This is a genomic window from Ochrobactrum sp. BTU2 (assembly GCF_024539785.1).
GTDB classification, from domain to species: Bacteria; Pseudomonadota; Alphaproteobacteria; order Rhizobiales; family Rhizobiaceae; genus Brucella; species Brucella anthropi.
Genome location: NZ_JAHWRG010000011.1, coordinates 1 through 83,966 on the forward strand (window position 1 = coordinate 1; position 83,966 = coordinate 83,966).

An 83,966-nucleotide genomic window follows, 5' to 3' on the forward strand; every position below is an offset into this window, starting at 1 on the left:
GAGATAAGGAAATGAAAAAGCAGATCAAAGACTTGACCCGCCGTGCTCTGCATAATGCCGACGCGGCATATTATGTGTTATCCCGAGTTCGGGATAAGACATACTCGCGAGGAGTGATGTCCACGCGGACGTCGTTCCATTCCTCTGTCGGCAGGTCTCCCAGCCTGCGCTCCATCAGCGCCTCACCGGTCGAGACGATCTGGACGACGGCCGAATGGCCTTCTTCGAGATCGCGGGTGATCGACCGGATCAGTGTCGGGGATTTCATCGACGTCAGCAGATGCCCGAAAAACCTCTGCTTGGCCGACTCGAAAGCGCTGCGGGCGGCGGATTTCGCCTGCTTGTTCAGCGTGCCCGTGTCGCCGGTGATATTGGCGGCCTGCATCGCGGCGTCCAGATTATTATGAATGATCTGGAACGCGCCAGCATAGGCATCATAGATGCGACGCTGCTCGGGCGCCAGCTCATGCTCGACCAGCTCATATTCCACGCCATCGAAGGAGAGCGAGCGGGCGGTGTAGAGGCCGAGCGCGCGAAGGTCGCGGGCGAGAACCTCCATGGCCGCAACGCCGCCGTCCTCGATCGCCGTGACGAACTCAGCCCGGTTGGAGAAGGGAAAGTCCTTGCCACCCCAGAGGCCAAGCCGCTGGGCATAGGCGAGATTGTGGACCGTGGTGGCGCCGGTCGCGGAAACATAGGTGACGCGGGCGTTCGGAAGCGCATGCTGGAGACGCAGGCCGGCGCGGCCCTGCTGCGATGCGGCAACCTCGCCGCGTTCTCCCTTGCCGCCACCGGCGTTCTGCATCTCGTGCGCCTCGTCGAAAATAATGGCTCCGTCAAAGTCCTTTCCCAACCATTCGACGATCTGTTTGACGCGCGAAACCCTTGTCCCACGGTCGTCGGAGCGTAGCGTGGCATAGGTCGTAAATAGGACGCCTTCCGGCAGCGTGATCGGCTTGCCCTGCGGGAAGCGCGATAGCGGCGTCACCAGCAGGCGCTCCATACCGAGCGCGCTCCAGTCCCTTTGCGCGTCTTCGATCAACTTGTCGGATTTGGAGATCCACACCGCCTTGCGGCGGCCCTGCATCCAGTTGTCGAGGATGATGCTCGCGGATTCACGGCCCTTGCCGACGCCAGTGCCATCACCGATCATGAAGCCACGCCGGAAACGCACGGCATTCTTCGCGTCTTCGGGTGCCGCGCTGACGAGATCGAAGGTCTCGTCCACCGTCCACGAACCGGCGAGATAGTCGGAATGGGCCTCGCCGGCATAGATCAGGGTTTCGAGTTGTGCGTCGGAGAGCAGGCCGTGAATGTTGGTCGGTAAGTGTGGCCGGTAGCTTGGCTTCGGCGGCGCAACACTCGCCATCGCCACCGATTGCACGAGCTTGGTCGGATGCGCCGTAGAGCCGGGAATACGGATAACCTGAAGTCCGTATTCCTCGTAGATGGCGTCGGAGATACGGCCATCCTCGGCCGCCTGCCAGTCGACGGTCTCGTATTCGAGCGCCACGGCTTCGGGCTCGGCCAGCGGCGCGGAAGGAGCCGGCCTTGCGGCAGCGGCACGGTTCAGATAGCCGCGCACGGTGCGGGGCGCGGGCGCGGTGACCACAGGGACCGCGACGGACGGATCGACAGGCAGGCGCACAGGCAGATGCGTGTCGAGCCAGCCCATCAGCGTAGCAACATCCGGCGCGACACCGGGAGCGGCCGGAAAGAGAGCCGGATCATCGGCGGGCAGCTTGTCGATGACGGTGATCCGTGTCGGGATCGTCGTGCCGTGCTTGGCATAGACCGAGCCGTCGATCGCGGCGGAGAAGACGACGCGACCCCGCTCCTGCAGCCGGGTAAAGGCAGGAGTCCAGGCAACATTGTCAGGCGCGAAGTTCGCGCCGGTGATCGTCACCAGTCGTCCGCCGGGTGCAAGACGCGCCAGCGCCGAGGCGACGTGGCGATAGGCGGCGTCGGCCATGCGACCCTCAACATTGGCCATGGCAGAAAATGGTGGGTTCATCAGCACGATGGAAGGAACCAGACCGGGATCGAGATGATCGTCGATCTGGGCAGCATCGAAGCGGGTGACGGAAACGGCCGGAAACAGGGAAGAAAGCAGGCCGGCGCGCAGCTCGGCCAGCTCGTTGAGCACAAGCGCGCCTCCGGCGATCTCGGCGAGAATGGCGAGCAGCCCGGTGCCGGCCGAAGGTTCCAGCACACGATCGGCGGGCGTGATCGCCGCTGCCGTCGCGGCCACCAGGCCGAGCGGAACCGGCGTCGAGAATTGCTGGAAGGTCTGTGCCTCTTCGGATCGCCGTGTGTGGGTCGGCAGGAGGCTGGCGATTTTCGACAGGGCGGAAAGTCGTGCAGCCGGAGAACCGGCTTTACGGAAAAGCGCCTTTCCGTATTTGCGCAGGAAGAGGACGGTTGCGGCCTCGCAGGCGTCATAGCCGGTTTTCCAGTCCCAGGCGCCGGCCGCATCGGAAGCTCCGAAAGCGGTTTCCATTGCGGCGCGCAGCGTAACGGCATCGACACGCTGGCCGCGCTCGAGATGGGGAAGAAGAAGATCGGCGGCCGCGAAGACGGAAGCGGCCGTGTCGGTGTCGGAAGCAAGCGGGAGTGACGCGGAAGCAGGAGCCGCCGCAGATGCGGAAATCATGTTCATGGGAACGACCTCGGGAGAGCAGAACAGGATTGAGCCGCGCAGCGCTCTCTCTCGACCGCACAGGCTCAAACCCGTCCCGGCAACCCTCTCCCTCTCCGTCCCGAGGAAAGACGCCCGACTACGAGGTGGAAATAGCCGTGGCTGCCATGACAAGAGCACCCGACCGTTGGGTGGGACGCTCAGCCGATAGACGTGGGTTTCGATGATCTCAGGCATCAGGATCACCTTCATCGAGAACCTGGGCGAGCCAACCATCGGTATAGGTCCATGCGACGGTCTCGCCGGTGGCGAGATCAAGGACGTGCGCCCCGCCGCCGAAACCATCGATCCGCGGGCGTGAGCAGGTGTTGGCGTACTGGAAACCCCAACGACCTGTCAGGCCGAACTCGGCCGCGCAGATCTTCACGAACTGGATCAGACGCTCGGGATCGCCGGTGACGTCATCGTGCATCCAGAGCTGAGTGCCACCATGTTCGGGCTGGATCGAGAGAAGGAAGCCCTCGGAAGGCGGTTCCTCCGAGGCGCCTTCCTCGGAGAGCTTGTTGTAAAGGTCGAGCGCGCGGGCGGCATTGTCGGGCGTGCCGACGTCGAGCAGGCAGGAGAAATGAGTGAAGTAGTTGGCCATATCAGGCTCCTGAAACGCAAATGCCCGGCGCGATGGCCGGGCGAGGTTGAGGGGATGCTTGCGGCTATGTCAGAGGCGGAAGTGGGCCACGAGCCGCTGCGCGTCGGCGTGATGCCGGAGCATTTCGCGATAGAAGCGCTTGCGGGCTTCCCGCTTCGCCGGATCGCGGCGGGCGCTGCGCGCGAGCCTGCGGCGCGCGGCGCGGATGACGGCCCGGTTGCTGTCCCAGACCATGATGTCGAGCCTCAGATAGGTGGCGTACATTTGAGCCCCCTACAGTTGATGCGTTCGCACAGGGCGTCGATCCGGGTCAGATCAAGGCCGGCGTGAGCGCCGTCATTGGTGAGGATGCTCCCGAGCGGCGGATCGATGTCGCCCCGCGCAAGGGCGATCTGAAGCAGCCGGAGACCAGCCAGTACGGCATCGCGCTCCTGGGCCGTGACCGCGACGGTCAGGAACGCTTCGATGGTCTCGTCATCTTCGAGCAGGCGAACGCCGTCGTCCGCGTCGATTTCGAAGTCGTCATATTCCGACACAGAGCCGGTAGCGAACCATTCGCCTTCATACATGAAGCTGTTGGCGAGGCTTCGCGCCTGCTCCGGCGTCGCAGCCTCGACGACGGTTTCGTAATAGACCAGGGCATCATGGCGTGCGGTGACAACAAATTTCGGCATGGGGGACTCCTCAAATGAAAGCGCCCGGCGCGGGGGCCGGGCTGGATCGGGGAATGTGGTGGGGCATCGGGGTCAGGCAGCCTGGAACAGCGCTGCCCGGACGGTCTGCCGCCAATCAGGATGAACCAGGCGGCCTTCGAGGACGCTGGCGCGGAAACGAAGCACGCGGGCGGTGCTGTGATTGTCCCATCCGGCCTCCAGGGAGGCTTCGCCGCGCAGCTTGCTCGCCTTTGCCACGACAAGGCGGGCCTCGCCGTCGGAGGCGACGGGATCGCACCATCGGATGCCGCGCTGCCACGGCTCGCCGGCAAGCACTTGCCGGTGCTCACCGTCAACGACAACAAACAGCCGGGGCTGGAAACCGATGGCATCGTCGTCGCCGGTGACGATACGGCTCTGTCGGGCAATCCCTTCGACGAAGGCGATCGCCTCATCGAGCGAGCCGCATTGCGCCAGTTCGATCGTGGTAACCGTGGAATAGGAACCGTAGATTGGATCGTCTTCCGGATACTCAATTTCTCCGAGGCAGGTGACGCGCAGGGGAAATTTCCGGGAGGCCAACAGAGCGGCAACGGCGCGCGAAACTGGAACGCCGGCATTCGCAAAGGTGAAACTGTTCATCACGATATCTCCGCGACGGGCGGCGGAAGCCTCTCTCCCGACCCTCATCCCGCCACGGCCAAACCGGCCCTACTCTCCCTCTCATCGCTCTCGCATTGCGGCCGTGGCCGGCATGAAAAAAGCGCCCCACCGATCGGCAGGACGCTTTTTGAGATTCAATCGATGGCCTGGAATATCTCGGACGCCTCGGGATGGCCGTCCAGATTGTCGCGAAGGCGGTGGAAGCTTTCCACCAGTAGGTCGGATTCGTATTGGAAGGTGAGATGCGAAAGCGTGAACATCGTGGCGATGATGCCGGCGGCCTCCGCCGAGACCTCGCCACGAAACTCCGTGAGGCCGCTTTCGATCCGGTAACGTGGCCTGGACGTCGGTGCGAGGAACAGCGGCTGATCATGATGCTCGTAGAAATTCCAGAAGCCGCCGCGATAGTCGTCGGGGCTGAGCCGCTCCATGATCGTATAGACCGCGGCCTCGGCGACGATGAAGAGCCGATGCCCGAACAGCGTCGGCAGGAACTTCCCGCGGCGATGATCCGGAACGAGGGTTGCAAAATGAGAAGTAGCGACTTGCGTAGACATGGAACTGGTTCTCCGGAGAGCGGAAAAGGACAGGACCGGACGGCGCTCTCTCTTTGCCCGTCCGAACCCATCCCGGCCCCGCAGCACTCTTCCTCTCAGTCCCAAAGTTCGTCCGCGATCTCGCGCGTGAGCATGGTCCGTGCCTTCATCATCACGTCCGTCACCGGACGTGTCGATATGCCCATAGAACCGCGCGCGTCGACCATTCTCGGTCCAGTCGGCATAATAGCAGTAGGTCTGTTCCGTGCGCCGGAAGGCCCTCATGTCGGATGCCCAGTGCGGCTTCGGCTCGACGACAACGGTGACGGTGCCATGCGTCTCCTCCCACGGAAGCGAACGCTCCGCGGGAGGATTGCTGCGATCGTCGGCGAAGATCTCGTCGATCGTCGTCATGATGCACCTCCGTCTTCGGGGTTCTCGATGAAACCGGCCGGATCGTCGGGATCGGGCGGCAGATAGAGATCGTAAGGATTGCCGTCGGCGAGATGGCCGAACGGCGTCATGACGATATCGCCGTCATCCGCGCGGCCTACGGCGCAGACGACATAGCGACGCTCGCGGGTGACGGCATCCAGGCACTCCATGAGTGCGAGATTGCCGTCGCCGGCGGCGCGAAGCAGGGTGTTGAAGTTCGTGCGGGCATGGTCGGGGATGGCCATGAGGTTTCTCCAGAAACGAAAAAGCCCGGCGCGATGGCCGGGCCGGGTTGATCGGGAAGGTATGTGCTCAAAGCGCCGCGCGGTTTATGGATTTATCGGAATGTACTGACCGAGAACCGGCGTCAGCGCGTCGTTGATCGCGTGCAGAAGTGCCGTGCGCTCGCCGTCCGACAGACGGGAGAGCGCATGGTCGGGGATGAGATTGTTGACCGCGTGGGTGGCATCGTCGATCAGGCCGTCGAATTCCTCGGAGGCGAGAGCGGCACTATCCGGGACCGCCTCCTGACCGGCCTCCGTGCCGTCATCGACGAAGCCGTCGATGACGACGACATCGAGCGTATAGCTGCCGATCATCGTGTCGTCGGACAGGAATCCGGCGCCCATCAGCCGCGAACGAATGGCATCGTCGGTGGCCTCTGCGGCCCAGACATATTCCTTTCGCTCGTCAATCAGGACGCCGCTTTCGTCCTCCAGGTCGAATTCGAGAGTGGCATGAATTTTCATCGTTATTCTCCAAAACAAAAAAGCCCGGCATGGGACCGGGCTGTGAAACAAGGGAGGGAAGACAGCGGGGCGACCTGAGTCACCCCGCCGATGCGACCTATTCGGCAGCCACCAGATGTTCGGGTTCCTCACTGCTGGCGCCGTCGTCCGCGGCATCCTCGTCGTCATCGCCTGCGAGGAAATCGGGCAGCGCCGCTTCGTCACCGCCATCGCCGTCTGCCGATGGTTCCACGGCCTGATCGGCATCGGAACCGGCAAGACGCAGCGGCTCCGGCAGCCAGCCGGTATCCGCCAGCAGGCGCTCGGCCTCCTCGACCATTTTGGCCTTTTTCATGTCGGCAATCAGGTCGGCCATCCGATCACCGGCACCTTCGCGCACGGCTTCGAGAATGCGGATTTTGGGGACGCGGCCGAGATAGTTGACGGCCGTCGGCCGGAAACCTGCCTCCGCCATGTCTAGGCCGGTGACGCGGGCAAGGCGGTCGGCTTCCGCCATGCGGGTCTGAAGACCCTGTTCCGTTATGCCGGTCCCGCTGAAGGGGTTCGGCCGCTCATAGAGCGCGTTGATGCCGAACGAGACGCAATGCGCCAGCAGCGCCATGCGGCTGGTATCATCGAGCGCATGGAGCCAATCCCACAGCGCATCGGCGTCCGTCGGAAGATCCGCCTTCCATCCCGCGTGCCGCTCGGCGACCGACTTCGCATAGGGGCTGTCCTTGAGGTCGATGCCCTGCTCGCGGAAGTACACTTCCTGGACCGAGACTCGCACGGTCGATCCGGTGGTAGACTGCTTGAAGCGGTCGCGCACCAGCCGATGCAGCAGCGCCGTCATGGCGACATGCGGATTGGCGGCCACGGCGTCGCTCAGTGCCACGGTGCGATGCGCCGTCAACTCGATCACCAGCTTTTCGGGAAGAGGCTTGATCGTGTCCTCTTCTTCCTCGGGCTCGGCCGACTGCCCATCGATGGTGATGGTGGCGCGCTGAACATCAGGCGCCGCCGCACCATCCGTATCGCTGCCAGCTTCAGCCTCCGGCGTTCCGCCTTCGGCGCTCTCGACCGGCTCGTCCTCCGGACGGACCCAGCCGCGATCGACCGCAAGCGTTCCATCCTCGTCGATGCTGACGAAAACGCCGGCGATGGCGATGTCGGCGGGATCGTAGATCGCCGGACGACGCTCGAAAGCTTCGAGCTGCTTTTCGATCTCGCCGAGGCGCTGGTCGATGTCGGCGGGCAGTTCGTCAGCGCCTTCATGCTCGGCCTCGATCCGTTCATATTCGTCGCGAAGCGCCTGGCGGGCAGCCCGCTCCTCCTCGGTGAGATCGGCGAAGGTGAAGCCGAGCGAGCGCAGGCCGTGATCGTGGCCGTAGGGAAGATTGATATCGACCGTGATCCACTTCCAGCCCTCGGCCGAGATCTCGTCAGCGATGGTCTTCAGCTTCTCGGCAACCAGCCGGTCGAGAAGCGGCACGTCGTCGAGCCAGCCGTTTTCCTCATCGTCGAAGAGGTAGCGCGGCAGCACCGGGCCACCCGCTGCCATATAGGCGTCGATGCCGACGAAGGCCGCACGCCTGTCGGAAACCGGAACGCTGGTTTCGGTCAGTATGTTGCGGATGCGCCAGGGCTCGCGGTAGTGGGACTGCTGGAGGGCCTCCCAGACCTGCTCCTGGCGCTCGTGATGCGGATTCGCGGTGAACGCCTCCAGTTGCGCCAGCGTCATGCTGTTCTGGGCATAGGCTTCGTGCAGCACCGGCGAGACCTTGGCGAGCGCCATGCGCTGGTCGACATAGCGCTCGGTGGTGAAGTAGGCGCTGGCGACTTCTGCCTTGGTCATGCCGCCATCGACCATGCGCTTGAACGCCTTGAACTGGTCGAGCGGATGGAGCGCGCGCCGGAAGGTGTTCTCGGCGAGCGAGTCGTCGACAGCGCTGGTCTTCGCATCGGCCTTCTTGACGATGCAGGGAACGAGGCCATCGGCCGGGAAGCGCCCGGTCTCGACCAACCGCGCGACGGACCTGTAGCGGCGACCGCCGGCCGGGGTCTCGAAATCGCCGGTTTCGTTGCCGTCAGCATCAAGGATGGCGCGGACATTGAGACCCTGCACGAGGTCCTCGCGGCGGTCGATGTCCTGGGTGAGTTCGTCAAGGCCGGCTTCGACGTCGACTTCCCGCACGTTGTCGGCCGAGAGGTGGATGCGATTGAACGGAATGTCGCGCGACCGCGAGAAGACAATGATTGCAGGTGCGGACTTTTTCTTGGCAGCTCTTGCCATGGTGGGTTACTCCATGACGGGCAGCCGAGAGACTCTCTCTCGACCTACCAACCCGTCATGAAATCCCCAGCCTCTCTCTCCCTCTACAGCGCGGGAGGCAGGCTCGGCGTCACCAGTCGAAGCACCCAGGCCGCTGCGCGTTGACACCGTATTTCCGGCGCAGCGCCTCGATCGCCGCCTCCTGCCGCTCGATCCTGAGCCGTAGCCGGTCCATATCTGGACCTGACACCAGCAGAAAGCCGTCGAGAACGCGCCGGTATTCTACCTCGTCGGCGCCGGTCCACCGGCTCATCCGGCGATGATAGTATCGCGCCTTCGGACGCCGGCCGATCGTCTCGGCTTCGGCCCGGTCGCTGAGCGCACGCTCGGCAAGGGCGAGGTTGCGGCGGGTTTCCGCAAGACTGGTTTCCATGCGCGCCAGGGCCGCGCGCAACTGCTCACGGTCGATCATGGCCGCCGCCTTGCCCCGAAGTTTCATCGGGATCGTCAAGATCGAGATCCTGCTGCTGGAAGCGCGGCGGGATTTTCTCCTCCGGTCCCTGCCAGACGATCCGGCCGTTCTTCCAGATCGTGACGAAACCGCCACCTGAAGGCCGTGGCATCGGCGGCTTCGCCTCGAAATTCCGGCAACAGAAATCCGCCGTCGTCGCGGAGAAGACGGTCGAAGTCCGGCCGACGAGCAACACGCGGTCGCACGTTCCGGAAGGCCGTTTGACGCGCCGGCGCGAAAGGCCGAGCCGAAAATTTTCGTAGTCCCGCTGCTCGCGTTCGGGCGGGGCGTGCCAGTGGATGCAGTTTTTGCATCGGCCATCCTGCCGGGCATCAGGCCCATCGAGCGGAGGCCCGCCATTATGGCCGGACGGAAGGGAGCGTTCGGTCATACCGCGCCTCCCGTCCTGACCTCGGGCGTGACGCGAACCATGCGCCGGACGACGACGGGCCGCGTGTCGCTGGCCTGGGCGAGCCGCTCGATCAGCGCGAAATCCGCATCGGAGCATTTGCCGCACACCTCGATATCGACCCAATGACTGGCCCGGCCGAGATTGGAACCGCCAAGGCTGTGACCGTCGAGGATGTGGAGGCTTTCGTCCGGATCGATCGGACGGGCTTGTGAGGCGAGAAAAAGGATGCCGGAGCCGAGATTGCCGCAGAACAGCAGTTGGTCGGCTTCGGTCGCGTTCTGCCCAAGAGCGGCCTTGCGCCTGCCGATCTGCCGGAAGGCGTCGGCGAAGGTTGCCGGGTTGCGGGTGATCCGCACTGCGAGCTGCTGATGGAAGACCCACGGTGGCCTGTAGGGATCGAGCTTGCCGACCGCGATCTGATGGAGAAAATCGGTAAAGCTCGCCGGGTCCGCCGGATAAGGGCAAGTCCGCCAGATCTCGCGGACGCGGTGGCGCAACGGATCGGGGAACGCGAACAGCCGGGCACGGCCTTTGCGCCACCAGGCCGCCCGCTGGCTGCGGCGCTCGCGTTCGGCCTCGTCCCACCAGACGGCGCGGCGGGCCATTTCCTCGTCTACGCTGTGCTGACCGGCAGCGATGTCGTCGGCGAAAAGCGGCAGGGCCTCGCGTTCGAGGCGCTGCTTGCGCAGGAACGCCGCGCGTTTGCGCGACGTGTCTCCATAGGGTTCGGGTCTGTGCCAGCGACGGAAGCGCATCACGCGGCCCTCCTGTCGATGGCGGTTTCCGGTTCGGCGACGGGCCGCTCGTCCTCCGGCAGGAAGGACAAGATCCAGTCGGCCGCCTTGCTGGCTTGCGAGGCTGCGCGGACGATGACGCGATTGTCTGCGCGCATCGTATCGATCCACGCGCCAATGTAGTCGCTATGCCTCACGGTCGGGACGATCCCCATCGCCGCGCAGCAAAAGGCGCTCGAAATTTCGGCCACACATTCCTCGAAAAAATAAGGCTTTGAGCCAAAGGAACCGGACAAATCCCGATTGAGCCGGCTGTGATGGCCGCTCGCGTGACCGACTTCGTGGAGCGCAGTTCTGTGCCAGTTGATCGGCTCGAAATAGGCGGCGGGCGGAGGTACGTGCACCACATCGAGCGACGGAATGTAGAAAGCCTTATTGCCGCCGATGTGGAAGTCGATGCCTGTCGCCTTGATGAGCGCCTCAACGCGCGGCTCGATCATGCCGGGCGGCGGAGGTGGCGCGATGGTCTCGATCTCCTCGGGCAATCCTTCGCATTGCGCCGTGTTGAACACGGTGAAGCGTTTCAGGAAGGGGATAGCGTGGGCTTCCTCGCCGGCGTCGCGCGCACGCTTTTTCTCGTCGTCGGGGACGAAGCGGTCGGCATAGACGACAGTCGTGCCGCGTTCGCCCTTGCGGACATTTCCGCCAAGGGAAAGGGCCTGGCGGAAAGTGAGCCAGCCCTGAGCGGGAAAGCCGTGCTCGATGACGGCACCCCAGAGGATGAGAACATTGATGCCGCTGTAGCTGCGGCCGGTGCTGGCGTTTCTCGACAGTCCGAGCGGTGCTTTCGCTGCCGACGTGCCCCAGGGCTGCACCCAGGGAATACGTCCGGCCTCCAGCTCGGCGATGATCTTGTTGGTAATTTCGTCGTAAAGGTTTGCCCGATCCGATCCGGTACGGTCATATCTGGACATCGCGGTTCTCCGCGACGGGCGCCGGAAGCCTCTCTCCCAGCCCTCAACCCGTCGCGGAAAACCCGGCCCGCACTCTCACTCTAAGGGGGCGTTGCGGGGTCTCCCCGCTGAAGAGGGTGCGCCGGCAACGCAGTGCCGGCCAGGGGGAAAGCTTTCCCCCACCCAAGATACGGAAACTCGTGGAAACGACAGTCCGGAATTCAGCCTTGGAACCTCGACCAGCAATTCCGAATCAAAGCCCATGCCGCCGATAGCATCGAGGCGATGCCGTCATGCGTCATATTGCGCGAAGTTAAGATCGGAGACGAGACTGTCGATGGCGATGCCGGTCCTGTCGCAGAATTCCAGCATTTCAATCCAGGGATTGCTGCCGGGATCGCGGTCCCACAGACGCACGATATATTGCTGGTAACCATGGCCCGCGGTGATATCGCCAAGCAAATGATGCTCAAGCAGGTTCATACGCTGACGTAGCTTGGTCTTACCCAGGCTGAATGCGCCCGCCACATCTTCAGCCGGCAGATTGTCGACGTCTCGTGCCTCATGCGCTCCGTCAGCTTGATGGCGAAGGCGCGCTCTTCAAGGGGAAGCTCCTTCAGTCGGTCGATGAAGGTAGCCAGCCCTTCGACCTCTTCATCGAGTCGGTAACGTCGAACACCTCTGTCGAAGCTGCGGCGGTCTTCGTTGCTCATCTTGGAATCGAAGCGCGGCCCGCCTTTTTCGGCGGCGTAGATATGGCGATCTTGCCCAGCATGGCGCCGCTTGCGTCGACAAGCCGCTCCTGGCAATCGGGGATCGCGCATTGGTTTCCGCTATAGGCGAAGAGTTTCTTTATCGTGGATTGTGTCGGATCAAGTCGTTCGACCGGCTTCTTGGCCATATGTGCGGAACCATCACTCTGAAATCGGACTGGCTGTGCACCGGGATATTGCAACGAGCCGGGGAATGTCGTCTTCGGCGTAAAGCCGGAAACACGTAAAACCGTGGATCAGGGTTTCAGGGAACGGAGAAAACCGCCCTAGAGATCGCCGACGTGTTTCTCGATCTGCGCCGCCAGCCTGATGAGCTTCTGGTCGCGCAGGATGCCGATGAAGTCTGTGGCCGAAACACGCGACCGGCTGAGATTGCTCCGCGCATTCGCCAGCGAGCTGACAAGCTGCTCCGGAACGTGCTCGTAGAGAGCGGCAAGGAAAACATCCGGCGACTGACGCATGAGGCCATGCTTGCGCAGCTCGCCGACCGGAAAATCGCGCAGGTTCCAGGTGATGATTGTCGATGCACCGGCCTCGATGGCGGCCGCTGCGACATGACGATCATCCGGGTCGGGGAGACTGACGGCCTGAACATGCCTTTCGTATCCGGCGACCATCGCGCTCGGCAGGGCGACGTCCATGAGGCGCTTGGTGGCTTCCAGCCGGTCGATCGAGAGGCCCGGCGTTTTGGCCACGAGGTTGCGCATCCATTCGTCATGGATCGTGTCGGTCCAGCGCGCATGGAACAGGCGATCGACGCTGGCCTGGACGATGATATTTCTCAAATGGAACGGATAGAGGATGCAGGCATCGCAGACTGCGACGGAGAGACTAAATGCCATAGCGCAGATGGAGGTCCTCGGCGTCAGCCGCCAGATCCTGCATGGCCTTGCGCTGGACGTCGAGCTGCGCCTTCAGCGCCAGCACGTCCTTGAGCGAGGCGCGGCGATGCTTTCCGACGTAGCGGAACGGCAGGTCGCCGATGTCCATGCGATGGACGACAAGCGGACGAGAGATGCCGAGAATGGTCGAGGCTTCGGTCGGGCTCAGTTCCTGATTCTCGGCAATGACCGCCACCCGTTCGCCGCTGAGCAGCCGCGAAAGCAGGGTTTCTATGGCATTGGCGGCGGCCGGCGGCAGTGAAACCGTCTGCTCCGCACCGTCCCGGCGGCGGACATGCAGTTCGACATGATCGCCCTCGCCGAGTTTCGGCAGGTGCGTTACATTCTTGCGATCCCGGTCCGAAAGGCCGGCAAACTGGACGACTTGGCTGGCCATGGCATGTTCTCCTTGCCTGCCAATATAGGGATATACGTCATCAACTGCAATAACTGAAATCGAACACACCTTGCGGGACCGGCGACGGGAGCCGTCGCCGGCAAGGTGCGGGTCCGTGCTCTGCGCCATCACGCCGCCTGCCTTTCTACCTGTTCGGGAAACACGGCTTTGTCCTCTTCATCCAGGAGGGAGGCGATTTCCTCGCAGGTGCGGGTGACGGCGAGCTTCAGGGCCTCATCGATATGGACATAGCCCTGTGTCACGCTTTGAGCAGCATGGCCAAGCAGTGCCCTGATCGTCAGCTCGGAGAAGCCGAGATCGCCGGCGACGCTGCCGAAGGTGTGGCGCAGCGTGTGCGGCGTGACACCCTCAATACCGACGCTGGCGCAGAGCCTGAAGAGGCAGGCCTTGGCCGACGTGAAATGGCCGTCGGTAATATCGGACGGGAAGACATACGGATTATTGCCGCGAGCCGGCTGGCTGGCAGCGATCTTCGCGGCGGAAGGGCCGATCGCACGGATCTGCGCATCGCTCTTGGTGTCGGGGAAAGCCACGTAGCCGACCCCGGCGTTGAGCCAATGGCGTTGCACGCCTTGTCCCTCTGAGATGCGGAAGCCTGTGAGCGCCAGGAAGCGGACGATGGCGAGGGCCACAGGGCTTTCGCCGTTGCGTTCCGCGTGCCGCATCGCGGCGCCGAGTTTCTTGATCTCGGCCACGCTCAACCGCCGCTGTTTCTTCTTGCCCGCGAGCTTTCGCGCGCCGCGGCTCGGATGGCTTTCGATTTTGTCGAGGCGGGCGGCGTGACCAAGGATACTCTGGAGCGTTCCGACGGCGCGGGAGGCAACGCCGGGGCCGCCGGTCGTGACGCCGCCTCGACCTCCGCCTCGCGGCTTCGCCGTCTTGCCGGCCACGATATCCGACTGCATCCCCTCGATATCGGCCACCTTCAGCGTATGCGCGAGGCGACTGCCGAGGAGCGGCTTGATGTGCGTTTCGATGCGGCTCTTGTCCATGGCGAGCGTCGATTTCTTGATCGGCCGATTGCGGCGGCCGAGGATGCGGCCAGCCTCGGCCTCGGCGAGATACCAGTCACACAAGGCAGAGACTGTCTGCTGGTGATGCGGGTCCTTGTCGGCATCGGCAGGATCGTCTCCGTCCGCGATCATGCCGAGCTTGACCTTGGCCTTTTCGCGAGCCTGCTCAACGGTCATCACTCCGAAACGGCCGAGATTAATGCGCCGTTCCTTGTTGGCCGCGTTTCGATAATTCAGCACGAACGTCTGGAGACCGGAGGGGAGCATGCGGACTCCGAAACCCCGGAGTTCGCCGTCCCACAAGAATGCCTGCTTGCCCTTCTCGGGCGGGGTCATGGCTTCGAGTGCCCGCTTGGTGAGTTTGGCCATGTTGCTTCCTCTCTGACTGCGGTTGACGATTTTGCTGACAATAGCATAACTGCTTGGCCTTTGTCAGCAAGTTGTCAGCGGAAAAAGAGAAATGGAAGCGTATTTGACGGATACAGACGGCGATGCAAAAATGAAATTATATAATTATTTTAGTATGATAGAGAGAATTCGGATAGTGTAGCGTAGGGTCTCGTCAATCTTGCCAAGGTTGGAGTCAAGGGTTCGAATCCCTTCGCTCTCTTCAGATTTCTAAAGGAAATCAAAGGATTGAGTAAGGGCCATCTTCGGGTGGCCCTTCCCTTTTTGGGCTTGGCCAACACCTGGTCAACACGAATGACGCCTGAGCAGGCAGGACGGGATGATCGCCTGAACACCAGCCGGACGATGCCTCGGCGAGCCGAACTGATTCGAGTCCGTCTCCAATGCGCATTGCCCAACTGGCTCGGGCAGACAAGTGGACCCGCGTATCGTTTCAGGCCGGGCGAGTTCCTTCACCGCGACCAGCAACAGCCCGATGGACAGGAGGGCCGGAATGACGGGTACACTGCCGCCATGCCAGCGTTTTGTTTCGGCGCTGGGCTGGAGATGCCCATAAGGATCAGGGCGAGAACGGCGTTTTTGCCGGCGCGATTCCAAGTCTCGAAGACGTCCGACTCTTGGCTCAGGTAAGATGAGGTACATCACAGGCGCCCAATCCCCGAACGATATCGAGCGCGCTCAAGTTCGATCCTTAAGGCTGCCTTAAGCCTCGTATAGAAATGCGACCTGGAACCTCGGGTGATAACCATGCGCGTGCTGATAGTCGAAGATGATGCCGTCCTCAGAGACGGATTGACGGTGGGCCTTTCGATTGGCGGCTTCACCGCCGATGCGGTCAAAACCTGCGAAGAAGCCGGCGCAGCTCTCACGAACCATGAGTTCGATGCGCTGGTGCTTGACCTGATGCTTCCCGACGGTTCCGGCCTCGACGTGCTGAAATCCCTGCGGGAACGGCAGGACGCCACGCCCGTCCTCCTCCTGACTGCGCGTGATCAGGTCGCCGACCGGATTCACGGACTGGATGCGGGGGCCGACGACTATCTCGGCAAGCCGTTCGACCTCGACGAGGTCGCGGCGCGGCTGCGCGCGCTCGTCCGCCGTGCCGCTGGCCGGCCGCAGGCGCTTATCGAATGGCGCGGCCTGCGGCTCGATCCTGCAAACCAGAATGTCGAACACCAAGGCGAACCCATCCGCCTGTCGCGGCGCGAATACTCGATTTTGCATGCCCTCATGATCCATCCCGGCCGGATCCTGTCGCGGAGCCAGATCGAGGAGAAGCTTTACGGCTGGCAGGAGGAGGTCGAGAGCAATGCTGTCGAGGTCCACATCCATCATCTTCGCGGCAAGCTGGGACCGGGCATGATCCAGACCGTCCGTGGGATCGGCTATCGCCTCGGAGACGAACCGTGATGCCGTCGATCTCCAAACGGCTGTTCCTGATCCTCGCCCTGACCACCGGTCTCGTCTGGCTGTCGGCGGTCGTCTGGATTTTCCTTTCCACGCGCGCGGAGGTGGAACGGGTTCTCGACGCGCGGCTGATGGAAGCCGGCCGGATGGTTTCCTCATTGATCGTCAGCCAGGAGATCGCCATCGATCCGACGCAAACGATCACGTCCGATCTGCCGGTGCGCGGCCACAGCGCCTATGACCGCCAGCTTTCGTGCCAGATCTGGTCGCTGCAGGGGACATTGATCGGGCGATCGGATGCGGCGCCCGATCAAGCAATGTCGGAGCACACCGACGGGATCTCCGAAACCGTGATAAATGGTGAGCGGTGGCGGGTTTATGCAATCACCAATACCGAGCGCGGTGTTCGCGTTCTGGTCGGCGACAATCTGAGTATCCGTAACGGGTTGGTGAACGACGTCATCCGCGGTCTTCTCCTGCCGGTCCTGCTGATGTTGCCGGTTCTTGCTGTCCTGATCTGGCTCAGCGTCAGGCGCGGCCTTGAGCCGCTAAGGAAGATCGCAGGCGACCTGGAAGCACGACCCGCCTCCGACCTCAGCCCGATCGAGGACGTGCAGACCGCGAAGGAGATTGCGCCGGTCTTGCAGTCGCTCAACGGATTGTTTGCACGCGTGGCCGGGCTTCGGGAACGCGAGCGCAACTTCACCGCCTTTGCCGCCCACGAACTGCGCACGCCGTTGGCCGGCCTCAAGACGCAGGCGCAGGTCGCGCTTGCAAGCGGCGATGGCACGATCCGCGAGCAGGCATTGCGTCAGATCATGGTTGGCGTAGACCGCACCGGCCGGCTCGTTCGGCAATTGCTGGATATGTCGGCGGTTGAGGCGCTCGACCAGGGCGAGCGTAGTGGGAAGGTATGGCCCGGGAGTATACTGAGAGCGCTCGCGGACGAATTAGCAGATCCGACCAGGGGCGTTGCGGTCGAGGTTTCCCCTGATCTTGACCGCATCGAGCTGGACATCGAGCCGGATCTGTTCGCTCTTGCTGCCCGGAATCTGATGGAGAACGCTGTGAACCATTCGCCGCCCGGAGGCGTCGTCAGGTGTCGTGTGGCCGGCCCCGCCGAAGAGGGCCAGATGATCATCGAGGATGATGGTCCCGGTATCCCCGAGGAGGAGTTGGCCCGCGTCACCGAACGCTTCTTTCGCGGCCGCAACAAAGTACCGGTCGGCAGCGGTCTCGGTCTCGCGATCGTCGAACTGGCGCTCGGGCGGAGTGGTTGGCACCTACGACTTCAGAATCGCGATTGCGGAGGGCTGCAAGCGGTGATGGCGAACGCCGCGTGACCCGTTGCACATACATGGTGCGGGGCGCAGCCAACTCATCTTCAAGAAGATGGAGTGCCAGCAGGATGCGCCAACGCAGGGAGTGATCTTCTCGCCGCGCGACGAAGCTATCCCACCAAAAGATGCCCCATAGCCGGATCTGCTATCACAACCAGCGGGCTCCCGTCGCGAACGTTGTCGGCGAGGTGGATGACATCCTGATTGATCATCCGGATGCATCCTGATGAAACGGCCTGGCCGATGGTCCAGAATTCCGGGTTTCCGTGGATGCGATAGATCGTGTCCCGGTTTCCTTCATGAATGTAGAGGGCGCGTGCTCCAAGTGGATTTTTCAGCCCCGGGTCCATGCCGCCATTGGCGATTGAGTAGGGCTCTAACTCGGGTTGGCGCGCAACCATTTCATCGGGAGGTGTCCAGCGCGGCCATTCCCGCTTGTATGCGATATGACGCCCTCGACCAGCCCACGAAAAACCGTCCCTGCCGACACCCACACCGTATCGGGTTGCGCGGCCGTGAGGCTGAACGTGGTAGAGGTAACGGTTTGGCGTATCGACGATGACGATTCCGGCTCGTTCATCGGTTGGATAGTCGACTTCCGTCCGCCACCATTTCGGATCGACCTTGGAAACGTCGACTTCCGGGATCGGGAAGCGCTCGTTCGGCAGTGCGTAGTACATCGGGGGCGTCGGCGGCGGAGGAGGCATCGAGACCGGCTGCGCGACTTGCGGTGTTTGCCTCGTGGAAACGCATCCGGCGAGAGTCATTGCGCTGGCGCCAATGAGGAAAGCGCGTCGCGCGATTGCGGGTGTCGGTAGCTTGCTCACGTTTCGTACGCTCTCTGCTTTGCGATCAATCAGGCCGCACAGCACGATGCCCATCTTAAGAGCAGCTTAAGGTAAGCGCGGCCGAAGATAGCGAAGCGGCGGGGACTTCAGGCGCCGGCCTGCGGCTCAAGTGATCCGGCCGAACAGGTTTTCGATTGGGTGGGGGCACTTTGTTGGAAACGCGGGCTTGCGTCGCAGGCGAGGAGCACTTTTCCGCCCTTAAGCGGGCCTTAAGGAACGCCCGCTTTGCCGCCGGTCCTGTGAAGGAGACGAGGATGCGGACGCGACTTTTAAGAAACAACGCCGTAGCGTCCGCGGAAGGTGTTGGATGCGGCATCGATGCTGATGCTCGACGCAAGAATGACCAATGGACCCGCCGCGAGCTTCTGCTCGGGGGCCTGGTGGTGCCGGTAGGATTGTTGGCGACTCCCAGCGGGATGGCCGCCGCCAATCCGGCTGCAATGGTCACGGACGTCGCTTCCTACCGGGAGAGACTGGAGCAGATCGCACGAACACATAGCTTCGCGCTCATCGACATCCGTGCGGATTGGTGCGCGGTGTGCCACCGCATTGAGCGGGAAATCCTCGCCCACCCTGCTGTGCTGCAACACCTTGAGGCTGTCCCTCTCGTCAAGGTGGACGTCACGGCGATGGACGAGGGAAACCGCCAGCTCCTCTCCCACCTTCGAGCGAGCGGCCCGCCGACATTCTTCGTCGTGGATGCAGCCACCGGACAGGAATACAACGGCACCCGTTCGGTCGGACCGTTCAGCAGGCGCGATCTCATGCGGCGGTTGCGGCCGTTCACCCGATAGTCCGGAGTCAGGATAAACTGCCGTCGCATCTTCGGCTCAATGCGGTCCTTAAGACTGTCTTAAGCTCGGGAGAGTGCGCTCGCTTCAATATCCATGATCTGGAGCTTTGAGACCATGCACGATCGGCGCCTCTGCACACGTAGACCTCATCCTTTCGCTATGGGTAGGCCGCCGTTCCGCGGTGCATTGAGTCGGCGGACCTTGCTCTCGGGCCTGGCGGCGCTCGCTGCCGCCGGCTTTGCCATGCCCGTGCGTGCCGACGACATGTCAGCCGAGATGATCCTGAACGACCCGGAGGCGCCGGTCGGCGGCAACCCGAACGGCGACCTGACGATCGTCTCGTTCTTTGACTATAACTGTCCTTTCTGCAAGCGCACCGTCGAGCCGCTGAATACGGTGCTGGAATCGGACGGCAATGTGCGTCACGTCTACAAGGACTGGCCGATCCTCGCGCAGTCTTCGGTCTATGGCGCAAAGCTGGCGTTGGCGGCCGGGTATCAGAACCGCTACGAGGAAGCCTATCTGGCGTTGATGGGTATCGAAGGGTCGCGGGTGCCAGAAGAGCAGATGCGACAGGCATTGGAAGGTGCCGGCTTCGACACGGCGGGTCTCGAGACCGAAGCCAACCGCCGCGACGCCGAGATCACCGCCTTGCTTCAGCGCAATAACGCGCAGGCCGAGGGGCTCGGTCTGCGTGGCACGCCCGTGTTTCTGATCGGTCGGTTTCTCGTCGCCTCCGCCCTCGACGAGGACGGCTTCCGCCAGGTTGTCGCAGACGCTCGCGAAGCGTCTTGATGCATCCCGATCGCGATCATCCGAGTAATTTCATGTCCTCAATGCCCATACTCCGCCTCCTTGCTGGCCTGTTCTTCGTCTTCCTGTCGCTGCCCGCCGCGGCGCAACAGGAGGATCTCCTGCAAGCCGAGGAAGCCTTCCGTTTCTCGGTTGAGCGGAATGCGGATCAGCAGATCCAACTCCGGTGGGAAATCGAGGAAGGCTATTACCTCTATCGCGATCATCTGGAAGCGAAGGATGCCGCGACCGGCGAGCCGATCCCGCTGTCGACTGGACCGGGCGTCGTGGAGACAGAGGATGCCAACTTCGGTCCTTCGGAGGTCTATTATCTTGAAGCGGTGGCACGTCTCGGCACTGAAGCGCCCGGGCAGGTCGCAGTCACCTATCAGGGCTGCAAGAAGGATTCGATCTGCTATCCGCCGCTGACCCTGACGGTCAACACGGCAAACCTTCAGGTTTCCGAACCCGTTGTCGGCTTTGGCATAGGTCCAACTCCGGCCGCCCCTGCCGGAGGGACGGGAAACGGCGGCTTCAGCCTGGCTGAGGACACGCAGGACGGCGGCATGGTCGGCTCGCTTCTCGCCAGCGGCGGTGCGATCTGGGTGATCGTGAGTTTCCTCGCCTTCGGGCTGTTGCTCGCCTTCACGCCCTGCGTGCTGCCCATGTATCCGATCCTGAGCGCGACCCTGGCGCGCGAGGGCGAGGCATTGACGGCCCGGCGCGGCTTCATCCTGTCTTTGGCCTATGTGCTGGCAATGGCCGCAGCGTTTGGCCTGCTTGGCGTGGTTGCCGCGTGGTCCGGCCAAAACCTCCAGATGGTGCTGCAATCGCCCTACGCCATTGGCGCCGTCGCAGCGCTGTTCGTCGTGCTGGCGACGGCGATGTTCGGCCTGTTCGAACTGCAACTGCCGACCACCTGGGTCAGCCGGATGGCAGGGGTACAGGCCGGCACGCGCGGCTCGGTGGGCGGAGCCGCCGGAATGGGCTTCCTTTCCGCGCTGATCGTCGGTCCCTGCGTCACCGCGCCGCTCGCCGCGGCACTTCTCTATATCGCACATACGGGCGATGCCTGGATCGGCGCGAGTGCGCTGTTTGCCCTCGGGCTCGGCCAAGGCATTCCGCTGATCGCCTTTGGCACGATGGGGAGCCGCGCTCTGCCGCGTGCGGGGGCGTGGATGGTGCAGGTCAAATACGCGTTCGGCTTCGTCTTTCTCGGCGCGGCGATCTGGATGGTCTCCCGAATCCTGCCGCCGCAAGTGACGCTGGCGCTTTGGGCGGGCCTCCTCTTGATTGTTGCGGTCTTCATCGGCGTCGCTGATCGGCTCCTGGCCGATGCGGGTGCCTGGCCACGTTTCCGCAAAGCCGCCGGACTTGGGGTTTCCCTCGGCGGCGTCATCCTGGCGATCGGGGCGGCGTCGGGCGGGACCGACCCGCTACGTCCGCTCGCCCACTTCGTCATGACCGGTTCGGGCCAGCAGATCGCCCAGTCCGAGATGACATTCATCGAGGCAAACTCGACGCCGCAGGTCGAGCAAGCGATTGCCTCTGCCAACGGACGTCCGACATTGGTCTATTTCACGGCCGACTGGTGCGTCATCTGCAAGACGATCGAACGCGACGTCTTTTCGAGCACGGAAATCGTTGCCGCACTGAACGACTTCCAGCGTGTCAAGGTGGATCTGACCGGACTGGATGAGGCCAGTCAGGGTCTGATGCGCGATCTTGCTGTGGTCGGCCCACCGACCATGATCTTCTTCAACCGAAATGCCTCGGAGGCAAACGGCTCCCGCCTCATCGGCGATGTGACAACCGATACGTTGCTGACATCGGTCTCTCAGGCGAGGCAGTGAGATGAACGCAGTCGCCATCGGGCCTTTCGTCTTCGCACCCGACCGCTTCGCCGCGATCCTCGCCATCGCCGCCTTTCTCCTGCTGAGCGAGATCCTCGCCCGCAAGGTCGATCAGCGCTTTTCGTCCTGGGCCTGGGGCGCGACCGTCGCTTTCGTGGTCGGCGCGCGCGTCGGGCACGTCATCCAGCACGCGAGCAGTTTCCTCGCCGAGCCGCTGCGCGTATTCTACATGTGGCAGGGCGGCTTCATGATCGAAGCCGGCATTGCGCTGGCGTTCGCCTACACGTTCTTTCGCTTCCGGCGCGAATTGCGGCTCACATTGTGGACGGCCCTGCCGAGCGCCGCTGCGGCCTATGTCGCGTTCTTCGTACTGCAGCTCAGCGCCGGCGTGCCGGCGACACCGCTGCCGACCGGAGACATCTACCGCACGCTGGCCGGAGAACGGTTCAATCCAAGTGAACTCGAAGGTCAACCTGTGGTCATCAACCTGTGGGCGACGTGGTGCCCGCCCTGCCGCCGTGAAATGCCGATGATGGCGGACGTTGCCGCAAATACGGACGCTGCCGAACTTGTCTTCGTCAACCAAGGTGAAGGCCAGGAGATCATTCAGCGCTACCTCACAGCCGAGAATCTTGAGCTTGAGCATGTGGTGCTCGACGGACTCGGTGAGTTCGGTCGTCATTACGAGGTACCGGGCCTGCCGGCTACGTTGTTCCTCAAGAGCGACGGGACGCTGCAATCGGTACACATGGGCGAGATCTCAAGAGAAGCCCTCGTGAGCGGCATTCAAGGTCTCGAATAGCCGCCGCAGGTCCGGCACGGCTGGCTTTTGCTGACGACCGTGACGAAGCTGCGACCATCCTCATGATGTTTTGTCATGCAATCCTCATTGAGCCTGCCATTCTCGGACGCTATTGGGCAAGGCAACAGGTCTTAGGGCCTTTGATCGAGACGAGCCTTAATTGTCTCCATCTGCTCGATCTCGCTGCGCTGGGCTGCGATGATTTCTTCGCAAAGCGTCAGCAATTCAGCATCGCGCAGGTCTGCTTCCCGGCACATGAGGATCGCGCCCGAGTGGTGCGGGATCATCGAATCGATGAACTGCCCGTCACCGATCAGGGTTTGGCTTCGTGTGGCTGCGAATGAGGCGATCGTCAAGACGAGGAAGACGGCGTAGAGGGTGATATTGAGCCCTTTTCGCGGAAACATGCCGGGCATCGTTGCCAGCATGAAGATGCCCATCGGCGCCCACATGGTCACGGCCATGTAGAACATGTTGAGATTGTTTCGGAAATCTTGAAATCCGTCGATCATCGAGAACATGACGACGTACATGACGATCAGGCCGAGCGCCATGTTGATCCAGAACATCAGGTAGGGACGTCCTTCGCCGTGATCGGCGTGTTCGTGCTTGCCATTATGGGACGATTGGGTCATCTCGTGGCTCCTTGGTTTTCGCTTAATGTCCGAGACCGATGCCCATGGGCTTGAGTAGCATCCAGATCGCCATTCCGACCATCATCAGGTTCTCCGTCAGCGAGACGAAGCCGAGCGGAACGTTGCTGTCACCGCCAACGCAGGCGCATTTGAGTTCGCGCTTGTCGATATAGACCGCCTTGAAGACCGATACGGCTCCGACAGTGCCGATGAAGAGGGCAACGGGGATCGACAGCCACATCAGCGCGCCGGCCATCATCAGGATGCCCGCCAGCGCTTCGGCGAACGGATAGACGTAGGAGTAGCGCACCCAGCGCTGGGCGAACAGATCGTAGTTGAGGAACATGGTAGCGAAGCTTTCCACGTCCTTGAGCTTCTGCAGGGCGAGCAGACACATGGCGATGGCAATGAACCATTCTGCCGCCGCAACGGTCGCAAGGGTACCGAACGCGGCCCAACTCGTCGCTAGCGCCATCAACGCAGCCATCGCGAACAACGCGATCACCGGCGTATAGGTGGTGGCGTCCTTGTCCTTTACCTCCTTGCCGAAGAAGGCGAGAAGATCGTCGTAGCCGCCGATGCGATTGCCGCCGATAAAGGTCTGCGGTGTGGTGTCGACGCCGTGCGTTTTCTTGAAAGCATCGATCTCGGCGCGCGACGTCAGCTCATGATCGTTGACCTCGTAGCCCTGCCGTTTCAGGAGGTCGAGCGATTTGAGACCGTAGGGACAGGTATGTTCGTGGGTCACCATCCTGTGCAGGTCGGCGCGTTTTGCGGTGGAAGTGGCCATGTCGTCAGTCCTTCGATTTCAGAGTTTTGCTTTTGCGAACACCTCGACCAACTCGCTGAATTTGCGGCGTTGCGCGTCCGCATCACCTGCCGCTATCGCTTCCTCGACACAGCAAGCGGCGTGGGTCTTGAGGATTTCGGTCTCGACCTTGGCCAGCGCCGCCTTGATGGCGTGGATCTGATGCAGGATATCGATGCAGTAACGGTCATCGGCCACCATCTGGCTGACCCCTCGCACCTGTCCTTCGATTCGCTTGAGCCTCGCGCGGAGGGCTTTGTTGTCCTTCTGGCACATGGCCGTAAAATACCCCGTATGGGTATATTTAAGGTTCGAGAGCCATCTTGGTTCCCTCCGATCAAAAAATCTCGCCGGCGCTTTCTGTCTGCTTTGCACCATTGTCGCGATCATCAGTGGGGTTGACCTTCCAATGGTTGGAACCCTCATCTTGGAGGGCCAAACGAAGGAGATGGACATGAAGATCAGAGCCGAGAATCTGATCGCCGCAGTTGGAGAGCTTCGGGTCGGGTTGCTTGCGGTCAGGGATCTGGCCGATACGCTGTTATCCCTGGTCGAGGCCCGCGGACGCATCACCATTTTCGAAACAGGGTTCCAGACGTGGTTCAGCGTCCACGCGAGCCGTTTGCCTTGACCGAAGGCGCACCGATGGGGCGCTTGTCGCCTTCGCGGTGGCAACCGTCCTCGTGCTGATGACCGGCAAAGGAAAAGGGCGGAATTGATCCGCCCTTCACCGTCTCATTGGCTGCGCTTGGCCAGCCATTCCTGCATCTGCGCGATTTCCGCCTCCTGGGCGGAGATGACCTCCTCAGCAAGTGCTCGCACCTCGGGGTCTGATCCGTGTTCGAGAACGACACGAGCCATGTCGATGGCGCCCTGGTGATGGGGGATCATGCCGCGCATGAAATCCTCATCCGCATCGCCCGTAAACTCGATCGCCATATCGGCATGCATCTTGTCGTTGACTTGCTGGTAGGCGCGAATGACAGGGTTATCCGAAGGCGCGGTGGCGCCGTGTCCGGCATGTTCGCCGTGATTCATGGTCGCTCCTTGGCCTTGCTCGTCCATCTGAGACTGTGCGTAGGCGAGTCCGCCAGCAATGACGAACGCGCCGGCAATGAAGATCGGGGTGAGCTTGTTCATGACACAGCTCCTGGTCAGTTTACAGTTGCAGGATAGCCGGCTTCTTCGAGAACCTGCTGAATAGCCCCCGCACTAGCAGTCGTCTCAACCTTGACCGCCCGCGCCTCCGGATTCGTCTCCACCCTGGCGGTGGGGTCGACTGACTGGATCGCCTTGGTGACGGATTTTGCGCAGCCACCGCAGGTCATGTTCTCGATTCTGAGTTCCATGAGAATTCTCCTTGTTTGGTCTCACGTTGCCAAATGTGGGGTTTCCAACCATGGGAAGGTCAATGGCGATTTTTCTCTGTTTGTCCTCTTGACCTTCCCATGGTTGGAAACCCCATCTTCTGTCCGAACTGGAATTTCGGGACAAAAAAGGAGGCGGCTATGAATGCCCCCGTTCGAGCAACAGACCTGTCTGGAACGATATCACTCCCCATTGAGGGGATGACCTGTGCATCCTGCGTAGGTCGTGTCGAAAGAGCCCTCAAGGCCGTGCCTGGCGTCGCCGATGCGGTCGTCAATCTGGCGACCGAAAAGGCGAGCATCACCACGAACGCTGCGGTCGATCCTGCCACTCTCGTCAAGGCCGTGGAGGATGTAGGCTATGAGGTTGCGGCAAGCTTCTCCGCGCCGACGGCAGCCTCGCTTGAAGTGGCGATCGAGGGCATGACCTGCGCATCCTGCGTGGGACGCGTCGAAAAGGCGCTCAAGGCCGTACCCGGCGTCACTAATGCCGTCGTCAACCTCGCGACCGAGAAGGCCACGATCCAGGGCAGCGCCGATGCGGCGGCTTTGGTGGCTGCCATCGAGGGCGCGGGATACGACGCCAGGGTGATCGCCACGGCGGCAGGAACCAGCCAGGGCGAGACGGATGATCGTACCGAAAAGAAGGAAGCGGAACGTCGTGAACTGACCCGCGATTTCACCATCGCGGCGGTGCTGACGGTGCCTGTCTTCATCCTGGAGATGGGCTCACACGTCATTCCGGGCATGCATGACCTGATCGCTTCAACCATCGGCATGCAGACGAACTGGTATATCCAGTTCGTGTTGACGACCATCGTCCTGTTCGTTCCGGGTATCCGCTTTTACGACAAGGGGCTGCCCGCCCTGTGGCGGCTCGCCCCCGACATGAACTCGCTGGTCGCGGTCGGCACGCTCGCCGCCTATGGCTATTCGCTGGTCGCGACCTTCGCGCCCGGTTTCCTGCCTGCCGGAACGGTGAACGTCTATTTCGAGGCTGCCGCCGTCATCGTGACGCTGATCCTGCTCGGCCGTTTGCTGGAGGCTCGTGCCAAGGGACGCACCTCCGAGGCGATCAAGCGTCTCGTCGGCCTTCAGGCCAAGATGGCGCGCGTGCGCAGGGACGGCAAGACGATCGAACTGCCGATCGACGCCGTGCTGTCGGGAGACATCGTCGAGGTTCGTCCCGGCGATCGCATCCCGGTGGATGGCGAGGTCATCGAAGGCCAGAGCTATGTCGACGAATCGATGATCACGGGCGAACCGATCCCGGTGTCCAAAACGAATGGCAGCGAGGTCGTGGCCGGAACGGTGAACCAGAAGGGCGCCTTTGCCATCCGTGCGACGGCGGTCGGCGGCAACACGGTGCTGTCGCAGATCATCCGCATGGTCGAGGAAGCGCAAGGCTCAAAGCTACCGATCCAGGCGCTGGTCGACAAGGTCACGATGTATTTTGTGCCGGCGGTGTTTGCGGTAGCGATCCTCACCTTCGCCGCATGGATGTGGTTCGGCCCGTCGCCCGCGCTGACCTTCGCTCTGGTCAATGCCGTCGCCGTCCTGATCATCGCCTGCCCCTGCGCCATGGGTCTGGCGACGCCGACCTCGATCATGGTGGGCACGGGCCGCGGTGCGGAACTGGGCGTGCTCTTCCGCAAGGGCGAAGCGTTGCAGCTGCTCAAGGACGCCAGGGTCGTCGCCGTCGACAAGACGGGCACACTGACCGAAGGCAAGCCTGCGCTCACCGATCTGGAACTGGCCATCGGATTCAACCGGGCAAATGTCCTCGGTTTGGTTGCGGCCGTCGAAGCGAAGTCGGAGCATCCGATCGCCCGTGCGATCGTGGATGCGGCCGCCGGGGAGGACATCCCGCTGCCGGCCGTGTCGGACTTCGAGTCGGTGACGGGTTTCGGCGTCAAGGCCATGGTCGGCGGCAGCCAAGTCGAGATTGGCGCTGACCGCTACATGGCAGACCTCGGCCACGACGTAGCTGCCTTCGCCAAGATTGCCGAACGTCTCGGCAATGAGGGCAAGTCACCGCTCTATGCCGCCATCGACGGCAAGCTCGCGGCGATTATCGCCGTGGCCGATCCGATCAAGGAGACGACGCCCGCAGCGATCAAGGCGCTGCACGATCTCGGCCTCAAGGTCGCGATGATCACCGGCGACAATGCCCGCACGGCAAAAGCCATCGCGGCTCGGCTGGGGATCGACGAGGTGGTGGCGGAAGTGCTGCCGGACGGCAAGGTCGACGCTGTACGCCGCCTCAAAGCCCAGCATGGCAAGGTCGCTTTCGTCGGCGATGGCATCAACGACGCTCCGGCGCTGGCCGAAGCGGATGTGGGCCTTGCCATCGGCACGGGTACGGACATTGCCATCGAGGCAGCCGACGTGGTGCTGATGTCGGGCAGCCTGCAAGGCGTGCCGAACGCGATCGCACTGTCCAAGGCGACGATCGGCAACATCCGGCAGAACCTGTTCTGGGCCTTTGCCTACAACACGGCTCTGATCCCCGTTGCCGCCGGTCTGCTCTATCCGGCCTACGGCATCCTGCTGTCGCCGGTCTTTGCCGCCGGCGCGATGGCCCTGTCGAGCGTCTTCGTCCTCGGCAACGCGCTGAGGCTCAAGACCTTCCGCGCGCCCGCGCAGGCGGAAAGCGGCGCAGTCCGGCCCCGTCAGCCTGAACTTGCGCCTGCGGAATGAGAAACAGGCGAGCCTGCTTCGGCAGGCTCGCCACATGTAAAGGAATGAAGCGATGACCAATACGGGAACTCCGTCAGTGGTGCTGTATACCACGCCAACCTGCCCCGATTGCCATGCCGTCAAGCGATGGCTTGCTGACCAGGGTGTCCCATTCAAAGAGCGTGACCTGTCAGATCCGCAGATCGCCGAAGAGGCGAAAGCGCGGACCGGCGTGCGCGTTGCCCCGATCACGATTGTCAACGAACAGGTCTTCTATGGCACCTTTGCTGACCAGAAACCTCGTCTGGCGGAAGCCCTGTCATCGGGCGCCGCCTGAGGGAGATTGTCATGGGAAGACAAATCGAAATTCGGCAGGCGGGGCGCATCATCGACGTGCCGGATGGCCGAACCATTCTGGAGAGAGCGCTAGAAGAAGGGATCGCATATCCTCATGGATGCCGTTCGGGCCGCTGCGGCTCGTGCAAGTCCCGACTGGTCAGCGGCGAGGTCGATCTTCTGCCGCACACGCGCTTTGCCCTGACGGACGATGAGCGGTCTCAGGGACTGATCCTTGCATGCCGCGCGCAGCCGCTCACGGATTGCACGGTCGCATGGCTCGATGAGGAGGAAGAACAGCTTGATCTTCCCGTCCGCACCTATCGCACGCGGGTTGTCGCGATCGATGACGCAACCCACGACATCCGGCAAATCAGGCTGGAGGTCGAAACGGGAGAGGCCGTCGCGTTCAAGGCGGGCCAGTATGCGCAGGTGACGTTCGATGGCGTTCCGGCGCGCGACTATTCGATGGCGAACCAGCCGGGTCGAGACCATCTCGAATTCCACATCAGGCATGTGCCCGGTGGAGCGACGAGCGAACACGTCGCCAGGTCACTCAAGGTCGGCGACGAGGTTTCGGTTCGCGGGCCGCTCGGCAGTTCGTTTCTGCGCGAACAGCATACGGGTCCAATTCTGGCGGTCGCCGGCGGATCGGGACTGGCGCCGATCAAGTCGATTGTCGAAACGGCGCTGGCAAGCGGCCTGCGGCAGCCGATCCATCTCTATTTCGGGGCACGGACGGAACGTGATCTCTATCTCGTCGATCATTTCAGTCTTCTGGCGAGCACCTACGACAACCTCACCTTCATGCCCGTGCTTTCGGAGGTGAGCCGATCCGATCACTTCCGAACCGGCCTGGTAACGGATGCGATCGTGAGTGACGTGCAGGACCTCAATGGCTGGAAGGCATATATGGCCGGACCGCCTGCCATGATCGATGCTTCCGGCATCATGCTTCGCGAACTGGGCTTGCGCGGCGAGGACATACATGCGGACGTGTTTTTTACGCCCGAAGAAGCGCCTACATAAGTCGAAGAAAGGAACCAGCGATGAACATCGGTAAAGCAGCGGCGGCATCAGGCGTCTCGGCGAAGATGATCCGCTACTACGAATCGATCGGATTGATCGCGGAAGCGTCGCGGACGGATAGCGGATACCGGGATTACTCCGATAAGGACGTGCATACGTTGCGTTTTATCAGGCGTGCGCGCGATCTCGGTTTCTCGGTCGAGAAAATGACGGAACTGCTTGCGCTCTGGCGAGACCGAGACCGGGCGAGCGCGGACGTCAAGCGCGTGGCGCTCGAGCATGTCGAAGAACTTGAACGGAAGGCGCGTGAACTCAGGGAGATGAGCATGACGCTCAAGCACCTTGCCGAGAACTGCCGGGGCAATGCCCGGCCGGACTGCCCGATCATCGATGAGTTGGCGACGACTGATGACCCTGAGACCAGCCCCACACACACCCGCGATCGTTCCGGCGCGACAGGGAACAGGTTCGAGCACACGAGGCCCGTCGTGTCGGCGAAGGCGGAAAGAAGCGGTCACGGTGCCAGGGAGCAATAGCCATGACGCTTGCCGGCGAAATCCTGCACCTGTTCAAACGGGCATGTTCGGACGGCGACATGGAAGTTGCCGAGAAGCTATTGCAGGCTCTTGAACTGATTGATGCGCGAGGGCTCGGCGTCGCAGCTTCGCACAAGCCGTTGTCTCAAGCTTATCTGGCTATCGGAGAACTTCCTGTGCCTCCAAAAAAATGTCAGCGGCATCACTAGGACATCATCCGTTCAATGAGGCCCAAGGATGGATGAGCCGGAAACGGGACGGGTCAATGCCGACTTCGCAGGTCAACAACTGCCCGCGTAGGCGGGACTCCGAAACTCAGCGGCGGCGGGAGACCTCCTCCTGATATCCGCGCTCTCGTTCCGGCCAAGTACTCTTAATAAAAGCGAGGACAGCCCGGATCTCGCCGTCGCTCAGGGCATCGGCAAAACCAGGCATGTCGCTCTCATAGCTCCCTCCGACGATGGCCGCTGTACCCTCCTTGACGATGCGGAACAGCATCTCATCGGCATGGTGCCAGGTGTGGCCGCTCTCGTCGTGCGGCGGTGCGGGCAGCCGACCGGAGGGAGGCGGCGAGCGCCAGTCCGGCTGCCCTTCGAGATTCGCACCGTGGCAAGACGCGCATTGATCCGCATAGACTTGTCGGCCCTGCTCGACGACCTCCGCTGATGCCGCAGCGATGGATTCGGAACGGGCGTAATGCCACCCAGCCAATGTCGCCACGATCGCACCTGCGAGGAGCGACCCTGCCCAGAATGTATTTAGGAGCTTCTTTCGCATGGCACGCATGTTCAGTAACGAGGAATTGCAACGCACGAGATGGCAAGGAGGATTTGCCAGTGGTGCGACACCATTTGCAATAGACATTCCGGTGAGTAGTACCTATCGTTCCAGTATGTTTGCGCGCGTTGTCTCCATGCTTGCCATAATCGGCGTCGCCGTCATGACGATGGCATTCTCCGCGCACGCGGCACGAATGAGCATACCGCCGGAACAGGCTGTGCATGTGGGCGAGATTACAAACTCTGCAGCCGGCATTGAGCCTGCATGCACCAGCAAACACTGCGGATCGGCAGACATGGATGCGGGAACCTGTGAACTGGTTTGTGCAGGTTTTTCAATCTTTCTCGTATCACCGAGCGGTGGTTCTGGAAACCAATACACGTCAACCGCCTATGTTCTGCCGCCTGATGCCAGCATTCCCGGTCGGGCGCTCGGACTGAACGAACGCCCTCCGAAGATCCGTCTCCTCTGATCGCGCCCGGGCATTCGGCCCGCGGCCTTCCGACAGCTTTGAGGAACGGGACTGCGGTCCCGAGGAGACGACCATGAATACCCTTTCACGACGCGGCTTTCTCGCCGCTGGCGCGGCCATGCTGGCCTACGCTCAGGTGCCCCGGATGGCGGCAGCGCAGGACGCCACGCCGCTATCGCTTCGCGCCGCCAGCCGCACGCTCGACATCGACGGACGCGCCGCCACTGTCTGGGGCCTTGCCGGGCCATCCGGACAGGGCCTGACACTCGATCCCGGCATGCCGTTCCGGGTGGATCTAACGAACGAACTCGACACCGCCACACTGATCCACTGGCACGGCCAGATCCCGCCCAATGCGCAGGATGGCGTGCCCGACATGCCCTTGCCGATGCTCGCCCCCGGCGAGACTCGCGCCTATGACTTCGCACCGCTGCCCGGCACCTATTGGATGCACGCGCATGTTCCGCTGCACGAGATGCGCCTTCTGGCCGCGCCCCTGATCGTGCGCAGCGCCGAGGATGTCGCCGCTGACCGGCAGGAGGTGGTACTGTTTCTGCATGATTTCTCATTCAAGGCACCCGAAGAGGTGATGGCGGAGATCAAGTCCGGCCATGGTGCCACGGGCAATCACGGAAGCGGCACAGGCACAGGCACGGGCGGAATGTCAGGTATGAACCACGGCGCGATGGGAAACATGCCGATGACTGGCATGGATCACGGCGCCAAGGGCGGCATGATGGGAATGGGGACCATGGACGGCATGACGATGGACCTCAACGACTACGACTGGGACGCCTATCTTGCCAATGATCGTACGCTCTCGGACCCGGAAGTGGTGCAGGTCGAGCGCGGCGGGCGTATCCGCCTGCGGGTCATCAACGCCGCTGCGGCGACGGTGTTCTGGCTCGACACCGGCGAAGCGCAGGCCCGGCTCGTCGCGGTTGATGGCCATGCCGTTCAGCCGCTCTCCGGCACGAGGTTCGGTCTGGCCATGGGCCAACGGCTCGACCTTGAGATCGACCTGCCTTCGGAGGGCGGTGCCTGGCCGATCCTCGCGCTGCGAGAAGGCGCGCGGGAGCGCACCGGTCTGATCCTTGCCACTCCGGGCGCCGAGATACGGCACATTGATGCTTTGGCAGAGACCGAAGCACCGGCCTTTGACACCGACCTTGCGCAGGAGACGCGCCTGATCGCTTCCGAATCCTTGCCGGAGCGGCCGGTGGACCGCAGCCACATGGTGATGCTGGGCGGCTCGATGCAGCCCTATGTGTGGACGATCAACGGTGCCGTCTGGGGCCAGCATCGCCCGGTTACCGCGAGGCGCGGCGAACGGATCGTGCTGTCCTTCCACAATATGTCGATGATGGGTCACCCGATGCATCTCCACGGCCATGTGTTCCAGGTCGTCGGGCTGAATGGACGTGCGGTCACGGGCGCGCAGCGGGACACGGTGTATGTGCCGCCGATGTCGATGGTCGACGTGGCACTCGATGCCGGAGAAGCCGCGCGCTGGATGCTGCATTGCCATCACATGCCGCATCTTGAAACAGGCATGATGACCGAATTCGCGGTCAGCGCATAGGCAGCGTGCTGGCAGGAGGACGCCGGCACCGGCGTCCTCCTGTGCAACAAGGAGGTGAACCCTATGTCAATGTCTCACGGCGGTCATGCCGGCCACATGCCGGCGAGTGGTGATCGCAAAGCGCTCGTCATTTCGGGCTGGCTTACCGGCCTTTACTTCATCGTGGAACTCGGGATCGGCATCTGGACGGGCTCAGTCGCCGTCATGTCGGATGCCTTCCACACCTTCTCGGCCGTGGGCGGCGTGCTCATTGCGCTGGTCGCCATGCGTCTGGGTGAGCGAAAATCCAGCCCCTCGCGCACCTTCGGCTACATTCGGGCGGAGATCCTGGGGGCCCTCTTCAACGGCCTCTTCCTCGTCGCCATGGCTCTCTACGTGCTGTGGATGGGCGCGATGCGCCTCATGGAGCCCATCGAACTGGCCACGACGCCGATGTTGATCGCCGCAGCGGGCGGCATCGCCACCGAGCTTGTCGCGCTCTGGCTCATGTACGAGCGCCAGAAGGACAACCTGAATATGCGGGGTGCGTATTGGCACATCCTGCAGACCTTCGTCGGCAGCTTCCTCATCATCGTCTCGGCGCTGGTGATCCGATTCACGGGCTTTGTGGCCATCGATCCGCTGCTTGGCATGGCCTTCGGACTGCTGCTGCTCTGGGCTTCCTGGGGTATTATGCGCGAGGCATTGCACATCCTGCTGCAAGGCACGCCCGAAGACCTCGACTTGGAGGCCGCCATCGAGGCCATACGGCAGCTAGAGGGGGTTACCGACGTGCACCACGTCCATGCCTGGAGTCTGACATCCGGGCGCAATGTATTCTCAAGCCACGTCTGCGTTGGGGACTTTCAGGAAGGCGAACGGGTGCTGCGACAAGCAAGCAATCTCCTGCGCGAGCGTTTCAACATCTACTTCTCGACGTTGCAGATCGAGGAATACTGCCTCGACGGCGAGGACTCTGCGGCCGAGATTGACATCATGCAGTCTCAGACGGGGCAAGAACGGACCAGCATCGGAAAGATCCACGACAATCACTGATTGGCAGGAACCCCGGATTCCGATCACCTCTTGACCTTCCAACGGTTGGAAGGCGCAGAATAGGCGAAGAGCAAGCTTAGGATAAGACGCCGAGGAGGCGTGAAAATGGCCAGCAAGACCGAACACGATCACCAGAATCAGAGTCACGCTCATTCCGCCCAAGGTCATGCGCATGATCACGGGGCCGTCGCGCAGGACGACACGCACAAGGTCAAGGACCCGGTCTGCGGCATGATTGTCGATCCCCACACGGCCCAGCACAAGGCCGAGCATGCGGGCCGGCCCTATTATTTCTGCTCGGCCGGGTGCCGCGCGAAGTTCCTGGCCGAGCCCGAAAGCTATCTCGATCCGGCGGCGGCGGAGGTAGTACCGATTCTCGAGGGGACGGTCTATACCTGCCCGATGCATCCTGAGATCCGGCAGGACGGCCCCGGATCATGCCCGATCTGCGGCATGGCGCTGGAGCCGGTACTGGTCAGCCTTGAGGCCGAGCCCAATGTCGAACTGATCGACATGACACGCCGCTTCTGGATCGGCCTCGTTCTGGCGATCCCGGTGTTCATTCTCGAGATGGGCGGGCATCTGTTCGGGCTGACTCATGCCATCGGGCAGCAGGTCTCGAACTGGCTGCAACTGATCCTCGCAACGCCGGTCGTTCTCTGGGCGGGCTGGCCGTTCTTCCAGCGTGGCTGGCAGTCGCTCGTCAACCGCAGCCTCAACATGTTTACACTGATCGCCATGGGCACGGGAACGGCGTGGATATACAGCGTCGTCGCCACGCTGGCGCCGGGCATCTTCCCAGATGCATTCCGCCAGCATGACGGCTCGGTCGCGGTCTATTTCGAGGCGGCCGCGGTCATCACTGTGCTCGTGCTGCTCGGGCAGGTGTTGGAATTGCGGGCGCGCGAGAGCACCAGCGGCGCGATCCGGGCGCTGCTCGACCTCGCCCCCAAGACCGCCCGGATCATTCGTGACGACGGCACCGAGGAGGAGGTTCAACTCGACACCGTTCGGGTCGGCGACCGCCTGCGGGTGCGTCCCGGCGAGAAGGTGCCGGTCGATGGCGAAGTTCTGGAAGGACGCAGCGCCGTCGATGAATCGATGGTGACTGGCGAGTCGATGCCGGTCACCAAGGAGGTCGGCGCCACCGCCATCGGCGGCACCATGAACCAGTCCGGCGCGCTGGTGATCGAGGCGAAGAAGGTCGGCCGCGACACCATGCTGTCGCAGATCGTCCAGCTCGTCGCCGAGGCGCAGCGTAGTCGCGCGCCGATCCAGCGCCTCGCCGATCAGGTGTCGGGCTGGTTCGTGCCGGCGGTGATCGTGGTCGCAATCCTTGCCTTCATAACCTGGTCGATCTGGGGTCCGGAGCCGCGCTTCTCCTTCGGTCTGATCGCGGCGGTTTCCGTGCTGATCATCGCCTGTCCCTGTGCGCTCGGGCTGGCAACGCCGATGTCGATCATGGTCGGCGTCGGGCGTGGCGCACAGGCGGGCGTGCTGATCAAGAACGCCGAGGCGCTGGAGCATATGGAGAAGGTCGATACCATCATAGTCGACAAGACCGGTACGCTGACCGAGGGACGACCCGCCGTCACCGCAATCGTGCCGGCGCCGGGGTTCACCGAGGACGAGGCTTTGCGGCTTGCCGCCAGCGTGGAGCGGGCCAGCGAGCATCCGCTGGCGCTGGCCATCGTTCGCGCTGCCGAGGAGCGGGGGATCGTGACCGCACCGGTCGCGGATTTCGACTCGCCGACCGGCAAAGGCGCCTACGGCACGGTCGAAGGCAAGCGCATTCCCCTTGGAAATGCCAAGTTCCTAGCCGAGCAAGGCGTTGATGTCGCCCCACTGGCGGATGAGGCCGACCGGCTGCGCGAGGACGGGGCAACCGCGATCTTCATGGGAGTGGACAACCGCATCGCTGCCATCTTCGCCATCGCCGATCCGGTCAAGCCCTCGACGCCCGAGGCGCTTGCCGCGCTGAAGGCGCAGGGAATCCGCGTTGTCATGCTTACGGGTGATAACTGGACCACGGCCAAGGCGGTCGCCCGCCGGCTCGGCATCGACGAGGTCGAGGCCGAGGTCCTGCCCGACCAGAAAAGCGCGGTCGTGCAGCGTCACAAGGCGGCAGGCGAGGTGGTGGCGATGGCAGGCGACGGCGTGAACGACGCACCGGCGCTGGCGGCGGCCGATGTGGGCATCGCCATGGGCACCGGTACCGATGTGGCAATGGAAAGCGCAGGCGTCACATTGCTCAAGGGCGATCTCACGGGCATCGTCCGCGCGCGCCGGCTCTCGGAGGCTGTCATGCGCAACATCCGCCAGAACCTATTCTTCGCCTTCATTTACAACGCGCTCGGCGTGCCGGTGGCGGCCGGGGTGCTCTACCCGTTCTTCGACATCCTGCTGTCGCCGATCATCGCGGCCGCCGCCATGGCGCTGTCGTCGGTGAGCGTCATCGCGAACGCCTCCCGGCTGCGGGTCACGAGATTGTAGGAGGCTGACGTGGGCGAAGGTCCTCCATCTGGAAAAATTGGTGACGATGGTGGCGCCAACAGCCCGGATACCGTCCCATCCTTGCGCTAAGTCAAAGTCTGCGGCGAAGGGGGCCGCTATGAGTATCTTTGCGACGGAAGGGCAGAACAGGCCATGATGCAATGTCATGATGTCGGGCGGGATGATGTGGGGCATCGTTCTTCTGGTGCTCGTGCTCCTTACCGCCGCCGCTTTGATCAAATACGTATTTTTCCGGTGATCCAGCTTTGACGAAGTTGCGGCCCAGATGGAGGAACTGAGATGCAAACCATCCATATGATCAGCAGGCGCTCCTTCCTCGCCAGCGCCACCGCGTTCCCCCTCCTGCTCTCAACGGCGGGAACGGTTCGCTCGGCAGGACTGCCTCTGGTGACCGTCACCAAGGATACGAATTGCGGGTGCTGCGGCGCATGGGTCGAGCATATCGAGGCGGCCGGCTTCCCGGTGAGCGTCGTGGAATCGAGCGAGGTCGAAAGCCTCAAGCAGCGGCTCGGCGTCCCGGCGGCGTTGTACTCCTGCCATACGGCCGAAGTGGACGGCTATGTCATCGAAGGACATGTGCCGGCCGCCGCGCTTCGCCGCCTCCTGGCCGCGCGCCCGCTCGCGACAGGGCTTGCGGTTCCCGGAATGCCCGCCGGCTCCCCCGGCATGGACTTTCCCGGCGTGGTCCCCGAGCCATACGAGGTGTTCCTGTTCGGCCCTTCCGTCCAGAAAACCTTCGGGCGTTTCCGCGGCGCGCGGGAGATCTGAGTGGAACGGTGCTCATGATCCATCCGGTCGCCATCAGTCCGATCCAGAACCGGGCCTGCGGGGCAGACCCTGCCTTTGTCAGGAGCTCTGGTTGCCTGGGCTCGGATACTGACGGCCGCAAGGATGTCATCTGGTGCGTGGCAACTCTCCATCCCGACCTCGACAAAGAAGCCAAGCCATGAGCAGGAGCTCGACTGCGGCTTTCGGATCGAAAGGCGACTGGCTCCGCCAGTTCCTGACAGGCCTGCTGCTGCTTGCGTTCAGCGCTTTTGTTTTCCTGGCAGCGGCGCATGCCAGCCCGGGCACACACGGCTCGTATCAGGATCAGACCGTTGCGGGTGCACAGCATGAGGCCCATTCGAATTACTCCGACGACCGAAGCAAGGCTGCGGACGAACGATGCTGTCACACTGAAACGGCGCCGGACCGCGATTGCGGCCAGCTCTGCACCATTGTTGCCCTGCTACCCGAGGCGCCGCCTGTGATGCCATCCTCGGACGGCGAGCCATTGCTCGGTTTCCAGGCCAGCGATCTGGGCCGAAATCCTTCAGTCCTCCTGACACCACCGCGTCTGACCGCCCCTGCGTAGTGAACGCATCGGCCGGGAGGTGTTCTTCTCGGCACTCAAGCAGCAAACAGTCAGACGAAGCCACGGTAGGCGCGCGTCCAGAAATTAGACGCGGCTCTCCGGTGCCAAAGGATGAACCATGACGTACCGAACAATAGTTGCCCTTTCTGCCAGTCTCTTGATGGGAGTCTCCGGCGCTGCTCTGGCGCAGCAGGCAGAGCATGACGCCCATCACCCTCAGACGCCGCAGGCCCAGGAGGAACGGGCCCCTGCCTCCATGTCCCCTTCAGGACAGATGCCTTCGATGCAGGACATGCCGAAGGAATGCCGGGCCATGATGGAGACCATGCCCCAAGCGTGCATGGACGCCATGCAGCAGATGATGCAGGGCGGCATGATGCACGGTGGGATGGCCGCTCCCCAAGGCGGAGAGTCGGCTCCAGCCGACGCCGATGTCGCCGACTTCACCAAGGCCTATGTCGATGCGATGGAGGAGATGCACGGTCCGATGATGGAGGGCGTCATGGCCGAGGACCCGGACGTCGCTTTCATCCGGGGCATGATCCCGCACCATCAGGGTGCGGTCGACATGGCGAAGATCGTGCAGCGATACGGAGATGACCCGCAGACAAGAGAGTGGGCGTCTCAGATCATTGAAGCACAGGAACGTGAGATCGCCGAAATGCAGGCGTGGCTGGACAGGAATGCCGGCCAGCAGCCTGCCGGCTTGGTCGAGACAGGCGGAACCGTGTACTCCGCCAACGAGGGCGACAATTCGATCAGCGCCATCGAACTCGGCACGGGTTCGGTCGAGACGGTGCAGATCGGAGTCTCACCGCACAATGTCGATCGGACACCGGACGGGAGGCTGTTGCTCGCCGTCGGGAGCGCTGCCTCCGATCACGCTCACGGATCGGATGACCAGGGACATGCCGATGCCGGCAACGGGCTTCTGGTGGTGCTCGATCCGCAGCAGCTGTCACAACCCGTCGGCACTGTAGAAGTCGGTGCGCATCCGGCGCATGTCGTCGCCGATCGTAGCGGCCGCGCCTATGTTTCGCTGTCCGGCGGGAACGAGATTGCGGTCGTTGATCTCGCAGCGGCTTCGGTGATCGAGCACATCACGACCGGAGCCTATCCGCACGGGCTGCGCCTCAACCCGGATGAGAGCGAGCTCTATGTGGCCAATGTCGAGGACGGCTCGGTCTCCGTCATCGACACGCAGGAGCTGACCGAGGTTGCGCGCATTCCGGTGGGCGCAGCGCCTGTTCAGGTCGGGTTCACGCCCTCGGGCGATCAGGTCTACGTCTCTCTTCGAGACGAGAACCGGGTGGCCGTCATCGACACCGCATCCCGCGAGGTGACGAACAGGATCGACGTCGGGCCGAACCCGATCCAGATGTTCGCCACCCCGGATGGAGCCTACGTCTATGTGGCCAATCAGGGCACCGAGGCGGAACCGAACGACACGGTCTCCGTGATCGAGATTGAGTCCGGAAACGTGATCGAGACGATCACCACCGGGAGCGGCGCCCACGGCGTCTCGGCATCGGCTGACGGGGCATTCGTGTTCGTAACGAACATTGCCGATGACAGCGTTTCGATCATCGACGTGGCGAGCCAGGAAGTGCTCAAGACCGTGCCGGTCGGCGATCGCCCGAACGGCATAGTCTACGCCGGATCGAACCAGTAAGCAGCGCGGCGCCGGAGCGAAACAGCTCTGGCGCCAGACTTGAGAATTGAGAATAGCTATTGGCGTCGATGAGCAGAGCCGGCGTGCATGACGAACTTCGAGGCAGCACGGCATTGGTTGCAGACATCGGAACTGATCTTGTCGCATATGCCGCCCTTTTCGTAAGCGCGTTCACGTCGGCGACCCTCCTACCAGGGTCGTCCGAGGCAGCGCTCCTGACTCTTCTAACAATGGGACAGGCCAACCTCGTCACCCTAGTGGGCGTCGCAACGGCAGGAAATGTGCTCGGCTCCTTGGTGAACTGGGCGCTGGGCAGGTTCCTCTCAGGGTTTCGAGACCATCGCTGGTTTCCGATTGACGACAGGTCATTTAGCCGTGCATCAGATTGGTACGGACGTTATGGCGTGTGGTCTCTACTCTTGTCCTGGCTGCCGATTATCGGCGATCCGCTGACAGTTGTGGCAGGAGCACTGCGAGTTGACCTTTCTCGTTTTCTCATATTCGTGTCGATCGGCAAAGCGGCACGCTATCTCTTTGTCGCCGGCGCATTTCTCTGGTGGAGCGGTTCTTGAGTGTACTTGCACGTCGAGTCGAGCTGTTGAGAATGGCGGAGACGAAGGGGCGCAGCCGAGCCGCCACCGCGCCCAGAAGCCTCACGCGGCCGCCGACTGGTCCTTGCGTTCGGCCGGATAGCCTGCCTCGGTTAAGGCGGCGGGGAGTACCTGCTCGTCCACCTTCGTGGTGACCGTCACTTCGCGGGTGGGTGGATTGGTGGTGACATCAGCCGCCGGATCGACGCTCAGAAGCGCGTTGTTGACCCGGCGCGCGCAGCCGCCGCAAGTCATGTCGGGAGCAGTGAATCGGAACATGCGAACTCTCCTCTGTTGGGCGTTCACGGACAAATCTGGTCCTTGCCACGTTGGCAAGGTCAAGGGTCAACGAGGAAAAATGATATCGCGGCCAAGGCGGCCTTGACCTTCCCATTGTTGGAAGCCCCATCTGGGGTGCAATGGATCAGGAAGGAAGCATGTCAAGACGAACCTTGTTCCGGCGAATTTGCTGCTAGGACCGTCTGACCGCCGCCCGTTCCTGCCGCGCCAGGCCGCTCGGCCCGTCCGTGAACGACGAATCTGGTCATGTCATGGCCAGCTAGACCACTGATCGCCATTGCCTGATCGGCGCTTCTCGCATGCAAAATGTGGGCGATGTGCAGCTCATCGGCTTATAGATCAAGTTTCAGCGGATTTGGGAAGCAATTTGTTCTTGACCTTCCAGCCGTTGGAAGGATTAGGGGTCTGCGACATCTGAACGCCCCATGAAAAATAACAGGAACTCCGGATGTCTACGCTCTCCCCCCAAACGCCGAAGCCTCCGGTGGCTTCGTCACCTGCAAGCACGACATTGCCGCTGGCCGTCATTGCGACGGCTCAGCTCATGGTGGTGCTTGACGATACCATCGCGAACATCGCCCTGCCGACACTCCAGAACGAACTCGGAATGTCGGCTGCGAGCCTGCCTTGGGTGATCAACGCCTACGTTCTCGCCTTTGGTGGACTGCTGCTGTTCGGCGGCAGGTTGGGCGATATCTATGGCCGGCGGCGCATGCTGCAGGCGGGCATGGCGATCTTCACCATTGCTTCCCTGTTCGTCGGGCTTGCCCAGGACAGCATGAGCATAATCGCGTCACGCGGTCTACAGGGCGTGGGTGCGGCGCTGACGGCCCCCAATGCTCTTGCCTTGATCGCGACGACCTTCCCCGAAGGCAAGGCGCGCAACGGAGCGATGGCCGTTTACGGAGCAATGTCCGGCCTTGGTATCATCGCCGGGCTGATCCTCGGCGGGCTGCTGACGGGGCTGCTGGGCTGGCGCTGGGCCTTCTTCATCAACATTCCCATCGGCCTGGCTGTGCTGGCGGGGTCAAGAACGCTTGTCGAGGCGGAACTGCACAAAGGCCGCCCGGACTTCACCGGCGCGCTCACCAGCATTGTGGGCATGGCCGCGCTCGTCTATGGGATCACCCGTGGCGGCGAACATGGCTGGACGGACAGCATCACGCTCGCCTCGTTCGCTACCGCCGCGATCCTGCTGCCGCTGTTCCTGATCTTGCAGTCGCGCAGCAAAGACCCGCTTCTGCCGCCACGTCTGTTCAAGGAGCGCAACCGGGCGGGTTCCTACCTCGCCATGCTGCTGCTGGGCTTCGGTCCGATGGGGATGATCTATCTGCTGACGCTCTATTTGCAGCACATCCTCGGCTACAGCCCGATCATGACCGCGCTGGCGTTCCTGCCATTCGGTGCGGGTATTATCGTTGGGGCCATTGTCAGTTCCAAGCTTGTCACGCGGTTTGCGCCGCGCGAGGTGGCAGCGCCCGCCGCACTAATAGGCGGCGCTGCCTTGTTCTGGCTCGCCAATATCGGACAGGAACTCAACTATATGTGGCACTTCATGCCCGCGGCCTTCCTCACCGCTTTCGGTTTCGTGGGGGCCGTGATTGCACTGGCGCTGACCGCCGTCAAAGGCGTGCAGACACAGGAGACGGGCATCGCATCGGCGCTCTTCAACGCCTCGCAACAGATCGGCGTCGCCTTGGGGCTGGCCGTCCTTTCGACCATCGCAGTCTCTGCCACGGCTGGCAGGTTGCCGGGTGCACTCGCCGCCCTCTATCGCGGGCGGGAGACGGGTGACGCCGGGCTAGTGAGATCGGCCAGCGATGCGCTGATCCACGGTTATGGTCTTGCGCTTGCGGGAGCTGGAGCTGCCCTCGTGATTGCCGCAGTCATTGCCGCGGTTCTGGTCAACGCTAAGAGGGGACAGGTTTCTACCGGCACGATCGCTGTCCATTGACAGGATAGTCATTAAGACTACGGCGCGGTTCCGTGGCGCGCTACCCGCCGTAGGCCTTGCGCAGACGCCTGCTTGGACGAATTGCAAGCGGAGCGGTTGACATACAACATATGAACACATATTCATGTGTTGTATGTCAACCGCATGAGCCCTGAAATGTCCCATTCACACAGCCATGGTCATTCTCATGATGACCATTCCCATGATCACTCCCATGCGCCGACCGTCACGAGCGATAATGAGCGCAAGGTCCTTCTCTCGTTCTTCCTGATCCTCACGTTCATGATCGTGGAGGTGATCGGCGGTCTGATCTCAGGATCGCTGGCGCTGCTCGCCGACGCTGGACATATGCTGAGCGACGCGGCTGCGCTGGCGCTAGCTTATGCCGCCTTTCGGTTCGGACGGCGGGCGGCAGACTCCAAGCGGACCTTTGGCTATCTGCGTTTCGAGGTCCTTGCCGGTTTTATCAACGCAATCACGCTATTCGCGATCGTCGTCTGGATTGTCTATGAAGCCTGGCAGCGCTTTCAGGAACCGCATGTTATCCTCGCGGGTCCGATGCTTGGCGTCGCCATTGCGGGGCTCCTCATCAATATTCTCGTGTTCTGGATTCTGACGCGCGGAGATACCGAGCACGTGAACATCAAGGGTGCCATCCTTCATGTGTTGGGCGACCTCCTCGGCTCTGTGGCAGCGGTTTCAGCCGCCATCGTGATCATGTACACGGGTTGGACGCTGATCGATCCTATCCTCTCGGTGTTTGTCTCCCTGCTGATCCTGCGCGCCGCGTGGAATCTCCTCGGCAAGTCGATACATATCCTGCTTGAAGGTGCGCCAGATAACGCGACGCCCGAGAAGATCGAACGCCATCTTGTCGAGAACATCGCTGGCGTGGCGTCGGTGAGCCACATCCATGTCTGGTCGATCACGTCCGGGCGGACCTTGGCCACCCTACATGTGCGGCCGAAAGCCGATGTCGATGCTCGCTCGGTGATGCGCGCGGTCGAGCGTGAGTTGAAGTCACAGTTTAAGATCGAACATCCGACCATCGCCATCGACTGGAATGACGATGCGGACGCGTGCAGCCTGTCGCAAGCCTCTGCCTTGACGGGGCACGCGCATGGGGATCGACACGACCATGATGGGCATCACCACAACCATGGGCCTGAGCATGTCCACAGCAAGCAGGAGCATGAACGTTGAAGCAAGCCCCGTCCCTGTCGCAGAACGACGTAACCGTACTGGCAGAGACTTTTCGCCTGCTGGGCGATCCTACACGGCTGAGAATTCTGCTCTTTTGCCTGCCGGGTCCAAAGTCCGTCGGCGACATTGTTGAGAGCCTGGGACTGTCGCAGACACTGGTTAGCCACCATTTACGCCTGCTCAGAGGTGCACGGCTCGTCAGGGGGGAGCGTCGGTCAAAGCAGGTTTTCTACGAAGTGGCAGACAGTCACGTGAGCGACATGCTGATCGACATGGCAACCCACATCGACGAGGAGCACTTTGATGACTGACAAACAAGGCTTCTTGGCGATGTGATGCCTGTACCGCTGAAGAGCGGGCCGCTAATGCGTTCGTTGAAGCAGGCAGCAGCACTTATCGCCGACACGGCAATCTTCACGCTGCGGTTAAGACCGGGACTTAAGCAATTTCGGTCTTGACCTTCCAATGGTTGGAGGCTGCACGATCTTGCTTGATACCCGTTTCGTCAATGCAAGGCGGCAGAAATGAAGGACCAAGCGAAGAACCGTTCGTCCGTCGACAAATTATTCGGCTCGCTGATCGCGGAAGGGTACGTTTATGCAGATGATGCCGCGGACCTCGATGATGGTGCCGACATACGGATTCGTTTGGGCTTTCTCCAGACATTGATGTTGGCGACCAGAAGCAAGGTGGCCGCATAATGCGGAAAGGGGTCAAGTGTTCGGATAAAGTCGAGCTTCGCCATCTCCGCTATTTCGTGGCTGTGGTCGAGCATGGCAGCTTTCGCAAAGCAGGAGCTGCGGTTGGACGGTCGCAAGCTGCAATCAGTCGGTCCATTGCCAAGCTGGAAGACGAGATTGGCGCCTCCTTGTTTCACCGGCATACATGGGGCGTATCGCAAACCTATGCCGGCCAGCGATTCCTCGTACACGCCCGCAGGGTCATCAGGACTGTTGGAGAAGGCGCTCGAGAGGTTGCCTCCGCAGGTCGTTCTGAAAAGGGACGTGTCCGGATCGGTATTTATTCCTCGATCGCTTCCGGCTTTTTGGCGGAGTTGCTGGAAGTTTACGGCAGGCGACATAGCGCGGTGAGAATCGAAGTGGCTGACGGGAACCCCGCAGAGCATGTCGCAGCGATCCGGCAACTCAATCTCGACGTCGCCTTCATCACTGGAACACGAGACTGGCCGGATTGCGAACGCGTCCTCTTGTGGTCGGAGCGTGTGTTCGTGGTCTTGCCTGACCATCATGCCTTAGCCAACAGGGAGGAAGTCGTATGGCGCGATCTGGCCGACGAGTCCTTTATCGTCAGCGAGACTGCTCCGGGACAGGAAATTTACGATCATCTGGTGCGGCGGCTGGCGGATCTCGGCAGGCATCCCGAGATCCAGGTGCAATATGTCGGTCGGGATAATCTGGTGCCGCTTGTCGCCCTCGGCCGAGGGCTGACTTTGGTGAGCGAAGCCATCACCGTCGCACAATTTCCGGGTGTGGTTTACCGACCGATCCTCGGCGAGGTTCTGCCCTTTTCGGCCGTCTGGTCGGCGAGCAACGACAATCCCGCCTTCCGTCGCTTTCTCAGTCTGGCGAAAGCAATGGCCGTCAGACCTGCGACTTCGGAGACAGGACGGAGCGCCGTGCTTTCGTGAACCCCCTGTCAGTGGCGATAAAGCGCTCCAACATTGGCACGATCAGCCTGACAGGATCAGCGGCGGGTTGGCCGGTCTCGCGGGCCAGCACCTCGGCATAGGTCGCAAGATCGCGATGAAGCGGCCCCGGCAGCTCTACCGTAACCTTGACGGGCTTGTCCTCGACGATGGGACCGAGTTTCAGTTTTGTCATGCTCAACCTCCTGCGGGCTCGAATACCAGGTCGCGGGTCACAATAATCCTGACCGGAAAGCCGGGCCGGATGGTGAGCGTCGGCGCGACCTGCAATTGGCGCTGGACGATCTGCTGCCCGGCCTGATTGACGGTATCCTGTGCGCCGTCGCGAATGGCGCGGATCAACCGGTCCTCGTCGCTGGTCGCCAGCTCTGTACCGACCGCGAGCAGTGTGGAAAGCCCTGCCGCTTTCATCAGATCCCACCAGTGATAATCGACGCCATCCTCAAGCCCGGCGTAACCGGAAGCGTCCGCGCCCGGCAGGCGCTCCAGAACGATGGAGCGGCCGCCCGGCAGGATCAGGCGATTCCACACCAGCAGGACGCGGCGCTGGCCGAAGGTCACGCCGTCATCATATTGGCCGATGATGCGCGTTCCCTGCGGGATCAGAAGCAGCGAGCCGGTCGGGCTGTCATAGACGTTTTCGGTGACCTGCGCGGTGATCTGGCCCGGCAGATCGGAGCGGATTCCGGTGATGAGTGCGGCCGGAATGACGGCTCCAGCCTGAAGGATGTAGGGCGATGCCGGCGGCGTGACGCGATCTGGCGCAACCGTCTGTCGGTCGACCGGGCTATTGAGGAAAGCCGCGTGCCTGTTCTGCCCTGTGCCGTCCGGCTGCAAGCCTATCCCGGCTATTCCTGGCATGGCCGTTCCCGCTGTCCCGCCAGAACGCGACCCGGACTGGAAGAACACGTTGCTCAAGCGCGCGGCCTCTTCCTCGGCGCGGCGGCGCTCCTCTTCGGGATCGACGGCTGGTGTGGTGATTGCCGGAGGCGCGACTGGCTGCCCCCGGTTCTGCGCGTCGAGGATCGGACGGCCAAGGTCGCCCGGCAATGCCGGTCCCAGGACGGGGCCGGTATAGTCGCGCGGCAGACCGGCGAGGCCGTCAGCCGTGGGTCGGTTTTCGGTCGAATAGAGTTCGCCGCCACCCGGCCCCGCATCGCGGGTCTGGAGCGCATAGATCAAGGTTCCGGCGATGCCGAGAAGCGCGACCGCGCCAACGCTTGCCAGCAACTTTCGGGACAGGCGGGTGACACGAGGCGGCTCGGCGCGCAGGCGCATGGGGGCGGCGGTATCGGTATCGCTCATGACGACGATCCTCCCGTGGTCGTGCTGGCTGGTTCTGCTGCGGCCTGCGTCGGGTTGATGCGGACGATCCTGACCACTTGCTGCCGATCGCCGCTGCCAAGGCGCAGTTCGGCCGCACCGAACAGGCGGTCCACGATCAGGACATTCTGGTGGACACGGCTGTTGACGATCTGCGTTTCTCCGTCCGACCCGATGACGAACAAAGGCGGCATTTCGCCCTGCACGATGCCGCGCGAGAAAATGACATAGACGCGGCGGCCATCGTCGAAGACGGAGAGCGGCCGCCATGGCGGGCTGTCGCCCCGCACCTGCAATCCGTAGCGATAGTTCCGCGCCGCCTCGGCGGGGATGATGGGCGCGGCGGGCGTGGTGGCACGGCTTCCCGCCGGCGCCGCGGGATAGGCCCATGCGACGGAAGGCATGTAGAGCGATTCCCGCGCGCGCAGCTCGATCATGTAGGTGCGCCGGTCGGTGGTCACGACAAGGTTGGTGGAAATGTCCGGGCGTGTCGGCTTCACGAGGATGTGGACGCGGCGGTTCGCGCCCGAACCGGATTCGGTGTCGCCAATGATCCATCGTGTCGTATCCCCGGCCGCAATAGGTCCCGCGCCGGTCAGGCTTTCGCCCGGCGCCAGCGCGATATTTGTGATCTGGCCGGGGGCCGCATAGACCTGATAGAGCGCGCCTTCGCTCCACGGATAAATCTGGATGGCGTTGTAATAGCCCTCACGGCGAGGTTCGACACGGGCGGCGGCATTGGCGTTTTCGACACGGCCGTCCGGAGTGCTGGCAGCAGTTCCGCCCCGCGCGACCGTCCAGGCCGGCGGCGTGTGAAGCGGCCGGGGCCGGTCGTCGGTGGCGACCGTCTGCACGGTGGGCAGCGGCGGCACGTCGGCGTCATAGTTGAATTGCGGCGTCCGGTTGGTCGCGCAGCCGGCCAACATGGTCGCGGAAAGCAGCAAAGCCGCGAAAGCGGGTTTACGGAAAACCGGAAAACCGGCTCTACGGAAAGTCGTGCGGGTCATTGGCTCATCTCCCGCGACCATGAAATTGCGTTGATGTAGATTCCCAGCGGATTGGCGCGTAATCGTTCGGCATCGCGCGGGGGCTGGATCACGACAGTCAGGATCGCGGTCCATCGCTCGGTCGTGGAAAGCTGGCCGTTCTCGAAATGGCGTTCGGTCCAGGCGACGCGGAAACTGTCCGGCGAAGCCCGGATGACGCTCGACACCTCGACGGCGATCTGCTGGCGGCCGACCTTGGTGAAGGGATCGTTGGCCCGCGCATAATCGTTCAAGGCCGCCGCGCCCCGGTCGGTGGTGAACTCGTAAGCCCGAAGCCAGTTCTGCCGGACGATGATCGCGTCCGCCGGGATCGCGCGGACCTGCTCGATGAAGCGGCCGAGATGGAAGGCGATCTGCGGATCGGTCGGGCGATAATCGGCGTTCGCGGGCGCGACAGCCTGCGCCTGACCGAGATTGTCCACCTGCACCACCCAGGGCACGACGGTTCCACGCGCCGATTGCCAGACGAGCGCGGCGGCAAAGCCGGCCGAGAGGATCAGACAGCCGAACGCCATATAGCGCCAGTTCTTCGCCTGCACGCGGGCCGAGCCGATGCGTTCGTCCCAGACCTGTGCGGCTTTTTGATAGGGAGTCTCGGGTTCCGGCACCTTGCCGTAATGGGTCGTCGGTCGTTTGAAGATGTTCATGTGCGGTCACTTTCGGAAAGGCTGACGGAGGAGCCGCCGCCGTGGCTGTCGCCGGATCGGACAGCATGAGCAGCAGCCGTGACGCCGTGGCTCATGGCCCGGCCACGCCGCATCTGCTGCGCCCAGGCCGGCGGCCCATCAGGGGTTGAGGGGGTTGACGGCGCAGGCGACGAATCTCTGCCGACGGTGCCCATGGTCGACGTGCCGCCGGATGCCGCGAATCCGGCTTTCGCACCATCGGAATAGCTGGATTTCAGGCTGTCGCTGGCGCGGGAGGCGGCGCGCTTGAGTGGTGAAACGGCGGCGGAGGCTCCGGCGCGCGCCACACCGCCAAGGCCGGAGGCGACCCCGGCCGTGCCGGACCCGCCCAAGGAGCCGAGGGTATAGGCGGACGAAGCCGCACCGGCGGCCGAGGCACCGCCGCGGGCAAGTGCTGCCCCGCCCGAGAGTGCGGCTGCGCCACCCCGCGCCGCGAGCATGGTCGCGCCACCGGCTGCGATCGCAGCGCCGCCAACCGCAAGGCCAGTCCCGACGGCGGCGCCGGCACTGAGTTGCGGGCCTCCGGAGACGAGGCCGGTGGCGATGCCGGGGCCGAAGATGCCGAGGCCGAGAAGGGAAAGGGCTGCCAGCACGATCGCCATGGCGTCGTCGATTGTCGGGGTCGCACCGCCGAAGCCTGCGGTAAACTGGCCGAAGAGCGTGGAGCCGATGCCGATGATGACGGCGAGGACCAGCACCTTGATACCGCTGGAGATCACATTGCCCAGCACCCGCTCGGCCATGAAGGCGGTCTTGCCGAACAGGCCGAATGGAATCAGCACGAAGCCGGCCAGCGTGGTCAGCTTGAACTCGATCAGCGTGACGAAAAGCTGGATTGCCAGGATGAAAAAGGCCAGCACCACCAGCGCCCAGGCGAACAACAGGCACGCGATCTGGATGAAGTTCTCGAAGAAGGCGATCCAGCCCATCAGGTCCGAAATAGATTCCAGCAGCGGGCGACCGGCGTCCAGCCCGGTTTGGGCAACGCGGCCGGGGCGCAGCAGATCGGCAACCGAGAAGCCAGTGCCGGACGCCATGAGCCCGAGCCCGGCGAAGCTCTCGAAGACGATCCGTGCGAGATTGTTCCAGTTGCTGATGAGATAGGCGAAGACGCCGACGAACAGCGTCTTTTTCACCAACCGCGCAATGATGTCGCCGTCGGCGCCCCAGGCCCAGAACAGTGCGGCGAGCGTCACGTCGATGACGATCAGCGTCGTGGCGATAAACGCCACCTCGCCGCCGAGCAGGCCGAAGCCGGAGTCGATATAGCTGGTGAAGATGCCGAGAAAATTATCGATGACCCCCGTTCCGCCCATGGCTCACGGTCTCCCGTTCTGTGCGGGGGTCGCTGGCGCGGGTGTCTTGCCGAGGAAGCGATCGCGGGTCTCGGCCCAGGTTCGGAGGCAGTCGGCATCATTGGCCGCCGCCTCGCCCAATGCCTGGCAACGCCGCTGTTCCAGACGCAGCGGATCGGTGGCGGGCTGAAGCGCTGGGACGGAAGGTGCTGGCGCGGGGCCTTCCTCACGCGACATCTCGATGATCGCCGCCGTGATGGCCACGGCCACGAACACAATGGCCGCGATCCGGGCCAGCACCTTCCCCTCCATACTCCGCCTCCTTTCCTCAGTTGAACATTCGCGCGTTGCCGGGCTGATAGCCTGACCCCGGCGTCAGGAAACGCTCGCGCTGAATGCGTCCCTGTTCGGCTGCCGTGGCGCGTTCGGCCTCGGTCAAGGCATTCGCCCGGCCATTGGCCGAGATGACAGCGATCAGGTCCGAAAGCTGCTGCGACTGGAGGGCGAGAAGCTGGTTGCCAGCCTGGGTCGCCTGAAGCGCGCCGGTCGCCCCCTGGCTTTGGCCGACAAGCTCCGACATTTGCGTGCGATTGCTGTCGATATTGCCGACGACGCCGGCCTGGACGCGCATGGCGTCCTGCAGGCCGCCGACGGTGTTTTCCCAGCGCGAGCGCGCATCGGCGATCATCTGGGTGTCGGTCGCGGTCAAAGACAGCTTGCCGTAGTCCTGCTGGAACATCTGATCGATGTTCTGAACGTCGAACGCAATGTTCTGGGCCTGCCCGAGAAGCTGCTGGGTCCGCTGGACGTTCTGCTGAAGCGCCTGAAGCGAGCTGTGAGGCAGGCTCGCGAGATTGCGGGCCTGGTTGATCAGCATCTGCGCCTCGTTCTGAAGCGAGGTGATCTGGTTGTTGATCTGCTCCAGCGTACGGGCGGCGGTCAGCAGATTCTCCGCGTGGTTGGTCGGATCATAGACGATCCGGCCGAACCCGCCGAAGAAGGCATGGGCCGGGGTGATGAAGTCCGGCGCGAGCGCCAGCGGCGCGGCAAGCGAAAGGGCGAGCGCCGAAGCGCTGGCCATGCGGGAAATCCGGGTCTTTGTGCGCGTCATGGGGTACTTTCCTCTTCTTCCAGGGTGAGCTCGAACGCGTCCTCATCGAAAATGACGGACGGCAGATCCTCGCTTTCGGTCGCGAGATTGCTGAGGTCCGGGATCAGTTCTGCGGCCCATTCGACGCCACGCGCCTTGAGCCAGGCGGCGAGGAACCCGTCGCGGCCATGCTCGGTGAGGATTTCGCTGATCAGGGCCTGATCGGATTTGGCCGATGCGGCGCAAAGCGCCAGCCCGACTTCCGACAATCCGAGGTCAAACAGGCGGTTGCCGCGCCGCGACTGGCAGTAGTAGTCCCGCTTGGGCGTGGCCCGTGCGAGGATCTCGATCTGCCTGTCATTGAGGCCGAAACGGCGATAGATCGCGGTGATCTGGGGTTCGATGGCGCGCTCGTTGGGCAGCAACAGCCGCGTTGGGCAGCTTTCGATGATCGCCGGCGCGATGGCTGAATTGTCGATGTCGGACAGTGACTGCGTGGCGAAGATGACGCTGGCGTTCTTCTTTCGCAGGGTTTTGAGCCATTCCCTGAGTTGGTCCGCGAAGCCTTCGTCGTCGAGCGCCAGCCAGCCCTCGTCGATGATCAGCAGCGTGGGCCACCCGTCTAGCCGGTCGCCGATGCGGTGGAAGAGATAAGAGAGGACCGCGGGCGCCGCGCCGGTCCCGACAAGGCCCTCGATTTCGAATGCCTGCACGTCTGCTGAACCAAGATGTTCGGTCTCCGCATCGAGCAGCCGGCCATAGGGACCACCGACGCAATAGGCGCGGAGCGCCTGTTTCAGATCATTCGACTGGAGCAGCACGGCGAGGCCGGTGATGGTGCGTTCCCCGACCGGGGCGGAGGCGAGCGAGGTCAGGGCCGTCCAGATGTGCTCCTTCACCTCCGGGGTGATCTGGATGTTCTCGCGCGTCAGGATCGCCACGATCCAGTCGGCGGCCCAGGCGCGTTCGGCCGTCTCGTGAATGCGCGCCAGAGGTTGCAGCGAGACGGATGTTTCGGAAGCGTCGGTCAGCTCGCCACCAAGATCGTGCCAGTCACCTTGCATCGCGAGGGCGCAGGCCCGGATCGAGCCGCCGAAATCGAAGGCAAAGACCTGTGAGCGCGCGTAGCGCCGGAACTGCAAGGCCATTAGCGCCAGCAGCACCGATTTGCCGGCACCCGTCGGCCCGACGACAAGCGTATGGCCGACATCGCCGACATGGAGGGAAAACCGGAACGGGGTCGATCCTTCGGTCCTGCCATACAGCAGCGGGGGCGCGCCGAAGTGATCGTCCCGTTCCGGTCCCGCCCACACGGCGGACGAAGGGACCATGTGGGCAAGGTTGAGCGTCGAGACCGGCGGTTGCCGGACATTCGCATAGGCATGTCCGGGCAAGCTGCCGAGCCAGGCGTCGACGGCGTTGACCGTTTCGACCATGACGCTGAAATCGCGGGACTGGATGATCTTCTCGACCAGCCGCAGCTTTTCGTCGGCGCGGCGGGCGTCCTCGTCCCAAACGGTGACGGTCGCCGTGACATAGGCCATGCCCGCCATGTCGGCGCCAAGTTCCTGCAGGGCCATGTCGGCATCGGCCGCCTTGTTGGCGGCGTCGGTGTCGACGAGCGCGGATTGCTCGTTGGTCATCACCTCTTTCAGGATGGCGGCAATCGACTTGCGCTTGGCGAACCACTGGCGCCTGATCTTCGTCAGCAGCCGGGTCGCATCGGTCTTGTCCATGAGGATGGCGCGGGTCGACCAGCGATAGGGAAAGGCCAACCGGTTCATTTCGTCGAGCAGGCCGGGGGTGGTGGTTGCCGGAAAGCCGGTGATCGTCAGCACCCGGAGATGCTGATTGCCCAGGCGCGGCTCCAGCCCGCCGGTCAGCGGCTGATCGGCCAGCAGCGCATCGAGATAGGTCGGGGTTTCGGGCACGCGGACGCGATGCCGGTTGATCGAAATCGTCGAATGCAGGTAAGTCAGCGTCCCGGCGTCATCGAGCCAGCGGCATTCCGGCATAAAACCGTCGAGCAGCGCCAGCACGCGGTCGGTGCGGTCGGCAAAGCCGCGCACCAGTTCCCAAGGGTTCACGCTCGACGTTTCGCGGCCCTCGTAAAGCCAGGACTCGGAGCGGGCGGCATCCTCGGCGGGCGGAAGCCAGAGGAAGGTCAGGAAATAGCCAGAGACGAAATGGCTGCCTTTCTCCTCGAAATCGGCCTTGCGCTCGGCATCGACCAGCGCCGATGCGGGATCGGGGAAGCGGCTCGCCGGATAGGTGGCGGCTTCCGACCGCTGTGCTTCGACGAAGATCGCCCAGCCGGAGCCGAGGCGACGGAAGGCATTGTTAAGGCGGCCAGCGACCGCGACCAGCTCGGCCGCGACGGCGGAATCCAGATCGGGACCGCGAAACTTCGCGGTGCGCTGGAACGAGCCGTCCTTGTTGAGGACAACGCCGAAGCCGACCAGCGCTACCCAGGGAAGGTAATCGGCGAGGCGGGATGCGGTACGGCGGTATTCGGCGAGATTCATCATGGGCTTCCTCACACCGAAAGATGACCGGGGATGCGGAGGTGGCGGCGCGCGACCTCGACGAAGAGCGGATCGCGCTTGGCGGCCCAGACGGCGGCGATGTGACCGACGGCCCAGATCAGGATGCCGGCCAGCCAGAGCTGGAGGCCGAGGCCCACGGCTCCGGCCAGCGTGCCATTGAGGATCGCGACGGAGCGTGGTGCTCCGCCAAGCAGGATCGGTTCGGTCAGGGCGCGGTGAACCGGCACACTGAATCCCGGAACCGCGTCGAGCGCCTCGAAACTCACCGCCATCAGACCAGCGCTCCGCCGCCGAAGCTGAAGAACGAGAGGAAGAAGCTGGACGCCGCGAAGGCGATGGAGATACCGAAGACGATCTGGATGAGGCGACGGAAGCCGCCGCCGGTATCGCCGAATGCGAGCGTCAGGCCGGTGACGATGATGATGATCACTGCCACGATCTTGGCCACCGGGCCTTCGACGGATTCAAGGATGGATTGCAGCGGCGCTTCCCAGGGCATGGAGGAGCCAGACGCTTGGGCGGGGGCAGTCATCAGGCTCGCCCAGGTGAAGGCGGCGGCGGTCGCCAGATGATGACGGATACGAACGGCGCAACGGATCATGCAGGTTCTCCTGGAACGTGAGGGATTGAGGTGTCGGGAAAAGCGAGGGAAATCCGGTAATCGCCGTCGGGGCCGAGCCCTTCGACGCAGGCAAGTTCGGCCAGCCGGCGCGCGGAGCCGCGGCCAGCGAGGACGGCCACGAGGTCGATGGTCTCCGCGATCATCGCGCGCGGCACAGTGACGACGGCTTCCTGGATGAGTTGTTCGAGGCGGCGCAGGGCGCCGATGCCGGAACCAGCATGGATGGTGCCGATGCCGCCCGGATGGCCGGTGCCCCAGGCTTTGAGGAGATCGAGCGCCTCGGCGCCGCGCACCTCACCGATCGGAATGCGGTCCGGACGCAGGCGCAGCGAAGACCGCACCAGTTCCGACAAGGTGGCGACACCATCCTTGGTGCGCATCGCCACGAGATTCGACGCTGCGCATTGCAGTTCGCGGGTGTCCTCGATGATGACGACCCGATCCTGCGTCTTCGCCACCTCGGCGAGCAGCGCATTGGTCAGCGTCGTTTTACCGGTGGACGTGCCGCCTGCGACAAGGATGTTGGCGCGGGACGCGACGGCCGCGCGGAGCGTTTCCGCCTGATCGGCGGACATGATGCCGGCGGCCACATAGTCGTCTAGCGTGAATACTGCGACCGCGGGCTTGCGGATGGCGAAGGCGGGTGCGGACACGACCGGCGGCAGCAACCCCTCGAAGCGCTCGCCGGTTTCGGGCAGTTCGGCCGAGACGCGCGGGCTGCGCGCATGGACTTCGACGCCGACATGGTGGGCGACCAGCCGCACGATGCGCTCACCGTCAGCGGCGGACAGTATTTCGCCCGTATCGGCCAACCCTTCGGACAGCCGGTCCACCCAGATGCGTCCGTCCGGGTTCAGCATGACCTCGACGACAGACGGGTCTTGCAGCAGGGTTGAGATGGCAGGCCCGAGCGCTGTCCGGAGCATGCGCGCGCCGCGGTCCACATTTGCCTGTTTGTGGTTGATGCCTGGCATCTCGTCCCCGTTCCACCGGGGAGGCGAGAGACGATCCCCGGATGGGGATCACTAAAAGAGACACAAAACAGGTCGTTTCAACAAGTTTCGGTCGTCGTAGTAGTGTGGGATAAAATTACAGGAGAACGGCGGTGTGCCTGACCAGTCGGATGATCTGCAGGCACACCGGCATGCTCTCGACTGATTCGACCGGCCCGTGGCGTCAGGCCGCCTCGCCGGGACCGAGCCGACGTTCGCCCCAGGTGGTCCGCTCTCGGAAATCATGTCGCAAGTGGCTTAGCACTTGCGATAAAGTCTTGTGAAACGAATAGCCGCGACTTTCCGGGTGCAGCCGATCTATTGCGGGTTTCAGGAATTGCGCGAGATTGAGGCGCGCGCGCTCCATCTATAAGCAATAATTTCAACAAAACATGAAACGTTGAAATGATATGGACGAAAACGACGCGCTCGCGGGCTTCGCCGCGCTCTCTCACAAGGACCGCTTGCGGATAATCCGCATGTTGGTCGTCGCGGGGGCTGACGGCATGGCCGCTGGTGCCATCGCCGGCGCGCTCGATGATGCGCCGCCGTCGCGCGTCTCCTTCCATCTCAAGGAACTGGAGCGTGCCGGACTCGTGCAGGGGCGGCGAGATGGCAAGTCGATCATCTACAGCGCCAACTGGCCGGCGCTCTCCGATCTCGTCGCCTTCCTCATGCACGACTGCTGCCAAGGTCACTGCAAATATTGCGATCAAGCGATTGCCCTGTTCGCGAAATGCGAGGGCCGCCCAACCGGTACGATCCGCTGCGAATAGGACTGCCGATGCAGAAAGCCCTCGCCTTTGTTGAAAACAATCTCCTGCTGCTGGCCGTTGTAACGGCCGCGCTTGGCCTGCTCGTCCCTTCGCTCGGCATGGTCCTTGAAAGCGGCATAAGCCCGCTTCTGGCATTGCTGATGCTGGTCATCAGCCTGACATTCGACGCTCACGCCGTGAAGCTGGTTTTCCGGAAGCCGAGCCGGCAGCTTTGGGCGCTTGGCCTCGTCTATGGTCCCATGTCGCTCGCCGGATGGCTCACCGGGCGGCTGTTCTTCGGCTCTGGGCCGCTGGCCGCCGGTCAAACCCTTGTCGGCACTCTGCCGACTGACGTTTCCGCTCCGTTGCTGGTCCTGCTCGCACGCGGCAATGTCGCCCTCGCGGCGGTCCTCAATGCGGTTAACACAGTGCTTTCGCCCTTCATCGTGCCGATCCTGTTCCTGCTTCTCACCGGAATCGAGCTGCAAGTTCCCATCGGGGCGATCATCATGGAATTAGTGCTGATCGTGGTGCTGCCGACCGTGATCGGGGTCTACCTACGCACGCGATACCCGGAAGCGGTCGGCCGACACGATGGCCTCTATCCCGCTCTTGGTTCGGTGCTCTACCTGCTCCTGCTTCTGGCGGTCGTGGGTCCAAACGCCGAAACAATCCTCGGCTATGGCTGGTTCGCCCTCCTAATCGCGCTGGCCGCGCTCACGCTGAACCTGATCGGCTATGCGGTCGGGTCCATCGCAAAAGTCTTTGTGGCCGACCGGCAAGAGCTGATCGCCTACCTGTTCACGGTGAGCAAAAAGGAGTTCTCCATTGCGGCGGCGTTCGTAGCGGCGTCCGGGTTGCCCTCGGAAATCGCCGTGCCTGCCGCCTTCTTCGCTGTGATCCAGATGATTACGTCACCGATCGCCGCAAAGATTTTGGCATCGAGAGGCCCGGCGCTGCGGTGAGCAGTCATTAGGTTCTGGCTGGCAGCGGAGACAGGCTCTCTATTATCCTACAATCTGCGACCAGCCCGCATCCACACTGGTCTATCATCCTGTCCAGTTCCGACTTGAGCGCAGTTAGGTCTTCGATTTTTCGCTCGACTTCCTTCCGGTGCTCCTTTGCAATCGCATCAATCGCCGCGCAGGACTGCGAACGATCGTCGGCCAGCTTGAGAAACTCCCTGATCTGATCGAGCGAGAAACCAAGCTCGCGCGCACGCCTGATGAAGCTGAGGCGGTTGAGGTGGCCCGGCTCATATGCACGGTAGTTGCCATCGGTACGCGAGGGTGCGGGCAGGAGACCGTTCTTCTCGTAGAACCGGATCGTCTCGACCTTGGTCCCCGTTCGTCTAGCCAATTGGCCGATCATCAGAATTCTGTCGTTCATCTCTTGACCCTATAGTTACTACAGGGTCTATCTACAATGTCACATCGGGAAAGTCGAGGTGACATCATGGCGGCAGCGAGCCCTTACAGACTGCGTGTAGAAGGCATGGACTGCGCCTCCTGCGCGTTGAAAATTGAAACGGTGATGCAACGCCTGCCGGGCGTTAGCGACATTCATGTCAGCTACGCCAACGAGACGCTCGCATTGCAACTGGATGAGGACCGTACGGCTCTCGGCACCATTGAGCAAAAGATCCGAGCGCTCGGCTACACACCAGTGATCGAGCAGACCGAGGCAAAGGCGAGCCCACCTCGGAAACGCAGCACGGAGGCGTGGTGGAAAGGCAGCAAGGGTCGGCTTGTGCTCCTTACCGGCGCGTTGTTCATCCTTGCCTTCGCCCTCGCGCGTGTCCTGCCCGAATCGGAGCAATGGCTATACTCGGGCGCTGCATTGATCAGCATCATCCCGTTCGCGAGGCGGGCGGTCGCCGGCGCGATGTCCGGCTCCCCCTTCACCATCGAGACGCTGATGACGGTCGCGGCACTCGGCGCGGTCGCCATCGGCGAGGCCGAAGAAGCTGCTGTCGTGATCTTTCTGTTCGCAGTGGGCGAATTGCTTGAAACCGTGGCGGCCGGCCGTGCGCGCGCTGGCATTGAAGCACTGATCGATCTCGTGCCTCGGGCCGCGTTCCGCGAGCGTGATGGTGTTGTTGAGAAGGTCGCCGCAGAAGATCTGGCCGTCGGTGATGTTGTCGTTGTTCGGCCTGGTGACCGTGTGCCGTCTGACGGCACGGTGATTGACGGCGTTTCTGAGGTCGATGAGGCCCCGGTGACAGGCGAATCCGTGCCCGTGCTGAAAGAAGCCGGCGCAAACGTCTATGCCGGCAGCATCAATGCAAATGGCGAGTTGCGGGTGTCGATCAGCCATGTCGCGGCCGACAACACCATCGCCCGTATCATCCACATGGTCGAGGAAGCCCAGGAATCAAAGGCCGCGACGGCGCGTATGATCGACCGTTTCAGCCGCTGGTACACGCCGGGCGCGATGGTCGTCGCGGCTCTGATCGTTGTCGTGCCGCCGCTCGCCTTCGGCGGTGACTGGATGACATGGGTGTATCGGGGTCTCGCGACGTTGCTGATTGCTTGTCCCTGCGCGCTCGTGATTTCCACACCGGCGGCTATTGCTTCGGGTCTTGCCGCCGGTGCGCGTCAGGGACTGTTGATCAAGGGCGGCGCGACGCTGGAAACACTTGGCAAGGTCGTAACCGTTGCCTTCGACAAGACGGGAACGCTGACGCGTGGCCACCCCCAGGTGACGGACATTGTGCCGATCAATGGTGATGAGAACTCCGTCCTTGCCATCGCGGCGGCCGTCGAGCGCAGCACCAGCCATCCTCTCGGGATTGCAATCGTGGAGGCGGCAAAGGTGCGGGGGCTCGAACTGCCCGCCACCTTCGGGGGCGGCGTTGCCACACCCGGCAAAGCGGTCACAGCGCGGTTGAAGGACGGCTTCGCTTCGGTCGGGTCTCCCCGTCACGCCGCCGAACAAACGGGCCTCGAAGAGAGCATCGTTGACACGATCACCGGGCTGGAGAGCCAGGGCAAGACGGTCGTCGTGCTCATCAAGGGCAAGACCATCGAGGGATTGATCGCCTTGCGCGACGAGCCGCGCGACGACGCTATCGAAGGTGTGAAGCGGCTGACAGATCGCGGCGTGCGCCCTCTGATGCTGACCGGCGACAACAAGCGCACGGCCGACGCCATTGCGGCTCATCTCGGCCTTGAGGCGAGCGCCGAACTTCTGCCCGACGCCAAGCTCGCCGAGATCGGCCGCCTCAGGGCTGATGGACCGATTGCCATGGTGGGAGACGGTATCAACGACGCTCCGGCGCTCGCTGCTGCCTCCGTTGGCGTTGCCATGGGTGCGGGCACCGACGTCGCGCTGGAAACCGCTGATGCCGCGCTGCTCAGAAACCGGGTGACGGGTATCGCTGATCTCATCGGATTGTCGCAGGCGACGCTCGGCAATATCTGGCAGAACATCGCAATAGCGCTTGGTCTGAAGGCTGTCTTCCTCGTGACGACTCTATTCGGCATTACCACGCTCTGGATGGCCATCCTCGCCGATACGGGCGCTACTGTCCTCGTTACGGCCAATGCGCTGCGCCTGCTGACCTGGCGCGGCACCCGCGACAAATGAGCTTGAACAGTGCGCACATGCAGGTCGCGGCTTCCACTTCTCGCCAAGAAAGCCGAGGTATAATTTATGAGTAATCAGTCCCAGGGCAGTGCCAATTCATCCGAGAAGAGCGAACAATGGGCGCTCGCATGGGTACTTGCGATTAATACTGCCCAGGCAGCCATTGTGGGAGGATTAGGTTGGTGGGCTCAGTCAACAGGATTGATGGGCTCTGCACTCGATAATCTTGGCGATGCCGGTGTCTACGCCATCAGCCTTTTCGTCGTAGGTCGCGGTTTGGCGGCGAAGGTTCGCGTTGCGCGGCTGTCGGGTATGCTCCTGATAGTATTCGCCGGTTTGCTTCTGTTTGAGGTTGGCCGACGCTTCTTCACTGGCTCCGATCCGATCGGGCCGGTCATGATCGCCGTGGCAATCGCGAGCGCGCTTACGAATATGATCTGCATGTGGTTCCTGAAATCACATCGGGAAAGTGGCGTGCATCTGCAAGCCTCATGGATATTCACGACAAACGATATGCTCGTGAACTCGGCGATCGCTGTTTCTGGTCTTGCAGTAATTCTTTTCAATTCGCCTTATCCGGATCTGATCATTGGCTTGGGTGTGGTTGTAGTCGTTGTCAGAAGCGGCTTCGAAATCCTTGAGAAGGCCGGCGAAGCTGGAAAAGGAGAAAAGGAACATGACTAGTTTGCGAGCCCTATCCGCCGCCTTCCTTGCCCTTGCAGTGTCGATCTCTCCTGCTGTGGGTCACGACTTCCAAGCTGGTTCGATCACCATCAATCACCCGTGGTCACGCGCGACTCCGCCGGTCACGCCGGTAGCCGGCGGCTATCTGACGCTGACAAACGATGGCGATATGGCCGATCGCCTGGTTTCAATCTCATCACCTCTGTCAGACCGGGTGGAAATCCATGAGTCGACCGTGAGCGATGGGGTTGCCAGCATGAGGCCTGTGCAAAATGGCATCGAAATTGGAGCTGGCGAGACCGTCGAGCTTCAACCTGGCGGTATGCACATCATGTTCTTGAAGCCATCGCGCCCTTTGAAGGATGGGGAGCGGTTTGCCGCGACTCTTGTGTTCGAGCAGGCCGGTGCGATCGACGTTGAGTTCGTTGTGCAGAACATGGGCGCTCGTCCGGAATCTGCGAACGAACATGACGGACACGGAGAGGCTGTCCAATGAGCGGCGTCAAACTTTTCCGCCTTGTTGCATGGGTTGCCGTCGCCGCTGTCGGCGGGCTTTTCATCGGCCTGTCCGTATCCAAGCCTTGGCAACAGCAAACCGTGGCGGTCGCGTCCTCGACAGGCACGGCAGCCATCGGCGGCCCGTTCCAGCTCACATCCCATCGAGGCGAAACGATCGACAATGCTGCGCTGGCCGGAAAGCCTTATCTCGCCTTCTTCGGCTTCACCCATTGTCCCGATGTGTGCCCGACGACGCTCTATGAACTGAGCGATCTCATGAACGAGCTCGGGCCGGTGGCCGACCAGTTCAACGTCCTGTTCTTCACCGTCGATCCCGAACGGGACACACAAGAATTGCTGGCTCAGTACATGACAGCCTTTGATAACCGCATCCTCGCACTGCGGGGAAATCGACAGGAAACGGACGCTGTGGTGAAGGCCTTTGCGGCCTATGCGCGAAAAGTGCCTCTGGAAGGGGGCGAATACACAATGGATCATACCGCCGGCGTTTACCTGATGGATGCCGAGAGCCAATTCGTCGGCACGCTCGACATGCACGAGCCGCGTGAGATTCGATTGCAGAAGCTCCGCCGCCTGGCGGGCGAGATTGGCTGATGGAGTTCTCCAGTATCGGAATAGCGACGGCTTTCGCCGCAGGTGTCGTATCCTTCCTGTCGCCCTGCGTCCTTCCGCTGGTGCCGGGCTATATCTCCTACGTCGCAGGCCGCACGATTAGCCCGGATGGCACTGCGGCCGATGCCGAATTCAAGGCGGCAAGCCGAACTCTCGGCCTCAGCCTCTGCTTCGTGCTCGGCTTTACGACCGTGTTCGTCCTCCTTGGGGCCAGCGCAACCGTGTTGAGCCGGCTCCTGCGCATGTATCTTTTCGAAGCGAACCTGATCGGAGGCGTAATCGTCGTCCTCTTCGGTCTGTTCACGACAGGCCTCGTACCAATGCCCTGGCTCAATCGTGAAGCGCGGTTCCATGCCAATCCGGGCAGCGGAAGCGCCGGCGCGGCTTATCTCCTCGGTCTCGCTTTCGCGTTCGGCTGGACTCCCTGCATCGGACCAGTGCTGGGCGCGATTCTGACCCTGTCCGCCGCCAACGCCACGGTCGCAAGCGGAACGACGCTGCTCGCCGTCTACTCGCTCGGCCTTGGCCTCCCTTTCATCTTGGCCGCTTTGTTCATGCGCGGGTTCATGGCGCGGATGATGTCGATGCGCCGTACTGGCCGGGTGCTCAAAATCGTCGCTGGTGGGGTGATGGTGGTGATGGGCATCGCCATGATCACCGGCCATCTAACCAGCTTTGCGATATGGCTGCTCCAGACTTTCCCGGCCCTCGGCCGGATCGGCTAAGCCGGAGTTTAAAGGACATTTGGACATGCTCAGGCTCGGCCTTCCCATCGCCCTTGGCGGATTTTTCCTTGATCAGGCGACGAAGTGGTGGGTCCTGAACCATGTTATGAACCCGCCTCAGGTCATCCCCGTCACCGGCTTCTTTAATCTCGTGCTCGGCTTCAATACCGGCGTGAGCTTCGGATTGTTCGGCCAGGCGCCGGCTTGGCTCCTGATGGCGTTCACGCTCGCTATAGTCGCTGGCCTCCTTGTCTGGATCCATCGAAGCGACAGCCGCCTGACGGCATCCGCCCTCGGGCTCGTGGTTGGGGGGGCGCTCGGCAATCTGCTCGACCGGCTGCGGCAGGGTGCGGTGGCGGATTTCCTGGATTTTTACATTGGCAGCTATCATTGGCCCGCCTTCAACCTTGCCGACGTGGCGATTGTCTGTGGGGTCGGGCTTTTGCTGGTGGAGAGCGTTCTGGCACGAGGCAAAACAAAGGCTGCATGAACAGAAGTCCTCGCCAGCTATCCGAAACTATCGCCGCAAAATTCCCGGAACCTGCAACGTAGCGGGCTTTAGAAGTAGTGCGACATGGCAATGGCTCGGGCGGGCTTAGCCGCAGCAGGCAGACGCTCTCGTCTGCTGCGCGCGATGCCTCGGCTTGCAGATTGCGGGGCGCGGGCTGAGACGCACAATCGTCCGGTCTTTCTCGATCTCGATTCCGGCCCCGTCATAGACCTGCATCGGCTCACCGGGCCGGCTCACCTCCCATGTCAACCGCGCGTCCGTGTCAAGCTGGACCCTGCTGCCGACCTTTCCCAAGATTGACCGGAACTTGGCGACGGTCATCGGCATGCTGCCTTCGGTCGGGGGAATATCCTCGACCTGCAAGACCGTCTCCCGCCACGCATCGGGATTGCCGCCGCAATCGAGCGTGACGAAGGAACCGGCCTTGACCTCCGTGATGTGATAGCCGGCCTGCACCTGCTGCCCGTCGCCATAGGCGAGCACAAGAACCTTGTCGGCATGGCCCTCCAAAATATCGAGGATCGCCCCGAGCGAGGCAACATCAGGAAATTCTGTGATTAAGGGGCTGGCGTAAGCGTTCATGTCCGTGTATCCATGATTCAACTACTCTTGAGATGTTGAGGCATACATGAACGAAAAGCAAGCCCTCTCTGCCTTCGCGGCGCTCTCGCAGGAAACCCGGCTGCGCATCGTGCGCCTGCTGGTGACGGCCGGCCCGGAAGGGATGCCGGCCGGCGCGATCGGGGAAGCGATGGACGGCGCATCGTCGTCGCGCATGTCCTTCCACCTGAGCCACCTTGAACAAGCCGACCTCATCGAGTCGCGGCGCGACGGGCGCTCGATCATCTACAGCGCCTCCTATCCGGCGCTGTCCGGCCTGCTCGAATTTCTCATGCGCGATTGCTGCCAAGGCCACCCGGACGTGTGCAACCCGGCAGTCGCCGCGCTGTCCTGCTGCAAACCGACGAAAGGCGTCACCCATGCCTGAGCCTATGGCCAATCACTCCGATAGAATCTTCAACGTGCTGTTTCTTTGCACCGGAAATTCCGCCCGCTCGATCCTTGCCGAAAGCATCTTGAACAAGGATGGTGCGGGTCGCTTCCGGGCCTATTCGGCTGGAAGCCAGCCCAAAGGCGAAGTGAACCCGCTCGCCCTGAAGGTACTCGAAAGCTACGACTACCCGGCTGAAGGCTTCCGATCGAAAGGATGGGAAGAATTCTCCGGCCCCGACGCGCCGGTGATGGATTTCGTGTTCACCGTCTGCGACAACGCGGCCGGCGAAGCCTGTCCGGTCTGGCCGGGCCAGCCGATGACCGCGCATTGGGGTATCGAAGACCCCGCCACCGTCGAGGGCACCGAGATTCAGCGCATGGCGGCTTTTGTCACGGCGTTTCGCTACATGAAAACCCGGATTTCGGTCTTCGTGGCCTTGCCCGTCGCCAGCCTCGATAAATCGTCGCTCAATATGAAGCTCAACGAAATCGGTCAATCCGAAGGGGCAGCCTCGCCCCGCTCTGGCGCGGCGTGAGGCAATCCATGGATGTCATTGTCTACCACAATCCCGATTGCGGCACCTCGCGCAATACGCTCGGCCTGATCCGCAATTCCGGCGTCGAGCCGCATATCATCGAATATCTGAAAACCCCGCCCTCACGGGCGCTGCTCGCGCAACTCATCGAGCGCGCCAGCCTGACGGCCCGCTCGATCTTGCGGGAGAAAGGAACGCCCTATGCCGACCTCGGCCTTGGCGATCCAGAATTGAGCGATGACGCATTGCTCGACGCCATGATGGCGCACCCGATCCTCATCAATCGCCCCCTCGTCGTCACCCCCCAAGGGGTCAAGCTCTGCCGACCGTCCGAAGCCGTTCTTGATCTGCTGCCCCCACAACGGGGCGAGTTCGTCAAAGAGGATGGCGAGCGGATCATTGACGAACATGGACGGCGCGTTGCTTCCGCCTGACTTTCAGCCTGCGATTGGAGAATACTGATGGCTTCCCTCAAGCCAGCTTCCCGCCTTGGTTTCCTCGACCGCTATCTGACGGTGTGGATTTTCGCCGCGATGGCACTCGGCGTCGTGCTGGGCACGATATTCACCGGCTTGCCGGAAGCTCTCAACGCCATGTCGGTCGGCACCACCAACATACCGATCGCCATCGGCCTGATCCTGATGATGTATCCGCCGCTCGCCAAGGTGCGCTACGAAGAACTGCACCGGGTCTTTTCCGACAAGCGAGTGCTGATCCTTTCGCTGGTACAAAACTGGATCATCGGCCCGACGCTGATGTTCGCGCTGGCCGTGATCTTCCTGCGCGACCACCCGGAATACATGACAGGACTGATCCTGATCGGACTCGCCCGCTGCATCGCTATGGTGCTGGTCTGGAACCAACTCGCGCGCGGCGACAATCAATATGTCGCCGGTCTGGTTGCCTTCAACTCGATATTCCAGATTCTGTTCTTCTCCACCTATGCGTGGTTTTTCCTTTCCGTCTTGCCACCCCTCTTCGGCCTTGAGGGCAGCGTCATAGACGTGAGCTTCTGGACCATTACCGAAGCGGTGCTGATCTATCTCGGCATTCCCTTCCTCGCCGGGTTCCTGACGCGCCGCATCCTCATCGCTCGCAAAGGCGCGGGCTGGTATGAGCACGAATTTCTGCCGCGCATCAGCCCCATAACGCTAGCCGCGCTGCTGTTCACCATTGTCGCCATGTTCAGCCTCAAGGGCGCGGACGTGGTGTCGCTGCCTCTCGATGTCCTGCGCATAGCCATTCCCCTGGCGCTTTATTTCGTCATCCAGTTCCTCATCAGCTTCGCGATGGGCCGGCTGATCGAGGCGGATTATCCGCGCACCACGGCCATCGCCTTCACCGCTGCCGGCAATAATTTCGAGTTGGCCATCGCGGTCGCCATCGCGGCATTCGGTCTCGCATCGCCGGTGGCCTTCGCCGCCGTCATCGGCCCGCTCGTGGAAGTGCCCGCACTGATCCTGCTCGTTCATGTCGCGCTCAGGCTCGGCGCGAAGTGGTTTCCCGAGAAAGGGACGCCCGTTGCCGTTCCGGCCGAGGCCAAGCCATGACGGTTTCCGACCTTCCTAATGTGGTCCGCGCGGTGCTCGACAGCCCATCGGCTGAACGCCTACGAACGACGCCCTCTGCTCATCCGCCGCGCATTCTCCTGCTCTACGGCTCGTTGCGTGAACGCTCCTATAGCAAGCTGCTCACGCTCGAAGCCGAACGGCTCCTCAACCACTTCGGCGCGGAAACCCGTGTGTTCGATCCGCACGGCCTGCCGCTGCCTGATGGTGCGCCCGTTGATCATCCGAAGGTGCAGGAGCTTCGGAAACTTTCGGAATGGTCCGAAGGGCAGGTCTGGACCAGCCCCGAACGTCACGGTGCCATGAGCGGAGTCCTCAAGGCGCAAATCGACTGGATACCGCTCGCGGTTGGCGCAGTTCGCCCCACCCAGGGCCGCACATTGGCCGTGATGCAAGTCTCTGGCGGCTCGCAGAGTTTCAACGCCGTCAACCAACTTCGCGTCCTCGGCCGCTGGATGCGGATGATCACCATCCCCAACCAGTCCTCGGTCGCCAAGGCATATCAGGAGTTCGACGAAGCGGGTCGAATGAAGCCTTCATCCTATTACGACCGGGTGGTCGATGTGATGGAGGAACTGGTGAAGTTCACGCTTCTGACCCGCGACGTCGCTCCTTACCTCACCGACCGCTACAGCGAGCGCAAGGAAACCGCCCTAAAGCTGGAAGAGCGTATGGCGCTCAAGCGCGTCCGGTGACGACAAACCTGCCGGCTCAAACGGGCCTGTCTCCCGACGCGAGAAGGTGGCCCGTCATCTCCGCGCTCGGCATCGTACAGATATTTGCATGGGGCAGCTCCTATTACCTGCTCGCCGTTCTCGCCGCCCCGATCGCGGCCGATACGGGTTGGCCGCTTTCATGGATCGTCGGCGCTCTCTCCATTGGCCTGCTCGCGGCCGGCGTCGTTTCCCCGCGCGTGGGTGACGCCATTGGCCAGCACGGCGGGCGTCCCATCCTTGCTCTGGCTTGCCTGCTGTTCGCTGCCGGCCTCGTCATCCTTGCGGCTGCGCCGTCCCTATGGGTATTCGTCGCCGGATGGATCGTGCTCGGTATCGGCATGGGGGCCGGCCTTTATGATGCGGCATTTGCCACGCTCGGGGGCTATTATGGCCGTTCCGCGCGATCCGCCATCACTACACTGACCTTGTGGGGCGGCTTCGCAAGCACGGTCTGCTGGCCGCTCTCGGCCTTGTTTCTGGAGCATCTGGGATGGCGCGGGGCCTGCATGGCCTATGCCGGCATTCATCTCGCGATCTGCCTGCCGCTCGTGCTGCTGGTCCTTCCGAGCAACGGCAAGCCCAGGCCGATCGGTGGCAAAGACCAAGCTCCTGCGATCAAGCTGCGCGACCATGAGCGCCGGGCCTATCTGATCATGATGGCGATCGTGGTGCTGGCCGGATTGGGCGTCACCATCATATCGGTGCATCTGCTGACCCTGTTGCAGCAACGCGGGCTGTCGCTGGGCGAAGCTGTAGCCCTCGGCGCGCTGATAGGCCCGGCCCAAGTCGCCGGCCGAATTGGCGAAATGGCGAGCGGGGGGAGGCATCATCCCTTCTGGACACTCGCGGCCGCCTCCGTCCTGAGCGCGGCAGGGGTGACGATGCTCGCGGCAGGTTTTCTCATCATCGGCCTGTCGCTCATCCTCTACGGGGCCGGCAATGGCATCTTCTCGATCGCCAAGGGTGCGCTCCCGCTCGCCCTGTTCGGACCTTCCCGCTATGCGCCGATCATGGGGCGGCTTGCCCGGCCCAGTCTCGTCGCCCAAGCTGCCGGCCCAACCGTGGGTGCGATCCTGCTTTCGGTCGGGGGCACCGATCAAACTCTTGTGGCGCTGGCAGCTCTCGCCATCGCCAATCTCGCCCTCGTCGCGCTGTTATGGGGGCCGATCAAAGGAGAAGCGGGAAGCAACGATAAGTTTTGAGAAGCCGTCACGAAGATCCCTGATTTTTGTAGCAGGTCAGGCCAACGTTGAATTTTCAGGGGAATTTCTGTCGCAAATGTCGCGTGCGAAAGTCAAAATTGTGCGACTGATTTTTGCGACACGTCGCGGCCCGGAATCCGGGCCGCAATGGATTACCGCTCTTCCCGCTGCTGTGGTGCTGGACCGATTGTAGCGGGTTCCCCTTCGATGATGCGGATCGGCACGCCCAAAGCAGCCGAAAGGGATGCTTCGCTGCCACCGGCAAGCTCTGTTCCGGGGAGAACCGTAAGAACCACATATCCGGTGCGCTCATCGACATATCCGCCGTAGCCATCGGGAAGAACGCGCGTAATCATCTGGCGGTCATCCAACGCGGCGACCAGTTGATCGACGGTATGGGATGCGCCTGTCAGGACTTCGACACGCACCCGATCTTCGCCCAATTGGTACTGAAGCGTGCCCGCATCCCGGTCTCCCGTTAGCCTGACGACGACATGGAAATCGGGCTCGCGCTCGATGAAGATACCGGCGATACGGTCGCGGAAACGCTCCTGTAGGGCGGCCGAAAGCGGGCCGGTGTCCGGCTCCATCTCATGCGAGGGGATTTCAGGAACATAGTTCTCAGGCAACCCGGCCGGTCTGGCGGACGTGGGCGCCTCCGCGCCTGCCACGGATGCTGCCGCGACAAACACCGTTGCGCCAAAAGCCCCCGCCCATACCCTATTCATTTGTGGTTTTGCCGCGTGCTTCGAAGAGCGCGGCCTTGTCTTCCGCGGGGCTGATGAAACCGTCGCCATCGGTGTCGATCTGGTCAGACTTCATCGGTCATGTTCGGATTCCCGGCTTTCGCCTCTTCCCGGCTCAGCTTGCCGTCGCCATCCGTGTCGCCCGCGTCCCATTCGGCCTGCCATGCGGCTTCGTCAAAATCTGCGGGCGGTTCCGTCTGGGCGAAGGCAGGGACGGCGAGACCGATGGCGAACAGGCTGGCAATGGCAAGTCTCAAGGCTGTTCCTCCAAAGTCGAGTGAATATACAGCCATCACCTTAGGATAATTCGCGAAAATCCCAAAGACCGCGACAGTCGCGAAGGCCGCTTCCGGCGGATCCTTGTTACTGCTCAGCCAACCGGGAGCGGGAACTCGTGTCAACGACTAAGGCGGCCAAATTCAACTCTCTGATCCGTCACATCCTCCGACACCTCCTGCCGCAGCTTCGGTCCCTGTGCGAGGCGGCGACCGAGCGCGGTGATGAACGCCTCGTATCGCTCCGCTGATTTGGCCTTCGCGGCCTTTGCCGCCGGCTCAGGCAAGGCCGGTGTGGTGTTGACCCAGAAGCGGATGAAGACCGCCAGGCTTTCGACGGCGATGCCGACGTCTCGTTCAAGCCGGTCCATGCGGCGATCGAGTCGATCGAGGCGCTTGGCGATTATCGCCTCTCGGCGTTCGGCATCGTCGGGAGACAGGAATGAGGCGATGGCCGCCTCGCCGATCATCGACTGCGACCGGTCCCGCCGCGCGGCAAACTCGGTCAGGGCTTTTTCGACATCGGGGTCCAGATAGACGGTGAGTTTTTTCTTCTTCCGGAGATTGGCCATGGCGCTACAGCTCCATGCCGTCGTTCGGGTCCATGGCAACCTGCCGGGCAATGCCCTGCACCTGGCGGATCATGCGCCGATTTTGCATGGCCTCTTCCTCAACTTCATCGGGCGGCGCGATCTCGAATTCGTTCTCGAGGGGCTTTTTCTTCTCCACGGGCTTTACGCGGCTGAGTTCAGGCTGCAATCGGCGTTCGGATTCGGTCGGATCTTCGTCATTGGTTCTCTGGTCGCCGTGATCCGTGGCGCCTTCCGGTCGCGCCGGGATCGGAAGCTTGGTCCAGTCGTCGGGCCGCGTTTCTTCGGGACCTTTCAATTCAGGCGGTGACAGAACGCGCTCGCGAAACCGGGCGTCCTCGTAATAGCGCGCCTTCGTCGCCCGGATCGGGGGGATGCCCGCCACCATGACGATCTCCTCATGTGGGGGAAGCTGCATGATCTCGCCCGGCGTCAGCAACTGGCGCGCGGTTTCCGAGCGCGAGACCATAAGGTGCCCGAGCCAGGGCGACAGGCGATGGCCGGCATAGTTCTTCATCGCCTTCATCTCGGTGGCGGTGCCGAGCGCATCCGACACCCGTTTCGCCGTGCGCTCGTCGTTGGTGGCGAAGCTGACGCGGACATGGCAGTTGTCGAGGATCGAGTTGTTCGGCCCGTAGGCTTTCTCGATCTGGTTCAGCGACTGCGCGATCAGGAATGATTTCAGACCGTAGCCGGCCATGAAAGCCAGCGCGGTCTCGAAGAAATCGAGCCTGCCCAGCGCCGGAAACTCGTCCAGCATCAGAAGGAGCCGATGCCGCCCGGCGTTCGCCTGCAGGTCTTCGGTCAGGCGACGGCCGATCTGATTGAGCAGCAATCGCATCAGCGGCTTGGTGCGGTTGATGTCGGAGGGCGGCACGACGAGGTAAAGCGTGACCGGCTGATCGCCTCCCACAATATCGCTGATGCGCCAGTCGGAGCGGCGTGTGACTTCGGCCACGACCGGATCGCGATACAGGCCGAGAAACGACATCGCCGTCGACAACACGCCGCTGCGCTCGTTCTCGGACTTGTTGCGCAGCTCGCGCGCGGCGCTGGCAACGACCGGGTGCGGCCCCGCTTCGCCCAGATGCGCGGTCTTCATCATGGCGCGCAACGTGGAATCCACCGGGCGCTTCGGATCGGACAGGAATTTGGCCACACCTGCCAGGGTCTTGTCGGGTTCGGCGTAAAGCACATGCAGGATGGCGCCCACCAGCAGCGAATGGCTGGTCTTTTCCCAATGGTTGCGCTTGTCGAGACTGCCTTCCGGATCGACGAGGATGTCGGCGATGTTCTGGACGTCGCGCACCTCCCACTCGCCGCGGCGCACTTCCAGCAGCGGATTGTAGGCCGAGGATTTCGGGTTGGTCGGGTCGAAGAGCAGCACGCGGCCGTGCTGCGAGCGGAAGCCGGAGGTGAGCTGCCAGTTCTCACCCTTGATGTCGTGGACGATGGCCGACCCCGGCCAGGTCAGCAGCGACGGGACGACGAGGCCGACGCCTTTGCCCGAACGTGTCGGGGCAAAGCACAGGACATGCTCCGGCCCGTCATGGCGTAGATAGTCCTTCTCGTAACGGCCGAGAACAACACCATCGGGATCGAGCAGGCCCGCCGCCTTGATCTCTCCTTTCCCGGCCCATCGCGCCGAGCCATAGGTGGCGACGTTTTTCGCCTCGCGCGCCCGCCAGACCGACATGCCGATGGCGACGGCAATGGCGATGAAGCCGCCCGATGCCGCGATGATCCCGCCCTTGGCGAAGATCGGCGGCGCATAGGCTTCGTAGAAATACCACCACCAGAAGATCGCGGGCGGATAATAGATCGGCACGCCGAACATCACGAACCAGGGCGGCCCGAGTTGCGCCTGATAACCGAGGCTCGAGGCGACATACTGGGTCGCGCCCCAGGTGGTGGCGAGGATGATGAGGAAGACGATGGTGATCTGTCCCCAGAGGATCTTGGTCGCGGACATTGCGATGGTCCTTTCTGGTTGAGGCTAAAGGCCGAGGGAGCGCTTGCGCCCGAAGTCCCAATCTACGCCGCCATCATCGCGGGCTACGCCGGAGACGTGACGGCCGATCTGTTTTTCGAGAGAGGGCGACCAGGGCACGAGCTGGAAGCCGAGGCCGTCGTCGATCATGGCGAAGCGGCCGGAGGCGAGCGCGAAACGCTGGCGATAGGAGCCGGCGACATATTCGCCGCTGGCTGCGCGCTCGAAGGACATGCCGGTCTCGGTTGCGAGCTTCTCGCCGAGGTTGTCGAGTTCGCGTTGGCGCAAGGTGCTGAGCAGCCGGCGCGCGAAGACGACGCGACCGCCCTGCCGCTCGGCAAAGCCCTCGCCGATCAGATGTTCAGCGCGTTCGTCCAGAGCCTGACGGACCTCAGCGCCGAAACCGCTGTCCGACAGCGCGATCGGATCGCGGGCGATGGCCTGCCGGTCGAGCCAGGTCGCGCCCGAGGCGCCGACTTGCGCACCAAGATCGAGATCGGCGCGGACGGCGAGCGCGACGCGGCGCTGCCCCTGCGGGTCCTCCCAGGATCGCAACTCGACGATGGAACCGGGCGGACTGTCGCCGGCGGCGTCGAGATGCGGCAGCTTGATGTGATGGGTCCGCCCGTCGGTGCCGTCGACCACGGCATAAGCGGTGCCCTTCAACTCGTCGTCGAGGCCGCGCTCGACCAGGCGGCCGATGACGGGAACGTCAAGGCTTTCGCCGGCGAGGACATAGCTGGCCGAGCCGCGTTCGATGCCGCGTTCGGTCAGGGCACGGTGCATGCGCTTGATGATGTCGCCGCGCTCGCCCAGTTCACGCAGGACCGCTTCGGCTTCGGGCTTGATGAACCATTGCGAGAGGCCGATCTCTTCGGCAAGACCGCGGATTTCAAGGGTTCGCAGCCGCCCCACCTTCAGAGTATGAAACTCGTCCGGCTGGCGGTCGGGAAGCGGGGCAAGGTCGATGATGCCGGACTTGCCGGCGTCGCGCACAAGCTGCCGGTCGAGCTGCGTCCAGCGTTCCGCCTCGACCTGCCGCTCCAGATTGCGGTGGATCTCCAGATCGGTGCGGGGCCCGAGTTCCTGCGTGACCAGATCCTGCGCACGGGCGCGCATGCCCTCCTTGATGTAGTCGCGGGAAATCACCAGGTCCTGGCCATCGTCGGTGCGGCCGCGCAGGATGATATGGATATGGGGATTGTCGGTGTTCCAGTGATCGACGGCGACCCAATCGAGGCGCGTGCCGAGATCCTTCTCCATCTGCCCCATCAGCTCGCGGGCGTGATCCTTCAGATTGGCCATGTCCACCGCGTCTTCGGGCGAGACGATGAAGCGGAAATGATGCCTGTCGTCCTGGCACTTTTCCGCGAAAGCGCCGACATCCATGTCGTCCCTTTCCGGGCCGAACATCCGCGCCTTTTCCCCGTCGCGGGTCACGCCATCGCGGCGCAGATAATTAAGGTGTGCGCCGAGCGGAGCCGAGCGTGCCGTTTGGCGAACCACGCGGGTCTTGATGACGGCGATGCGCGAGCGTCCGGTGAGAAGCCGGTTGGCCTGGATGCTGGCGCGCTGACCGCGCCCGAAGCGTGAGCGGTTGCCCGAGGTGATCTTGCCGGAGCGCGAGACGCGTCCGCCGGCTTTCTGGGCGGCGGCGAGCGCCTGGGCGACAAAGGGCCTCGCCTGTTGCGCGCGGGTCGAGCGGATACGGCCCGGACGGATGCGGAACTCGTTGTCATCGGACATGGGGCGCCCCCGCACGGTGCAAATCATCAAGGAAAATCAGGAAGAGGAGCGCGCAGCGCACGGTGCGCGCCAGCGCCGCACGGTGCGGGACGCGCCGGAAACCTGAACAAAAACAACCGCCCGCCACAGCCGCACCGTGCGGCCTTTTATCTCGCCATCCTTCGGTCGTGGTGCCTGCCGCCACCGCCCGCACCCTCCATGATGCGCCGGAGCCCGATGCAGTGCGAGAAACCGCGGAGCCGCTCATGGCCGGTCCCCACCGGCATTGCGGGCGACGAAGAGGCCCTCCGGCTGCAAGGCCGTGAGGGCGTCGGGTGTCGCCGGAAGGGGCGAAGGGACGTCATTCGGCGCGCGATCGGGCAACGCCGGATCGGCGGCGGAAGCATCATTTTCGCGGACCACAAAGATCGCCGCCTCACGCCAGTCGAGCGGCCAGGGCGCAACGGAAGCGGAGCCCGAAGGCGCTTCGCCGAGCAGAGCCGGCGCAAGCGAAGCGACATAGGCGCGCGTCTCGGCCGGCAGCGGACGATCTGCCAGGCGGTATTGGTCGTAGCGGCCGGGACCGGCATTGTAGGCCGCCAGCATCGCGGCGACATTGCCGTAGCGGTCCCACATCTCGCGCAGATAGGCCGTGCCCGCGAGGATGTTGTCGCGCGGATCATAGGGGTCGCGACCTAAGCGATAGCGGATGCGCAGTTCCGCCCAGGTATCGGGCATGACCTGCATCAGGCCCATTGCGCCCGCCGAGGAAACGGCGCGCACATCGCCCGCGCTTTCCGCCCGCATGACTGCGGCGATCCATATCGCCGGGATGCCGAAACGCTGCGATGCCTCAGTGATATGCGCGGCGTGCGGATGCGCGGCGCCCCCGCGATCCGGCACGGCGGTCTGCGCCAGAGCGGGCGACGTCGCGATTGCTGAGCTGAAGAGGCCGGAAAGAAGAAGGAGGAGAATGCGGCGATGGACGCCGCATCTCCCGGTGGCGGGGCGAGGACAGGAAGTGTTCATGATCATTCCTGGTCGTCGCGCTTCTTCTGGCGGGTCCAGTGCAGGCCCCAGTCGCGGCCGTCTTCGTCCGACTGGAACAGGCGGGCGCGGATCGGCTGCTCGAAGACGGGATCATCGAGGAGCACGGAGATGAAGGTACCCGCGCGTTCGCCGGAGTGTTTCCAGCCCGCGCCGACTTCCGGCCCGTTATCATCTCCGAGGTGAATGCGATAGGCGGGCGCGTTCTCGGCATCCGTGTTCTCGGTGGGAACGAATGTCAGTTCGACGTCGAGCGAGAGCGTGCGCACACGCCCGGAATAGCCGGACGGGGTGCGGGTGAATTGCCCGATCTGTGGCATTGAAGGTTCCTTTCCTACGCGGTGGAGAAGACGCGGGCCGTTCGCACGCCCCGCTATGGACGCGCCGTCACCGCATCGGCGCGCGCCAGACGAAGCGGCCGTCGCCATCCTCGTCGGTGAAAAGCGGGGTGGCCCGGCCGATCACCGCCGCGGCGGAGAACGGGCCGAAGTAGCGGCCGTCGAGGCTGTCGGCAGCTTCGAGGTTCATGAGGAAAAGTTCGCCGTCGGCGATCACCCGGCAGCCCCGCCAGACCGGCAGGTCGCGGCCACGGCTGTCGCGGTCGCGGGCCTCGCCGAGCGGAACGTCGTCCACCGTGATGGCTCGGCCGTCGCGGCACACCCGCTGACCCGGCAGACCGACGACGTGCTTCAGGATTGGCACGTCACGGCCGACATAGCCGCGTTCGACCATGAAGGAGGCGAACGGTTCGGGCGGCATGACGGCGACGAGATCCGGCACCTCGATCCGTTCTGCCGGGGATACCGTGTAGAAGCCGACCGGCACGCTGGCCGATGCGTTCCAGACCAGCCTTGGCGCGGTCGGAACAAGTCCGGCAATGGCGATGCCGAGCGTGGCCGCGGCCGTCACGATGACATAGCCGGAGCGGTTCATTCCCCGATCTCCCGGCGCCGGAGCCATGCCAGATGGCGCTTGGTCGTGTAGGGACGCGGGATCTCGCCTGCGTTCATCCAGTGGGCGACATGGCGCCAGTGATCGGGATCGGCCTCGGCGGGATCGACGCCGAGCGTCTCGATGCCGTCGACATGGCGGAGCACGTCCTCGACCTTCGGCCAGCTTTCGACCTTCAGCAGGATTTCGCCGCCGGGGCGCACGAAGGGCAGCGTCTGATAGGCGCAGCCGGGCGCGACGGTTCGCACGATGTCGATCCGCGAGATCACGGTGCCGTAGTCGTTCGCCGCCCAGCGGACGAATGCGAAGACGGCGCCGGGACGGAAGGAAACGATGCGGCGGTTGCGGTCGAGAATCTGTGTTCCCGCCTCGTGGCCGAACCTGATCCAGTATTCGATCTTCTTTTCCACCCACGTCAGCTCCACGCGGGTCAGATCATCTTCATGGGCTGCGGCGCCGATCATGAGCGCTCTCCTGATGTGTCGGGAAATTCGCGCGCGAGCAATTCGCGCAGCATGTCGGTGACGGTGCCGCCGCGCCTGATCGCAGCGATCTTGATCCGCCCGCGAAGCTCGGGCGTGATGTCGATCGTCAGGCGGGCGGAATAGACCGCGGCATCGCCGCTGCGTTCCGGCGGCGTGTCACCGGCCCGGATCCAACCATCGGGATCGACCGGACGGGCGGCAAAGCCGCGCTTCCCGTTGCGCTCCGTCATGACGAAGCTCCGTCATGGAACGGCAGCACGGCGGCGATGCGCGCCCGCGCCCGCTCGGCCATGTCGGGGTCGATCTCGCAGCCGAGATAGCGCCGGCCGGAAAGCCGGCAGGCTTCCCCGGCCGCACCAGAGCCCGCGAACCAATCGCCGACCAGCCCGCCTTCCGGGCAACTCGTGCGGATCAGGATTTCCAGCAGCGCCGACGGTTTCTCGGTCGGATGGATCGCGCGGCCGTGGCAGTTGCGCAGGTAGATGACCGACCGCATGAGGCGCGGCCCACCGTCATGGCTGACATAATGGCCAGCGTCGATCTGGCCGGTATGGGGAGGACGTTGCTTGCGGCGAACCGTCCGCGCGGTGGCGTCGGGCGTGGTCTGGACGGCGTTGTAGATGTCACGCCAGGCGGTCTCTGCCGGATAAAACTGGACGGCCAGCTCATGCACCCGCTTGAAGCGGTCGGCATGAAATCCGGTGCCGTTCTGCTTTTCCCAGACGATCTCCTGCGCGATCCGCAAGCCGGCATCGGCGAAGCGGTCGGCCGTCGCCATGAAGCTGCGCAGCGAGCCGAAGACCCAGAGCGAGCCGGTCGGCCTGAGGGCGGCGCGCGCCAGCGCGACCCAGCCCTCGACGCGCCGATCCCAGGCGAGCGAAGTGTCGCCATAGGGCGGATCGGCGATGATCATGTCGTAGGGTGCGTGCCAGGGCATTTCTTCGCGGCAGTCGCCGGTGAGAACGCTCATCGTGCGGCCCTCCCGATGCCCAGCCCTTCGATCTCGGCGGTGAGCGCGGCGATCTCACGGGCGGCAGGAGATTGGCGGTCGATCTCGCTGGCGAGCCGCCCGGACTGCGCGGCGTCGGCGAAGACGACGCGCTGACCGATGGTGCTGGCGAGCAGCGGAGGATCGTGGTCCGCCAGCGTCTCGGCCGTCTCGCGGGCAATGACGGTGCGGGCGCCACAGCGGTTGAGAACGAAGCGGGCGACGAGTTGCGGGCGATAGATACGCGCCTCCGCCAGGAGGGCGAGCATCTCGGCCGAGGCCCAGCCGTCGAACGGCGATGGCTGCACCGGGATCAGCACGAGATCGGCGGCGAGCAGCGCGGAGCGCATGAGGCCGGCGACGCGCGGAGGCCCATCGATGACGATATGATCGGCATCGCGGGCGAGTTCGGGGGCCTCACGGTGCAGCGTATCGCGCACCAGGCCGACCGTGCCGAAGGCACGCGGCAGGCCCTCACGCGCGCGTTGCTGCGACCAGTCGAGGGCAGAGCCTTGCGGATCGGCGTCGATCAGGGTGACGCGCTTGCCGCCCCGCGCCAGTTCTCCAGCGAGATGCAGCGCCAGCGTCGTCTTGCCGACGCCGCCCTTCTGGTTGAGGAGAGAGATGATCATCGGCGTCCTCCCCTCGGATCGACAGGAGTTCGGGCAGTCTCGGAGGCGGTAGATTCAGGGGAGTCGGTTGTTTCTGAAGCCGTCTGGCGCGCGGATGGCGCGACCCATGCGCTCTTCTTCGCAGCTATGCTGAGGCTTCTGGCGGTGTCGCGGATGAGGTTTTCCACATCGCGCGCGCGCTCTTCAAGGTTAGCGTCTACGTTAGACTCTAAGTTAAGGGCGAGATTTCGTGTTTCTGTGTCGGATGTTAGGGCTGGTTTCGGTTCCCTATAGCACGCGACCCGGGTTCCCGATGGCACGCCTCTCCGGGTTCCGGATGGCACGACGCCTTGCACAGGTTTTCCACAGGCCGGCACCGGCTCGAAGGCGAGCAGCGCGCGGCCGCCGATCTCGATCTCCAGGAACAGCGCATAACCGGGCAGCGGCTGGCGACGGATGATGTCGCGCAACTCGAAGGCAAAGCGCTTGAACGGCGACAGGCTGCCGGATTTCTGGTGCAGGTGACGGAAGTCGAAGCGCCAGCCTCTGCGCTGGCGTCCGCCATGTTTGCGGACGATCCGGTAGAGCCAGCGTTCGAGTCCGCCGGTCAGATCGAAATAGTTCCGGTCAATGGTCAGGATGAGCGCATCATCGACAACCGCCTGATAGAACCAGTCCGGCACGATCATCTCGATACCGTCGGCCTTGCCGCAGCCATCGGTGCGCTCCTTCCATTCGTTGATCCAGGAGAAGCGGTGACGGCGACCTTCTGCCGGCTGGCGTATCGTGGTGGTGACGGTGGTGGACTGGAGCCGGTCGAGTGCGGCCTTCAGGCGCCGATAATCGCGCACCGAGGTGCCGCGCCCGATGAAGCGGAGGATTTCGTAAGGTGTGGCGACCATGAGCCGCGAGGTGCGAAGCCCGGCGTCGCGAGCCTCGACGATCTGGCTTGCCGCCCAGATGAGGATGTCGGCGTCCCAGATGGTCGCCATGCCATGATCGGGAACGGCTTCGACGCGGATCGCAACATCACCGGCCGAGAAATCGATCGGCGCAATGCGATGGGTCTTGGAAAGGGAGAAAAAGGGATAGGCCATGAGATCCTGCGCGTCTCGTGGCGCGAAATCGCCGGGGAGCGCCCTGAACAGGTCGAGTTGCCCGCGCTCGGAAGGAGATCGATGTCGCACCGCCATGAAGGGAACCGGCGGCGATCAGCGCGCATAACGTCCGGCCTGCGGGCCGGACGGAAGGGACGCATGTCGCTTGGCGGGCAGGACGGAGCCACGCGGATCGGAGGTGGACGTCACCGCGCCGCGATCGGCCCAGCTTTCGAGATCGTCGATGGCGTAGACGACACGGCCGCCGAGCTTGCGATAGGCGGGTCCGGTCCCGTAGGTGCGGTGCTTTTCCAGCGTGCGCGCCGAGAGGCTGAGAAACTCGGCGGCTTCCTTGGTGCGCAGAAAGCGCGGCGGCAAGACGACGGGTTCGTGCGGCATGGGTCGGGCCTCCATGGTGTTGGGACGGCCGCTGCGGATCAGCGGCGGGCAACGACCACGGTGGCGAAGAAGCACCGGCGAGGTGCAGGGCGAAGTTGGGGGGTATCGAAATCGCCCACCATGCTGGGCGCAGGATTGCGCTAGCGTGGGCGACGATGACGCAGGAGTTTTCGATAGCCGCCCGCGACCATGGCACGGGCATCGCGCAAGAGCGATTTGATGACATGGCGGGCAGATGATGCCTGCCATTCGTCACGGTCGAGTGGGCTGGTCTTCAAGATGACCTGCGCGATTTCCTGCTGCGTGGCGCCAGCCCTGTATCCGTCGAAAGCCCGAAGCATCCGTCGGAAACGGGCGCGCTGCTGCCGTGTCAGGCGCGTGTCTGGTGGGATTGCCCGGCCATGCAGAGCACTGAGGAAACGGCGAAGAGCTTCGATGTGGTCAAGGCCATCGAGATCCAGCGGCACGATGGCAACGGCGATCGTGTGGTCATTGTCGGTGCAGTCGAGAACCTGAAGGTATTGTCCGTTTCCAAGAGCAAACCGGAAATCGGCATCGGAATCGTCTGCCCGCAAATGAGGACGCCCGATCGGCAGAACGTGTCCGACAATATCGGCAAGCAATGAAGGGGCTTCCGCCAGCAGGATAATGCTGGTGTCTTCGCGCGGAAGCCAGAAGACGGGGGCATCAGGAGGCGGGGTCTGGGGGTCGACCGGGAAATCGCAGCCCCCACCGCTGCCGGATTCGTTCGGTCAGCGGTTCGGGATCTCCATGGCCTGCAACTGAGGCTTCAAAATCGGCGTCGTAGGCATCGTTGCGGCGGAGCCATTCCCAGGCCAGATCGGATGCCGTCAACGCATCCAGATGCTCGTATTCCGCCGAGGAACGCCAGGTAGATGCGTCGGGTGTCATCGCGATCTCCCACATCAAGGTCGAGAAAGTTGGGGATTCACGATTCCCGCTCGGGTTGAATTGATCAAGTCAGGTCAGAATCAACAGGTGATGCGTCCAGCGCATCACGATGAAGGTCGCTGCTGGCTTTCGCGGACCAGTTCGCGGTAGCCGCGTTCGGTCATCCAATGCGCGCGCGCGAGATGAGCGTCATGAACGAAGCGGCAGCGCTGGGGGTCGAGATCGGGATCGAGATCGAAGAGGATTCGCACCGCCTCGCGCCAGTCGGCCCCGTCGCGCTCGGCATCGAGCAACCGCATGTAGAGCTTCATATGCTCGCGATCATAGGACGTCAGCGTGTGGCTGGACGGTGGTTCATCAAGAAATGTCTGCGTCGCGCGTCCCATCACTCGCTCACGATCAGGTAACGTGTTTGTTAACCATCTCTGGTGAGAGATAGCCATTCTTTTTGACGAGAGCAGGTCAACGCCCAAGCCCCGACGCTACCTTTGGGCATCGATCCTGTCGTGCAGGAGCAACACCCCTTCGCCCTTGTCCGTCGACAGGAGAACGATTCCGGCTGCTTCGAGTGCGCGGCGCACCTGATCGCGCGTCGATTCGAACACCTCGAGCCCGCTTTGGGATTCGAGGCGTTTGAGCGCGGTCAATGCGACCTGGGCCTTGTCAGCGAGCGTCTCCTGTGTCCAACCCAGCAACGCGCGCGCGGCCCGTGATTGGCGGGCGGTGATCATACATGATCACCTCCCATTCGGACCTGTGCGCACTCCAGAACTACGACTTCTCTATTCGGACCAACCGGATAGCGGGCTTCCCACACTCTCCAGCCGGCTATTTACATACTATAGTTGATAAACTCAAAGTATGTAAATCGCGATCTTCATGCGCATGGATATGCGCAAACTGGTCGGCCGGAACTTCGCCCGCCTGCGTCGGGAGAAGGGCCTGACCCAGGAAGAGGTCGAAGTACGTTCCGGCTTCAGCCAGCAATATCTCAGCAGCCTCGAACGCGGCCGGAGGAATCCGACCGTGATCACGCTGTATGAGCTCGCCCAAGCCCTCGGTGTCAGCCACGTCGATCTGGTCGTTCCCGACGACGAGGTTTGAGCGGCACGCCCGCGAGGATCATGCTTCTCTTCGTGGTCGGTACGAGACCGCCACAGGATGGGATCAGAGGAACCGGCGGGACAATCTAAATTGCGACATCACCTCGGCATCGGCCTTGGCGGTCAAGTCGTATTTGCGCGCTCGCCGTTCCCCGTCCCCTCGCGGGGAAGTGCCTCGGCCAAGTTTCACCTAGCCGAACTTTATACCGATGGGGCTGCGCCGTCCGAGCGCTTGCCCCAATCGAATTCCGTTCCGTCGATCCACATGCGATGGAGGATCACGGCGATCTTGCGCGCCAGCGCGATGATTGCCTTCTTGTGGCCCCGGCGTCGCGAGATCTGTGCGCCCCATGCCTTGAGTGCCGACCACCGTTTCACTTGCGTCAGCAGAACTTGTGCAGCCTCATAGAGGAGGCTTCGCATCATCTCATCGCCCCATCTCGAGATCCGACCACTGCGATCCACCTCACCGGATTGCTGCTTGCGGGGTGTCAGTCCGAAGTGTGCACCGACTGTTCGCGAGCGCGGGAAGCGTGCCGGGACATCGACTGGCCATATCCATGAGCTGACGAGTGCGCTCTGTGGATGTCGGCTTCTTGCCGGTGTGAGGATCGGCCACGATGTCGCCAAAGGTATAGATGCCGAGTTCCACGACCTGTCCTTTCGAGGAGAAGGACCGGGGCGCACCCCGATCCAATCTTCGTTGATTAAGCGTCGACGCTGCCGCGCAGGACGGCTGGCGAGCCATAAGGCGAGGGCTTGGGACGTGCACGGTTCTGGGTGAGGAACGACACCGCCAGCAGCACCAGCCCCACCAAGGACGGCGGCAACCCGGCGAAGTCGGAGACGCCGATATGGGCGCCGGCTGCGAGGATCAGGTGGAAGAACATGCCGGCATAAGCCAGGTCCGACAGCGCCACGTTGAAGCGCGAGAGGATCGTCGCCGCGGCCAGGAGCTTCACCACCCCGAGGATCGGCACGATGTAGCCGGGATAGCCGAAGTTGACGAAGAGACCTTGCACCATCTGGATGTTGAACAGGTACATCAGACCGCCGCCCAAATAGATGAGCGACAGGAGGATCGTGGCTATCCAGTAGACCCACTTGATGTTCATGGCTGGCCTACTTCAGGTTGGCGACGAGCACGTCGCGCAAGTCCTTCGGGGGACGGCCGGCGAGTTTCTCGACGTCACCGGTCACTACGTCAAAGGCGCCAGCGGCGAAATCCTGCTGGATGCCGACGACCGTGTTGATCACGAAGTCCGGCAGACCCATCTGCGCCATGCCATCCTGCAGGGTTTCGACCGGAACCACCGCGAAGCCGATCTGGGTGCCGAGGATCTCGGAAACGAGCCCGGCGCGTTCGGCGCCGGTGTAGCTCTTGGCGCCGGTGGCGTTGTAGATGGCGCCTGAATGACCTTCGGTCAGCACGATCCCCGCAGCAGCAGCGGCGACGTCCTCGCGGCTCACGAACGCTACCTTGTTCTCGGCCAAGCCGGTCAGGGCTCCGGACGCTGCCGATTGCTTTGCTTCATCGGCGAGCGCTTCCGCATAGTAGTTCATACGGAGAATCGTCCACTGAGGAGCCGACTTGATCAGCGCCTGTTCGCCGCGCCAGTAGCTGGCACCAATGGCGGGCTCGGCTTGCTCGCGGGTGCCGGCAGCCGACAGGAGCACGATGTGCTTCACGCCCGCAGCAACTGCAGCGGCGATCGCAGCTTCGTTCTGTGAACCGCGCATGCCTGGGCGAAGGTCTCCTGTAGGAATTAGGATGACCTTGTCGAGCCCGGCATAGGCCGTGGCCAGGGTTCCGGGCTTGTCGTAGTCGCCTTCGCGCCCTTCGACACCATCCGAGTTCTTAGGGGTGCGGGAAATGGCGACGATCTTGTGGCCTTTGTTGCGAGCCTGAAGTTCGCGGACCATGGCTTGTCCAAGCTTGCCGCTTGCACCGCTGACACCGATATTCATGATTGAACCTTCCGTTACGTTCCGTTAGAGCGTAGCGATATGAAGGTTCGCAGATCGATGCGCAAGAACGCACGATTTCGAACGTCACGCACCCCGAGGTGCGTAATGGAGATAATGATGGTCAAATCAAAACTTAAGCTCGTCGAAGTTGACTATGCCTCGGAAGGCGAAGCCAACTGCAAGGCGCTTGGCCAGATCTTCGAGCGCATCGGCGACAAATGGACGATTATGATTGTGGGTGCGCTGTCCCGAGGGCCCATGCGGTTTAATGCCTTGCAGAGGTCAATCCCCGGATTGTCCCACAAAATGCTGACGACAACCCTCCGTGGGCTGGAGCGCGACGGTCTGGTGACCCGCACGGCCTTCGCCACCATCCCGCCCCGTGTCGATTATGAGCTGACAGAGCAAGGTAGTTCGTTGCACGAACCGCTGCTAACCTTGGCCTCATGGGCTCGGTCGCAACAAAGCTACATAGAGGGCGCCCGAAAGAGGTTCGATGAACGAGCCGAGGAATAGTCGATAAGATTCTCGCGCCGCCTTCGGATACGCTGATGAACGGACGGTTTTGGCAGTTCGCCCAGAGCAGAAACGACCGCAATGCGCTCGCTTCCCGCCATAACGAACCCACAAAGTGTGGACAAGAACGCAGCCCGAATACCCCATCTATTTTAGTCGTTCTATGATCGCGCGCCAATCTGTTTATGCGCGAAAACGCCTGATGTGGCGAAACTTGGTCTCACGACCTCACATCTGATTCGGTCGCCGGGCGGTTACTCCGATTGCGTCTTGGGAATGTGGCTCAACAGGCTCAGGGAGAGGAGGATGGGTTTGGGAAGGAGGGCGAGGGAACCGTCGCCTCCTTCCCATGGGTGGGTTCAAGGGAGGGGCTTCAGCCCTTCCCTTGGGGAGGATGTTTGAAGGAGGGGGCCTGCCCCTTCCTTCATGGGGAGAGTTTGAGAGGGGTGGCTTGCCCCCCTTTCATCAGTCCTGGTGGCCGGTCGATCCGGCCGCCGGGGCTCCTGACGACGAAGCAAAGACGAGAGGCGGCTTTGCCGCCTCTCGTCGCAGGCTCAGTCGGTATCCGGTCCCCAGAGCGGATTGCTCACCGGGTCCTCGATGTGGCCCCAGTCCGGTTCCAACCCGGCGATCACTGCCTTGACCTTGTGCCCATCGATGTCCGTGCGCCCCTGCGCGACGAGGATGCTCACCGCCGCCGGGTTCGCCTCGATGGCCCGGATCGCGTCCTCCATGTCATCGTAGGGTCCGAGGTTTTCGATGGGGATCACATCGCCGTCCTCATCGTAGCCGCCGTGCAGATACATCGGCGCATCTGCCAGTTCCTCCGCCGCCAGTTCGGCCTCTCGGATGAGGCGGAAGGCATGCTTGCGCTCGCGCCAGTAAGCTGCGCTGCCACCGTCGATGCTGATGATCTTGTGATTATTCATGTCATGTCTCCTTTCGCTCTCTGACGGAAGGAGCCTGCACTGTAGCCGCGAGGGGTCAGGGATCGCGAAGCGACCGCCAACGGCGGCGAGCGGGGAAGCCGATTTTCTGGCGGCGCCCTATGGGCGGCGACTGAAAATTGGGGGGACCGCGATGTCCTTGACGCCGGAGTGGCTGGTGCATGATCCGAAGTCAGAGAGAGAAGAGCCCGCGGCCCCGACCAGGGGCCGCGACAATATTCGGCGCCGCCGACAGGGGGAGGTTTGGAGGGGGTTTCCCCTCCATGGGTGGGGGAGTTTGAGGGGGCGGGGCACTGCCCTGCCCCTTCATGGGGAGTGTTTGAGAGGGGCGGCTTGCCCCCCTTTCATCAGACATGCCGAGCGGTCGATCCGCTCGACATGTCTTCATGGACGGGGGGAAAGGTGACGGGCGCGTTCCGGTGCGAACATGGGGAAAACCCGGCGGCTTGCGCCGCCGGGCTCCGAGCGTCCCGCTCAGAACGGGATGTCGTCGTCGTCGATGAACTGTAAGCGCGCATTTCTAGGCACCTTTTCTGGCTAACGAGATTGAGGCAAAGGGTGTCCACCGATAGAAAGGGTGGA

Annotated in this window: 100 protein-coding genes, 1 tRNA gene and 2 pseudogenes; 43 read left to right on the forward strand and 60 right to left on the reverse strand. The window is 62.8% G+C overall.

From position 1 onward, the window contains the following. Positions 1-94: 94 nt before the first annotated feature. The 14 genes and pseudogenes from KWJ32_RS22250 to KWJ32_RS22320 form a co-directional block, all read right to left on the reverse strand. Positions 95-2,659, reverse strand: a pseudogene (locus KWJ32_RS22250) (strawberry notch-like NTP hydrolase domain-containing protein); the annotation flags it as partial. A 208-nt stretch (positions 2,660-2,867) separates the two neighbouring features. Beyond that, entirely contained in the window at positions 2,868-3,284 is a 417-nt protein-coding gene (locus KWJ32_RS22255; protein WP_097143173.1) for a hypothetical protein, read from the reverse strand. A gap of 69 nt (positions 3,285-3,353) precedes the next feature. Further along, complete coding sequence (locus KWJ32_RS22260; protein WP_097143174.1) at positions 3,354-3,548, reverse strand: hypothetical protein; 195 nt, start codon at positions 3,546-3,548, stop codon at positions 3,354-3,356. Then, positions 3,530-3,958, reverse strand: a complete 429-nt coding sequence (locus KWJ32_RS22265; RefSeq protein ID WP_097143175.1) for a hypothetical protein — start codon at positions 3,956-3,958, stop codon at positions 3,530-3,532. Before KWJ32_RS22265 ends, KWJ32_RS22260 begins: the two co-directional genes overlap by 19 nt. Before the next feature lie 72 nt (positions 3,959-4,030). Then, positions 4,031-4,579 carry a hypothetical protein gene (locus tag KWJ32_RS22270; RefSeq protein ID WP_097143176.1) on the reverse strand — a complete coding sequence of 183 codons (549 nt, stop codon included), beginning with the start codon at positions 4,577-4,579 and terminating at the stop codon, positions 4,031-4,033. A 155-nt stretch (positions 4,580-4,734) separates the two neighbouring features. After that, entirely contained in the window at positions 4,735-5,157 is a 423-nt protein-coding gene (locus tag KWJ32_RS22275) for an antirestriction protein (RefSeq protein WP_097143177.1), read from the reverse strand. A 389-nt stretch (positions 5,158-5,546) separates the two neighbouring features. Further along, positions 5,547-5,816 carry a DUF6117 family protein gene (locus KWJ32_RS22285; RefSeq protein ID WP_097143178.1) on the reverse strand — a complete coding sequence of 90 codons (270 nt, stop codon included), beginning with the start codon at positions 5,814-5,816 and terminating at the stop codon, positions 5,547-5,549. 84 nt (positions 5,817-5,900) lie between these two features. Then, positions 5,901-6,320: a hypothetical protein gene (locus KWJ32_RS22290; protein WP_097143179.1), complete on the reverse strand. Its 420-nt coding sequence runs from the start codon at positions 6,318-6,320 to the stop codon at positions 5,901-5,903. A 97-nt stretch (positions 6,321-6,417) separates the two neighbouring features. Next, positions 6,418-8,592, reverse strand: a complete 2,175-nt coding sequence (locus KWJ32_RS22295) for a chromosome partitioning protein ParB (RefSeq protein WP_097143180.1) — start codon at positions 8,590-8,592, stop codon at positions 6,418-6,420. Between the two features lie 109 nt (positions 8,593-8,701). Beyond that, positions 8,702-9,043, reverse strand: coding sequence for a hypothetical protein (locus KWJ32_RS22300; RefSeq protein ID WP_097143181.1), 342 nt, complete (start codon positions 9,041-9,043; stop codon positions 8,702-8,704). Beyond that, positions 9,030-9,473: a hypothetical protein gene (locus KWJ32_RS22305; RefSeq protein ID WP_097143182.1), complete on the reverse strand. Its 444-nt coding sequence runs from the start codon at positions 9,471-9,473 to the stop codon at positions 9,030-9,032. Before KWJ32_RS22305 ends, KWJ32_RS22300 begins: the two co-directional genes overlap by 14 nt. After that, a complete protein-coding gene (locus tag KWJ32_RS22310; RefSeq protein ID WP_097143183.1) occupies positions 9,470-10,249 on the reverse strand; it encodes a hypothetical protein in 780 nt (259 codons plus the stop codon). The genes KWJ32_RS22305 and KWJ32_RS22310 overlap by 4 nt, the downstream gene beginning before the upstream one ends. Then, the gene (locus tag KWJ32_RS22315) at positions 10,249-11,202 is read right to left on the reverse strand and encodes a zincin-like metallopeptidase domain-containing protein (RefSeq protein ID WP_097143184.1); all 954 of its coding nucleotides are present in this window, start codon (positions 11,200-11,202) and stop codon (positions 10,249-10,251) included. The genes KWJ32_RS22310 and KWJ32_RS22315 overlap by 1 nt, the downstream gene beginning before the upstream one ends. Positions 11,203-11,472: 270 nt before the next feature. Next, complete coding sequence (locus tag KWJ32_RS22320) at positions 11,473-11,709, reverse strand: hypothetical protein (RefSeq protein WP_256886282.1); 237 nt, start codon at positions 11,707-11,709, stop codon at positions 11,473-11,475. A 29-nt stretch (positions 11,710-11,738) separates the two neighbouring features. Between KWJ32_RS22320 and KWJ32_RS22325 the strand changes: the two genes are divergently transcribed. Beyond that, positions 11,739-12,020, forward strand: coding sequence for a hypothetical protein (locus KWJ32_RS22325; protein ID WP_256886283.1), 282 nt, complete (start codon positions 11,739-11,741; stop codon positions 12,018-12,020). A gap of 200 nt (positions 12,021-12,220) precedes the next feature. Here the strand turns inward: KWJ32_RS22325 and KWJ32_RS22330 are convergent, their stop codons facing one another. The 3 genes from KWJ32_RS22330 to KWJ32_RS22340 all read right to left on the reverse strand — a co-directional run bounded on the left by KWJ32_RS22330 (position 12,221) and on the right by KWJ32_RS22340 (position 14,635). Further along, positions 12,221-12,796, reverse strand: coding sequence for a PIN domain-containing protein (locus KWJ32_RS22330; protein WP_097143147.1), 576 nt, complete (start codon positions 12,794-12,796; stop codon positions 12,221-12,223). Further along, the gene (locus KWJ32_RS22335; protein ID WP_097143146.1) at positions 12,786-13,232 is read right to left on the reverse strand and encodes an excisionase; all 447 of its coding nucleotides are present in this window, start codon (positions 13,230-13,232) and stop codon (positions 12,786-12,788) included. Before KWJ32_RS22335 ends, KWJ32_RS22330 begins: the two co-directional genes overlap by 11 nt. A gap of 128 nt (positions 13,233-13,360) precedes the next feature. Further along, a complete protein-coding gene (locus KWJ32_RS22340) occupies positions 13,361-14,635 on the reverse strand; it encodes an integrase family protein (protein WP_097143145.1) in 1,275 nt (424 codons plus the stop codon). Between the two features lie 171 nt (positions 14,636-14,806). On the opposite strand from KWJ32_RS22340, the gene KWJ32_RS22345 reads away from it, so the two are divergent. The 3 genes from KWJ32_RS22345 to KWJ32_RS22355 all read left to right on the forward strand — a co-directional run bounded on the left by KWJ32_RS22345 (position 14,807) and on the right by KWJ32_RS22355 (position 17,424). Then, positions 14,807-14,876 (forward strand) — tRNA-Gly (locus KWJ32_RS22345). A gap of 545 nt (positions 14,877-15,421) precedes the next feature. Continuing rightward, complete coding sequence (locus tag KWJ32_RS22350; RefSeq protein ID WP_012092695.1) at positions 15,422-16,084, forward strand: response regulator transcription factor; 663 nt, start codon at positions 15,422-15,424, stop codon at positions 16,082-16,084. Continuing rightward, positions 16,084-17,424 (forward strand): ATP-binding protein, encoded by a 1,341-nt coding sequence (locus KWJ32_RS22355; RefSeq protein WP_012092694.1) that lies wholly within the window; start codon positions 16,084-16,086, stop codon positions 17,422-17,424. The genes KWJ32_RS22350 and KWJ32_RS22355 overlap by 1 nt, the downstream gene beginning before the upstream one ends. Before the next feature lie 107 nt (positions 17,425-17,531). Here the strand turns inward: KWJ32_RS22355 and KWJ32_RS22360 are convergent, their stop codons facing one another. Then, positions 17,532-18,188, reverse strand: a complete 657-nt coding sequence (locus KWJ32_RS22360) for a L,D-transpeptidase (RefSeq protein ID WP_109707754.1) — start codon at positions 18,186-18,188, stop codon at positions 17,532-17,534. Between the two features lie 335 nt (positions 18,189-18,523). Here KWJ32_RS22360 and KWJ32_RS22365 point away from each other — a divergent pair, with 335 nt between their 5' ends. The 4 genes from KWJ32_RS22365 (at position 18,524) to KWJ32_RS22380 (ending at position 22,510) form a co-directional block, all read left to right on the forward strand. Next, positions 18,524-19,063, forward strand: a complete 540-nt coding sequence (locus KWJ32_RS22365; RefSeq protein ID WP_012092692.1) for a thioredoxin family protein — start codon at positions 18,524-18,526, stop codon at positions 19,061-19,063. Positions 19,064-19,249: 186 nt separating this feature from the next. Then, complete coding sequence (locus KWJ32_RS22370) at positions 19,250-19,858, forward strand: DsbA family protein (RefSeq protein WP_037092232.1); 609 nt, start codon at positions 19,250-19,252, stop codon at positions 19,856-19,858. A gap of 41 nt (positions 19,859-19,899) precedes the next feature. Continuing rightward, a complete protein-coding gene (gene dsbD / locus KWJ32_RS22375) occupies positions 19,900-21,708 on the forward strand; it encodes a protein-disulfide reductase DsbD (RefSeq protein WP_049768453.1) in 1,809 nt (602 codons plus the stop codon). 1 nt (position 21,709) lies between these two features. Next, positions 21,710-22,510, forward strand: coding sequence for a TlpA disulfide reductase family protein (locus tag KWJ32_RS22380; RefSeq protein ID WP_012092689.1), 801 nt, complete (start codon positions 21,710-21,712; stop codon positions 22,508-22,510). A gap of 131 nt (positions 22,511-22,641) precedes the next feature. On the opposite strand, the gene KWJ32_RS22385 is transcribed toward KWJ32_RS22380, so the two are convergent. The 3 genes from KWJ32_RS22385 to KWJ32_RS22395 are packed head-to-tail and all read right to left on the reverse strand — an operon-like array spanning position 22,642 to position 24,229. Then, positions 22,642-23,145: a DUF305 domain-containing protein gene (locus tag KWJ32_RS22385; protein ID WP_012092688.1), complete on the reverse strand. Its 504-nt coding sequence runs from the start codon at positions 23,143-23,145 to the stop codon at positions 22,642-22,644. Positions 23,146-23,167: 22 nt separating this feature from the next. Next, a complete protein-coding gene (locus KWJ32_RS22390; protein WP_012092687.1) occupies positions 23,168-23,935 on the reverse strand; it encodes a glutaredoxin family protein in 768 nt (255 codons plus the stop codon). A gap of 18 nt (positions 23,936-23,953) precedes the next feature. Beyond that, positions 23,954-24,229: a metal-sensitive transcriptional regulator gene (locus tag KWJ32_RS22395; protein ID WP_028034411.1), complete on the reverse strand. Its 276-nt coding sequence runs from the start codon at positions 24,227-24,229 to the stop codon at positions 23,954-23,956. 178 nt (positions 24,230-24,407) lie between these two features. Between KWJ32_RS22395 and KWJ32_RS22400 the strand changes: the two genes are divergently transcribed. Next, positions 24,408-24,584, forward strand: a complete 177-nt coding sequence (locus KWJ32_RS22400) for a hypothetical protein (protein WP_156122387.1) — start codon at positions 24,408-24,410, stop codon at positions 24,582-24,584. Positions 24,585-24,688: 104 nt separating this feature from the next. On the opposite strand, the gene KWJ32_RS22405 is transcribed toward KWJ32_RS22400, so the two are convergent. After that, the gene (locus KWJ32_RS22405) at positions 24,689-25,093 is read right to left on the reverse strand and encodes a DUF305 domain-containing protein (RefSeq protein ID WP_012092685.1); all 405 of its coding nucleotides are present in this window, start codon (positions 25,091-25,093) and stop codon (positions 24,689-24,691) included. A 14-nt stretch (positions 25,094-25,107) separates the two neighbouring features. Beyond that, positions 25,108-25,302: a heavy-metal-associated domain-containing protein gene (locus KWJ32_RS22410; RefSeq protein WP_012092684.1), complete on the reverse strand. Its 195-nt coding sequence runs from the start codon at positions 25,300-25,302 to the stop codon at positions 25,108-25,110. A 159-nt stretch (positions 25,303-25,461) separates the two neighbouring features. Here KWJ32_RS22410 and KWJ32_RS22415 point away from each other — a divergent pair, with 159 nt between their 5' ends. Genes KWJ32_RS22415 through KWJ32_RS22435 form a run of 5 tightly spaced genes read left to right on the forward strand, consistent with a single transcriptional unit; the run spans position 25,462 to position 30,109 of the window. Continuing rightward, the gene (locus tag KWJ32_RS22415; RefSeq protein ID WP_028034409.1) at positions 25,462-28,020 is read left to right on the forward strand and encodes a heavy metal translocating P-type ATPase; all 2,559 of its coding nucleotides are present in this window, start codon (positions 25,462-25,464) and stop codon (positions 28,018-28,020) included. Between the two features lie 52 nt (positions 28,021-28,072). Further along, complete coding sequence (locus KWJ32_RS22420) at positions 28,073-28,336, forward strand: glutaredoxin family protein (protein ID WP_151609583.1); 264 nt, start codon at positions 28,073-28,075, stop codon at positions 28,334-28,336. Between the two features lie 11 nt (positions 28,337-28,347). Beyond that, on the forward strand, positions 28,348-29,364 hold the full coding sequence (locus KWJ32_RS22425) for a 2Fe-2S iron-sulfur cluster-binding protein (protein ID WP_012092681.1): 1,017 nt from the start codon (positions 28,348-28,350) through the stop codon (positions 29,362-29,364). Positions 29,365-29,384: 20 nt separating this feature from the next. After that, positions 29,385-29,900, forward strand: coding sequence for a Cu(I)-responsive transcriptional regulator (gene cueR, locus KWJ32_RS22430; RefSeq protein ID WP_012092680.1), 516 nt, complete (start codon positions 29,385-29,387; stop codon positions 29,898-29,900). A 2-nt stretch (positions 29,901-29,902) separates the two neighbouring features. Next, positions 29,903-30,109, forward strand: coding sequence for a hypothetical protein (locus tag KWJ32_RS22435; protein ID WP_028034408.1), 207 nt, complete (start codon positions 29,903-29,905; stop codon positions 30,107-30,109). A gap of 106 nt (positions 30,110-30,215) precedes the next feature. On the opposite strand, the gene KWJ32_RS22440 is transcribed toward KWJ32_RS22435, so the two are convergent. Next, complete coding sequence (locus KWJ32_RS22440) at positions 30,216-30,677, reverse strand: cytochrome c (RefSeq protein WP_028034407.1); 462 nt, start codon at positions 30,675-30,677, stop codon at positions 30,216-30,218. Here KWJ32_RS22440 and KWJ32_RS22445 point away from each other — a divergent pair. The 8 genes from KWJ32_RS22445 (at position 30,676) to KWJ32_RS22480 (ending at position 39,884) form a co-directional block, all read left to right on the forward strand. Beyond that, positions 30,676-31,152: a hypothetical protein gene (locus tag KWJ32_RS22445; protein WP_197057541.1), complete on the forward strand. Its 477-nt coding sequence runs from the start codon at positions 30,676-30,678 to the stop codon at positions 31,150-31,152. The two genes, KWJ32_RS22440 and KWJ32_RS22445, sit on opposite strands and share 2 nt — an antisense overlap. A gap of 73 nt (positions 31,153-31,225) precedes the next feature. Beyond that, positions 31,226-32,734, forward strand: coding sequence for a multicopper oxidase domain-containing protein (locus tag KWJ32_RS22450; RefSeq protein ID WP_012092678.1), 1,509 nt, complete (start codon positions 31,226-31,228; stop codon positions 32,732-32,734). A 63-nt stretch (positions 32,735-32,797) separates the two neighbouring features. Continuing rightward, on the forward strand, positions 32,798-33,769 hold the full coding sequence (locus KWJ32_RS22455; protein ID WP_012092677.1) for a cation diffusion facilitator family transporter: 972 nt from the start codon (positions 32,798-32,800) through the stop codon (positions 33,767-33,769). A gap of 105 nt (positions 33,770-33,874) precedes the next feature. After that, the gene (locus KWJ32_RS22460) at positions 33,875-36,262 is read left to right on the forward strand and encodes a heavy metal translocating P-type ATPase (protein WP_012092676.1); all 2,388 of its coding nucleotides are present in this window, start codon (positions 33,875-33,877) and stop codon (positions 36,260-36,262) included. 300 nt (positions 36,263-36,562) lie between these two features. Beyond that, positions 36,563-37,051 (forward strand): DUF411 domain-containing protein, encoded by a 489-nt coding sequence (locus KWJ32_RS22465; protein WP_012092675.1) that lies wholly within the window; start codon positions 36,563-36,565, stop codon positions 37,049-37,051. 178 nt (positions 37,052-37,229) lie between these two features. Next, positions 37,230-37,640: a hypothetical protein gene (locus tag KWJ32_RS22470; protein WP_028034404.1), complete on the forward strand. Its 411-nt coding sequence runs from the start codon at positions 37,230-37,232 to the stop codon at positions 37,638-37,640. Positions 37,641-37,923: 283 nt separating this feature from the next. Further along, on the forward strand, positions 37,924-39,312 hold the full coding sequence (locus tag KWJ32_RS22475; protein ID WP_197465310.1) for a DUF305 domain-containing protein: 1,389 nt from the start codon (positions 37,924-37,926) through the stop codon (positions 39,310-39,312). Positions 39,313-39,395: 83 nt separating this feature from the next. Next, a complete protein-coding gene (locus KWJ32_RS22480; protein ID WP_231771508.1) occupies positions 39,396-39,884 on the forward strand; it encodes a YqaA family protein in 489 nt (162 codons plus the stop codon). Positions 39,885-39,965: 81 nt separating this feature from the next. Here KWJ32_RS22480 and KWJ32_RS22485 read toward each other — a convergent pair whose 3' ends face one another. Then, a complete protein-coding gene (locus KWJ32_RS22485) occupies positions 39,966-40,181 on the reverse strand; it encodes a heavy-metal-associated domain-containing protein (protein WP_012092671.1) in 216 nt (71 codons plus the stop codon). 469 nt (positions 40,182-40,650) lie between these two features. On the opposite strand from KWJ32_RS22485, the gene KWJ32_RS22490 reads away from it, so the two are divergent. The 5 genes from KWJ32_RS22490 (at position 40,651) to KWJ32_RS22510 (ending at position 45,007) form a co-directional block, all read left to right on the forward strand. After that, positions 40,651-42,156 (forward strand): MFS transporter, encoded by a 1,506-nt coding sequence (locus tag KWJ32_RS22490; protein ID WP_012092670.1) that lies wholly within the window; start codon positions 40,651-40,653, stop codon positions 42,154-42,156. Positions 42,157-42,312: 156 nt separating this feature from the next. Then, the gene (locus KWJ32_RS22495) at positions 42,313-43,359 is read left to right on the forward strand and encodes a cation diffusion facilitator family transporter (RefSeq protein WP_034658511.1); all 1,047 of its coding nucleotides are present in this window, start codon (positions 42,313-42,315) and stop codon (positions 43,357-43,359) included. Next, positions 43,356-43,670: a metalloregulator ArsR/SmtB family transcription factor gene (locus KWJ32_RS22500; RefSeq protein ID WP_012092668.1), complete on the forward strand. Its 315-nt coding sequence runs from the start codon at positions 43,356-43,358 to the stop codon at positions 43,668-43,670. Before KWJ32_RS22495 ends, KWJ32_RS22500 begins: the two co-directional genes overlap by 4 nt. A 213-nt stretch (positions 43,671-43,883) precedes the next feature. Then, entirely contained in the window at positions 43,884-44,060 is a 177-nt protein-coding gene (locus tag KWJ32_RS22505) for a hypothetical protein (RefSeq protein WP_012092667.1), read from the forward strand. Continuing rightward, positions 44,060-45,007, forward strand: a complete 948-nt coding sequence (locus KWJ32_RS22510) for a LysR family transcriptional regulator (protein WP_012092666.1) — start codon at positions 44,060-44,062, stop codon at positions 45,005-45,007. The genes KWJ32_RS22505 and KWJ32_RS22510 overlap by 1 nt, the downstream gene beginning before the upstream one ends. On the opposite strand, the gene KWJ32_RS22515 is transcribed toward KWJ32_RS22510, so the two are convergent. Genes KWJ32_RS22515 through trbB form a run of 11 tightly spaced genes read right to left on the reverse strand, consistent with a single transcriptional unit; the run spans position 44,961 to position 54,607 of the window. Continuing rightward, the gene (locus KWJ32_RS22515; protein ID WP_012092665.1) at positions 44,961-45,200 is read right to left on the reverse strand and encodes a DUF2274 domain-containing protein; all 240 of its coding nucleotides are present in this window, start codon (positions 45,198-45,200) and stop codon (positions 44,961-44,963) included. The genes KWJ32_RS22510 and KWJ32_RS22515 overlap by 47 nt on opposite strands. A gap of 2 nt (positions 45,201-45,202) precedes the next feature. After that, positions 45,203-46,330 carry a TrbI/VirB10 family protein gene (locus tag KWJ32_RS22520; protein ID WP_012092664.1) on the reverse strand — a complete coding sequence of 376 codons (1,128 nt, stop codon included), beginning with the start codon at positions 46,328-46,330 and terminating at the stop codon, positions 45,203-45,205. Next, on the reverse strand, positions 46,327-47,355 hold the full coding sequence (gene trbG / locus KWJ32_RS22525; RefSeq protein WP_012092663.1) for a P-type conjugative transfer protein TrbG: 1,029 nt from the start codon (positions 47,353-47,355) through the stop codon (positions 46,327-46,329). Before trbG ends, KWJ32_RS22520 begins: the two co-directional genes overlap by 4 nt. Further along, on the reverse strand, positions 47,352-48,041 hold the full coding sequence (gene trbF / locus KWJ32_RS22530) for a conjugal transfer protein TrbF (RefSeq protein WP_012092662.1): 690 nt from the start codon (positions 48,039-48,041) through the stop codon (positions 47,352-47,354). Before trbF ends, trbG begins: the two co-directional genes overlap by 4 nt. Then, positions 48,038-49,396, reverse strand: coding sequence for a P-type conjugative transfer protein TrbL (gene trbL / locus KWJ32_RS22535; protein WP_012092661.1), 1,359 nt, complete (start codon positions 49,394-49,396; stop codon positions 48,038-48,040). Before trbL ends, trbF begins: the two co-directional genes overlap by 4 nt. A gap of 3 nt (positions 49,397-49,399) precedes the next feature. Then, positions 49,400-49,687: a putative entry exclusion protein TrbK-alt gene (gene trbK-alt, locus KWJ32_RS22540; RefSeq protein WP_012092660.1), complete on the reverse strand. Its 288-nt coding sequence runs from the start codon at positions 49,685-49,687 to the stop codon at positions 49,400-49,402. 16 nt (positions 49,688-49,703) lie between these two features. Further along, entirely contained in the window at positions 49,704-50,486 is a 783-nt protein-coding gene (gene trbJ, locus KWJ32_RS22545) for a P-type conjugative transfer protein TrbJ (RefSeq protein ID WP_012092659.1), read from the reverse strand. Continuing rightward, positions 50,483-52,993, reverse strand: coding sequence for a conjugal transfer protein TrbE (gene trbE / locus KWJ32_RS22550; protein WP_012092658.1), 2,511 nt, complete (start codon positions 52,991-52,993; stop codon positions 50,483-50,485). Before trbE ends, trbJ begins: the two co-directional genes overlap by 4 nt. 8 nt (positions 52,994-53,001) lie before the next feature. Continuing rightward, on the reverse strand, positions 53,002-53,283 hold the full coding sequence (locus tag KWJ32_RS22555) for a VirB3 family type IV secretion system protein (protein WP_012092657.1): 282 nt from the start codon (positions 53,281-53,283) through the stop codon (positions 53,002-53,004). Beyond that, positions 53,283-53,612 (reverse strand): TrbC/VirB2 family protein, encoded by a 330-nt coding sequence (locus KWJ32_RS22560; protein ID WP_012092656.1) that lies wholly within the window; start codon positions 53,610-53,612, stop codon positions 53,283-53,285. The genes KWJ32_RS22555 and KWJ32_RS22560 overlap by 1 nt, the downstream gene beginning before the upstream one ends. Beyond that, entirely contained in the window at positions 53,609-54,607 is a 999-nt protein-coding gene (trbB, locus tag KWJ32_RS22565; protein ID WP_012092655.1) for a P-type conjugative transfer ATPase TrbB, read from the reverse strand. Before trbB ends, KWJ32_RS22560 begins: the two co-directional genes overlap by 4 nt. A 428-nt stretch (positions 54,608-55,035) precedes the next feature. Here trbB and KWJ32_RS22570 point away from each other — a divergent pair, with 428 nt between their 5' ends. Next, entirely contained in the window at positions 55,036-55,401 is a 366-nt protein-coding gene (locus tag KWJ32_RS22570; protein ID WP_012092654.1) for a metalloregulator ArsR/SmtB family transcription factor, read from the forward strand. Between the two features lie 8 nt (positions 55,402-55,409). Beyond that, positions 55,410-56,345 (forward strand): bile acid:sodium symporter, encoded by a 936-nt coding sequence (locus KWJ32_RS22575; protein ID WP_151609585.1) that lies wholly within the window; start codon positions 55,410-55,412, stop codon positions 56,343-56,345. A 7-nt stretch (positions 56,346-56,352) separates the two neighbouring features. Here the strand turns inward: KWJ32_RS22575 and KWJ32_RS22580 are convergent, their stop codons facing one another. Continuing rightward, complete coding sequence (locus KWJ32_RS22580; RefSeq protein ID WP_012092652.1) at positions 56,353-56,769, reverse strand: helix-turn-helix domain-containing protein; 417 nt, start codon at positions 56,767-56,769, stop codon at positions 56,353-56,355. Positions 56,770-56,835: 66 nt separating this feature from the next. Here KWJ32_RS22580 and KWJ32_RS22585 point away from each other — a divergent pair, with 66 nt between their 5' ends. From KWJ32_RS22585 to lspA, 6 genes are all read left to right on the forward strand, one after another. Beyond that, on the forward strand, positions 56,836-58,968 hold the full coding sequence (locus KWJ32_RS22585) for a heavy metal translocating P-type ATPase (RefSeq protein ID WP_151609587.1): 2,133 nt from the start codon (positions 56,836-56,838) through the stop codon (positions 58,966-58,968). A 66-nt stretch (positions 58,969-59,034) separates the two neighbouring features. Then, positions 59,035-59,652: a cation transporter gene (locus KWJ32_RS22590; RefSeq protein WP_012092650.1), complete on the forward strand. Its 618-nt coding sequence runs from the start codon at positions 59,035-59,037 to the stop codon at positions 59,650-59,652. Next, complete coding sequence (locus KWJ32_RS22595; protein WP_028034400.1) at positions 59,645-60,148, forward strand: copper chaperone PCu(A)C; 504 nt, start codon at positions 59,645-59,647, stop codon at positions 60,146-60,148. The genes KWJ32_RS22590 and KWJ32_RS22595 overlap by 8 nt, the downstream gene beginning before the upstream one ends. Further along, positions 60,145-60,765 carry an SCO family protein gene (locus tag KWJ32_RS22600; protein WP_012092648.1) on the forward strand — a complete coding sequence of 207 codons (621 nt, stop codon included), beginning with the start codon at positions 60,145-60,147 and terminating at the stop codon, positions 60,763-60,765. The genes KWJ32_RS22595 and KWJ32_RS22600 overlap by 4 nt, the downstream gene beginning before the upstream one ends. Continuing rightward, on the forward strand, positions 60,765-61,508 hold the full coding sequence (locus KWJ32_RS22605; RefSeq protein ID WP_012092647.1) for a cytochrome c biogenesis protein CcdA: 744 nt from the start codon (positions 60,765-60,767) through the stop codon (positions 61,506-61,508). Before KWJ32_RS22600 ends, KWJ32_RS22605 begins: the two co-directional genes overlap by 1 nt. A gap of 25 nt (positions 61,509-61,533) precedes the next feature. Beyond that, on the forward strand, positions 61,534-61,998 hold the full coding sequence (lspA, locus tag KWJ32_RS22610; protein ID WP_012092646.1) for a signal peptidase II: 465 nt from the start codon (positions 61,534-61,536) through the stop codon (positions 61,996-61,998). A 105-nt stretch (positions 61,999-62,103) separates the two neighbouring features. Here lspA and KWJ32_RS22615 read toward each other — a convergent pair whose 3' ends face one another. After that, positions 62,104-62,601 carry a DUF6428 family protein gene (locus KWJ32_RS22615; RefSeq protein WP_012092645.1) on the reverse strand — a complete coding sequence of 166 codons (498 nt, stop codon included), beginning with the start codon at positions 62,599-62,601 and terminating at the stop codon, positions 62,104-62,106. Between the two features lie 46 nt (positions 62,602-62,647). On the opposite strand from KWJ32_RS22615, the gene KWJ32_RS22620 reads away from it, so the two are divergent. From KWJ32_RS22620 to KWJ32_RS22645, 6 genes are read left to right on the forward strand one after another with little or no spacing between them, the layout of a single operon-like run. Continuing rightward, complete coding sequence (locus tag KWJ32_RS22620; RefSeq protein ID WP_012092644.1) at positions 62,648-63,007, forward strand: metalloregulator ArsR/SmtB family transcription factor; 360 nt, start codon at positions 62,648-62,650, stop codon at positions 63,005-63,007. Continuing rightward, the gene (locus KWJ32_RS22625) at positions 63,000-63,548 is read left to right on the forward strand and encodes an arsenate reductase ArsC (protein ID WP_012092643.1); all 549 of its coding nucleotides are present in this window, start codon (positions 63,000-63,002) and stop codon (positions 63,546-63,548) included. Before KWJ32_RS22620 ends, KWJ32_RS22625 begins: the two co-directional genes overlap by 8 nt. Positions 63,549-63,556: 8 nt before the next feature. Next, the gene (gene arsC, locus KWJ32_RS22630; protein ID WP_012092642.1) at positions 63,557-63,982 is read left to right on the forward strand and encodes an arsenate reductase (glutaredoxin); all 426 of its coding nucleotides are present in this window, start codon (positions 63,557-63,559) and stop codon (positions 63,980-63,982) included. Between the two features lie 27 nt (positions 63,983-64,009). Then, positions 64,010-65,098, forward strand: a complete 1,089-nt coding sequence (gene arsB, locus KWJ32_RS22635; protein WP_012092641.1) for an ACR3 family arsenite efflux transporter — start codon at positions 64,010-64,012, stop codon at positions 65,096-65,098. Then, positions 65,095-65,811, forward strand: a complete 717-nt coding sequence (arsH, locus tag KWJ32_RS22640; protein WP_151609589.1) for an arsenical resistance protein ArsH — start codon at positions 65,095-65,097, stop codon at positions 65,809-65,811. The genes arsB and arsH overlap by 4 nt, the downstream gene beginning before the upstream one ends. Beyond that, on the forward strand, positions 65,808-67,034 hold the full coding sequence (locus KWJ32_RS22645) for an MFS transporter (RefSeq protein ID WP_012092639.1): 1,227 nt from the start codon (positions 65,808-65,810) through the stop codon (positions 67,032-67,034). The genes arsH and KWJ32_RS22645 overlap by 4 nt, the downstream gene beginning before the upstream one ends. A 152-nt stretch (positions 67,035-67,186) precedes the next feature. On the opposite strand, the gene KWJ32_RS22650 is transcribed toward KWJ32_RS22645, so the two are convergent. From KWJ32_RS22650 to KWJ32_RS22735, 18 genes are all read right to left on the reverse strand, one after another. Continuing rightward, on the reverse strand, positions 67,187-67,762 hold the full coding sequence (locus KWJ32_RS22650) for a hypothetical protein (protein ID WP_028034399.1): 576 nt from the start codon (positions 67,760-67,762) through the stop codon (positions 67,187-67,189). A gap of 83 nt (positions 67,763-67,845) precedes the next feature. Continuing rightward, complete coding sequence (locus tag KWJ32_RS22655; RefSeq protein WP_151609591.1) at positions 67,846-68,037, reverse strand: hypothetical protein; 192 nt, start codon at positions 68,035-68,037, stop codon at positions 67,846-67,848. Between the two features lie 140 nt (positions 68,038-68,177). After that, a complete protein-coding gene (locus KWJ32_RS22660; protein ID WP_012092637.1) occupies positions 68,178-68,627 on the reverse strand; it encodes a CopG family transcriptional regulator in 450 nt (149 codons plus the stop codon). A 4-nt stretch (positions 68,628-68,631) separates the two neighbouring features. After that, positions 68,632-70,617, reverse strand: coding sequence for a conjugal transfer protein TraG (locus KWJ32_RS22665; RefSeq protein WP_012092636.1), 1,986 nt, complete (start codon positions 70,615-70,617; stop codon positions 68,632-68,634). A gap of 24 nt (positions 70,618-70,641) precedes the next feature. Continuing rightward, on the reverse strand, positions 70,642-72,381 hold the full coding sequence (locus KWJ32_RS22670; protein WP_037092212.1) for a VirD2 family relaxase/mobilization nuclease: 1,740 nt from the start codon (positions 72,379-72,381) through the stop codon (positions 70,642-70,644). Between the two features lie 243 nt (positions 72,382-72,624). Next, positions 72,625-73,389, reverse strand: coding sequence for a lytic transglycosylase domain-containing protein (locus KWJ32_RS22675; protein WP_210251061.1), 765 nt, complete (start codon positions 73,387-73,389; stop codon positions 72,625-72,627). Positions 73,390-73,391: 2 nt separating this feature from the next. Beyond that, entirely contained in the window at positions 73,392-73,727 is a 336-nt protein-coding gene (locus KWJ32_RS22680; protein ID WP_037092213.1) for a DUF736 domain-containing protein, read from the reverse strand. Between the two features lie 67 nt (positions 73,728-73,794). After that, positions 73,795-74,340: a S26 family signal peptidase gene (locus tag KWJ32_RS22685; RefSeq protein ID WP_037092214.1), complete on the reverse strand. Its 546-nt coding sequence runs from the start codon at positions 74,338-74,340 to the stop codon at positions 73,795-73,797. Next, positions 74,337-74,822: a DUF2840 domain-containing protein gene (locus tag KWJ32_RS22690; RefSeq protein ID WP_037092215.1), complete on the reverse strand. Its 486-nt coding sequence runs from the start codon at positions 74,820-74,822 to the stop codon at positions 74,337-74,339. The genes KWJ32_RS22685 and KWJ32_RS22690 overlap by 4 nt, the downstream gene beginning before the upstream one ends. Next, on the reverse strand, positions 74,819-75,073 hold the full coding sequence (locus KWJ32_RS22695) for a hypothetical protein (RefSeq protein WP_037092216.1): 255 nt from the start codon (positions 75,071-75,073) through the stop codon (positions 74,819-74,821). The genes KWJ32_RS22690 and KWJ32_RS22695 overlap by 4 nt, the downstream gene beginning before the upstream one ends. After that, on the reverse strand, positions 75,070-75,813 hold the full coding sequence (locus KWJ32_RS22700; protein WP_151609595.1) for a site-specific DNA-methyltransferase: 744 nt from the start codon (positions 75,811-75,813) through the stop codon (positions 75,070-75,072). Before KWJ32_RS22700 ends, KWJ32_RS22695 begins: the two co-directional genes overlap by 4 nt. Then, a complete protein-coding gene (gene parA, locus KWJ32_RS22705) occupies positions 75,810-76,463 on the reverse strand; it encodes a ParA family partition ATPase (RefSeq protein WP_037092218.1) in 654 nt (217 codons plus the stop codon). Before parA ends, KWJ32_RS22700 begins: the two co-directional genes overlap by 4 nt. Continuing rightward, a complete protein-coding gene (locus KWJ32_RS22710; protein WP_151609597.1) occupies positions 76,460-77,635 on the reverse strand; it encodes a replication initiator protein A in 1,176 nt (391 codons plus the stop codon). Before KWJ32_RS22710 ends, parA begins: the two co-directional genes overlap by 4 nt. Before the next feature lie 18 nt (positions 77,636-77,653). After that, positions 77,654-77,938: a helix-turn-helix domain-containing protein gene (locus KWJ32_RS22715; RefSeq protein ID WP_037092220.1), complete on the reverse strand. Its 285-nt coding sequence runs from the start codon at positions 77,936-77,938 to the stop codon at positions 77,654-77,656. A gap of 140 nt (positions 77,939-78,078) precedes the next feature. Further along, positions 78,079-78,561 (reverse strand): DUF2285 domain-containing protein, encoded by a 483-nt coding sequence (locus KWJ32_RS22720; RefSeq protein ID WP_231771509.1) that lies wholly within the window; start codon positions 78,559-78,561, stop codon positions 78,079-78,081. 64 nt (positions 78,562-78,625) lie between these two features. Next, positions 78,626-78,850 (reverse strand): DUF6499 domain-containing protein, encoded by a 225-nt coding sequence (locus KWJ32_RS22725; RefSeq protein WP_122521536.1) that lies wholly within the window; start codon positions 78,848-78,850, stop codon positions 78,626-78,628. Between the two features lie 104 nt (positions 78,851-78,954). After that, entirely contained in the window at positions 78,955-79,293 is a 339-nt protein-coding gene (locus tag KWJ32_RS22730) for a DUF2285 domain-containing protein (protein WP_343052554.1), read from the reverse strand. 39 nt (positions 79,294-79,332) lie between these two features. After that, the gene (locus KWJ32_RS22735) at positions 79,333-79,581 is read right to left on the reverse strand and encodes an XRE family transcriptional regulator (protein ID WP_037092223.1); all 249 of its coding nucleotides are present in this window, start codon (positions 79,579-79,581) and stop codon (positions 79,333-79,335) included. A gap of 154 nt (positions 79,582-79,735) precedes the next feature. Between KWJ32_RS22735 and KWJ32_RS22740 the strand changes: the two genes are divergently transcribed. Then, positions 79,736-79,954: a helix-turn-helix transcriptional regulator gene (locus KWJ32_RS22740; protein ID WP_037092238.1), complete on the forward strand. Its 219-nt coding sequence runs from the start codon at positions 79,736-79,738 to the stop codon at positions 79,952-79,954. Between the two features lie 200 nt (positions 79,955-80,154). Here the strand turns inward: KWJ32_RS22740 and KWJ32_RS22745 are convergent. The 3 genes and pseudogenes from KWJ32_RS22745 to KWJ32_RS22755 all read right to left on the reverse strand — a co-directional run. Beyond that, a pseudogene (locus tag KWJ32_RS22745) lies at positions 80,155-80,502 on the reverse strand (transposase); the annotation flags it as partial. Positions 80,503-80,660: 158 nt separating this feature from the next. Continuing rightward, the gene (locus KWJ32_RS22750; protein WP_037092224.1) at positions 80,661-81,068 is read right to left on the reverse strand and encodes a DoxX family protein; all 408 of its coding nucleotides are present in this window, start codon (positions 81,066-81,068) and stop codon (positions 80,661-80,663) included. 7 nt (positions 81,069-81,075) lie between these two features. Next, entirely contained in the window at positions 81,076-81,921 is an 846-nt protein-coding gene (locus KWJ32_RS22755; protein ID WP_037092225.1) for an SDR family oxidoreductase, read from the reverse strand. Positions 81,922-82,038: 117 nt separating this feature from the next. Here KWJ32_RS22755 and KWJ32_RS22760 point away from each other — a divergent pair, with 117 nt between their 5' ends. Then, positions 82,039-82,437: a helix-turn-helix domain-containing protein gene (locus KWJ32_RS22760; RefSeq protein ID WP_151691280.1), complete on the forward strand. Its 399-nt coding sequence runs from the start codon at positions 82,039-82,041 to the stop codon at positions 82,435-82,437. 554 nt (positions 82,438-82,991) lie between these two features. Here KWJ32_RS22760 and KWJ32_RS22765 read toward each other — a convergent pair. Then, complete coding sequence (locus tag KWJ32_RS22765) at positions 82,992-83,366, reverse strand: hypothetical protein (protein WP_037094024.1); 375 nt, start codon at positions 83,364-83,366, stop codon at positions 82,992-82,994. Positions 83,367-83,966: the final 600 nt, after the last annotated feature.

What these genes read in the sequence shown, in the direction of transcription:
- KWJ32_RS22465 (WP_012092675.1), top strand. Translation starts at nt 36,563, where the DNA reads ATGCAAACCATCCATATGATCAGCAGGCGCTCCTTCCTCGCCAGCGCC.
- cueR (WP_012092680.1), top strand. Translation starts at nt 29,385, where the DNA reads ATGAACATCGGTAAAGCAGCGGCGGCATCAGGCGTCTCGGCGAAGATG.
- KWJ32_RS22570 (WP_012092654.1), top strand. Translation starts at nt 55,036, where the DNA reads ATGGACGAAAACGACGCGCTCGCGGGCTTCGCCGCGCTCTCTCACAAG.
- KWJ32_RS22310 (WP_097143183.1), bottom strand. Translation starts at nt 10,249, where the DNA reads ATGCGCTTCCGTCGCTGGCACAGACCCGAACCCTATGGAGACACGTCG.
- KWJ32_RS22305 (WP_097143182.1), bottom strand. Translation starts at nt 9,473, where the DNA reads ATGACCGAACGCTCCCTTCCGTCCGGCCATAATGGCGGGCCTCCGCTC.
- KWJ32_RS22740 (WP_037092238.1), top strand. Translation starts at nt 79,736, where the DNA reads ATGGATATGCGCAAACTGGTCGGCCGGAACTTCGCCCGCCTGCGTCGG.
- KWJ32_RS22695 (WP_037092216.1), bottom strand. Translation starts at nt 75,073, where the DNA reads ATGACGGAGCGCAACGGGAAGCGCGGCTTTGCCGCCCGTCCGGTCGAT.
- KWJ32_RS22435 (WP_028034408.1), top strand. Translation starts at nt 29,903, where the DNA reads ATGACGCTTGCCGGCGAAATCCTGCACCTGTTCAAACGGGCATGTTCG.
- KWJ32_RS22580 (WP_012092652.1), bottom strand. Translation starts at nt 56,769, where the DNA reads ATGAACGACAGAATTCTGATGATCGGCCAATTGGCTAGACGAACGGGG.
- KWJ32_RS22675 (WP_210251061.1), bottom strand. Translation starts at nt 73,389, where the DNA reads ATGAACACTTCCTGTCCTCGCCCCGCCACCGGGAGATGCGGCGTCCAT.
- KWJ32_RS22710 (WP_151609597.1), bottom strand. Translation starts at nt 77,635, where the DNA reads ATGGCGGTGCGACATCGATCTCCTTCCGAGCGCGGGCAACTCGACCTG.
- trbE (WP_012092658.1), bottom strand. Translation starts at nt 52,993, where the DNA reads ATGATGAATCTCGCCGAATACCGCCGTACCGCATCCCGCCTCGCCGAT.
- KWJ32_RS22355 (WP_012092694.1), top strand. Translation starts at nt 16,084, where the DNA reads ATGCCGTCGATCTCCAAACGGCTGTTCCTGATCCTCGCCCTGACCACC.
- KWJ32_RS22520 (WP_012092664.1), bottom strand. Translation starts at nt 46,330, where the DNA reads ATGAGCGATACCGATACCGCCGCCCCCATGCGCCTGCGCGCCGAGCCG.
- trbF (WP_012092662.1), bottom strand. Translation starts at nt 48,041, where the DNA reads ATGAACATCTTCAAACGACCGACGACCCATTACGGCAAGGTGCCGGAA.
- arsB (WP_012092641.1), top strand. Translation starts at nt 64,010, where the DNA reads ATGGCTTCCCTCAAGCCAGCTTCCCGCCTTGGTTTCCTCGACCGCTAT.
- trbB (WP_012092655.1), bottom strand. Translation starts at nt 54,607, where the DNA reads ATGCCAGGCATCAACCACAAACAGGCAAATGTGGACCGCGGCGCGCGC.
- KWJ32_RS22300 (WP_097143181.1), bottom strand. Translation starts at nt 9,043, where the DNA reads ATGATCGACCGTGAGCAGTTGCGCGCGGCCCTGGCGCGCATGGAAACC.
- KWJ32_RS22295 (WP_097143180.1), bottom strand. Translation starts at nt 8,592, where the DNA reads ATGGCAAGAGCTGCCAAGAAAAAGTCCGCACCTGCAATCATTGTCTTC.
- KWJ32_RS22380 (WP_012092689.1), top strand. Translation starts at nt 21,710, where the DNA reads ATGAACGCAGTCGCCATCGGGCCTTTCGTCTTCGCACCCGACCGCTTC.
- KWJ32_RS22495 (WP_034658511.1), top strand. Translation starts at nt 42,313, where the DNA reads ATGTCCCATTCACACAGCCATGGTCATTCTCATGATGACCATTCCCAT.
- trbK-alt (WP_012092660.1), bottom strand. Translation starts at nt 49,687, where the DNA reads ATGGAGGGGAAGGTGCTGGCCCGGATCGCGGCCATTGTGTTCGTGGCC.
- KWJ32_RS22340 (WP_097143145.1), bottom strand. Translation starts at nt 14,635, where the DNA reads ATGGCCAAACTCACCAAGCGGGCACTCGAAGCCATGACCCCGCCCGAG.
- KWJ32_RS22365 (WP_012092692.1), top strand. Translation starts at nt 18,524, where the DNA reads ATGCGGACGCGACTTTTAAGAAACAACGCCGTAGCGTCCGCGGAAGGT.
- KWJ32_RS22265 (WP_097143175.1), bottom strand. Translation starts at nt 3,958, where the DNA reads ATGCCGAAATTTGTTGTCACCGCACGCCATGATGCCCTGGTCTATTAC.
- KWJ32_RS22390 (WP_012092687.1), bottom strand. Translation starts at nt 23,935, where the DNA reads ATGGCCACTTCCACCGCAAAACGCGCCGACCTGCACAGGATGGTGACC.
- KWJ32_RS22420 (WP_151609583.1), top strand. Translation starts at nt 28,073, where the DNA reads ATGACCAATACGGGAACTCCGTCAGTGGTGCTGTATACCACGCCAACC.
- KWJ32_RS22415 (WP_028034409.1), top strand. Translation starts at nt 25,462, where the DNA reads ATGAATGCCCCCGTTCGAGCAACAGACCTGTCTGGAACGATATCACTC.
- trbG (WP_012092663.1), bottom strand. Translation starts at nt 47,355, where the DNA reads ATGACCCGCACGACTTTCCGTAGAGCCGGTTTTCCGGTTTTCCGTAAA.
- KWJ32_RS22475 (WP_197465310.1), top strand. Translation starts at nt 37,924, where the DNA reads ATGCAGGACATGCCGAAGGAATGCCGGGCCATGATGGAGACCATGCCC.
- KWJ32_RS22560 (WP_012092656.1), bottom strand. Translation starts at nt 53,612, where the DNA reads ATGATCCGTTGCGCCGTTCGTATCCGTCATCATCTGGCGACCGCCGCC.
- KWJ32_RS22315 (WP_097143184.1), bottom strand. Translation starts at nt 11,202, where the DNA reads ATGTCCAGATATGACCGTACCGGATCGGATCGGGCAAACCTTTACGAC.
- KWJ32_RS22595 (WP_028034400.1), top strand. Translation starts at nt 59,645, where the DNA reads ATGACTAGTTTGCGAGCCCTATCCGCCGCCTTCCTTGCCCTTGCAGTG.
- KWJ32_RS22650 (WP_028034399.1), bottom strand. Translation starts at nt 67,762, where the DNA reads ATGAATAGGGTATGGGCGGGGGCTTTTGGCGCAACGGTGTTTGTCGCG.
- KWJ32_RS22270 (WP_097143176.1), bottom strand. Translation starts at nt 4,579, where the DNA reads ATGAACAGTTTCACCTTTGCGAATGCCGGCGTTCCAGTTTCGCGCGCC.
- KWJ32_RS22680 (WP_037092213.1), bottom strand. Translation starts at nt 73,727, where the DNA reads ATGCCACAGATCGGGCAATTCACCCGCACCCCGTCCGGCTATTCCGGG.
- KWJ32_RS22335 (WP_097143146.1), bottom strand. Translation starts at nt 13,232, where the DNA reads ATGGCCAGCCAAGTCGTCCAGTTTGCCGGCCTTTCGGACCGGGATCGC.
- KWJ32_RS22470 (WP_028034404.1), top strand. Translation starts at nt 37,230, where the DNA reads ATGAGCAGGAGCTCGACTGCGGCTTTCGGATCGAAAGGCGACTGGCTC.
- KWJ32_RS22590 (WP_012092650.1), top strand. Translation starts at nt 59,035, where the DNA reads ATGAGTAATCAGTCCCAGGGCAGTGCCAATTCATCCGAGAAGAGCGAA.
- KWJ32_RS22555 (WP_012092657.1), bottom strand. Translation starts at nt 53,283, where the DNA reads ATGGCGGTGAGTTTCGAGGCGCTCGACGCGGTTCCGGGATTCAGTGTG.
- KWJ32_RS22750 (WP_037092224.1), bottom strand. Translation starts at nt 81,068, where the DNA reads ATGAACATCAAGTGGGTCTACTGGATAGCCACGATCCTCCTGTCGCTC.
- KWJ32_RS22620 (WP_012092644.1), top strand. Translation starts at nt 62,648, where the DNA reads ATGAACGAAAAGCAAGCCCTCTCTGCCTTCGCGGCGCTCTCGCAGGAA.
- KWJ32_RS22275 (WP_097143177.1), bottom strand. Translation starts at nt 5,157, where the DNA reads ATGTCTACGCAAGTCGCTACTTCTCATTTTGCAACCCTCGTTCCGGAT.
- KWJ32_RS22450 (WP_012092678.1), top strand. Translation starts at nt 31,226, where the DNA reads ATGAATACCCTTTCACGACGCGGCTTTCTCGCCGCTGGCGCGGCCATG.
- KWJ32_RS22690 (WP_037092215.1), bottom strand. Translation starts at nt 74,822, where the DNA reads ATGATCGGCGCCGCAGCCCATGAAGATGATCTGACCCGCGTGGAGCTG.
- KWJ32_RS22700 (WP_151609595.1), bottom strand. Translation starts at nt 75,813, where the DNA reads ATGAGCGTTCTCACCGGCGACTGCCGCGAAGAAATGCCCTGGCACGCA.
- KWJ32_RS22485 (WP_012092671.1), bottom strand. Translation starts at nt 40,181, where the DNA reads ATGTTCCGATTCACTGCTCCCGACATGACTTGCGGCGGCTGCGCGCGC.
- KWJ32_RS22395 (WP_028034411.1), bottom strand. Translation starts at nt 24,229, where the DNA reads ATGTGCCAGAAGGACAACAAAGCCCTCCGCGCGAGGCTCAAGCGAATC.
- KWJ32_RS22290 (WP_097143179.1), bottom strand. Translation starts at nt 6,320, where the DNA reads ATGAAAATTCATGCCACTCTCGAATTCGACCTGGAGGACGAAAGCGGC.
- KWJ32_RS22410 (WP_012092684.1), bottom strand. Translation starts at nt 25,302, where the DNA reads ATGGAACTCAGAATCGAGAACATGACCTGCGGTGGCTGCGCAAAATCC.
- KWJ32_RS22585 (WP_151609587.1), top strand. Translation starts at nt 56,836, where the DNA reads ATGGCGGCAGCGAGCCCTTACAGACTGCGTGTAGAAGGCATGGACTGC.
- KWJ32_RS22510 (WP_012092666.1), top strand. Translation starts at nt 44,060, where the DNA reads ATGCGGAAAGGGGTCAAGTGTTCGGATAAAGTCGAGCTTCGCCATCTC.
- KWJ32_RS22385 (WP_012092688.1), bottom strand. Translation starts at nt 23,145, where the DNA reads ATGACCCAATCGTCCCATAATGGCAAGCACGAACACGCCGATCACGGC.
- KWJ32_RS22685 (WP_037092214.1), bottom strand. Translation starts at nt 74,340, where the DNA reads ATGAACCGCTCCGGCTATGTCATCGTGACGGCCGCGGCCACGCTCGGC.
- KWJ32_RS22255 (WP_097143173.1), bottom strand. Translation starts at nt 3,284, where the DNA reads ATGGCCAACTACTTCACTCATTTCTCCTGCCTGCTCGACGTCGGCACG.
- KWJ32_RS22660 (WP_012092637.1), bottom strand. Translation starts at nt 68,627, where the DNA reads ATGGCCAATCTCCGGAAGAAGAAAAAACTCACCGTCTATCTGGACCCC.
- KWJ32_RS22665 (WP_012092636.1), bottom strand. Translation starts at nt 70,617, where the DNA reads ATGTCCGCGACCAAGATCCTCTGGGGACAGATCACCATCGTCTTCCTC.
- trbL (WP_012092661.1), bottom strand. Translation starts at nt 49,396, where the DNA reads ATGGGCGGAACGGGGGTCATCGATAATTTTCTCGGCATCTTCACCAGC.
- KWJ32_RS22490 (WP_012092670.1), top strand. Translation starts at nt 40,651, where the DNA reads ATGTCTACGCTCTCCCCCCAAACGCCGAAGCCTCCGGTGGCTTCGTCA.
- KWJ32_RS22400 (WP_156122387.1), top strand. Translation starts at nt 24,408, where the DNA reads ATGAAGATCAGAGCCGAGAATCTGATCGCCGCAGTTGGAGAGCTTCGG.
- KWJ32_RS22625 (WP_012092643.1), top strand. Translation starts at nt 63,000, where the DNA reads ATGCCTGAGCCTATGGCCAATCACTCCGATAGAATCTTCAACGTGCTG.
- KWJ32_RS22765 (WP_037094024.1), bottom strand. Translation starts at nt 83,366, where the DNA reads ATGAATAATCACAAGATCATCAGCATCGACGGTGGCAGCGCAGCTTAC.
- KWJ32_RS22285 (WP_097143178.1), bottom strand. Translation starts at nt 5,816, where the DNA reads ATGGCCATCCCCGACCATGCCCGCACGAACTTCAACACCCTGCTTCGC.
- KWJ32_RS22735 (WP_037092223.1), bottom strand. Translation starts at nt 79,581, where the DNA reads ATGATCACCGCCCGCCAATCACGGGCCGCGCGCGCGTTGCTGGGTTGG.
- arsH (WP_151609589.1), top strand. Translation starts at nt 65,095, where the DNA reads ATGACGGTTTCCGACCTTCCTAATGTGGTCCGCGCGGTGCTCGACAGC.
- arsC (WP_012092642.1), top strand. Translation starts at nt 63,557, where the DNA reads ATGGATGTCATTGTCTACCACAATCCCGATTGCGGCACCTCGCGCAAT.
- parA (WP_037092218.1), bottom strand. Translation starts at nt 76,463, where the DNA reads ATGATCATCTCTCTCCTCAACCAGAAGGGCGGCGTCGGCAAGACGACG.
- lspA (WP_012092646.1), top strand. Translation starts at nt 61,534, where the DNA reads ATGCTCAGGCTCGGCCTTCCCATCGCCCTTGGCGGATTTTTCCTTGAT.
- KWJ32_RS22755 (WP_037092225.1), bottom strand. Translation starts at nt 81,921, where the DNA reads ATGAATATCGGTGTCAGCGGTGCAAGCGGCAAGCTTGGACAAGCCATG.
- KWJ32_RS22330 (WP_097143147.1), bottom strand. Translation starts at nt 12,796, where the DNA reads ATGGCATTTAGTCTCTCCGTCGCAGTCTGCGATGCCTGCATCCTCTAT.
- KWJ32_RS22670 (WP_037092212.1), bottom strand. Translation starts at nt 72,381, where the DNA reads ATGTCCGATGACAACGAGTTCCGCATCCGTCCGGGCCGTATCCGCTCG.
- KWJ32_RS22460 (WP_012092676.1), top strand. Translation starts at nt 33,875, where the DNA reads ATGGCCAGCAAGACCGAACACGATCACCAGAATCAGAGTCACGCTCAT.
- KWJ32_RS22350 (WP_012092695.1), top strand. Translation starts at nt 15,422, where the DNA reads ATGCGCGTGCTGATAGTCGAAGATGATGCCGTCCTCAGAGACGGATTG.
- KWJ32_RS22600 (WP_012092648.1), top strand. Translation starts at nt 60,145, where the DNA reads ATGAGCGGCGTCAAACTTTTCCGCCTTGTTGCATGGGTTGCCGTCGCC.
- KWJ32_RS22615 (WP_012092645.1), bottom strand. Translation starts at nt 62,601, where the DNA reads ATGAACGCTTACGCCAGCCCCTTAATCACAGAATTTCCTGATGTTGCC.
- KWJ32_RS22505 (WP_012092667.1), top strand. Translation starts at nt 43,884, where the DNA reads ATGAAGGACCAAGCGAAGAACCGTTCGTCCGTCGACAAATTATTCGGC.
- KWJ32_RS22360 (WP_109707754.1), bottom strand. Translation starts at nt 18,188, where the DNA reads ATGACTCTCGCCGGATGCGTTTCCACGAGGCAAACACCGCAAGTCGCG.
- KWJ32_RS22425 (WP_012092681.1), top strand. Translation starts at nt 28,348, where the DNA reads ATGGGAAGACAAATCGAAATTCGGCAGGCGGGGCGCATCATCGACGTG.
- KWJ32_RS22715 (WP_037092220.1), bottom strand. Translation starts at nt 77,938, where the DNA reads ATGCCGCACGAACCCGTCGTCTTGCCGCCGCGCTTTCTGCGCACCAAG.
- KWJ32_RS22725 (WP_122521536.1), bottom strand. Translation starts at nt 78,850, where the DNA reads ATGACACCCGACGCATCTACCTGGCGTTCCTCGGCGGAATACGAGCAT.
- KWJ32_RS22515 (WP_012092665.1), bottom strand. Translation starts at nt 45,200, where the DNA reads ATGACAAAACTGAAACTCGGTCCCATCGTCGAGGACAAGCCCGTCAAG.
- KWJ32_RS22730 (WP_343052554.1), bottom strand. Translation starts at nt 79,293, where the DNA reads ATGGCTATCTCTCACCAGAGATGGTTAACAAACACGTTACCTGATCGT.
- KWJ32_RS22260 (WP_097143174.1), bottom strand. Translation starts at nt 3,548, where the DNA reads ATGTACGCCACCTATCTGAGGCTCGACATCATGGTCTGGGACAGCAAC.
- KWJ32_RS22455 (WP_012092677.1), top strand. Translation starts at nt 32,798, where the DNA reads ATGTCAATGTCTCACGGCGGTCATGCCGGCCACATGCCGGCGAGTGGT.
- KWJ32_RS22405 (WP_012092685.1), bottom strand. Translation starts at nt 25,093, where the DNA reads ATGAACAAGCTCACCCCGATCTTCATTGCCGGCGCGTTCGTCATTGCT.
- trbJ (WP_012092659.1), bottom strand. Translation starts at nt 50,486, where the DNA reads ATGACGCGCACAAAGACCCGGATTTCCCGCATGGCCAGCGCTTCGGCG.
- dsbD (WP_049768453.1), top strand. Translation starts at nt 19,900, where the DNA reads ATGCCCATACTCCGCCTCCTTGCTGGCCTGTTCTTCGTCTTCCTGTCG.
- KWJ32_RS22760 (WP_151691280.1), top strand. Translation starts at nt 82,039, where the DNA reads ATGGTCAAATCAAAACTTAAGCTCGTCGAAGTTGACTATGCCTCGGAA.
- KWJ32_RS22605 (WP_012092647.1), top strand. Translation starts at nt 60,765, where the DNA reads ATGGAGTTCTCCAGTATCGGAATAGCGACGGCTTTCGCCGCAGGTGTC.
- KWJ32_RS22440 (WP_028034407.1), bottom strand. Translation starts at nt 30,677, where the DNA reads ATGCGAAAGAAGCTCCTAAATACATTCTGGGCAGGGTCGCTCCTCGCA.
- KWJ32_RS22575 (WP_151609585.1), top strand. Translation starts at nt 55,410, where the DNA reads ATGCAGAAAGCCCTCGCCTTTGTTGAAAACAATCTCCTGCTGCTGGCC.
- KWJ32_RS22445 (WP_197057541.1), top strand. Translation starts at nt 30,676, where the DNA reads ATGGCACGCATGTTCAGTAACGAGGAATTGCAACGCACGAGATGGCAA.